Source organism: Shewanella sp. 0m-6 (genome assembly GCF_052977325.1).
The window spans coordinates 1-115343 of the sequence record NZ_JBRIMD010000006.1 but is presented as its reverse complement, the minus strand read 5'-3'; the positions used below and the strand labels follow the sequence as shown (position 1 = coordinate 115343).

Below are 115343 nucleotides of genomic sequence, written 5' to 3'. Positions count from 1 at the left end.
ATTTATTCGCTTATAAACGGTTACGGAATTTAAATTTGGCGGCTCAGATTGGGCCGCTAGTAAACAAGACTTAAGTTGATTACGACGGTCTAAAAATATAAATAGGGGTTATTCTGATGGCTACACCACACATTAATGCAGTAGACGGTGCATTTGGCGATACAGTGTTATTTCCAGGCGATCCATTACGCGCTAAGTACATTGCTGAAACGTTTCTAGAAAACGTTGAGCAAGTGACTGACGTACGTAACATGCTAGGCTTTACTGGTACTTACAAAGGCGTTCGTATTTCAGTTATGGGCTCAGGCATGGGTATTCCTTCTTGCTCAATCTACGCAACTGAATTGATTAAAGACTACGGCGTTAAGAACCTAATCCGCGTTGGCACTTGTGGCGCGATCAGCACTGACGTTAAAGTACGTGACGTGATTATCGGTATGGGTGCTTGTACTGACTCACAAGTTAACCGTTTACGTTTCAAAGGCCAAGATTTCGCAGCTATTTGTGATTACAGCCTACTAGCTGCTGTTGTTAAAGCTGCTGATGCAAAAGGTACTAAGTACCGCGTTGGTAACGTTTTCTCAGCAGACCTATTCTACACGCCAGATCCAGAAATGTTTGACGTGATGGAAAAGATGGACGTTCTTGGTGTCGAAATGGAAGCTGCTGGTCTATACGGCGTAGCGAAAGAGTTCGGTGCTAAAGCCTTGTGTGTTGTTACTGTATCTGATCATATCCGTACAGGTGAAAAGACCTCTTCTGATGAGCGTCAATCAACCTTCAACGAAATGATCGAAATGACACTAGAAGCTGCTATTACTCTGTAATCGCTAAACTTCGCAGTCGTTGACTGTAGTGTGAAAAACGGACGCTTATGCGTCCGTTTTTGTTTTCAGTCTACAGGCAAGTACCGGTGCTTTTAAAAAGCGCTAGAGTTATTGTTACTCACTCTTCGGCTTTGGTTTTGGCTTAGCTTCGGCCTCTGTTACTGGCTCAGCTTTAGTCTTTGGTTTTGCAGGCGCTTTAGGCTTTTCTGCAGTCTTAGATTCTGCCTTAGCCTTAGGTTTTACCTTCGTCTTTGGCTTGGATCTAGGTTTCACCGCAGGGGTTTCCTCTGCAGCACTTTGCTTTTTTAACTGGCTGGTATTAGTCGCAGCTGCCTTTTTTGGGACTGGTGTCGAGACTGGCTTTAGCATTGTTGCTGACGTTGCTGACGTTGCTGACGTTGCTGACGTTGCTGACGTTGCTGAAGGCTCAGGCTCTAACGTTAGCTTTGGCGCTAATTGTGACTTTGAGCTTGATTCTGACTCAAATTCCGACTCAAATCCAGGGCGCCGCTTTGGCTCAGATTCGATTTGAGCATTAGCATTGCTTGGTTTTACTGTTTCTGTTTTAGGCGTGTGTTTTACGACTTCGGTTTCATTGCCATTTCCACTCCCTACTTGCTCAGATGTAGATGAACTGATTTCTATTAAGTTAGCTTCACTGGTCTTAGGCTCGATACTGGAAGTGACTTCAGTTGTCTCAGTGCTTTTTGCGCGCTTTTTATCTTCCGCAGCTTGTTTCTTGGCAGCCTTCGCGGCGGCTTTTTCATTTTTCTTTGTGAGTATTTGCCTGAGTTTGACTCTGGCTTTACGTCTATCAAAATCGGCACGTTTAAACGACAGGGCACGAGATAGCAACATACCAATCAAACCAGCAATAAGCAGCATCATCTGTTGCTGCTCCATGTTGATTTGGTGAGCCTCTTTTATTTCATTGAAGAAATACCTAGGTTCTAGGCGCACCTCAACATAACCCAAGTTTTTACCATCTTGAGAGACAGCCTCAACATAAGGCGGGTATTGTGCTAATGCATTGGTTAGCTCTGTTGATTCTGGCTCTAAGTCCTCATCGATAACGCTTTGGGCAAAGGAGAGTCTCACTCCATCTTCACTAAAGATGCTGGCAGACATGACTTTAGGATCTAAAACAAGCGCTTGAGCAAGCCATTGCAGCTGCTCGTCATTTTCTAACTGTAATGCCGGTGCAGCGCCATAAGCGGTTTGCTGCACCAGTAATCTTGCCATCTTTTCTGTTTGGGACTTTAGAAGCTGCTGCCCTTGTAGTAGGCTAGTTTCCCACAACTGATCGAGACCGATGAATAATGCGATAGCAACCATGATCTGCAATAATCGACTTATTCGATGGCTCTTTTTTAGGCCTTTTAAATAGAACACTGAAACCCTTAATTTGTTGTGTACTCACTTAATCATAATTGATTATGTCTGTACTCGATAGTTGGAGAGTCATAACTAATGAAAAATGCGAGTCAATCTACTGTTTTTGCTTGGTTAAACACCGAAAGTAGCACGTCTTTAATTGCTGGGAAACAAAGATTTTCTCGCCATAATGAAGCTGAGTACCCGTTAAGCTTTTCACGCTATCGAGTGGTATTTTTTTCAGCGCAAAAAGCGGTAGATAAAGCATGGCAAGCGCAGTTGATTGCTGTTGAGAACTGGCTGACTTCATTAAGTGTTGATTTAAGCCTTGCAATAATCAAGAGAGACTGCGACTTGACCTGTATTGAGGTTTGTCTTGAACCTTCACTCACTGTAGCGCAACAGGCTGCTTGCAATGCGCTATCTGGTGTTGAGTTATTCGAGTTATTTGCCAATGCTCCTGTTATTAATCAACCAGGCTTGCTGGTGATGGATATGGACTCCACAGCGATAGAGATTGAGTGCATCGATGAACTGGCTGTTATGGCTGGAGTGGGCGCCGAAGTTGCAGAAGTGACAGAGCTTGCTATGCAAGGCGAGCTTGATTTTGAGCAAAGCCTCAGGGCGCGAGTGGCGAAACTTAACGATGCCGATGCGCAAATTATCGAAGCCTTGTGTGACCGGTTACCACTCATGCCTGGACTTAAAGAGATGATTGCTGAGCTGAAAAGTCATGGTTGGCGTACGGTGGTCGCATCTGGAGGCTTTACTCCATTTGTTAACCACCTTAAGCAGCTGTTGGCACTCGATGCCGCTTTTGCCAATGAGCTAGATATTGCTAAGGGGAGGTTGCTTGGTAGTGTATCGGGTCAAGTTGTCGATGCGCAGTTTAAGGCCGATACCGTGCTTAACTGTGCACAGCAATGGCAAATAGAGGCTGGGCAAAAAGTCGCTATTGGTGATGGTGCCAATGATATTCCGATGATCCATGCTGCAGACTTTGGTATCGCCTATCATGCTAAGCCTAAGCTAGCTCAGGTGGCAGATGCAAAGATTAATAAGTTAGATTTAAAGACGCTGCCTTATCTGTTTCAGCTTAAGTGATCTCTTCGGTGTTGTTGCGACTCTTGCCTGAACACGCATGTTGTACTCTCTTGCTGCAACCTTTTGCTGTTACATAGGCCGGTTTAACTAAAAAGCTCATGACTATTCCGTTATGAGCTTTTGTTTTAAAACACAGCTATCATCTTGATTCATTTAGTTGATACATCTTCAAAGCTGTTTTAATGACGAATTAAACCTGTTTACGACCATTTAATTAGAGTGTTTACTCTTGTCTTTGTGTTATGACTTCAGTAGCTTATCTAAAAAAAGATGAGTACTTGCCGTTGAATATCCAACAAAAATCCTTTTATGTACCCTATAAGCATGGTCACCTTCATCTTAGGCAGATAGTGCCAGTTCAAGCTGATATGAATAAGCCGCCAGTGTTAATGTTACATGGCGCAATGTCTAATGGCCGAGTGTTTTATAGCGATTCAGGTAAGGGGCTTGGTTGCTACTTAGCAGATTCTGGCGTGGTGGTTTATGTACTCGACACACAAGGTCGGGGGCTCAGTGAGCCTAAACTGGCTCGTGGTTTTACTGGGGGGCAGGGGGAGGTCATTAGAGAGCAGTTACCTCTTATTCAGCAATATATTTTATCACTTCACCCAAATGTTAAAACCGTACATTGGTGCGCCCATTCATGGGGGGGAGTATTGATGGCGAGTGCTATCGCTCGCTATGATCATTTACAGCAATCTGTAGCGTCACTGGTGACCTTTGGCAGTAAGCGCCGCATACAAGTTAAGTCATTACAGAAATGGCTTACGGTTAATCTGGTGTGGAATAAACTTGCGCCCTTGATTGCTTGGCGCAGTGGTTACCTCCCAGCTGACAAACTTAAGATAGGGATGGACAATGAGTCTCGAGCATCATTAAGGCAAACTATCGAGTGGGTTGGCGGGCATTGGATAGATAATGATGATGGTTTTGATTACGCCAGTGCTGCCAAGCAGGCCAACTGGCCTAAGTCTTGGTTTATCGCTGGTAAGGGCGATAAGGTATTAGGTAACCCAAGTGATGTGCAGCGAATGATAAAAGAATGTCATATCAAGCAGGTCGACTACACCTTGTTATCGAAGAAGCAGGGGTTTAAACATGATTATGACCACGGCGGCATGTTAACTCACAAAGATGCTGTCGCAGATCACTTTCCTCGGATCAAAGACTGGTACCACAGCTTTAACGGCTAACGATTTTGCTGTTTGCTGTTTGCTGTTTGCTGTTTGCTGTTTGCTGTTTGCTGTTTGCTGTTAGCTAGCGGTTAGTTTGAGCTGTGATATGGCCGCAACGTCAACGGCTCTAGTCACTTTGTGAGGAGAGTAGTGGCGCGAGTTTGACTAACTCGGCTAGATTACTGACCCCGAGTTTACTCATCAGTTTTGAGCGGTGCACCTCAATCGTTCTTAGCGCCACACAGAGTTCATTTGCCATCTGCTTATTGGTATTACCGGCAATGACTAAATCAAAAATTTGCGCCTCTCGTTCAGTTAATGTGTCAATCAAGGCTTGATGGGTTAACTTCCAATGTTGGCGGACGCTGTACGCTAAGCCTTTAGCGATAGATTGTGACAATAAATGACCTTGAACCGGTTTTTGGAAAAAGTCGAAAGCCCCATTTTTAAAGGCATCCACAGCCATAGGCACATCGCCGTGACCCGTTAAGAATATGACAGATAAAGGGCTTTTAGCTTGTGTGAGCAGTTGCTGCACTTGTGGGCCGGTAAGTCCTGGCATTCTGGCATCTAAGATCACGCAGCCAGCCTGGCTTAAATCAATCTCTGCAAGAAAGCGCACGCCACTACTAAAGCAGCTTAGCTTATAGCCGTAGCCATCCATTAAAAAGCTGATGGAATCAACAATTGCTTCGTCATCGTCAACTAAATAGACCGGGCCGTGGATTTGCTGTTGCACAGTGTCTTCTCATATTTATACGGGGATAAATGATAGATATCCCAGTTCCCAGTTTTTAGCGAACTATTTTTCATAAAGCATGAATTGCATCACGCAGCAAAAAAGTGGACCTAGCGTAAGCTATCGCTAATCAACACAATTCCTCTATTCGATTAACGTGCTTTTATTTTCCGCTAGATAACAATCTCTTTAACTAATGTCGGGAGATGTTCGGTAGGGGAATAAGTTTGTCAGTGGAGCCTAAGGAAATGAAATTGCCTAAGATTTTGTTCTGTCTATTTGTACTGCTTTTCTCATCTGCCACTTGGTCTAAGCCTCAGCAGCTTTATGTTGGCGTGCTTTCAAATTGGGGGCACCAGCAAGCAATTGAGCGCTGGAAACCTATGATGGAGTACCTCAATGAACAGGTGCCTCAGGCTGAGTTTCATGTATACCCAGGTAACTTTGAAGCACTCAATTTAGCGATGGAACTGGGGCAAATCCAGTTTATTATTACCAACCCTGGCCAATACCTGTATCTCTCTAATCAATACCCTTTGTCATGGCTAGCAACGATGCGCTCAAAGCGACATAACGGCAGCACCTCGGCGATTGGCTCGGCAATTATCGTCAAGGCAGACAGCGACTATCGCACTTTATATGACTTAAAGGGCAAGATTGTCGCCGCTAGCGACCCCCACGCACTGGGCGGCTATCAAGCCACTGTCGGTTTAATGCATCAGTTGGGGATGAACCCAGACACTTATTTTGGTCAAACCAAGTTTTTAGGCTTTCCTCTTGATCCGCTGTTATATCAAGTTCGAGACGGCAATGTCGATGCGGCGATTACGCCTTTATGTACCTTAGAGGATATGGTTGAACGTGGCTTGATTAACCGGGCTAGCTTTCGAGTGTTGAACCCTAGCCGCCCAGAGGGGATCGAGTGTCAATGCAGCACTAACCTTTATCCCAATTGGTCGTTTGCAGCGACAGAAGGTGTCAGCACTGAACTCAGTAAGGAGATCACGCAAGCGTTACTGGATTTAAGTGCCAATGACCCCGCGGCAATTCAGGCGAACCTAAAGGGGTGGACCTCGCCGATTAGCCAGTTAGCGGTGATTAAATTATTTAAAGAGTTGCACGTAAAATCACCGGATAGCAGCCGCTGGGATGCCGTTAAAAAGTGGTTAGAAGAAAACCGTCATTGGGGCATTTTATCTGTTTTAATTTTTATTATCGCAACCCTATATCATCTGTGGATTGAATATCGTTTCCATCAAAAAAGTAGCTCATTGATAGAATCTGAGCGCCAGTTAAAGCAGCAAGCTATTGCCCTCGAAAGACTGCAAAGTGCATCGATTATTGGTGAGATTGGTGCAGGGCTTGCCCATGAGATTAATCAGCCTATTGCAGCCATTACCAGTTATAGCGAAGGCGGTATTATGCGGTTGCAGGGACGGCAGCAAGCAGATGTCGATGCTTGTATTGAACTGTTAGAGAAAATCCATAAGCAATCGACTCGCGCGGGGGAAGTAGTACATCGTATACGTGGGTTACTTAAGCGCCGCGAGGCGGTGATGGAGGATGTTAATATTCTCACCTTAGTGGAGGAGAGCGCCTCACTATTGAGACTTGAGCTTGCAAGGCGAGAGATCCAGGTTGCTACCCAAATTAAAGGCGAACCCTTTTTTATTACCGCTGACCGAGTTGGGCTTTTACAAGTGTTGATTAACTTAATAAAAAACAGCTTAGACGCGATAGCCGATTCTGATAATGCCCGCACAGGACAAATTAGCATAGAACTCGACTTTAAAGAGTCTCAAGTCAATATCTCCATCCTTGATAATGGTCCTGGCTTAGCATTAGAAGCCGATACCTTAATGGCAACCTTCTACACCACCAAAGTGGATGGATTAGGGCTTGGTTTAGCCATTTGCAGAGAGGTGATTAAGGAGCATGACGGGCATTTTGTGTTGGCTAATCGCTGTGATGAACAATCTGGCTGCGTAGCAAGAGTGCACCTGAAAAAGCGTGGCAGTGAACAGGCAGTTACTATTTAAACGTTAAATAAGCAGTTAATCCTATCTAATAGTAGCAATGTGCGGTCTTTGGCTTTATATAAGCGAGCCGCACATTTTGTATCAAAAACACGTTGTAACCAGCAAAAAGGTAAACTTTTTTACGGTATGTGGTTTACCACAATTTACAGTTTTTAGTCGCTGTGTTGGCGTAAAATTGAACTGTGAATTGCCTCACAAACACCAGCACCACATAGTCGGTATGTGGTTTACCACAATATTCAATCTCTGCAGGCTCAATAACAATGAGGAAAACCTTAGGAATGAGTTGATTGCAAATAGCGATTAACACAGGGCTTAATTCATCGCTCTCCTAAGGATCATTGTCATTGGGAGATTTAACATGAAACTAGATCGGCGAACCTTCATTAAAGGGGCCGGAGCCGGCACAGCGACTTGCGCATTAGCATCGCTTCCAGGCTCTTTGGCTGCCCTTGGACATTCTGAGCTGCAAGGTAGTGCAGAGTCTATCGCAAGTATTTGTGAAATGTGCTCAACCCGCTGTCCAATCTCTGCCCGAGTCGTAAATGGCAAGAACGTATCAATTCTTGGTAATAAGAACGCTAAATCATTTGGCGGAGCTGTGTGCGCCCGTGGTGGTGCAGGTCACAGCCAACTTTATGATAAGCAACGTATTGTTAAGCCGCTTAAGCGTGTTGGTGAGCGCGGAGAAGGTAATTGGCAAGAGATTGAGTGGGATGAAGCCTACAGTATCATTGCAAAAAACCTCAATAAGATTAAAACTGAGCACGGCGCTGAAACCGTAGCCTTCTCATCAAAATCAGGCTCTCTATCAGGCCATCTGTTTCACCTAGCCAAAGCCTTTGGCAGCCCAAATACCTTTACTCACGCGTCTACCTGTCCGGGCAGTTATGTGATTGCGGCTAAAGCGATGTTTGGCGGCAAAATCAAGCGCGATTTAAGCAACTCTAAGTACATCATCAACTTTGGTCATAACCTTTACGAAGGCATTAACATGTCTGAGACCAGAGGCATGATGAATGCACAAATGGAAAAGGGCGCTAAGCTGGTGGTATTTGAACCGCGCTTCTCGATTGTGGCTGATAAAGCCGATGAGTGGTATGCGATTAAGCCGGGCACTGACGTTGCGGTTGCACTGGCAATTTGTCATACCCTAATCGCAGATGACTTATACGACAAAGCCTTCGTGGCGCAATATGTGTCAGGTTTTGACGAGTTTGCCAAAGAAGTTAAGGCTTATACACCTGAGTGGGCAGAATCTGTTAGTGATGTGCCAGCTGAAGATATTCGCCGCATTACTCACGAATACGCAGCCGCTGCGCCACATGCGTTAGTCGATTTTGGTCACCGTTCATCGTTTACAACAGAAGAGTTTGAGATGCGCCGGGCACTTTATGCCGCTAACGTATTAGTGGGTAATATCGAGCGTAAAGGCGGTCTTTACTTTGGTAAGAAAGCATCTAGTTATAACAAGTTTGCTGGTGATAAAGTCGCACCGACGTTAGCGAAACCAGGTGTTGATGGTATGCCAAAAATTGATGCTAAGCGCATTGATATGGTCGATGAACAGTATGCATTAACCTGGTCATCGGGTGGTATTTACCAGACGATTCTCGATTCTACTCTAGATGCGGTTCCATACCAGTTACGTGCGTGGGTAATGAGCCGTACTAACCCAATGCAAACCATGACAGACAGAGCCCGTATTGTTGAAACAATGCAAAAGCTCGACTTTATCGTGGCCTGCGATATCTATATCAGCGAGTCTGCCGCTTACGCCGACATTTTCTTACCCGAATCAACCTACCTTGAGCGTGACGAAGAGATCGCCGATAAGTCGAGTAAGAACCCTGCTTACTACGTGCGTCAGCGTGTGGTTGAAACCATTGGTGACACTAAACCTAGCTGGCTTATCTGGAAAGAGCTTGCGACAGCGTTAGGTCAAGGTCAGTTCTTCCCATGGGAAAATATGGAAACATTGCAGCTGTTCCAAGTACAGCGTGATGTGAATTTACTCAGAAAAATTAAAGATGAAGGTTTTGTTAGCTTCGGTAAGCCACTAATGCTGCGTGAGCGTGGCATGGTCAGAGACTTTGTTGCTGCGTACCCCAATGCAAAAGCCGTTGATGCTGATGGCACATATGCCAGCCAGTTAAGCTTTAAAACGCCGTCGGGCAAGATTGAGCTTAGCTCAGATAAAGTGGAGAAGATGGCGCCGGGCCGCGGAGTTATTCGCTACCGCGAAGTGACCATGAAAAAAGCCGACGAGTTGTTCTTTATTCAAGGCAAAGTGGCTGTACATACCAATGCGGGTACGCAAAACGTACCCATGCTGGCAAATTTAATGTCTGACAATGCGGTGTGGATCCATCCGATCACAGCGGGTCTGTTGAATATTTCAAGTGGCGACAAGATTCGGATCTATAACGATACAGGTAGCGAAGAAGGTCATGCCCTCGTGACACCAGGTATTCGCCCAGACACCGTATTTGCTTATATGGGCTGCGGCTCAAAGAATAAAGAGCTTGCCCGTGCAACCGGTAAAGGTGTGCATTGCGGTAACTTACTTCCTCATGTGACGTCTCCGGTAACAGGTATGAATCTGCATACTACCGGTGTCAAGATTGCCAAGATTTAATCGGAGTTAATTATGACTAAGCGTTATGTTCTCGTGCACGATGAAAACAAGTGCATTGGCTGCCAAGCATGCAACGTGGCTTGCCGCAGTGAAAACAATGTGCCTGAGTCGGTGACTCGAATTCAGGTCAGAATCGAGGGGCCGTACGGTAACTTCCCACACTTACATTTTAAATATAATCGTGTGTCTTGCGAGCAGTGTGAAAATGCACCTTGCGTTAAAGTTTGCCCAACGGGCGCGGCCTATGTGAATGATGATGGCATTGTTTCCATCAATGAAGGCAAGTGTGTTGGTTGTCTATATTGTGTTGCGGCTTGCCCTTATAAGGTTCGCTTTATTAACCCAGAAACTCGGGTGCCAGATAAGTGTGATTTCTGTAAAGAGACACGTTTAGCCCGCGGTGAAGAGCCTGCATGTGTCACCGTTTGTCCAACTCAAGCATTAACCTTTGGTGATGCCAATGACATGAACTCTGAAGTGCGTAAAGTGTTAGACACCAAACCGCACTACCAACAAAAGGTAAACCTAGGCACTGAACCGCGGGTCTACCGCATTCCTAGCCGTAAAGGAGGGATCAAAGCATGAACAATATCTGGGGTTCGATGGAACAATACGATCCGGTAGTGTGGAACTGGATTATCGCGGTGTACTTATTCATGGCGGGTTTGTCAGCTGGCTCTATGCTGGTAGCCATTGGACTTAAATGGTACAAGCAAAGTCGTGGTCAACCAACCGAAGGTTTACCTGTGATTAAGGCGGCAGCGGTCATTGGCCCAGTGGCGATCAGTTTAGGTATGGCGCTGCTGGTACTGGATCTGACTAAACCGTTTGAGTTTTATCACATCCTGCTTAACTACAACCTGACGTCAGTGATGGCATGGGGGGTGATAGCACTGCTGGTTTATATTCCGTTAGTGTTTGTTTTTGCAGCAATAGTGTTTGAAAAACAAGTGCTGCATTACGCACCTTGGCTTGCAGGAACATTAAAAGTTTGTCGCCAGTTGGAAAATAGCATTAATAAGCTGATTTTCGCCCTAGGTCTAGGTGTTGGGGTTTATACCGGTTTCTTACTTTCAGCCTTGATTAGCTACCCTATTTTAAACACGGCGGTATTGCCTGCGCTGTTTTTAGCATCCGCCTTATCAGTGGGCTCTGCGGGTAACATTTTGGTGGCGACCTTGTTCTTTAGTAAGAAAGAATCAGATTGTATCGAGCAGGTGCACCGTATCGAGTACCCAGTGGCCTTTAACGAAGCACTTTGTTTGGTACTGCTGTTTGTCGGGCTTAACTTTTCAGGCCCAGCGGCGCAAGCGGCAACAGCAGCAATTACAACAGGTACTTGGGCGAGTGTGTTCTGGCTTGGCGTAGTGGGCTTAGGTCTTGTGGTCCCCGTTCTTGCGAGTACATTAGCACCTAAGGCTTGGCGACATACTAAAGGCTTCTTGATCACGGTATCGTGCAGCACCATTCTAGGCGTATTAGCACTGAGACACTTTGTGGTTTACGCTGGCCAGAGTTATATCAGCTAACTCAAAGTCGTTAATTGTCCTTCAATTTGCTTAGGCCAATTGAATCGCACAAGCCCAAACATTCGTTTGGGCTTTTTAATTTAGCCCCTGTCATCGATAACCAAAAAACAACAGCCAAAACCTAACACCTGAAGGCTAGCTTTTATCTTCTAGCTTGGCTCTGACAAAACGGATAGCTGATCTTAAATAAGAATGGCTGGCCTCACTGAAAGTGGACTTTAACAAGGACGATTGAACAAGAAGCTTTGAATAAGGAAGGGTGCATAAGAAAAGATGAATAATAAAAGTTGAAAGAGTACTTTTAAAGGCGGTTGAAGGAGTATTTGGAGCCATCGCGGGGCATAGGGGGTGGAGCATTGGGGTTAGAAGAGTGAGTTTGGATTATTACGCTTCATGTCACACATTTGACCATTACAACAACACTTAGATTGGTAATTAGGTCAATACTTAGATTGCTACTTAGATTGCTACTTAGATTGCTACTTAGATTGCTACTTAGATTGCTACTTAGATTGCTACTTAGATTAGTACTTAGGATTAGTACTTAGATTGCTACTTAGATTGCTACTTAGATTAGTACTTAGATTAGTACTTAGATTAGTACTTAGATTAGTACTTAGATTAGCACTTAGGATTAGTACTTAGATTAGTACTTAGATTAGTACTTAGATTGGTATTTAAATATCAAGCAGCTCCCTTTTGGGAGCTGTTTACATCAGTGCGCTTTGGCTGCTTATAAGGCAAATAATAACAATCTGCCTCCTGCGAAGGCGGACTCTGTCACACCTATGTTAAAGTTTATCGGGCAACGGGGTTATTCGACCGGGTTTTTCAACAAAGATGATTTTTTTGCCATTACCGTTTCTTGGATCTTTTCGTGGATTTTTTCTTGAAGCACGTCTGTCACTACTGACTTTTTAGCGCGTCTTTTCTTAATTAAAAAGCTGCTTAATAGACTGATGATTGCAACGCCTAAGGTAATCATAGGGGCGATAATGAGCGCCATAGTTACAAATCTCGCTATATTCTCAGGTAGATAAGATAGTGAGTAGCCAAAGCCCAATAATAGTGCACTCCAAATTGCAGCGCTTAGCCATGCAAAGTAATGAAAGTGAGACACCTTTTTAATGTGCAGCCCCATCATTAACGGCAGTAAAGGGCGAACGACAGGAATAAAGCGCGCGGTAAATAGGGCTAATAAACCATGCTTATTAAGCAAGTTATCTACCGTTTTCATGCGCTTTTCTGGGACGGCATCTATCCAGCGTTGAATTTTTGGTAGTTTATGTAGCCATCGACCTTGAATGAAGGCGACCCAGCTTCCCGTTGCGCCAGCGACAACTAATGCGGCAAACGCCATTGGCAGGCTAATAATGCCAGCAGCAGCCAAGCTGCCTGACAGGATCACTACGCTGTCACAGGGCATAGGCGCTGCAGGAAGCAATGCGCTTTCTAGCCAAATTAAGGTGAATATACAGAGGTATATCATGGCAGCACTGCCAGGGCTTTGCAGTAAAGCGAAGTCTTGCTGCCAAAGGGCAGTGATGACTGAGACAAATGAATCTAGCATTGTCGGTGTTCCTAAATGGGCCAAGTACTCAAGGCGGCAGCCAATTATTGCAATCGTTAGAGTAGGTTACTTAGAGTGGTTCATTAAGATTACTCTGTAAAGTGACTGACGAAAATGATTTTCAAAAGTGACTTAAGTGTATTACTAGTGTGGCGTTTTAGCGGACGATAAGGGTGGAGTTTTCTCCAGTCTTTATGCGCAACTCGCCTGAGTTAGCACTATACATCAGGATGTAATGGCGCAAATTAACTATTCAGCTTCATTAATAAAAATACATCTTCAGTTCATCATTAATTAATCATTAGTGATTAATTGTTCTATTTTTATAAGAATAGAGTGATAAAAGGTTGGTTTTAACCTGCACTGGCGAGGTGTGAGTGAATTATCATTCATCCGCCACAAAAGGCACTAAAATGGCGTAAGATTACAGTCTAATTTTCTATTATCCATGACCGCTAGTCCTTAATAACTGGCATTTATTCATCATCAGTACTTAGGGTCATTAGGTCACCAAGAAAGGTTACTATGTCATCAAGAGCAGTCACTATGTCGTCAAAAAAGAAGGGGCTAAAAGCTGTCGCGCTACTTGAAGCCTCAAAAGGCCTGTTATCGGTACTGGTTGTATTTGGGCTGCATACATTAGCCGGGGACAATATTCAGCATTTTGTTGAGGCGCTGCTCAGCCACTCTCACTTAAATCCTGCCAATCATTTAGTACAAGAGGCCATTAGCGAGGCGGGCAAGGTGACTGCAAGTAATATTAGTTTGGTTATGGCCGGCGCTTTATTGTATGGGGCTGTGCGATTTATTGAAGCCTATGGCTTGTGGCACAGTTTAGTGTGGACAGAGTGGTTTGCCTTGCTTAGCGGCGGGATCTATCTACCATTTGAGGCCTACGAGATGTTCACTAAACCCAGTTTATTAACCGCTGCAGTTTTAGTCATTAATCTTGTGGTTGTGGGTTACATGTACCGAGTGATTAAGCCTAAAAGCTTGATATCGTAAGGTTAGAATTGGGTGCACTTAAACAAATGCACCTGAAATAAGATGCACTTGGAATAAGGTGCACCTGAAATAAGATACATTTGGATTGAGATGAAACTGGAGGTTAACTTTCAGCGCTCAGCTCTGGGAACCGCAGTAACACTTCTTGAGTGATATCTAAAAGCTCGCCTACGCCTATGATGTTCCATAGTTGTTGTTCGAGTTTCTTGCCCTTGTGAGGGGCGTGAATCGCAATATATTCCAGTTCGCGACGTATGTAGTTTAAGTCGGGTTTCCCCGTGGCTCCGCGGTAAACTCGCAGTGCTAAAAACTCGCCTAGATGTTGGCTGCGCTGAATAAAGCTAAGCTGCTGCGCGTATTGAGGCATATCACTATCGCTAATGCAGCGGACTTTAATCTGTCCTTGAGACATACGTGAGATCTGCACCAGGACTTCAAAATGAGATAAACCATGCTGAGGCTTCATCGTGCGAATAGGCGTAATAAAGTCACGTCTTAATTTACCGTCATTTAGCAGCGGCGCTAAATCATAGGCGAGTGTATTGTAGCTTTGAGAGGCAAACAGGTTAGCAATATGGTTTTGCTGTTTACCTATCCCTAATGTCGAGATATAAGCCGACTTCACCGTGCGCTCAAGATAAAAGGGGACAGAGACCAGATTGCGCATGATGATATTTTTCATCCCATCGGCCAGCTCTTTCACATTTTGGTTATTTTCGGTGATTTTTTGCAGTTTGTCCCGATTGTGCTCAATCAAGCGGTTTAAAAACTCCACGCCGACATGAGGTGTATGGCCAACTTGCGCTGCTAGGTGCAAGGTGATGCCGTTTTTACGAGTACGGATCAGTCGATAAGGAAGTGATGCTAAAGATATCTTGCCGGCCAGAGGTTGTAGCTTAGGAAAGCTGATTAAAATAGGCTCATCCAGATTGAAGTTTACAGGCTTTATGATGCTAAGTTTCATACCCCGGCTTGAAATGTCATCGGTACTTGCCACCACATTCAGCTTGCCTTGGCTAAGCAGTGCAGCGGTTTTAAAGGCAAAGCGTGACTCATTACGTCGTTCGCTAAATTGCAGTGAGATAAGTTTAATGGTGTGCGCAGATATTTTCTTTTGCCCAAAGATTTTTAACTCATTAACATTAGCTTGGTTATCTGTGTCTTGGTTGATTTTTGCCCAGCTCTGATATAATTCACTCGCCTTACTGGGCGTCATATCAATGATCTGTAATACATGGCTAAAAGCACTCAGTTGCGTTTCTGTTAGCGCTGAGTAGCGCCCTTCATCGCCGGGTAAAATACTGGCTTTATAAGATTGTTGATGATCGATAGTTTGTTTGCTGACTTTAAATATTTTAAAGCTAGGCTTAGTCGCCGCAAAACTTAAAAATAGCGCTAACAGACCACGAGAATTAAGCTCTGCCAAGCTCGCTGAATAAAAGAATTTTGCGCCTTGTACAGTGAAGGTGAAGCAGAAGAACTGGCTATGCTGGTTATCATCAGCCGAATCTATAATGCGCTTTAGTCTATCTGGCGTGAGAAAGCTGCTTAGTTGGCTAATGTCCTCTTCATCTTTGAAATATTCGCTAATGGCCTGGTTATCACGGCTCAATAGTTTATGGCTGAGTACCAATTGCGAGTCGAGATTAGCCTCTGGGTTTGCCTTCGTTGCAACAAATAACGGCAGATGGGGTAGGTGCGGTAGATAATGACGCTCAAAGCCAAGCCCTTTAGTGGTCGTTAATACGTCATTAACATCGACTTTGTAACGGAACTTATAGCCTCGGATCAGCTTTTCTAGCATATCGGCTAAGGCATCTGTGCCTGATAGCCGTTTCAGTCTAAGCCAGCTGTACTCTTGATTGTGCTCTACGTCGACAATTTGATAGTCCACGCCTTGTTGCAGATCTTGATGATAGTACTCGTCGCTTAGCTCAAGCAGCTTAACCCGAATAGGCATATTGGTTTGTAGGCTATGTTTTGCCTTCAGGCGGATGCGTGCGCCGCCCACAGAGAGATCGACAGTAATACCATCAAGATTGAGGTGGCCTTGAGTCACATTGATGCGCATGCTGTAGTTCATCCGCTCTTCACTGCGGGCAAAGTAGCTGCCTAATACCACACCATCGGCGACAAACGGCGATGAATTTACAACGGGCTCATTTTGACCCGATCGTCGCTGTTTAGTAATTCGTTGTTTATGGCTATCAATGACTTGCTCATACACTCCTAAGGTGTACTGTTCGCGATAAAGGGCGAGGGCTTCTAAAAAGCTTTCTTTCGCTGGCGCATCGAGGTAGTGCTGCTGCTGTGCAAAACTAAATATTTCACATTCGAGTTCAGTTTTATTGCGTAAGTCGATTTTTCGAGTACAACTGGAGGCGAGTCTATTGAGCTCCATTTTGAGCAAAAAGCGTGTTGAATTGGTTTCATCAACAGTAAGCTGTTCGAACAGTTCTGAGAATTCCGGTTCCATTAATAGGGGTTTTAACTGCTCAACAAGTGCTTTGTGCAAATCTAAAGTCATTAATCACTTCTTTTGGGATGCTAAAAAGACCAATGGCTGGTAGGCTCATGGACCAATATTTGAGGGGAATATTCTCTATTCCCGCTATCTTAAATAAGTATCGGCCAATATTGGCGTTACTTTACTGATTTTATACGATCTAAAAATGCGATCTAAAAAGAGTTATGGCAAAGAATAAAACAGCTTACGTATGTAATGAGTGCGGTCAAGATTTCCCTCGTTGGCAAGGACAGTGTAGCGCTTGTCAGGAGTGGAATACCATTAGTGAACTTAAAATTTCTGCATCTAAGCCTGCGCGTAGCAGCGTCTCTGGTTATGCGGGCTCTGTTGGCGGTGGTTCAAAGAAGCTAAAAGAGATTGAAGAGTTTGAAGCGCAGAAGATGCTGACCGGTATTGGTGAGCTCGATCGTGTGTTATGCGGCGGTTTAACCACAGGCTCAGTTAATATTATTTCTGGCGATCCGGGAGCCGGTAAAACCACGATTTTGTCGGATTTAGTCTCGCGTATGTCGCAGTTAATGCCGTCACTTTACTGCACTGCCGAAGAGTCATTATCTCAGTTTAAAAACCGTGTTAATCGTCTTAAGTTAGATTGCAATGAAGACAATTTATATTTAATGGCTGAAACCAGCGTTGAAGCCATTATTGCAGAGCTTGAAGAGAAAAAAATTAAGTTTGCGGTTATCGATTCAATTCAAGCAGTGGTTACCGATTTAGCCAACGGGAGTCCAGGCTCACCGTCACAGGTTAAAAGTAGCGCTCAAGCGCTAACTCAGTATTGTAAGCAAAATAACGTGACCATGTTTTTAGTCGCGCACGTCAATAAGAATAATGAAACCGCCGGCCCACAGACACTGATCCATATCGTCGATTGTTTAACGCATATCGAGTGTAACGACGGACAGATCCGCACACTGAGAGCGAATAAAAACCGTTTTGGTGATGTGGATACCGTCGGTATTTTTAAAATGACCGAGCGCGGTATGATAAGTGTTGATAATCCAAGTGAGATTTTTCTTTCAGGCTCAACTACCGAGTCGCCAGGGGCTGCTATCACCTGCATCCGTAAAGGCAATCGAAATCTGTTACTTGAAATCCAGTGCTTAACGACAGAAACTGAAGCTGAGTTTCCACAGCGAGTTTGTGTCGGTTTGAATATGAACCGCATTAAGATGCTGACAGGGATCTTGCGTAAACATACTAAGACTAAAATTTTCCACGATACCTATTTTAACTTGGTAGGTGGCCTTAAAATTGATGAGTCAGAAACCTGTATTGATCTGGCTTTGGTGACGGCTTTACTCAGTAGTTTGAATGACTTTGTTGTCCCGCGAACGACCTGCATTATGGGGGAGCTCAGTTTAAACGGCGACGTTCGCCCCATTGATAGCGGTGTACCAAGGGTTAAAGAGGCGGTTCAACATGGCTTTACAGAAATCTATATTCCATTTCGTAATTACCATAAATCAATGGAAGGTTCTGGCGCTAAGATTATTCCGGTGAAGACTATCCATGAACTGCTTGAGCTGATTAATTAGCGGGGCTGATTTTTTGAGTAGCGGATTTTGATTAGCGTATTTGAGTAGAGTATTTTGGCTGAGTCTTTGCCCCAGTACTAAAACATTAAAGTACTAGTACGTTAAACTACTAAAATAAAAAACAGCAAAAAAACGCCGCATGATTTGCGGTGTTTTAGGTATGAAAGTCAGTATCTTGCCTTGTCGTGGCTGGAGTGTAGAGTCGCTGGATTACGGATTACGGATTACGGATTACGGATTACGGATTACGGATTACGGATTACGGATTACGGGTTATTTGGCACGAATAATCGTTCTAATTCTCTATCTAGTAATGCGGCATCACCAAGGTTGAGCTCAAGCAACCGTCGTAGATGGCTAATGCTCTCAACATCAATGTGCTTGCAAGCTAGCCCAAGCTGTTGGTTTTCTTGGTGCACTATCTGCACTTGCATCTGCAATGTGATTTCAGAGTCAGGAATTAAAATCTCGAGTTTCGCGCACTTTATATTCGGCTCCCACTGGGTTGGCTGCTCGATGAGGGCGCCATTAAGGCTAATATCTAATAGCTTGGTTCCCCAGCTGCAATCATGGCTAATGAGCTTAACATCTGTGGTAAATAGTAACCGCGAAAATAACCGTCTTTCATCCATATCGATCCTTGATCCTTTAGCATATTGAGTTGCTGCGACGCGAATATTGCTATGTTTGTATTCATGATCTATGGGCGTAATCATAAGCTACAAGATTATTCTTGTACAAATTTGTCGCCAACAAACTTGCGGACACTAAGCGTTAGCGGTTTTAAATACTCGTGAGTTAACGTATTTAAGCCGTTTGCTCACTGCGATATTGAGGTTGTCTATGGGGTAATAAGCCGTGTGTTAAAATCGCTACGGTCACTAGCTGGTATAACATTCCAGACCAAGACAAAAGGTACACAGAAAGCGTTAAGTTAAGCAGGTTGCTAAGTAAAATAGCACAGCGTAATTTTGTACCGCTTGAATAAAATAGCGCAAAACTCATCATTACAGCGCTGGCAACAGTGCACCATTCGCTCCAGTGTTCGGCCCATATAACGCCTTGTAGAATCGCAATGCTTGAAAACAGCACAGGCAGAATCATCTTAAAGTAACTATCCCGGCTTGAGCTATGTCGACACGTCGCAAAGCGCACAGCATTAACAAGTTGATTGAGCATGCCCAATGTGCTGCCAAGTAACCCTAAGTGGATTGCTGTGAGACCAGATGCGATGAGGCTGCCTGATAGCAATTGTTGATCATTTTTTTGAGAGTTGGCCCACCAACCAATGGCCATTGAAATAAAACCTAAAGCTTGGACCCAAAGTAACCCTTGATGTGATAATTCGAACACGAAACTGCAAAACCTAAAAGACATTAAAAAACGGATTGCTATTGTCGTTTTTTTGCGCAGGGAAACTGTGATCTCAAGTGGCTTACTCGGATTTATCGGTGCAGTTTTATAGCGACTTGTGAGCCAGATCGCTTAAAATCTGTTCAGGCTAAACCTGTCATATTCAAATAGGACGTTAATTGATAGCTTATCAATAAGCGGCAAAGGTAAAATAGCGGACTCACTTTTGCTCGATAGCTAATATGGGCTTTCGGTGTAACGGCTTGAAGTCGCAATTTGAGGCTAGCTTTTCGGTCTTAGGCCGATGGCGTTCATTGAGCACAATTGTTTTAGAATGCAATAGCACTTGTAAGTGCAAGTCGCCACCTACGAGAAATTGTTTGCTATGTTTAATGCTTTGGCTTGTTTCAACACTGAGAAGCCTGCAGCACTGTAATATTTATGTTTTAAATCAAGGAATACCGACGTGTCATTTTCATCTCTGCCTTTAAGTGAAAAACTGCTTAGTGTGATAGCACAAAAAGGTTACCTGCAGCCAACAGCCATCCAGGCTGAGGCTATTCCTGCTATTTTGGCTGGCCATGACATAATGGCAAGTGCCCAGACTGGGACCGGAAAAACCGCGGCGTTTACCTTGCCTTTACTGCAGCGCTTAATCGATAAAGCCTCCAGCGAGGAACAGAGTATAGTCAAACAGGCCTCGGTGCTGGTATTGGCGCCAACTCGTGAACTTGCGGTGCAGGTTAATACCAACGTTAGTCAGTATGCGGTTAATACCGATATTACTAGCATGGTGATATATGGCGGTGTGAGTATTGATGCCCAGGCGACAAAACTTGCAGCAGGTGTAGATGTTATTGTCGCGACTCCCGGGCGATTACTGGATCATGTGCGCCGTGGGACACTCAATTTATCCTGTATCGAATACTTGGTATTTGATGAAGCTGATCGCATGTTAGACATGGGATTTATGGATGAAATTAATGCGATTTTAAAGCAACTGCCAGCCAAGCGTCAGACTCTATTATTTTCAGCCACTTTTAGCTCGGCCATTTTTGACTTGAGTAAAAAGTTACTCCAAAAGCCGATTAGAATAGAGGTCGATAAAGCCAATAGTGCCGCAAGTAGTATCGAGCAAGTGGTTTTCGCTGTTGATAGTGAACGTAAAACAGAGCTTTTGTGCCATCTGATTAATAAGAACGCGTGGCAACAGGTGCTGATCTTTAGCCGTAAAAAGCAAACGGCTGACCTTATCGCGCAAAAAATGATAGCGGCAGGGATTGAGGCTAAGGCGTTTCATGGTGACTTAGGCCAAGGCGCCCGCGAGCAAGTACTTAATGACTTTAAACAAGGTAAGGTTAAAGCGCTGGTGGCAACCGATGTGGCAGCCCGTGGCTTGGATATTGTTGAGTTAAAGGTCGTTGTTAATTATGAAATTCCATTTGTGGCAGAAGACTATGTCCACCGTATTGGCCGTACCGGCCGTGCGGGAAACACCGGTAAAGCGATAACCCTCTACAGTGAAGATGATGCCTTACTGCTTGAAGAGGTGGAGTCTGTATTAGATAAACGCTTGCCGCAGCAATGGTTAGAAGGGTTTGAGCCCGACTTAACTAAGCTTGAGCCTATTACGCGCAAGAACAGTAAAGCCGCTCAGCGCCAAAGAGCAAAGAAGCGTGCGTTAGGCGCTAATAAACGTCGCCGATAAGCAGTCGTGCTATTTGGCATGAATGAGTAACACTAACAATTAAGTCTTTAGTGTTACTTTTTACCTTTTAGCGCCCTCGACCTGAAAAGCCTTCATATGAATCGCGATTGGCATATTTTTTGTTGATACGAATCAAAAATCTTCTTTGTGAACTATTTCCCCGTTGTTGATTGCTGTAAACTCCGCGCCAACAACGGCTGTGTTGGTAAAAGTAAATTTTACCAGGCATATTGCTCGCAGGTCACTTTGTGTAAATATTCGTTTTAATATACATAAGGTGGATCTCTCACCCGACATTTTTAGTCGGGGCTCTTCCTGCCATAGCCAAGTGGCCAATTGAACTCAATTGGTTAACCCTATTTAAGAGATCAAAAGGTATCACTACTATGAAGTCTGAACAGACTCTTGCAAGCTCTGCTACTCCTACCGATTCTGTCTTGGATCGCTATTTCAAAATATCAGCCCGTGGAAGCACATTAAGACGTGAAGTGATCGCGGGCTTAACGACGTTTCTTGCTATGGTGTATTCGGTGATTGTCGTACCGAATATGTTAGGTGCTGCGGGATTCGACACTGGTGCAGTATTTATCGCCACCTGTTTAATTGCGGCATTTGGTTCCTTGCTAATGGGCTTGTGGGCAAACCTGCCAATGGCTATCGGCTGCGCAATTTCACTGACGGCATTTACCGCCTTTAGCATGGTGCTTGGCCAGGGGATCTCAATCCCAGTCACGTTGGGCGCTATCTTCTTGATGGGTATAGTGTTCACTCTTGTGAGTGTCACAGGTGTTCGTCAGTGGGTACTGACTAATCTGCCTAAGGGCATTGCTCACGGTACAGGCATTGGTATCGGCTTATTCTTATTGCTGATTGCCACCAACAGCGTGCAATTGATTGTTGCCAACGATACAGGTTTACCTGTTGCGCTAGGTGATATCCATAGTCTCCCCGTTATCGCGACCATTATCGGTCTGGCAGCAACCATAGGCCTTGAGCGCCGCGGCATGCCGGGCGGTATTTTGTTGGTGATTATTGCACTGTCGGTATTTGGATTAGTATTCGACCCAAGTGTTAAGTATCAAGGGCTTTTTGCTTTTCCTGATCTGATGTCTGATGAGTCGCTTATAGGCCAGCTTGATATCATGGGCGCGTTAAATCCAGTCGTGTTACCGATTGTTCTGGCATTGGTGATGACCGCTATTTTTGATGCAACAGGTACCATTCGCGCCGTAGCTGGTCAAGCAGAGCTGCTGGATGACAAAGACAATATTATTGGTGGCGGTAAGGCGTTAACCTCTGATTCTGTAAGCAGTATCTTTGCAGGTGCCGTTGGCGGCGCTCCAGCTGCTGTTTATATCGAGTCTGCTGCGGGTACCGCAGCTGGCGGCAAGACGGGGTTAACGGCCACGATTGTAGGTGTGTTATTTCTGCTGATGATGTTTCTTGCACCATTAAGCTACTTAGTACCGGCATACGCCACAGCGCCAGCGCTAATGTATGTGGGACTATTGATGTTAAGTAACGTGACTAAGCTTGATTTTAACGACAAAGTCGATGCTATGGCCGGATTAACCTGTGCGGTATTTATCATTCTTAGTTGTAACATTGTGACAGGTATTATGCTGGGTTTTGTGACCTTAGTTATTGGCCGACTATGTAGTGGTGAATGGCGTCAAATAAAGCCGGGTGTACTGGCTATTACCGTTGGTTTAGTGGCATTTTATATGGGCGGCTGGGCTATCTAGCTTAAACGAAATAGAGTTAACCTCCATATTAACAGACGTCAAAAAGCCAGTCCTTGTTGACTGGCTTTTTTGTCTCTTGTTAGCCCCACAGAGTTAAATTAGTGGGTTAAGTTCACAGGTTAAATTGGCTGCTAAGTTAATCGCTAAGTTAAGACTCATTTTATCTCATCGCCAAGTTGTAACTCTGGTCGGTGGCAATCCAAGTAGCGACTACGTTTCTTAGCGGTAAGTTTGTGAGTGTCAACTAACACTAAACCATCGATACAATCACCAAATTCGACATCAATGCCAAAATCGAGAAACGTTACCCCACCTTGAGTGCACAGCTCACCATATTGTTTAAAAAGTGTTGGAATGGCGCTGTCCATGCTTGCCATTGTTAGCTTTAGTTGTTTAAAGCCTTCTGTGTAGTCTAAATGAGAGTAGCCTTGTTCAAGCTCTATTTCGCGGTTTACACCAAAAGTAAATGGGCTGTAGGAGTGAGCGAGTGCTTGCTCGCAGGCAAACTGGGTTTTATAAAAATGGATCAGACGCTCTTTGGCGCGCTCCGGAATTTGATCGCTCAAGGAGACCGGTCCAAATAGATAGCGGTATTGTGGATTACGAACTAAAAATGCGCCAATGCCAAACCATAGGTAATCTAAGCTACGCTTACCCCAATATTTAGGCTGCACAAAACTGCGACCAAGCTCTAATCCTTGCTCAAAGTAGGGCGCGAAATTATCGTGATAATTAAATAGAGACTGACTGTATAGGGCATCTTCCCCTTGCAGTTGATGCACCTCTTTAGCGCCGGCAAAACGATAGGAACCTACGATTTCGAGTACACTCGGATCCCACAAGACTAAGTGCTGATAATAGGCATCGTACTTGTCGGTATCACGGCGCTTACCACTGCCTTCGCCAACGGCACGAAAGGCGATTTCTCTAAGGCGGCCAATTTCACGCATAATTGGACTGCTTTGTTTATGTTGATACAGATAGATTTTTTTATTGTCTTGAGTTTCACCGAGCAGCTCACATTGATGTAATGCCGCCACCAGTTCTGCACGTGGTTCAGGATGGGCGATGGCATTTTGAGTGCTAAACAAAGGGCTACGGTTTTTGCCTATGCGATAGAGGTGGTTTTTCAGCAGTTTCACTTTGGTTTTTAACGGAAAGTCGGTGCTGTTTACGACTTCTTTGGGGATTAGCTCGCCGATACGAATGGGCATGGTTTTCTTAGCTTGCTTAAACATCTCTTTGATCAAGAGTAAGCTTGCTAACGGTTTGTAGATCATTGATGCACCGTAAAAAACAGCCGAATTTTTAGCGTCAGCATACATGGGCAATAATGGCGCTTGGCAAGCTTTGGCTATTTTAACAAAGCCAGAATGCCAGTGAAGATCCACTACACCACGGGGGCGTAAGCGTGACACTTCACCTGAGGGGAAAATTAATACCGCTCCCTCATTTTTAAGGTGTTGATGGATATTATCTAGATGTAGCTTTGGGGTTCCGCCCGACATATTGCGTACTGGAAGCAGTATCGAATGCATGGGTTCGAGTGCCATTAATAACTCGTTGGCAACCACTTTAATATCGGGTCTGACCTTGCTGATGAGCTTTATCATGGCAAGGGCATCGAGGGATCCAATAGGGTGGTTGGCATAAATCACTACGCGACCTTCATGGGGGATATTTTCAATCTCGCTGTTTGGTACAGAGTAATTAAAGTTAAAGCTGGCAAGTACTTGCTCAACAAAGTCCACCCCTGTTAAATAAGAAAACTGTGTAGCGATAGCGTTACACTCTTTTTCGTTTAATAGGTAGCGCAGCATGGCTTTAGTCGGTGTTGATAACCAGGGGGTTTTATTAATTTTTGGCAGCTTTTGTTCTACTACATTGTCGACGGTAAATATCATGAGTTCACCTAAATTGAGTTCACTTGATTAACTTCGCTTAACTGGCTTAAGCAACACGCTGCTGGGTAGCGGCTTTCTGGTTATCGTCAAAAGAGTAAGACTGGATCAGTTCAGCCTCTGCAGTGGTTTCATTCCATTTCAGTAGTTGAATGTCGCCTTGTAGGGATTCAGCTATTAAGGTGCAGTTCTCCACCCAATCACCATCATTGGCGTAAAGGAGCTGCTGGTTGATGCACAGGGCAGGTTGGTGAATATGACCACAAATAACACCATCGACACGCTTGCGTTTAGCGTAGCGCACAACTGCAGCCTGATAGTCGTTAATGGCTTGCTGGGCTTTATTGATACGTAGCTTGACGTAACTGGCTAAGGACCAGTATGGGTAGCCAAACCACGTGCGGAGCTTGTGTAGCCCACGGTTTAGAAGCAGTAAGAGGTCATATAGGTGATCGCCCAGCTTTGCGTAAGCGCGGCCTATGCAAACTTCTGAGTCAAACTGATCGCCGTGCAGCATAAGCAACTTTCGGCCAGTAACTCCGGTGTGGATATATTCGGCCGCAATGGATAAATCCCAAAGGTGAAAACCATTATATGGCTTTAATACTTCATCGTGGTTACCTGGAATATAAACAATGTTGACCCCATCTCTAGCCATTTTAAGCAGTTGTTGCAGCACGAGATTATGGGATTCAGGCCAATAAACCCGTCGCTTCAATGCCCAAATATCAAAGATATCGCCAACAAGGTATAAAGACTCAGTCTGCATGTGTTTAAGTAACTGTAAAAGGTACTCAGCTTTACAGTCTTTGCTGCCTAAGTGCACATCAGATAACCATACGGCATTGAAACTCGGCTGAGTCGTTACGGGGGGGATCGGGCTGATTGATGAGGTGGAGGTTAAGCGTGTTTTTTCTCTGGGCTTATTGCTCATTGGCTTGCCATGTAAACGATGACTTGCAGTTAGACTAGAACGGCTTATTGACTGGTTGATGAACGATTTGTGGCGAATTTATGACAAGAATTGGCTACGGTGTGAAGCACAAAAAAAGGAGCGATAATTCGCTCCTTTTTTACTTAATGTCGTGAGAGTTAGAAAATAAGGTGAGCCACACCTGCAATAACAGGTAGCGTCACTAATGTTCTAAGAATGAACACGACAAACAACTCAAGGAAGTTGACCGGAATTTTACTACCAATCAATAATGCACCCACTTCACTCATGTAGATAAGCTGAGTCACAGACAAGGTTGCGATAATAAAGCGCGTCATATCTGATTCAATAGAACTGGCTAAAATTGCAGGGATAAACATATCTGCAAAGCCAACCATAATCGTCTTTGACGCGGCTGTTGCTTCAGGAACTTGTAATAGCTCAAGCAGTGGAATGAAAGGCATTCCTAAGTATTCAAAAATTGGGGTGAATTCGGCAATCATTAAGGCGATAGTACCAATGCCCATTACCACAGGGATCACGCCAAAAATCATATCAACGACGTTCTTCACGCCATCAATCAAAGTGTGCTTAACACCGCCAGCTTGAGACGCTTTATTAAGTGCCTGATGCAAACCCCAAGTAAATACGTTATAGCCTTCAGGGATCATTTCATCATCAGAGTGACGAGGCGTCTCATCAATATAGATGTCTTTCTTCCAAGAAAGTGGTGGCAGTTTAGGTACCACTATCGCGGCAACAAAACCGGCAAGACACACCGTGAGGTAGAAAGGGACGAACAAATGCTCCAATTGAACCTGAGAGATCACAACGAGAGAGAAGGTGATTGAAACCGCTGAGAAAGTGGTACCAATCACAGCCGCTTCTCTTTGGGTATAGAAGCGAGCCTCATATTGCTTGGTGGTCATCAAGATCCCGACGCTACCGTCGCCTAACCATGACGCCAGACAGTCGATAGCACTACGACCTGGTAGGTTAAAGATAGGGCGCATAACCTTGGTTAACATGGTGCCCAATAACTCAAGAAGACCAAAGTTCAGAAGTAGTGGCAGCAACATACCTGCAAATAAGAATACTGAAAACAGCACAGGTAATAGGTCATTTAGAACCAGCGCCCCGGTTCCGCCTGAGCGTATGGCCTCAGGGCCAACACCAAAGAAGGTTAGCGTGATAAAGATTGCGCCAAGTAAACGCACCACTAACCAGATAGGGCTGACGTTAAATAACGAGTTAAGAAAACGATGTTTAACAATAAATTGTGGCTGAAACACTTTGGTCAGAAGCGAAGCAATTGCTGTGAAGATAACCACAAATGTCACCATTGCGACGATTACACCGCTCAATAGATTCTGTAATCCTTTCGAGATGATCGCGATAGGGATCGTGAGGGCATCTTGATAACTGATTGGCATCATAAACAGCAATAGACCAATCAAAGATGGCACGATAAATGTGAGTATTGTTTTAATATTGTGGGTTTGTTTTTCTGACACTTTAATTAACACCCTAAATAACGAGATTTTGCTTAATGACAATAAACAGACGTCTATGCATAAACAGATAAGTTATTGAATATCCATTCAACTGTTAGTTGGCGAGCGAACCGCCATAAAATATCTTAATAACACCATTCTATTATTATGTAGTGTAATTCACTACGGGCGAATAGTTATTAGCTCAATATGATTATTTATATTGTATCGGAAGTTTGCAAAAAAGCACAAAACTTTTTTGCGGTTAACTCTTTTTAAAACAAATGTTTGCAAATGATGCGCAGATGTTGATTTGTCGTGTGCTGTTTTCGCCGTCACGTTTATTTTGTGACGGCAAAATGGGCTTTTGCAGAAGGTTTAACTAAATGTTTTTCTCAAAGATTTTGCTTTTTCTGCATTGAACTTTAACTCTTTAACAGAGGCCTCAACTAGATTAACCGCGCATAGGTTTTCACTAGATGCCTGGCTAATTTGAGTGATATTTTGGTTAATCTCACCAACAACTAAGGTTTGTTGCTCGGCCGCAACCGCATTTTGTACCGCTAAAGCTTGAATTTCTTTCATTGATTGATAGATGGTATCGATTTTATTAGCAGATTTTTCGGCATCTTCGCTGCATAATAATGCTTTAGATTTACTGTTATCCATCTGCTTTGACCATTCGGTTAGCATGGAAAACATTTTATCGACGCTTTTCGATATGCTGGTCGTTGATTGCTGAGTGCGACTCGATAGCGCTCTGACTTCATCGGCAACCACTGCAAACCCTCGACCTTGATCTCCGGCGCGGGCGGCTTCGATTGCCGCATTAAGTGCGAGCAAGTTAGTTTGTTCTGCAATGGAGTCAATTTCAGACATCGCACTGGCAACGCGTTCAGCTTCTTTATTTAATAGGTGGGCATTTTCTGCTGCTTGAGTAACAGAGTTTGAAAGGTGATTAATGCTGACGGCATTTTGCTGCATCATTTCGCGGCTATCGTGACAGACTTGATAGGTTTGCTGAATGCTTTCAGAAGTTGATTGGGTATTTTTAGCGACTTCGCTAATTGTCGATCCCATCTCTTCGGTGGCACTGGCAATAAGTTCTATCTGCTGGTTCTCAAGATTAAGACCTACATGGGTTTGCTGTGCCGCAGCTATTAGCTGGCTCGCAATATCTTCAATATGCTCGGCATTGTCTTGTGAACGACCAAGCACGCCTTGTAGCTTGGCATCTTTCATCATAAGTTGAAAATCGAGTAAAGATGAAGTGTCACGGCCACAATAGATAAAGCGGCTGATAGAGTCGTACTCTTGTTTCATCTTCATTAATCTTGCAGGTACTTTAAACGCCTCGTCATAAAAAATGGCCAGGTTGACGGCCATTAAGATGATGCCTGCAATGATGACCGCCCAGCCCCATATTGCACCGGCAATCAATAGCCCTGTACTTGCACAGATTGCTGAGAGCAATCTCTTATTGGCTAAGCTGATGGGGTCATCGACACGTTTACCTTGATTGAGACGCTGGTAGATTTCTGTGGCTTTATTGGTGAGTTGGGGGCTTGCCGCCATGCGAACCGATTGATAGCCGATGAGCTGACCTTTTTCAAATAAGGGCGAAACAAATGCATCGACCCAATAGTATCGACCATCTTTACAGCGGTTTTTAACCACGCCGCGCCAGGATATACCCGCTTCTAATTTCCCCCACATCTCTTTAAATGCTGCTTTGGGCATGTCTGGATGACGAACCATATTATGATTGTTGCCGATAAGCTCTGTTTCACTAAAGCCTGACACTTCAATAAACCTTTGGTTTACGTAGGTGATAACACCGCGTCTATCAGTGGTCGATATGAGTTGATCTGTCGGGGTTAACTTAACTTCCTGATTGATAAGGCTTACCTGTTTTCTTGTCATTATTATTCCGAGTGACAGCAAAAAGCATCGCAATTCCACAGCAATGCATTAACACAATATTGTAGGGTATCTCATTAATACACTTGTTTAAATTGTCGGATGTAATTTTTTGTATATCTTTTTGAATAACAAGTTTGTTGACTGATTTAAGCTAACTTTTTGGGTTTAAAATCTTTTTATCCTATGATTTTTGGATTGTTTTTAGCAAAGAGCTTGATATTCTGTTTCACAGGCTATAAAAATAACAAATGCGTTACATTCCTGTGTCGTAAATGTTTATTAAAACTCTGAGCTAGACCTCGTTACAGTAAGCCAATTCGATATACATTAATAAACGTTAATAAAGAGGTTAATTAGGTAACTATGCTCGTTAATAAATACAATAAAGTGTCAAGGTTAGCGTTTAGGTTTGGCATGCTGGGTATTTTTGGCCAAGTACTAGGCCTAGTGCTATCTATTGTGATGTTCGAGCACTTTGACGGTCAGGGATATAGCTTTTTAAACCACACATTGAGTGAGCTAGGCAGTTATGGACACTCTCGTTATGCCGTTATCGTCAATGGTGGGCTGTTTTTTGGTGGCCTGTGTGTAGTGCTATTTTGCTTACTGAGCCTGCAACTTGGCGACTCAGTTTGGCGTTACCCTTTTTTCATTAGTCTTGGGCTGACCTATTTAGCCTTTGCTGCGACAGGTCTTTTTCCGATTAATGTCTACCACCTACATATTATCGCGATCAAATACTTCTTTATTTTTGGCTGCTGTAGTCTGGTGTCTTACATCGGTTTTCAATTGATGGCGAAAGAGGCTAGATTCTCTATTTTGACCCAGATAAGTGCATTGGTTGCATTTGTGTCTATGAGTGCATTTCTGTTACTGCCTCTACTTAGCTTGGATTTAACAGAAGGTGATGGCGCATTTTATAATGAGATGCTACTCGCTCCCTTTCGCCCTGAAATGTGGTGGCCCGCCGTCGTGCAATGGATTGGCGTAGCCACCTTCTTAACCTGGAGTGCCTTGGTGATTAAGGATCTGAAAAAAACCTTTCATTAGCACTATGGGGTTAACTCATTTTCAAATTGTTGCTTATAGCGCTGGAACTTGGCTAAATCCGGCTGATTGATGCCAATAGCCGTTACAAGATGAGTCCTTATCCGCTATTGGTTGCAGCAAGATATTTTCTGCGATTTCTATGCTCTTTAGACTATGTGGCGATACTCTAAAATAGTCGACTCCCATCTGTTTCATCTGCTCAACTTCATTGGATAGATCAATTAAGCTTGCTGATTGGGTTTGAATACCGTTAAGCCGAAGCAGAGGTTGATCATCCATGGTTTGTGCGAGTAACCCTTTAGAGTGGGACAAACACACGATTTGGCAATCATCTTTTTGCAGTCCCAACTGGCGAGCGGTAAAGCATCGTGCAGAGTGAGCCAGTGGCAAATAGCCATGACCAAAGACTTCCACTTCAAAAGGGATAGGCTTTTCCGTTTCGATAACGTTGGTTAACCACTCTTTAGACAGTTCAATCGGCATCACAAAACGTTGCATGCCCCATTGATGCAGTTTCTTTAGCGTTGCAAAGTTATAGTTGTTGACGGTTGGACCACAAACAAAGGGTAAGTTACGCTCTTTGGCTGCTTGCACCGCTCCCATGTCATTGGCTTCGATAATAAACTCACCATTATCGACATGTTTTTGTAGCTCGGTATATTCAGATGGCGCCTCGAGCAGCGCAAGCGTTGAAAGTACCACTTGTTTGCCAGACTCTCTGAGCATTTGAGCTAATGCTAAATAATCTGCAAACTTAAGCTGTCGACGGCGACTACATACGGTTTCGCCTAAATAAATTAAAGGGATATTACTTTGTGCAACCTGCTGATAAAAAGCATTAACTTTTTCTTTTTCCCAGCAATATTGCAGTGGTCCGAGTGACGTTTTCATCATTAATCCTTATTGCCAGTTACGCTCATAAGCGCCAAGAGTAGTGGTTTGTCCCTCAGATACTTTTGCTAGCGCCTGATCCCAAGACTGCTGCGTTTGGTACTTTTCAGGTGCAGACATATAGCTGTCGATAGCTGCACGCCACACCTTAGTGACTTGCTCAACATAAGCTGGGCTACGCTGGCGTCCCTCAATTTTAAGCGATACCACATTGGCTTTAGCCAGCTCTGGCAGCAAGCTTAAAGTGTTAAGGCTGGTGGGCGATTCAAGAATATGACTTGGCTTACTGTTTTCAGCTGTGGTGTAACGGCCCTTACAAACAACCGGGTAGCCCATCTGCTCATCTAAACCTGATTTATCGATTAATACATCGTTTAGCAATGTCAGCCGATCACTGCCAGACTCCTGCCAACGTACGTGCTTAGCGGGTGAACATGAGCCGCCTGTGTTGGGCGATTGTCCCGTGACGTAAGAAGATAGGTGGCAACGGCCTTCGGCCATAATGCACAGGCTGCCAAAGGCGAACACTTCTAAATCGACGGGTGTCACTTTGGCAAGATCGCGTACTTGCTTCATTGAAAGCACTCGCGGCAATACCGCACGTTCAATATTAAACTCTTCTTTATACAGCTTCAGTGCACCTAAATTAGTTGCACTAGCTTGTACCGATAGATGCAAAGGAAGGTGAGGGTAGCGACTGTGTGCATAATCGAGTAACGATAAATCAGCCATGATTAACGCATCGACACCGGTGTCAGCAGCAAGATCAATCGCTTGATACCAGCGACTTTCTTCACCAGGCTTGGGAAAGGTATTGATGGTTAAAAATATCTTTTTGCCACATTTCTTAGTGTATTCGGCGGCTTGCTGTAACTTCTTAGGTGTAAAGTTCAATCCGGCAAACGAGCGCGCATTGGTGTCGTCTTTCAGGCCCAGGTAGACCGCATCTGCACCTGAGTTTAGGGCGGTTTTCAGTGAAGCGAGATTTCCCGCGGGGCACAGCAGTTCCATGTAGTTGCTCCAAAAATAATGAAACAGGAGTTTAAAAGGGAATGAAGATCAAATTTTTGATGTAAAACAGGTTTGTGATCATAAAATCTAGGTAATATTCCTTTCTTTGCCACATTTTGGATACATTTTTACATGCAAGGTTTTCTTCCTCATAAGTTAGCGCAACAAATACTCGAAATTGGGCCTAAAGTTATTGCTCGCCCATTAGCCATTGTGCCGTTTGCGATGAAGGCTGAGCTACTAAAACGCATCTTAGGTTTATTACTTTCAGAGCAAGCTGAAGACGATGAATTGAGCTTTTTAGCGGGCCGTTGGGTTGCGATTAATATTGAAGATTTAGGGTTAACTTTCGAAGTGACGTTTGATGAATGTTGGCATGTACGACCGCAACAAGATGCTGAAGTGACGTTTACTGGTCAATCTAAAGAGCTGTTATTAATCGCGGCGGCTAAGGAAGATCCAGATACACTGTTTTTCCAACGTAAGCTTTGCATTGAAGGCGATACCGAGCTTGGGCTCGAGGTGAAAAACTTACTGTTAAGTGTTGAGTTTGATGCTATGCCTGCTGCCATTAGAGTGACAATTGAAAAGTTGGCGCAGGCGCTACAAACTTTACAGGCCAAAGCACAGCCGAGCTTTGCATAAATGGCTCACTTTTTAGCGCTCATTCGTTAGCGCTATTTGTTAGGGCTCTTTGTTTGAACTTATTCATTTAAAACTGTTTAAGTTTATTTGTTTGAGGCGATTTATTAGAGCCGATAAACCAAGCTCTGGGTTAGATGTGAGTTAAGCGTTCGAGTTTTGGTTTAAGGATTTAGAAACTATTTCGTCCAGCAGATTAGAGAGCGGCATAGATAACGTCATAGATAAGCATGTGGGTTAAACATTTAGATTAACCCACATCATCTCAAGCAAAAGATTAAGCTTCTAAGCTAAAGTCGGCGTCGACCTCAAAGGTTAAGCGCTCCTTAGTCACAGGATGATTAAGTACCAACCTTTGGGCATGGAGGTGTAATCGATTCGCTTTGCAGCCATAAAGGTCATCGCCAATGATGGGCAGATGTAAGCCATCATGGTGGGCACAATGCACCCGCAGCTGGTGTGTCCGTCCCGTGTGAGGGTACAGATATAGCATGGTGTGTTTCGCGCTGCGAGATTTTACCTGCCATAGGGTGTGGGCATGCTTACCATGCTCATAGCACACCAATTGGCGCGGTCTGTCATCGAGATCTACCCTAAGAGGCAGGCTAATCTCCCCTTGATCACCTTGTACTTGGCCTGCTACCTGTGCCACGTAACGTTTCTCAACTGTTCGTGCAATAAACTGCTGCGCCAGAGACTTATTGGCGTCACGGGTTAGCGCGATGACCATAAGGCCCGAAGTGGACATATCTAAGCGGTGCACAATCAGCGGACCTGTCGCCTGAGGAAACATCGATTTCATGCGAGCATAAACAGAGTCAGTCACATTCTTACCCGGTACTGATAGAAACTCGGCAGGTTTATTAACCACTGCCATCGCTTCATCTTGGTATAAAATCTCGATAGATTTGCCTTCGGCAGGATTGGTGAGTAAAGGATTGGCATCCATCTCAATGCCTGCAAGCATGTGGCTTAAAATGGGTTGGCACTTTCCCTGACAAGAACCATAAAAGTTTTTATGCTGCTTGATCTCAGACTTTGGTGATGCTCCCCACCAAAATTCCGCCATTGCCAATGGTGTATAGCCTTGACTAAAGGCAAATTGCAGCAGTTTAGGCGCAGCGCACTCACCAGCACCCGCTGGCGGTTGCTGCGTAGGGCTATCTTTAAAGATCTGGTTGAGATCTTTAAGCTCGCCAGCTTGATTTAAAAATTGATACTGGGCAAAGATCTGTTGTTGTAAACGGTTAGACTGCTGGGCGCGCGTCGCTTTTATTTGAGTTATTTCATCAAGCAGACTATTGAGTTGGCTTGAAACTTCATGGCATCGACTATCCCAGTCCTGTTTTACCGCTTTAAGCTTAAATTTCTCGGCGACACTCTCTTTACCTAACTCAATATTAAGCTCGTTAAGTACAGCTTGATTCTGCTCTTTTTCAGCGCAAGTACGGCGTAATTTGCGCACTTTGCGATTTTCAATAATTTGCGCTCGTATAGCCTCTAACTCGCCCTCAGCCTGAAGGCGTAATGTGGCTAATTCAGTGGTTAATATTGAAATATTAGGGTTACTTTCAGCGACTTTGAGCTGCTCAGTTAACAGGTTAAGTGCTTGCATCCCGGCATGAAAAAAGCTTTCTTCGGCCAACATATCAAAAACCGGTGGTACAAAGCCATTGAGTAAGTTTTGCTCGGCTAATTTTCCAGAAAACGCGGCTAAATAACCAAGCTCCCCGCTTTTATTACGAACGAGTAATACTCCAAACATCTTGCCAATAACTTCGGTTTTATCATCGCCTAAACCATTATTTGAATGATTGTCTAAACTATTGTCTGAGCCATTCTCAAAACTATTATCTAAACCAAAGTTATGCTGCCAGTCTGTTTGCGAACTTAAATAGGTTTGCAACTCTTTCGCGGCCAACAAACACAGTGGGTGTGGCTGGTAGTAAAAGGGAAAGGTAAAACGTTTTGGCAGCTCATAGCTATCGATAGGTGATTTGAAAGCGGTAAAGCATTGCTGAGCTGAGTACATGGGCATTTAACAACTTTTGGCAAGGATAAACGAGCGCTAAACTCAATTAGGTTAACTTGAATCAACCTAATTTAACTTAAGTTAAATTGAGCTAGCACGGTAATGAGTGAGGCGAGATTTTACGCTGTCATCTCAATGAAGTCATTAGTCGGCGGACGTTTTTACGTGATACTTAATTGACTCGCCCAAAAACAAAAATGGAGCCATTAGGCTCCATTGTTAATCAGTAACACTAGGCTTATTCGACAGGCTTACCTGTGATGATGTGGTATTTAATTAATAGCTCATCATCTGATTCTTTGTGGTCTGGGTCAACAGCAATACAGTCGATAGGGCAAACCGAGATACAGGTTGGCTTGTCATAATGACCGACGCATTCGGTGCAAAGTACAGGGTCAATCTCATAGATCTCTTCACCCATAGTAATCGCCTGATTCGGACATTCTGGCTCACACATGTCACAGTTGATACAGCTGTCGTCGATTAATAATGCCATCTAATTAATATACCTTATAAAAATCATTCATAATAAGCGCTTACGTACATTCCTTATGAGGGTAATTGCTTTTCTTTTTCCCGGTTAACAGCGGATTATTTACGTTGATTTCACTATGTAAGTGACACAAATAGCAACACAAACTTAAGCCTAGTTTGGGTGATATCTAGTGTGTCATTAGTGAAATTTTTTACCGAATATTACCGAAAAAAGAATGGAAAAAGTCTCTTGAGGTCAAGTATATCACAGGGTGTGGACAAACCTAGCTTATCTGATTACAAGATGGCACTCGTGAAGTGGGCAAGCTAAATGGAAAGCTAAATTAAACAGCTAGATTAAACAGCTAGATTAAATAGCCAAATGAAAAAGCCATCAGCCCAGATATGCTGGTTCACACATCTAACGCATACATATCGCTTTTTCATTTAGGTTACACTCATAAAGCGTGTGTTACGGCAAAAAGCACTGCTAGATCCAATAACAAGATAGCAGTGCTCATAGAAGCGCTAAGGACGAAATACCTTCATCCTTAGCTGTTCAACTAAGGTGCCTAAGATGCCCTAGCACCTTATGGCGTAACCACGTTAAACCAGAAATTGAAATCATCTAGCATAGCGAGAAACGCTTTAAACTGCTGTTTGTCCCCAGTGATCTTCACATCGCCGTTTTTAATCGCCTCATCAAAGCTGAGTTCTTTCAGTTGAATACTGTTCATCGTTTTCATTGACATCTCTAGAGCCACATCGGGGTTATCGACTTGATTTTTACTATGATGCAGCACTGCATTTTCTAATGTCAGCGTGTACTTGCTGTTAAGGTCGGTAAAATCAATATTGATATTGAGTAACTTACCTTCAGCTTTGCTTGAATCAAGCCTTATCGCTAAGAAGTCAAACAGCATTTCTGGTGTCATCGCTCTAATGGTATCAGGCGTTGCAGTTTGCGTACCTCCAGCTGATGGTACGCCGTTTCTCAGCTCATAAGCACCTTGTAAATACACTGAGCGCCAAGGGCCTGATTCAGCTTGGTAGCCAAGCTGCTCAAAAGCATCGGCTAACAGCTCTTTAGCTGCTTGATTGTCAGGATTAGCAAATACTGCATGCTTCATCACTTCTGCGACCCAGCGATACTCTCCTTGATCAAATGAAACCTGTGCTTTCTTGAGCACCGCGGCCTCACCACCCATAAACTCCATATACTTTTTTGCAACCATTTCTGGCGGTAGGTTATTGAGGTTCGAAGGGTTACCGTTATACCAGCCCATATACCTTTGATATACCGCGCGACTGTTATGGCGTAAGGTGCCGTAATATCCGCGCGTTGGCCAATTTTGCTCAAGCTCCGCAGGGAGCGTTATCATTTCGGAGATCTCTTCACCTGTATAGCCTTGGTTCATTAGGCGAACAGATTGGTCATGGGTAAATTTGTAGATATCACGCTGCTTTTTAAAGTATGGAATGATATTTTCACTATCCCATACTGGCCAGTGGTGACTTTGAAACTTCACTTTAGCCTGGTTCCCCCAAGTATCAATGGTTTCGTCCAGAAAGCTTGACCAGATCAATGCATCTCGCACCTGAGCGCCACGTAGGGTTAGGATATTGTGCATGGTGTTAGTGGAATTCTCAGCCATCCATAGTGCTTTCATGTCTGGGAACCAGGTATTCATCTCGGCTGGTGCTTCACTACCTGGAGTGAGCTGAAACTCCATGTTAACGCCATCAATGTTGAGCTTTTCACCGGTTTTTGTGATCTCATGACTTGGCAGTAATAGGCCCGCAAGCCCTGTTGACACCGTCATTCCTAGGCCACCATTGACACCTCCTTTAGCATTACGAGGCAGTAAGGCACCGTACATATATACTGCGCGCCGCCCCATAGCGTTACCTGCAATCACATTCTCTGAAACTGCATGTTCGGTAAAGTGTTCCGGCGCAATAATTTGTACCTTGCCTGAGGCAACATCTTCTGCCGTTGCAATCCCGGTTGCGCCGCCATAGTGATCGATATGACTATGGCTATAGACGATAGCAACAACGGGGCGCTCACCTAGTTGTTCATTGATAAAATCAAGCGCGGCTTTGGCTGTCTCGGGTGAGATGAGAGGGTCGAAGACTATCCAACCTGTTTTGCCTTTAATAAAAGTGATATTGGTTAGATCGAACCCGCGAATTTGATAAATATTGTCAGTGACTTCAAATAAACCATGTTGCATTACAAGTTGAGAATTACGCCATAAACTAGGGTTCACAGTATCAGGGGATTCTTTATCGATACTGATATAGTTTTTATATTGTTCTAGATCCCAGACGATGTTGCCCTGTGCATCTTTAATGGTGACCGTGTCGGGTTTGGCGATAAACCCACGCTGCGCATTGATAAAATCTTGTTTGTCACTGAAGGGCAGTGCCTTAAGGACGGCAGCATTTTCTGTTTTGGTAAATTCGGTTGCGGGTTTTGATTGTGTCGCTGCGATACTCGAGTTAGATAGCACCAGAGAAAATGCGACCAGTAGGGGAAGCTTGGATCTATTCATTACAAATTCCTTTTATAACGGATAATGGAAAGCTATTTAAAAATGTGCACAAAGTATAATCAACTTAGCCGGAAGTGATTGAATTATCAATGGCTAATGTAGTTTAGTCTTCTCTATCGTGACTTTTTGGGAAAGGGATACATATTTGCAGTTTAATGGGGGCGGTCTTTTTTATTCAGAAGTAAGCCAGAGCATTAATCTAAAGCATTAATAAAAATAGGATATTAATTTAGAGCATTAATCTAGGGTGTTACTCGCATGATGTGGACTCGGGGTGCTTGGCCTTGTGGCAATCTCCCTTGTAACACGCTTAAGCCCGCTCACCATCTATCTGTGAACGGTGGCTGCCCCGATTAATGGCTGAACATACAATTGTCTTGTTCAACATTGGGGGCAATTTCGGGCAGTAAACAACAAGCCCAAGACTTGCTTTATTTGGGTTACTCTCCCATCCTCAGCTATAAGTGATAAGTGATAAGTGATAAGTGATAAGTGATAAGTGATAAGTGCAAGATGAGACTCTATCGACTGTACCTGTAAGTGATTAGTCGTTACTAGGTGCTCACAGTGAGTCGTGTTAGGTGAAGTACAGGTAAACATAGGCCTTTATAGCGCTTAATGAGTTTCCGTTAAGAGGTTCATCATCATGAACTCCGCGCTACCAACACGTAACGGCGACAATGCGACCTCATACAAACAGATGGACATAATTTAGTTAAGTCGTTTTGGTCATAATCCAAATTAGTGTTAGAGGTTGGCTGCAATATTGCTGAGTACTTTTTGATGCATCAAAACGAGAGTGGTTAAGTATGAGGAAAACATCGAAAAGAAACACGTCAGAGCAGGTTGGCTTTGCAAAAATTAACGTCCAAAAAGGTGCTTTGTGGGGCGAGCAAACACAGCGCTCGCTAGCATTTTTTAACATTGGAAGTCAGCATTTTGATCTAGGCTTCATTAAAGTGCTTGTTAACATTAAGCGTGCTTGCGCTGAAATAAATTACAGTCACTCCTTACTCTCGGCTAGCCAACACAGTGCAATCTTATTTGCTTGCGATGAAATTATACAGGGTGACTATGGCGCTCAGTTTCCACTTTCTATTTGGCAGACAGGTTCTGGTACCCAGACCAATATGAATGTCAATGAAGTGATAAGTCGCCTGGCTAGTGACCATTTAGTTGCTGCAGAGCTTAATGGTCAAGCTATAGGGCAGCCAAGCAACAGTATTCACCCTAATGATCACGTCAATTTATCTCAATCTTCTAATGATGTGTTTCCCACTGCTATGCATATTATCGTGGCGCAGCAAACTCAAGATGTTCTTTTACCTGCCATAGACTTACTTGAGTGCGAGTTCTCCTCAAAGCAAAATGAATTCAAGGGGGAGTATACAGTTGGACGAACACACTTAATGGATGCGCTACCTATCAATGCCAGCTCCTGTCTATCGGCATATGGGAGTCAACTTACTTTTGCAAAGCAAGCGATACAAGAGAGCCTGAAGGGTTTATATCAATTGGCGCTAGGGGGGACGGCGATAGGTTCTGGATCGAATGCTCCGCCATTATTTGGCCAACAGGTCATCAGTTTACTGGCTAAACATTATCGTCAGCCATTCATGCAATCAGCTAATTTGTATGCTGCAGTATCGGGTGAGGATGCGTTATTGCGCTACAGCAGCGCCCTTAAGCAATTAGCTGCAGTATTACAGAAAGTCGCAAATGATTTCCGCTTACTCGGCAGTGGGCCACGTTGTGGTTTAAACGAATGGCTATTGCCCGCAAATGAGCCAGGGAGCTCAATCATGCCTGGTAAGGTTAATCCCACTCAATGTGAGGCATTAAGCATGGTGTGTTTGCAAGTATTTGGCAACGACCTTACGGTATCGCTAGCGAGTTCCAATGGACAATTACAACTGAATACTTACCGCCCGGTAATTATCCATAATGTATTGCAAAGTATAGAGCTGTTATCTGACGCTATGGTGTCTTTTGCTAAAAATTGCGTGCGAGGGCTACGGCAGAATCTGGTTCAAATTGACAAGAATATGTCGAACAATTTATCTGTCATAACATTGCTAATGCCCATATTGGGATATGATAAAGCGACGCAAATTGTTCAGACTGCAGCACATAGGAATATCACTCTCGCTCAAGCGGCTGAATATCTAAATTTGATGGACCAGAAACAATTCCAATTGTTATTACAAAAACAACTAGATGAAATGTTGCCTAAGTAGTGACAAGTTTACAAGTCAGCCGGCTAGCTTGATAAATCACCTAAAGTGAACCTGACTTTACTATGACAAGATTTTCTTGCCATAGCCTCAAGGTCACAATCATGTCGTCACCTAATGACCCTCTCCCACCTGAAGACAGTTCAGACAATGCCGCTCCCTATAGCAGCTTTGTAAAAAGCGTAAAAAACCATGCGATAGAGACTCAACAGTTTTTCACCCGCAGCGGTATGAAAAATGTGCTCTTAATCGCATTACTTTTGATTATCGTTACGCTCTTTTGGCAGGCTGTTTATACCGTCCCTAGTGACTCTGTCGCAGTTGTGCAGCGTTTTGGTAAGTTCCATTTAGAAATACAACCGGGTCTACACTTCAAATTTCCTTTAGGTATTGATAAAGCGACGATTGTTCCGGTCAAGCGACAGTTAAAGCAAGAGTTTGGTTTTACTACCCCTGGAGCCAGAGATCCCTTTCAAGGCTCCATGGAAGCCGACGGTGAGCTAGAAACGCAGATGGTTACCGGTGACTTAAATGCGGCATTGGTTGAATGGGTCGTTCAGTATCGTATAGCCGAACCTATCAAGTTTTTATTCGAAGTACGCTCCCCTAGCGCCACGCTACGTGATGTCTCTGAGTCCGTTATGAGAGAAGTTGTCGGTGATCGTACTGTGGATGAGGTAATTACTATTGGCCGACAAGAAATTGAATCTGAAGCGCTCGATAAAATGCAGGCGCTGACGACCAAATATGCCATGGGGATCAATATTGATCAGGTGCAGCTTAAAAATATTAATCCTCCTAAACCGGTACAGGAATCGTTTAATGAGGTAAACCAAGCCCAGCAAGAAAAAGAAAAGCTGATTAATGAGGCTCGTCGAGATTACAACAAAGTCATTCCTTTAGCTGAAGGTGAAAAGGATCAGCGGATCCGTGAGGCTGACGGCTACCGCCTGAAAAGAATTAATGAAGCACAAGGTGATGTTGCTCGATTTAATGCGTTATTGGGACAGTACAGTAAAGCCCCTGAAGTGACACGTCAGCGGATTTACATCGAGACCATGCAGACGGTGTTGCCCGCAATTGAGTCAAAAATCATCATTGATGAACAAACTCGCAATGTTTTGCCTTTTTTAGATCTTAAACCTAAGCAAGACAAACAGGGGTTGGCTCATGAAAAAGATTAGTTCAGCGGTTGCCTTTATTGTCATCGTTTTTAGCTTGCTTGCTTGCTTTGGTTGGGTCGCTTTATACGGTAAGTGAAGTAGAGCAGGTGATTATTACCCAATTTGGAAAACCGGTAGGAGAACCGATAACTGACGCGGGGCTCAATATAAAAATCCCCTTCATACAGGAGGTTAACGCTATCGATAAACGCGTACTAGAGTGGGATGGTGATCCGTCCGATATGCCAACTAAAGATAAACTTTATATCTCAGTCGATTTATTTGCGCGCTGGCGAATAACCGATCCATTACAGTATTTTTTGCGTTTACGTGATGAGCGCAGTGCTCAGTCGCGACTTGATGACATTTTGGGGAGTGAAACACGCAATGCGGTAGCGAAGCATGAATTGATTGAAATTATTCGTACCACAAAAAATAGGCAGCCTTTAAGGGATGGTCAAACGATAGAGGCTGTGAGCGACTTAACACTAGGGAATTTAGTGCCGATCACCAAAGGACGTCAGGTGATTGAAGAGGAAATATTTTCCGCTGCGACAGATAAAGTCCGAGTGTTTGGTATTGAGCTATTGGATATTCGCTTTAAGCGTATTAACTATAACGCCAGCGTAAGACCTAAAATTTATGATCGTATGATCAGTGAAAGACGTCAAATTGCAGAGCGCTTTCTTTCTGAAGGATATGGAGAAGCGGCGAGGATTAGAGGTAATCGTGTCCGTGACCTAAATAAGATCCAATCTGAAGCTTATCGTGATGTGGAGGAAATTCGAGGCTCTGCTGATGCCAAAGCGGCAGAGATATATGCGCTGGCGTATAACCAAAGTCCTCAAGCGGTGGGTTTATATGAGTTTACGCGCACAATGCAGTCTTATCAGTCAATCATGGCTGAAAATACGACTTTAGTCATATCCACCGAGAGCGATTTATTCAAGTATCTAAAGGGAGTATATCCACCAGAGGCGATAACATCCGCACCTAAGCAACAATGAACAAAAAGCTGTTCCAACCCGATGAGCGCGGTCACCCCACCCAACTTCCTAAAGAGTATGTTGACTGGATAACCCAGCCGATAACCCGATTTTTGCATATTGAAGCCGCTGCTGGCACGGTGTTGTTGTTTTTTACCCTAGCGGCTTTAGTGCTGTCTAATTCTATATGGGCTGAAACTTTTCTGTCATTGTGGGACGTTCCTGTTGGTATCACTGTGGGAACAATCGAATTTACACGTTCGCTGCGCGAGTGGATCAATGATGCATTGATGACCTTGTTCTTTTTCTTAATTGCACTGGAGCTGAAGCGAGAAATCATATTAGGGGAGCTAAAAACACCGCGTTTAGCGATGCTATCTATCAGCGGAGCTGTTGGTGGTATGTTGGTTCCAGCCTTGCTCTATTTAAGTCTTCAATTAGATCAGCCTGGCCAGTATGGCTGGGGGACTGTGATGGCAACCGATACCGCATTTGTTATTGCTTGTCTCACGTTACTTGGCCCTCGTATTCCGAAAAGTTTACGGGTCTTTATGCTCTCACTGGCAATCATTGACGATATTGGCGCCATCATTGTGGTGGCCGTAGGTTACGGTGAAGACATTCAGTTGCATTATATTGGGCTTGCCGTGATTGGATTCGTGCTGGTTAAAATTATGGCAGTGCTCGGGGTCCGCAATATCATGTTGTATTTTCTTGTCGGCGGGGCTATCTGGCTTGTAGTCGATGCTTCAGGAATGCACCCTACTGTGACTGGAGTGATATTGGGGTTGATGACTCCGACTAACCGTTGGGTAAGCGAAGCACGTTTATTGACGATAATAGAATGTGTTGTGCCATCTCACTCGATAGGAAAACAGGGGGTTTTTAGTGTAAAACGTAAAGTGCTCAAAACGGCTGAAGCGGCGACCAGAGAAGTACTTTCTCCCGTTGAACGTTTAGAGATGTTACTTCACCCCTGGATTGGTTTTGTCGTTATGCCTTTGTTTGCATTCGCTAATGCAGGTATCCCAATTTCTCTTTCAGAAATATCAGCTTCGTTGTTTACTGCTGTTTTTGTTGGTCTCGCAGTGGGTAAACCTATCGGCATTATCTTATTCTGCGGCTTAACAGTATGCACTGGTCTAGCGATAAAGCCGCCGGAACTTCATTGGTCATATCTTTTTGCTGGTGGCATATTGGCCGGAATTGGTTTTACCATGTCGCTATTTATTGCAAACCTAGCGTTTAATCCAGTTCTCATCAATGATGCAAAGCTTGGGATCTTGTCTGCCTCGTTATTCTCGGCATTAATGGGAATGGCATTATTAAGCTGGCTATTAAAGCGCGATACTAAGAACAAGCAGCAGGGGAAGTAGGGCACTAGGAAAGGAGTCGAGGGTTAAAGAGAAATGTAGATTGGCCCTATTTAGCAGCTCAATAAAAGTATTTAGCTGTTAAGCGAAAGCATTTAACAGCTAATTAAAAGACAGGCCCTAAACAGGGCCTGAAACACCCGATATTAAGCTGGAGTGTCGCTCGGTTGATGTGGGTTACGAGTATCTTGACCTTGTGGCAAGTTACGCAGTAACACGGCTTTTTCAAGCTCAACACCAGCTGGTACGTCTAGGAATACAAAGTGACCTGAACCTAGACCGGCCTCAACACTTTCACCTTTACGGTTAATTAGGCTATCAACTTTGATGGTTAAGTTACCCTGTGGCGTCATCACTTCAACGCTGTCGCCCACTAGGAACTTGTTCTTTACATCCACTTCAGCAAGGCCCGCTTCATTACGAACGCCGGTAAACTCACCAACAAACTGCTGAGTATCACTGATTGAATAGCCATAATCGTAGTTTTGATATTCATCATGTACGTGACGACGTAAGAAACCTTCGGTATAACCTCTGTGCGCTAGACCTTCTAGGTTGTGCATCAAAGTACGGTCAAAATCTTTACCTGCCGCAGCATCTTCAATCGCTTGACGATAAAGCTGCGCGGTACGTGCAACATAGTAGAAAGATTTAGTACGGCCTTCGATTTTCAGTGAATCTACGCCCATTTTTGTTAGACGATCAACATGCTGAATCGCGCGTAAGTCTTTAGAGTTCATGATGTAGGTACCATGCTCATCTTCAAACGCTGGCATGTATTCACCAGGGCGACCTGCTTCTTGTAGCAAGACGATTTGGTCAGATGGCTGACCTGCGCCTAATGTTGGCGTTTCAATCTGTACGTCTGGGTTAACGGCAATAATGTCACCGCTTTCATTTTGCTTAGCCTCATGAACATCGTACTTCCAGCGACAAGCATTGGTGCATGTACCTTGGTTAGGATCACGCTTGTTGATGTAACCAGAAAGCAGGCAACGGCCAGAATAGGCCATGCATAATGCGCCGTGAACGAACACTTCTAGTTCGATATCAGGGCAACGTTGACGAATCTCTTCGATTTCATCAAGTGATAGCTCACGCGAAAGGATCACACGCTTAATGCCTTGTGATTCCCAAAACTTAACCGATGCCCAGTTAATGGCATTAGCTTGCACTGATAAATGCACCACTTGATCAGGAAACGCTTCGCGTACCATCATGATAAGACCAGGATCTGACATGATTAACGCATCAGGCTGCATCGCAACCACAGGCTCCATATCTTTGATATACGTCTTAAGCTTGGCGTTATGCGGCGCGATGTTGCTCACCACATATAGCTTCTTGTTTAAGCTATGGGCTTCTTTAATACCCGCAGCTAAGTTTTCCATCTTAAAGTCGTTATTACGCACGCGAAGACTATATCTTGGCTGGCCGGCATAAACAGCATCGGCGCCATAGGCAAAGGCGTAACGCATATTTTTTAATGTACCAGCAGGGGACAATAGCTCAGGTTTAAACATAATAGCTTCTCTGTTAACGGATAAGGGTTCGACAATCGGCCGCGCATTTTACTTAATGCAGCAGGGCTAATGCAAGAAAGTCAGCCGCACATAATAATTGGATTTGAGTGGATCTGAGTCATTTATTATAAAACCTTGTGATCTATGCGACATTTTTCGAGCGGTTTTACTGAAAATGTACCATCTGATTAAGTATTGACCCATTAAAGTGATTTTGCACGTAACTAAAAGCGTTCTACTGATATACTCGAACCGCTGCAAATTAATACGGTTTATAAGGGAGTTGAGATGTCTACAGAACATCAAGTATTAGTTGGTTTATTAAAAAAATTAAAGTCAGACTCTTTGGTGTTACCGACCTTGCCTGAAGTGGCGATGCGAGTACAAGAAGTGGTGGGCCAAGAAGACGTTAGTCTAAAAGATGTCGCGAGTATTATCGGTCAAGATGCGGCAATTTCTGCCAGAGTTATTCGCATCGCAAATAGTGCTATGTATAGCCGTGGGGTTCCTGCTGATAACGTCAATGCAGCAATCAATCGTATTGGGTTGATGCAAATTAAATCCATCGTGACATCGGTCGCGATGGAGCAACTTTTTATTTCAACCAACCAAATGGTTTGGGAAGTGATGGATGAGGTATGGAGTTCATCCATTGATGTGACTGCCGCAGCATGCGCGATGTTGCAGAGCTACAATGCTAATCATCCGGGTAGCAAGTTAAACATCGACACGATGACGTTAGCAGGCCTAGTGCATAATATCGGCGCGTTACCGGTACTAACTGAAGCTGAAGCACAACCTGAGCTATTTAATAGCATAGAAATGTTACGAGCATTAGTGAAAAAGCTGCAAGGCCCACTTGGGCGCGCGGTACTAAAAAGTTGGGAGTTCTCACCCGATGTAATGCAAGTGGTCGAGCGCTGGGCAGATTTGACCTATAACTCAGAAAAGCTGAGTTACTTAGACTTTATTCGCGCGGCGGCCTTCTATACAGGAGAGCTTAAGGCTGGCGTGGACTTAGAACAAAGAATGGGATTTTTTATCGAGCGTGGTTTACCTGTGTCGACTGAAGAGTTAACTGGTGAACAATTTATTGAAGCATACCAATCAATTAAAGCAAGTTACGAATAATACCTCTGTTTAAACCAAAATTGATATTGCAAGTTAAACTATAGTGGTGGCTGGCGCTGGAGTTACGGGTCACTATAGTTTATAACTTAATAACTCAAACTCAATTAACGGTTAAAGTACTCATTGATGGACAGTTTTTGGATGATCTCCATTGTGTGTTTGTTGCTACTCATTTTATTAGTATGCGCACTTTGGCGGCAGCAAAAACTTCGTCATTTTGTTAATCAGCTGCGTAAATCTTTTGAGCTACACGGCTTTACTTTTCCCGCTAACAACTCTTTATCGGCGCAGCTGAGTGGGCTATCTGACTCTGTGGGAAAGTTACATATTCAGAGTCTGCAAGCCGTGCGGGATAAATTGACAGACCTTGATAACCGTTTAAGCATGAAGCGTAAAATGGCTGAGTTAATGCCATTAGATAAAGGCAGCCTGGTTCTTTTGGATATCTATCGCTTTCGTTACGTTAATGATCTGTTTGGCTTTAATTTTGGCGATGAGCTACTAAAGCAGATAGCGGCAAGAGTAAAAGATTTATCTCCCGATGGGTCTTTGATAGCAAGAATGAATGAAGATGAATTCCTCATTTACTTCACCAGCGCAATGTCGCCACTACAGCTACAGCAACTGATTGATAAGTTACAGCTCCCTTACGATATTTTTGGCAGTATCATTACCACTAGAGTACAAGTGGGCCATTTAGCTTTGGAACCCTTTCATAGTGATATCAGTACTATGCTGCGACGGTTAGATTTAGCGCTTAAAAAAGCTAAGACTCATGATGTTGCCTTATCTGAATATCTATTGGGTGATGATGCGGTGCAGCTTAGAGAAGTCTCCATTATTAATAGTTTGGCAAAGGCGTTGCGTGATGGCGAGCTTTATATGGTTTATCAGCCAAAGCAGAGTTTTCCTAAAGGAGACTGCCAGCAAGTTGAAGCATTAATGCGTTGGCAGCATCCACAACTAGGTAGCATTTCACCGGCCGAGTTTATTCCACTTGCAGAGTATTCCGGTATGATCGATATCGTCAGCCAATGGGTACTCGATGAGGTGTTTGCCCAGCAGGCATTATGGCACCAAAATGACATTAAACTTCAGGTGGCGGTCAACCTGTCGACGCAAGACTTACGTAGCGCATCTTTGATAACAGGTATAGAAGCGAGGCTAAAGCAGCATCAACTCGAGGCGAGCGCCATCTCGATTGAAATCACTGAAAGTAAATTGATGCAAGATCTCGATGGTGCAGTCGCAACGATTAACCATCTGCGTCAGCTTGGCGTCGATGTTGCGATTGATGACTTTGGGACTGGTCATTCTTCTTTAGCTTACCTTAAGTACTTACCAGTCGATGAAGTGAAGATTGATAAAGCCTTTTTGGATGATTTAGAAATTGATGCAAGAGCCCGGCATATTATGGATACCAGCATCCGTTTGGCCAAAGGGTTAGGCTTTAAGGTCACTGTAGAAGGGGTCGAAACCGAAGATATTTTACAGTTATTACTGGGTATGGGAGTGGATAAAATCCAAGGAGATATTTTTTCTCAACCGTTAAAGCCAAAAGAGCTAGAGTCACGTTGGCCTAAATTAAGTGGTATAGGCTAGTCATACCAAGCTCAACAAGTTGTCGATAAAGGTGAGTTTGTGGAACATTACCCCACCTTTATATCCTACAAGTTAGCCATCCTCTACAAGATAACAGCTTCAGCAAAGGCCTCACTCAGGCGTTCAATGAGTAATAGTGGCATGGGGCTGAGTTGACGTTTCTTGTTCATGCACACCATCTCAATTTGCGCGGTTACCGCAGGTTTCTTACCGTTTGGACGCCAGATCTCTTGTAACCATACGGTGCGATATTTACTCTCGAAGTAGAACTTGGTTCGAATATCAATAATATCAGCAAACTCAACACCATCATGGCAGAGCATATCGCTGCGATAGACTGCAAAACCTAAGTCATGTTCATCCCATAAGCTGGCCAAGCTATTTGCTCCAATAACGTGTTCTCGGGCGCGTTCGAAGTACTTTAAAAAATTAGGGTGGTAGACCACGCCTGAAAAATCGGTATCTTCATAATAGATTTGTACAGGAAAGTGATAAGTTTTACTTTGCTGAATAGGCTTAGCGTCATTGGCTTTAGGGGGGATAGCGTTAGGGTGCGACATAGTTATTTAGTGGAGTCTTTGATGCTGTAGGGTATTGGTAGACAAGCTTAACATAGTCTTTGGTTTGGCCAAGGAGTATTGGTAAACAAGCTTAACATAGTCTTTGGTTTGGCCAAGGAGTATGGGTAGGCAAGCATGACATAGTCTTTGGTTTGGCCAAGGAGTATTGGTAAACAAGCTTAACATAGCCTTTGGTCTGGCCAAGGAGTATGGGTAGACAAGCATGACATAGTTTTTGGTTTGCCAAGGAGTATGGGTAGGCAAGCATGAAATAGTCTTTGGTTTGGCCAAGAAGTATGGGTAGACAAGCATGACATAGTCTTTGGTTTGGCCAAGGAGTATGGGTAGACAAGCATGACATAGTCTTTAGTTTGCCAAGGAGTAAATTCACTAAATGTACAAATTGTGAGTTTAATTTGAGTTTTCAGCAAAACATCCATTAGAATAATCTTATTGAGTTGCTTATTGAAAAGAGCTTTTTTGAAAGCCTTATCACTGAAAATAGTCTCATCAAGAGACATCTAATGGAGTTATATTAAGATGGCAGAGAAGATCATTGAACTAAAAACACATATGGGTGAAGGCTGGAAGATCACTAGTCAAGTAAGAGAACACCTACTGGTAATCGATCAGCCGACAGCGGGTAACGAAGGGGCAAACCCTTTGGAGACGTTTATATTTTCATTGGCAGGTTGCATCTCTACCATAGCTAAAATGGTCGCTAGAGAGCAAAAAATCAAGCTTAATCAATTTGATGTGTCGATTCAAGCTCTGCTAAATACAGCGGCGTTACTGGGGCAGGATTCACCGGATCCGGTAGGCTTTAAGCATATTGATATTAATGTTGAAGTCGATGCTATGCTCAATGGTGAGCAGCTCACAAATGAACAAAAAACTCAATTTCTTGATGCCGTTTGTCATCGCTGTCCGGTGCATGACAATCTGTTAAATCCAACACTGGTAACCCATCAAGCAAGCTAATGAGCTGCTGACTCGTTAATCACCTAACGAGTCAGCATATATTCCTACCTATCTATTTATCTATGTCATTAAACCTGCTAATACCCATGAAGCATTAAATTCAACTCAAATCAAAATAAGTAAAGGGTTAACTAGACTTTAAATTTGGGGTGTTTTTGTCTATCTTTATAAAATAACAGATAAAAATATTCGTATTTAACGCTTTTACTTAAGTCTCATATTCAGTTTGATTCAATCTTGCAGCTTAGGTTAAGGTGGTATGGAGATACTCGATAGTTATTCGGGTTAGCCCCTATGTTTTTGTTAGACTTTTATATAAAAGTCGTTATTCCAGTGGGACTCATTTTCAAGGATGAATAGCTTCTTATGGATCAAAATTTAACACTTTCTCTTATTCAAAACGCCGCATTGCTATTGGCTATAGTGCTTGTGTATGACGCCTTTCCGCGAAGCAATAAGCGTGAGCTAGACTTGATGTGGCGAGTGGGTATTGGCCTGCTGGTTTCAGTTATTACTATCTCGGTTATGCTAATGCCTTGGCAATACAGTGAGGGCGTTTTCTTTGATTCAAGAAGCGTCATTTTAAGTCTTTGTGGCTTATTCTTTGGTGGTATTCCCACTTTAGTCGCAGTCACTATTAGCAGCTTATATCGATTTAGCGAAGGCGGTATTGCACTATGGTCTGGTATTGGCACCATAGTGACATCGGGTCTGATGGGCTATTTGTGGCGTAAGTACCGTAATGGGCCGATAAGTGATATCCACTTTATTGAGTTATTTGCCTTCGGTCTTATCACAAGCAGTATAATTTTACTTTGGGGGCTGACCATGCCCACAGAGATAGCTGTTAGCTTATTAAAGCAGATCACACTTCCGTTCTTGATTATTTTCCCGCTGACGACCGCAGTACTTGGCATGCTCCTGTCACGCCGTATAGAAATAGATCGCGATCAAAAAATTAAGTTACAAGATCATCTGTTATTTAAGTCGCACTTTCAGACCGGCAATATGGGGATTGCCATAACTAGCCAAGAGCATCAATGGATTAAGGTTAATCCTAATCTGTGTGAAATGCTTAAATATACTGAGCAGGAGTTGTTAGGTTTATCTTGGCCAGAGTTAATGCTTAAGCAAGATTTCCACCTCTATAAACACCACTTTAATCAGATGTTGGAAGGTGAGATTAACGAGTTTGAACTCGATATTCGCCTTATTTCAAAAGATGAAGCTCTGGTTTACACCCATATGACGGTAGCCTGTCAAAGATCACAATCTAAAGTTGAATTAGTCATTACAGGCTTGCTGAACCGAACATTACAAAAAGAAGCCGAGATGGAAAAGCTCGCGAGTCAGGAGCAGCTAGGCTTAGTTCTCGCCAGTAGTGAGTTAGGTTTTTGGGATTGGGATATTCGTCGTGACGTAATCGAACGAAATGAGCACTGCGCTGAGCTGCTAGGTTGTGATGTCGATGCCTTAAATAAAGATCCGAAACGGTGGTTGAATGCTATTTATCCTGAAGACCGAGTGGCGGTATTAAAGTCGATTGATGCGCACTTAAGTGGTGAAACTGAGCAATATAAAATGGAATACCGCATCCATAGTCAAAATAATCAGACTTTGTGGATCTTAGATACCGGTAAGGTAATGAGCCGTGATGAAAACGGTAACCCGATAAGAATGTGCGGTATTCATACCGATATCACCGACAGGAAACAAGTTGAAGAGTCATTAAAGCTAGCCGCGTCAGTGTACAACAACAGCAGCGAAGCGATGAGTGTACAAGATGAGCAAGGTGTGATTCTCAATATCAATGCCGCATTTACCGATATTACTGGCTACAGTGAAGCAGAAATTAAACAGCAGAATATTAAGATCCTCCAATGTAATCGTAATAATCGTAGTGCCTACGAGCAGATGAACCTAGCCATAGAGGAGCTCGGTCGCTGGCAGGGGGAGGTGTGGCTGAGGCGCAAAAATGGTGAAGAGTTTGTGGTTTGGTTAACGCTTAATGTCTTATTTGATACTAAGGCACAGACTCAACGCAGAGTCGCGCTGTTTTCTGATATCACAGAAAAAAAGCAAGCGGAGCAAATTATCTGGAAACAGGCCAATTACGATCCGTTAACAGGTCTGCCGAACAGGCGTATGTTGCTAGATTATCTGAGTGCAGAAATCCTAAAGTCAGACAGCCGTGAGCAACATTTTGCGCTAATGTTCATCGATTTAGATTACTTTAAAGAAGTAAACGATACCTTAGGGCATGACATGGGGGACACCTTACTCGCTGAAGCGGCAAAGCGTCTTAAAGCCTGTATAAGAGAAACTGATGTGGTGGCTAGATTAGGTGGTGATGAGTTTACTGTGGTGCTGTCGGGGATCTCCGATATTAAAGGGGTCGATAAAGTCGCGAAACAGATATTAGCGCGCATCGCAGAGCCTTATTGTTTAGGTGAAGAGACTGCATATATTAGCGCCAGCATTGGTATTACACTTTATCCCGATGATGCTGAAACCATTGAAGGCTTACTCAAGCATGCCGATCAAGCTATGTATGCCGCAAAGGATGAAGGCAGAAACCGCTTTCATTACTTCACACCGTCTATGCAGCGGTACGCTAAACATAGAATGCGTTTAATTCAAGATTTACGTCATGCCATTGCCAATCATGAGTTTGAGCTTTTTTACCAGCCGATTGTTAGTTTGCAGCAAGACGATAAATTAAAGGCTGAAGCCCTCATTCGCTGGCGTCACCCTAAACGCGGCTTAGTTTCTCCCATCGAGTTTATTGCGGTAGCAGAGGAAACAGGGCTTATTATTGAGATTGGTAACTGGGTTTTTCAGCAAGCCGCTAGGCAGAGTGCACGATGGCGGGACAGGTTTGGTGTCGAGGTGCAGATTAGTATTAATAAATCTCCGGTTCAATTTAGAGATGAGGGAGAAAGCTTTGAGTCCTGGGCTGCTCTGCTAAAGACATTGAAGTTAACTAATAATAACATCTGTATTGAGATCACTGAGGGCTTATTGCTTGATGGCAACAGTGCTATTTCCGCTAAGCTTGCACAATATCGTGAGTCAGGTATACAAGTGTCGTTGGATGATTTTGGAACGGGCTACTCTTCACTGGCATACCTTAAGAAATTTGAGATAGATTACTTGAAGATTGACCAATCTTTTACCCGGAATCTTGACAGCAATAGTGACGACTTTACATTATGCGAAGCGATTATTGTGATGGCGCATAAATTGGGTATGAAAGTGATTGCCGAAGGCGTCGAGACTGACTACCAACGTAAGGTGTTAACCGATGCTGGCTGTGATTATGGCCAGGGCTACCTATTTTCAAGACCCGTCCCGGTTGAAGAGTTTGAACAAAGCTTTATTGAGGCGGCATATAAAGTAACAGAAAAAAGTACGGCCTGATTTCGGCTATTTACTTTGATTGCTATAATCTCACGCAGTATTTTGCTAGACTCCGCGCTCACTTTTATTCCCTGTACTCTTACAGTATTGAGCCTACCATGAACTTTGATGCATTCGATTTACATTCCAAAATATTAGATGCAGTTTCTGCGCGCGGTTACCAGCAATTGACTCAAGTTCAATCGCAGGTATTACCTGTAGCGATGGAAGGCAAAGACATTATGGCCTGCGCGCAAACCGGAACCGGTAAAACCGCTGCGTTCGCCTTGCCGTTACTTAATACGTTAATCAAGGAATATAACCTCTTTACTGAAGAGAGTGCAGGAGCTGCACATCAGTCGAAGGTTAAGGTGTTAGTGCTTACCCCAACCCGTGAACTTGCGATCCAGGTTGCCGACAATATCACGGCTTACGCTCAGTTTTTGCCATTCAAAACAACCGCTGTTTATGGTGGTTCAAATATGAACCCACAGCGCAAAGCGCTGCAAGCGGGTGTCGATATTTTAGTGGCGACGCCAGGGCGCTTGTTTGATCATATTGGTCAGTTTGGTTTAGATCTGTCGAACGTCACTCATCTGGTTGTTGATGAAGCTGACCGCATGTTGGATTTAGGCTTTGTTCGTGATATCGAAAAAGTTAAAAAGCTGGTGGCGGCAAGGCACCAAACGCTATTTTTCTCTGCCACTTATAGTGAAGCGGTTAAAACGCTAGCCGAGAAAATGTTGTTAGCACCTGAGTGGATTAATGTGGCGACGTCGGCCACGGCAAGTCTGATCACTCAAGAAGTTTATTTGGTTGATAAACGCCGTAAAGCCGAGTTACTTTCAGAGCTTATTGGTCGCAATAACTGGCAACAAGTATTAGTGTTTGTCAGCACTAGAGAAAGTGCTGAGCATTTGCACGCTGAATTAAAGCTTGATGGCGTGAAAAATGCGGTTTTCCACGGCGAAAAAACGCAAGGTGCGCGCAACCGTGCATTAGAAGAGTTTAAAACTGGTAAATTACGTGTCATGGTGGCAACCGATGTTGCTGCTCGTGGTCTAGATATTGAAGCACTGCCTTTAGTGATTAACCTAGAGTTGCCTTTTGCCGCTGAAGATTATGTGCATCGCGTTGGTCGTACTGGCCGCGCAGGTTTAGCTGGACGCGCGATTTCATTTGTATCGCCGCAAGACAGAGAAATGCAGCAAGAAATCGAACTGTTAATTGAGCAGACTTTACCTTGTATTACTTTACCGGGCTACGAAGAGGGGGCCGCTTTGCCTGCTCGTTATCGCGATGTCGTGGTTAAGCCTGTTAAAGAGAAAGGTCATAACAAACGTAAATATGAAGATAAAAACCGTACTGCAAAAAATACGATTGGGAAAAGCAATATTCGCGGCGCAACCTCAGGAAAAAGTAGTTACGGTCGCTCGAAGGATAAAGCTAAGAAATAGTGCACATATCGCATAATTTACTCTAATTTAAAGTGAACATATCTAGCGCTAGAATGTTCACTTTTTTATGGGCTAAAGTTTGTCTTTGCAACAGGATGTGAAAATATAAAGAAAGTCTCAGCGCTTTTGATGAGGTAAGAATGGAATCTAAATTATTGAAGATAAAACTTAAGCTTGGCTCTAGAGAAAAGCTAGACAATTTGATCTGTTATATGCGTGAAAATATTGAATTCCCTAAGAGTGAGATGGTTCAAAAAGGCTATTATTGGGACAGTGTTTTCTATGAATCAACTCGAGATCATGAGCATATTTACATCGTGATAAAGTCGGTAGACTTTTCTAAGATAATGCTGGACGAATCGGCGCTACTCCATACACCATTTAGAGAGGTTTATGAGAAGTTTAGGCAAGAGTGCTGGGTGAATGAACCTTATTCTGACATTGATGCAACCGCTTGTTTTAACTCGTCGATGCAATTTTCTATTTAGTTGTAATTTCAATTAATCGGTGAAGAAGCATAAAAAACGTGCAGTAGATAAACTCGACTGCACGTTTTATATTTAACGTGAGTTAAGGTTTATTGCAGATGAGTCTGCAATAAATGGCTTAATTATAACTCCACGTCGATCCAGACTAGACGGTGATCTGATGAGATACTTTTACCGTCACCCCAGGCAACGCGAGAGTCATTCATCAGCATGTAGCCATCTTCAAAGCTTGCAGGCCAGAATACACCTGAGTCAGTGATGTTGAGATCGTTAGATGGGATCGCATGGTCAACGCGTAGGCCAAATGTGCTGGTGATACGATCAGGATAAGTGCTATCACCACAATCACCCAATGCTACACACTCAGTTGAACCTAGGCTGTTTGGCGCGTAAACACCATCAGTTGCGAGTACGTTAACGCGATCGTGGTTCATCAGCTGCTGAATTGATTCTAGGAAGCCATCACCATTTTCTGGGTCGGCATTAAGATCGCCCATGACCACAAAAGATGCATCTAAACCTAAACCACCTTTAACACCCGCATCATCGTAAATGTAGTCAGCATCTGATACATAGTCACTCCAGAACTTGATCTCAGCACTATTTAACAACTTGTTGTTTTCAGTGACGGTATCGAATACTGGTGGGGTTGGATGAGATAGCAGTAGGTGAACCACTTTCTCGCCGTCTGCTGTAGGGATAAGGATTGGTGCATCAACGTGGTTTTTAGAAGATAGTGGTTTTTCTGCCCACGCTTCAGCTGTGTACCATTCATCACCACACTTCATGCCTGCTGGGATAGGGTTCTTATCATCGTCGCAATTAACGATAGTAGGATTTGTTTCACCCGGCATATCTTTCCATTTAAAGTCTTGGAAAGTACGGATGTTAGCTGTGTCGATTGGGTACTGTGATAGTAGGCCAAACGCATATTGACCGTGGTAGAAACCAAAACCCCAAGCGTCACCAGGTAGTGCTACCTTGCCATTACGGTCTAAATCAAACTCACTTAACAGACCTGTATTGGTTGAGAAGTTTTCAGCATAAGCGAATTGGATCGGCTCAAGCATCTTCTGTTCGTCAGATGTAGTACCTAGCGCATTTTGTGGCACAGCTAAATAATTAAGGCGGAAACCTTTAATCGCATCTTGGTTTTCACCAAGGCCGTCGTTGTTAAACTCACCCATCATGATAACGGCTGGACGCTCAGTTTGGATAATAGCGGCAACGTTACGGATTTGAATAATTTTTTCGACAACTTTTAGCTCATCAGCAGATAATTCATCGTCAAACCATTTCTGCATTAACGCTTCTTGCTCAAGTGCAGGGATCTGCATCTCAGTGACTAGCTGTTCGAAAGTACTACGATCAAAAGAAAGATTATAAGTAGCGAACTTAACCGTTGTTGGCTCTGTTGGCTCTGGTGGATAAATATTAGTTGTTTCGTCATTACATCCTGCTAATAACGCAACAGAGATCGCAGCAGCAGCTGCAGTTTTAAGTAATTTCATGTTTTTGACCCATCAATTGTAATTATAATAACGAGCTCATTTAGTTGAGCTTCGCTGATATTCTATACAGCTGTACATTGCATGAAAATGAATCTCGGCAAAAGTAACGTCTGAGTGATGGTTTTATCGGCTTAAGTTGCCGGCGTGGTTGCTTTTTGTTGGGCCTGTGTGTTTGTCGTGTAAATGCCGTGTATCTCGCTAGGTTGGTGTTAGCTATTGGTTGTTTAGTTGTTGCTTATCTAATTGCATCTTAATTTGTTTTTAAGATGAATATGATCTGATAGTGTAATGCCATTGATAAAATAGGAGTGTGTAAGTGAGCAGAACCCTTAGGATTAATATAATTGTTGCTGCCATTTTTCTATGTGGTTGCTCTCAATTAGATCACAGGCCACAAGGCGATAAAATAGCTGTAAGCCCTCATAACGCCGATAGTTTTTATGTTAGAACTCAGGTTCAACCATGTGATTATGCATGGTTTAAAAAAGTAGAACAACAGCTACAAACTGGCGATGGTCAAGGACATGGCCCAGATCTCGGCTCCATGGAATGGCGCTCGGTGATAGAATTTAAATTGGGTATTGGCGGTGATGATTCTATTGTTAGTGTCGATTCTGATTTGTGGTGTGACTATATCGATAAGCAGTATATCGACTAATACTATTTTAATGATCACTGCTTTAACGAGCAATAGCTTTGATTAGTAGCGCTTGAGGAACACTTCCTAGACAAGTATTGGCTCTGTGAATCTTGATTAGCTAAATAGCACCCGACCTGTTTCCATTAAATATCAGCCATCTTTATCTCAACATAATATGATGCCAATATACGGGTATGCGTGACATTCACGCGCATTAACGATTAGAATCTTTGGCTATTCGATAGATAGAGTTCATGTCATGATCCAGAAAATTATTCCTACTAATGTCATCACCGGTTTTTTAGGTGTCGGTAAGACTTCCTTTATCAAAAACTTGTTACAGCATAAACCTAAAGGAGAAGTGTGGGCGGTTCTGGTGAATGAGTTTGGTGAAATAGGTATTGATGCAGGCTTACTCGATAACGGCAACGAACAGGTGCAGATTAAAGAGGTGGCAGGAGGGTGTATGTGCTGCGCTGCGGGCTTGCCTATGCAGGTGGCAATAAACCAGTTAATTGCAAAAGCCAAACCCGATAGGTTACTGATTGAACCTACAGGCTTAGGTCATCCTAAAGAGGTGCTTAAGGTATTAACTCAGCCACATTATCAACACGTTTTGGCGATGAAGGCGTGTGTGACCTTAGTCGATGCGAGAAAACTCAATGATAGCCGTTATACCGAACATGAGATCTTTAATCAGCAGCTGCAAGTTGCGGATGTTGTCATAGCCAGCAAGACCGACTGTTATCCAGTCACTTTGATTGACTCCTTGATTGACTATTTAGCTGTCATTAACGGCTCTCTTATTAATAGCCCCGTTATTAGGGGCTCGAACGAAGAAGGTCAAACGACCTCAAGCTTGCCCGTTATTCCTTGGAGCTTAAAGCAAGCTGATGAGAGTCATGCATCGATAATGTCTTTGCTTGAAGGGGCTCACCAAAACAAGAGTGCGGCTACGGAGCAGGCACTAAAATCGCAAGAAGCATTACAAGCACTATCACCAGAAGTATCGGCCACTCAGGCGCCGCGCCTGATGGATATCCACTATAGTCCGCTATTTTCAGAGGCTGCAACTAAACAGCGTGTTGAATTTAATGATCGTGGCCTCCTTTGCATGAGCAATCAAGGGGAGGGTTTTTATAGTTGCGGTTGGGTGTTTGACCCAAGTTATGAGTTCGACTTTGATCGGTTGCTGGCATTAATAAGCAACTTACAGGTCGCGCGCATTAAAGCTGTGATGATCACCGAAGAGGGGATTGCGGGTTTTAATGGTGTCGATGGTGAGTTATCAATCGTTGAGCTTGATGATGCAATGGACTCTCGAATTGAGCTATTGTCGATGTCAGCCATTGGCGCAGCCGATTTAGAAAAGGCGTTATTAGGCGCTGCGACTCGACTGAACGGCTAAATCCATTGGCGGCTTAAGGCTCAGTATTAGGTAGCAGTACTACATGTTTAGTGCTTAGTACGAATATAAATACCCATCAAGAATAATAATTAGAGAATATCATGACTCAACCGACACTCACTGCGGCAGAGCCAGGACGAAATAATCTGGACTCACCTATGGTGACAGAGCCTATCGCTAAGCTATTTTGGCGCTATAGTATTCCGACAATTCTATCCATGCTAGTGACAGGTATTTACGTCACCATTGACGGCATGTTTATTGGCCACTACTTGGGTGAGGTTGGTCTAGCGGGCATGATCTTAGCCTACCCGATAGCGGCAGTGCTTTATGCGATAGGGGCGACACTGGGCATGGGCGGCGCAGCGTTAGTATCAATCCATCAGGGGCAAGGTGAGCCCCATATTGCACGGAAAATATTGGGAAATACGTTCAGTTTGTGTTTGATATCGGGACTGATTACTACAGTATTAGGCTGTTACTTCTCTAAAGATATCCTCGTGATGCTAGGCGCAGAGGGAGAGATTCTGCGCAGTGCCGATGATTATCTGTTTTGGTATTTTGCCTTAGGCACATTCCCCATCGTGTCGATGGCGTTCACTACATTACTGCGAAATGATGGTCGTCCCGGATTTGTAACCTTAGTTTTAATCTTAGGTGGTGTGCTCAATACGGTACTCGACTGGTTGTTAATCGTAGTGTTCCCCTATGGGTTAATGGGCGCGGCGATAGCGACCATGATCTCCCAAGCCGTGACTGGTGCACTGTGTTTGCAGCACTTTTTTTCGAGTCGAACCGAAATTGGCATTAACCTTGAACAGATGAAGCTGAAGTGGGATCACTGCGTTAATATCATTCGTGTCGGCACGCCAAGCTTTTTAATGAATATGTACCTGACCGTGGTGTTGACCCTACACAATGTGGCATTTCTGGCAGTGGGCACGCCGCTGCACGTGGCGGCATTTGGTGTGGTGAGCTATACCGAAGCGTTTTTTTACCTATTATTTGAGGGCATCGCTTTTGGCGTGCAGCCTATTCTCAGCTTTAACGCGGGCGCAAAGCGCTTTGATAGGGTGAAACAAGCACTGAAGATGGCCTTTTCAGTGACCTTAGTTTGTGCAGCGTTAGGGCTTATCTTTATCTATTCGGTACCGCAATTGTTTGTGTATATTTTTGCTGGTGATAATGTCTTGCTCACGCCGATAGCAACCGAAGGAATGCGTTGGTACTTCTGGGGCTTACCGATGGAAGGCTTATTGCTTGTTGGCGCATCTTTCTTCCAAGCGATTAACTACTCCAAAGAAGCATCTATTTTAACGGGGGCAAAACTGATCCTATTCGCTGCCATTTTATATCTATTTGCTTGGGCTTTTGGCGTCACAGGTGTGTGGATTTCATTGGCGACTTGCAGCACGATGTTAGTCATTTGGATGGCATGGATTATGAGGCGAACCCACAATAAGCTATTGGCCTAAATCTTTATATATTTAAATATGATGTTTTATGCCGAGGGTTGGGACTAAGTTACTCGTGTTATAAAGGGGGCTCGCTCAATCATTGAGCTCGTGTTGCTAGTATGTTAGTTTTACTGCAAATGTGATGCTAGTGGCGTGGCTTGTTCAGCACTTAAAATGGTATGGATAAAGCTGTACCATTTGTAGAACGCATATCTCAACATATTAATGAAACAAGGATTTTTCATGTTTACAAAGCCGAGTGCGAATAAGCGTAATATTATTTTTGCGGCTGTTTTTACAACCGCAGTCAGCTTTTGCTCACCTGTTTTCGCTTCAGAATTTAGTGATGCTTATTCAGCTTATAAAGTTGCAGTCACCGCTGAGAATCAATCTGAAATAGAGCTTTATGCATTACAGTCTTATGAGCTAGGCAAGGCTAAATTTGGTGCTGATAGTATTAATAGCGCCACACTAGCATTAAATGCAGGTAACGCATTAATCGCAAATATGCCTAAACAAACCTTTGAGGAGCAGGTCAAAGCTCAACCGAAAAAGCGTCAGCCTCAAGCATATGGCTTGTTTGAAGAGACATTAAAGATCTACAGTAAGCATTATGGTGAAGAGGCTATAGAGCTTATTGATCCACTTTTGGGTCTAAGTGACGCCAGCAGTCAAAAATATGCTCGTGAGTTTTTGGATGATGCCTTAGATATTGCCGAGGACTCTGATGATGCAATGTTAATCGCCGATACCAAAATGGCCTATTTTGAACGTTTGGTTAACTCTGGTTATTACACCCGCAAAGTGCGTAATTACGCTTTTGATGCACAAGAAGCTTACAGTGAACTATTGCCTGAAAATGCAATGAAGCGCGTACTCACTAGCTTTAGGGTTGGTAACGTACGCTTTGCAGAGAAAGATTATGATGAAGCTGAAGCGCTATTTTTAGGCGTTATCACGCAATTTCAAAAGCTTGATTATAATCATCCATACGAGTTGGCAGCTCATGCCAAATTAGTACAGATTTATGAGCTTGATGGCGAAAGTGAAAAATCAACTCAACACTGTATCGCGATTGGTAATATGAAGCCGTGGAAAGAGGATATTGAGCCGACGCCACTGTTTAGGAAGCACCCTGATTATCCGCTTTCTTACTTGAAAGCAGGAAAAAGCGGTAACACGAATATGAGCTTTACCATAGATAAAATGGGCTTTGTTAAGGATGTTGTAGTGATAGAGTCTAACGGTGGTAGCAAGTTTGAAACAGAATCACTGATAGCGTTAAAGCAATGGCGCTATGCCCCCAAATTTATTGAAGGTGAAGCGGTTGAGGCAAAAGGGGTTAAGGTTAAATTGGAATACTATGTTGAGAAATAGCCTTACCTCGTAAAGCAAAGCCCTAATATCAATTAGGGCTTTTTTGAATCTGCATAATGCTGGTTAGGCTAAACCAAATATACGTTAAGGCTACACGCACCATGAGCACCTACAACCAATGCTTGCTCAATATCCGCAGTCTTAGAAGGCCCAGCGATAAAAGTACCAAACTCTCCAGAATCTAACGTAATACGGCTAGCCGCTTGATGCATATTAGCCACAATGGTTTTTTCATCTAGTACGAGAAACAGATTCTCACAGATAAAGGGCGTGACGCGGTGGCCAAGGTTTTTGTTATTAACCCAAATAGCCCCGTTTTCGGCCACGCCTAAATCTCCCGGGATCACCGCATAATCGATATCTCTTAGCTGGTGGGCAGTATCGGTCACCTCGCGGTTGCCTTTAATACCATCAAGCATAGAGATGATCTGCAGTCCTTCTGCAATATGTGCATCCACCTGCGTCTGCAACTTAGCTAAACCGCCTTCGCGGTGCAAGGTGCCGGCAACCGTATTGAGGCTAGTCTCAAATTGACCCACTAAATCATCGATGCGCGGCGCGATATTGATAATCGGCATGGCTTGAGGTGCCATAGCTGCGCTCTTTAGCGCGTTAAGGATGTCGAGTTTACTAGACATTTTATTATCCTCTGTTCTTCTTAAACCAAGCTTCGAAGCTGGAGTCTGGTGCCACTGGTAACTCGCGGTATTTGCCCCAAGCGCCAGAGAACGGCTTTAATAAACTTCCCGGTAGAATGTTGAGCGCAGTGCGCGCGATACTCATCGAGCAGTTGAGTGCGGTTTCACTGGCCATAAATTTGCCCACGAGTGGCATATAACTGGCTTTACCATAAGGCAGTTTTCCGGCTTCAGCTTTAAGGCGGCGATGATGGTGAATGATTTTATCTAGTGGCACCTTAGTTGGGCATACATAAGAGCAGCTGCCACACAAGGTACAAGCCCAAGGCATGGAGTTGGTATCATCACACTGTGATCCGACGGCGATACCGATTGGCCCAGGAATGGTGTAGTTATAGCTGTAACCACCACTGCGGCGATAAACAGGACACGTATTAAGGCAGCCACCACAGCGAATACATTTAAGTGATTCAGCTAAAATTTTGTCTTTGAGCATATCAGTACGGCCGTTATCGACAATAATCACGTGCATCTCGCCGCCATCTTGTGGGCCGCGATAAAAAGAGCTGTAAGTGGTGATCGGCTGACCCGTGGCATTTCTTGCCAAGGTGCGTAGCAAGACTGCGGCGCTATCGATATTGGGCACGATTTTGTCTATGCCCATAGAGTGCAGTTGCAGCTTAGGTAAGTTAGCGCCCATATCGGCATTACCTTCGTTAGTACACACAACGACCGCACCTTTATCGGCAATGGCCATATTAACGCCAGTCATTGCCGCATCGGCTGACAGAAACTGCTCACGCAGGTGTGCACGGGCTGCGCGGGTTAGGTAAAGCGGATCTGAAGCGCCGGCATCAGTGCCAAGTTTGTCGTGGAATAGATCGCCCACTTCCTCTTTTTTCAGATGGATAGCCGGTACCACAATGTGTGATGGTGGTTGGCCTGCAAGCTGGATAATACGCTCACCCAAATCGGTATCAATCACTTCAATGCCATGCTGCTCCAAATATGGATTCATGTGGCACTCTTCGGTGAGCATTGATTTAGACTTTACTAACTTTTTAACCTCATGCTCAGCTAAAATCCCATGCACGATACGGTTGTGCTCAGCGCCATCTTTGGCCCAGTGCACCTTAATATTATTCTTTAGACAGTTCTGCTCAAACTCTTCTAAATACTGCGCTAAATGCGTCAGCGTGTGCAGTTTCATGTCTGAACCGATTTGGCGCAGTTGTTCCCACTCCGGTAGGCTGCCTGCAGCGCAGTCACGCTTTTCTCGTAGCATCCAAAGCGCTTTTGAGTGCCAATCAACCCGTGATTCGTCTTTACAGAATATCTCGGCTTTATGGGCATGAGTTGCTGATGTTGAAATCGACATATCTTCTCCTAAAGCGCTGCGTTGATGACTTGAGCGATATGGCGAGTCTCAATCGGCAGTTTCTGCCGTCTGACCATGCCATCGATGTGGAGTAAGCAAGATGGATCGAATCCAACGGCATACTTAGCGCCTGTTGCTGCATGAGCCTGCGCTTTATCTTTGCCCATTTTGGCCGATACAGCACCTTCATCTAGGGCAAAAGTACCACCAAAGCCACAGCATTCATCGCGGCGATCTGGATAGACAATCTCTATTTCTGGAATGGCGGCGAGTACCGCTTCGAACTTGTTCATACGTGGGCCCATCTGCTCGCTGGGGGTGGCCAAGTCAAGCATGCGAATACCGTGACAACTCATCTGTAGGCTAATTTTATGTGGAAACGGTTTAGTAAAGGCTGGAATAGGGGAGACGTCGTGAAGAAACTCAGTTAGCTCATACAGTTTGTCAATGACAGCCTGCGCTTCAGGGCTTGAATCAAACTCATGAAAGTTTTCTTTAGCCGCTACAAGGCAAGAAGCTGCAGGGCACACGATGGCATCACACTCAACACCTTTGAAGGCATTGAGTAGTTTCATGGTGGTTTTCTTGGCTTCGTTATAACAGCCTGAATTTGTCATTGGCTGACCGCAGCAAGTCTGACCTTTTGGCAGTATGACTTGGTGGCCGAGTTTTTCTAATAATTCTAAAGTGGCGATCCCCACTTCAGGAACCATTTGATTCACTAGACACGGTATGAAAAGAGCTATCTTCATTGTGTTTTCTCTTCTATTTTGCAGACATAGTTAGCGACTTTTAACTGTAGGAAGTAACCGTAAAAAGTAACCGCAAAAAAGTCGGCTTAAAAAGCAGACTTTATTTTAAATGGGCACACGCCTATATTTATTCACACATTAAATATAGGCCGATAACCTTGTAAAAAGTAGTGCTAATTTAGCAAATAAACTTAGGCATTTTTGCAAAAATGAAAATAAGCTATCTATTTGTATAGTAAGGGTAATAGTGGGTTTTGCTGCTGAGTTTGCAATATAGAAAGCTAAAAGTGGTTAGGCAGTTAAGTAGTTAAGTGGAGTGGATTGAGTTTGATTAAAAAGTGAGGGGCAAGCTGCCCCTCACTTTTTACTAAAGAGTCGCGCTATTTAGCGGGTACACTCTTCTAACAGATAGGCAAGGTGGCGGTAAGAGATACCGCTATGTTGAGTTAAACCGACTTCACACATACGGTTAGCGTAATATCCTTCGTTAACATCAACAGGGATCAGCTTTTTGATATTGCGCAGCGCGCTAGCGTTGATTTCAGGCTTATACAAGCCTTTTTCACCGGCATAACCACAGCAATCTATGCCTGCCGGGCGGATCATTTGTTGGCTACAGGCATCGATAATCGCTTCCATCTTTGGCTCAAGTTTCATCTTACGTGCACTACAACCTAAGTGCAGAGCGACAGCAGGCTTTTTGCGGTTGATGGTGAGCTTATCGAGTAGCTTGTCATGGATGAAATCAACCATATCGACAATTTCAATCTTATCTGTCAGTGACTTATCACCAGAAAGTGTACGATAAGTACAAGAAAGCGCATCAATAATCACCGGCAGCTTACCGCCCTGAGTCATAGCTGCAACCGCTTCAATTAACTCTTTACGCTTAGCGTCAGCGTTTTTAAAGTCACCTTTTGACTCCCACATTTGGCCGCAACACAGATCACGAGTTTTCTCAGGAGTGATTACGTTGTAACCAGAACGCTCAAGTAGCGTGACGATGACTTCAGGTAAGGTGCGGTTATCGGGATCTTTTGGGGTTGGACCAAAGGTGCGTCCACCGCAAGCTGGGAAGTAAACTACGGTTTCTTGACCCGGGATCGGCGCGGCAAGTTTGGGCAATTTGCCACCTTTTGGAAAATCAGGATTCCAATAAGGCACTTCTTTAGAAACGACACGGCCAGCTTTCATGATTGCGCCAGTTATCGCACTACCGGTGATCTTGTGAACGGTACCTAGCACATTAAAACCTGTGCTGATCACCTGGTTAACTGCGCCAAAGTGCTTGGCTTGAAAATCGAGTACCTTTTGTTCAGTACTGGTGATATAGGGCGTTCTGAGTTTACGCACTAACTCGCCCATACTGTTTTCGACTGGGCAGGCGATGGTACAAAGCTGACAGGCGGCGCAAGTATCAACTACATCGTACTTGGCTGCGGCGCGCATCTCACTGGCCGCTTGTTTGTCACCTGATTGCTCAAGACGCTCAATTTCACGTAATGTGGCAATACGTTGACGTGGCGACATATTTAGCGCTGATGTCGGGCAGGTTTTTTCGCAGAAACCACATTCGATGCATTTGTCGACTAAGTCATCGACTACAGGGCAGGGTTTAATGTTTTTAACGTGAATTTGATTATCATCGTTAAGAATAACCCCGGGGTTTAATAAGCCTTCAGGGTCAAAAATCTGCTTAATACGCTTCATCAAGGTGTAAGCGTCACTGCCCCATTCCATCTCAACAAAGGGCGCTACTGCGCGGCCGGTGCCGTGCTCGGCTTTCATTGAACCGTCGTATTTATTGATCACCATTTCGGCGACATCTTGCATAAAGGCGTGGAAGCGTTCAATGTCAGCTTGTGAGTTAAATGTGGGTGTTATGATGAAGTGGAAGTTACCCGCAAGTGCATGACCATAAATAACCCCCTCAGGATAGTTATGCTTATGGAAAAGCTCGGTTAAATCGTTAGCCGCAGCCGCTAGATGCTCAAGTTCAAAGGCCACATCTTCGATGATAACGGAGGTGCCTTTAGGGCGCTCGCCACCAATAATTGGGAACAGTGCTGAGCGCATTGCCCAGTACTGACCAAAAACGGTAGGGTCGTCACTGAAGCTAATAGGGCGCTCAGTCTCGATATGCGCAAGCTTAGCGATAACGTCTTGGGTATAGGTTCCAAGGGTTGCTTTGTCATTGGCGCGAGATTCAATCAGTAGGATACAAGCGCCTTCAGGTAAGTCTGTTAACCATAGCGGCATGCCCGCTTTGCCTGTTATCGCTCTAATTGAGGCCCAGTCGAGCAACTCTGCGGCGGCAACGCTGTCGCCCACAATTGGCGGAACAGCGCGAGCGGCATCTTCCATATTGAAAAACACAGCCATGGCTGAGGCTTTAAAGCGTGCTTCATCAACCGTGTGGTAAGTCACCTCTTCAACAAAGGCTAGCGTCCCTTCGGCGCCCACAATCAGATGGTTAATTAGCTCAAAAGGATCGGCAAAATCAACCAGGGCATTCAGGCTATAACCTGTGGTGTTTTTAATCGAGAATTTTTTACGAATTCTAGCGGCAAGCACGGTGTTGTTAACGGTTAGCGCAGCGAGCTCAGTAAGCTGTTGCAAAAGTTGTGGATGAGACTGAGTAAAGGCAGCTTTTGAGTCGTCACAACCTGTATCTAGCTCTGTGCCGTCTGCAAATAATAATTTGGCAGAAGCGATAGTTTGGTAACTGTTTTGCGCCGTACCACAACACATGCCAGAGGCGTTGTTAGACACGATGCCACCAATTTTAGCTGATGCAAGCGTTGCCGGATCGGGGCCTATTTTCTTGTTTAAAGGCTTTAAAACTGCGTTGGCATCGGCGCCAATCACCGCGGTACCTAGGCTAATTGTTGAGGCATCGTCACTTACGGTTAATGTTCTAAAACCATCATGACCTAAGATCAGCAAAATACCTTCACCAATGGCTTGGCCTGAAAGACTCGTTCCTGCAGCTCTAAAGGTTACTGGAGCGCCGTAGGTGCGGGCAATGGCTAGGGTGCGTTTAGCTTGCTCTAGGGTATCGGCATGCACCACAATTTCAGGCACGATACGAAAGTAGCTGGCATCAGTTGACCAGGCAAAACGGCGAACTGGATCATTAGTGGCGGCGTGCTCGCCAACTTGTCTACGTAAATCTCTTAATACTGCTTCATAATTAATCGACATTAACTTTATCTCATACACTTACTTTAAGTGGATAAAGCCGCTGCTTGAGCGGCTTTCTCGATATTATTATTTTTATAAAATTTGCTATATACGTTGCTTTAAAAAAGGAGGCAAGAGCTTAAAAGCCACCCCAAACTGCAGCGATAGTACCCGCGACTAAAGCATAGCCTAGTGCCACAGGCATGGTTTTACGGATAATTTCAGATTCACGCCCAGCCATACCAACAACCGTTGCAGCGGCAACAACGTTCATTACACACATCATGTTACCGGCGTTAGCACCAATGCCCTGCATTGCGAGAATAAGTGCATGGTTAGCTCCAATATTATCGGCAACACTGTACTGTAGGCCTGAAAACATCATGTTTGAGAAGGTAGCCGATCCTGATAAGAAGGCGCCGAAAATCCCCACAATTGGCGATACCCAAGCCCACACCGCGCCCATGCTGTTAGCGAGCGTATCGGCGAGTGCGACAGGCATAGAGGCAAGCCCTGAGGCATTTTCGCCAGAGTTTAAGAAAATTTTAACCATAGGGACCGAGGCCCCAAGCGAAATAATCGTCGGCACCATAGACTTACAAGAGACTGAGATAGACTCTTTAATGGCAGGCGACTTCATTCTAAATAGGAAGAAACCTAGGATGCAGACTAAAACAAAGAAAGCGCCAGGTGCGTAAAGTGTGGCAAAGCCCGCTTTTAACTCTGTACCGAGTAAACCTGTCCAGCTGATGTTAAAGCTAGATAACCAGGCTTTAAGTGGTGCAACGGTACGTGACAGCACCAGTAATGCCGCCATAATTAAATAAGGAGACCAAGCGGCAAGTTGCGAGAACTTAACGTCAGTCTCTAATGCTTGACTGGTTTTACCATCGTTCTCAGCAAAGTCATTCCACTGCTCTTTAGGCAATAGGTAGCCTTTTTTAGCAACAGGGATAACCAGTGCCATACCCACAAGCGCACCAATAACTGACGGGAACTCCGGGCCTGCAAAGTAGTTAATTAACCAAGCTGGAACGGTGAACGCAAGACCTGCAAATAGCGCGAACTTCCATATGGCTAAGCCTTCTTTAAATGACTTATTACGACCAAAGAAGCCTGTGAGAATTGCTACCATTGTCAGTGGAATAAGGGTACCAGTGATTAAGTCTATGGTGATCATGTGCATGGCGATAAACTGCGCATAATCTGCAAAACTGCCACCGTGCTGAGCAATTTGCTGTGCGGCCATATTTGCGCCGCCCTGAGTTAGGCCTTGCTCCATACCGAACAGAACGGGAAGACCAATGGCGCCGAACGAGACTGATGTTGAGTCAGCAATCAAGGCGACAACGGCTGCTGCAATAGGAGGAATGCCAAGTAACACAAGTAGTGGTGCACCAATTGCCGCAGGGGTACCAAAGCCTGCTGAACCCTCAATAAACGAGCCGAACAACCAGCAGATGATGATCACCTGCACCCTCGCATCACCACTAATATTGGTGAAACCAGCGCGGATAGTATCCATCGCGCCAGAATACTTAAGGGTGTTAAGTAGGAACACAGCACCAAAGATGATCGTTAGTGGCGTTAATGCTGACAGCAAGCCTTCAACCACTGAAGCGGCCAGGAAGGTTGTGTCCATCTGCCAAACGAATACTGCTGCAAGTCCTGTAAATACCATAGAAATAGGCATCGCTCTAGATGCTGGCATCCGTAGTAGGACCAGGAACAGCATTACGCTGATAATCGGCGTTAAGCTTGCGAGTAGTTGAATAAAGGTCATGCTTGCCTCGATGTGTTTGAGTATCTAACTTCAATTGTTGCTTTCAAATTTTTTAGTTATTACGAAAAGCGGTGTGTACTAAACGTGATTTAGAAAAATGTAAACATGATCTAGATCATGCTGCTTATCAATTGTGCTTGATAATGCCATTAGTGAGACGGGTCATGGTTTTGCGTTTTGCGACTATGTGATGCGTGTCACGTATAATTGTTGGTTGAATGCTAGGTAGGCATAAGAAAAGTATAAAGGGCGTCATTCTTAGTACTAAAAGTGCTGGAACCTACCATCTTGAGCGTCATTCACCTTAGATTTGATCGGTAAATTTCTTATGTGGCAGCGAATAAGGTAAGCGAGATTTAACGCTTGTGTGATCTGCATCTAGTTTTTGTTTTTTGTCTGCCCGTCATATTTATCATTATTAATCTAAGTTAATGTTTTTAATAGAGATGAACTTTTGAGGCATCACATTATGTTTTGATGTGTTTGAATCAAGCAGGGATGAGAACTGTAGCTAATTAACACCAATGTAGTGAAAGTTACATCAAAAGTTGGCGGGGAAGCTAATTATTGAGGCGGCAGATGCCGATAACTGATGCCTGTAAATAAGGCTTAAAAAGTATCGACATCTAGCTGAGTAGAAGATCCTAGATAGAAGGGATTAGAAAAGTTTGCTTCCCCAACCTAGCTTGGTACGAAGAACGTGGAAATAGTTATGCCCTTTAGGATGCACAAGCCTTAAGGTTTCTTGGCTGCGTTTTATGATAATTTCATCACCAGGCAGAACCGGCAGGTGTACATGACCATCACAACTGACTTCTAAGTTATCACCGTTATGGGGCGATACGACCAGCTTAATGATGCTAGCCGCATCAACAACAATTGGTCTACACGAAAGTGTGTGAGGAAACATCGGCACTAAAATCATCGCGGCGAGGTTTGGCGTTAATATCGCACCACCTGCAGACAAAGAGTAAGCGGTCGATCCGGTCGGAGTGGAAATAATCATACCGTCGGCGCGCTGGCTATACATGAATTTGTCATCTATGTAGACTTCAAACTCAATCATATGTGCAACTTTACCTGGATGAAGTACCGCTTCGTTGACTGCGGTATTACTTGATTTAAGCTCATTGTGGCGATGCACTTCGGCTTCGAGTAAAAAGCGTTGCTCAATTTCAAATTCGCCTTCAAGTACCTTAGATAATGCTTCTTCAAATGAGTCTGGTGGTAAGTCGGTCAAAAAGCCCAAGTTCCCTCGGTTAACCCCGATAACACCGATATTAAAGCGTGCCAGCACCCGAGCAGCGCCGAGCATGTTACCGTCACCGCCAACAACAATCGCTAAATCGCATTGCGCACCGATCTCTAATAGATCGACAGATTGCACCTGAGGACCCAGTTCTCCGGCGACTCGTTCTTCGACTAACACTTTATAGCCTTGCATGCTAAGCCAATGATGCAACCTTTTTAAGGTCTGTGTGGTTCCCTTGTGATTCGGTTTACCAATTAGACCAATTGTGTGAAACGTATTGCTCATATTTATGTTAGATCCAGCTTTAGGCCTTGAAACCTTAAAATTGATCCCCATAATATGCTCAGAGCATGCAGAAACAAAGCATTTTTAGCTGGAGCAAAAATGAGCAACGAAACAAATAAAGCACAAGATAACCAAGTTGAAGAGATCGTCGAAGGCGAATTGCTTAACGAAAATGGCACTGAAGCAACAGATGAAGGCGCTTTGATGGATGAGTTAACTCAAGCAAATTTCCGTGTTGAAGAGTTAGAAAAGGCTTTGCAAGAAGCTGAAGCTAAAGTTGAATCTCAGAAAGACTCAGTGATCCGTGCTGCAGCTGAAGTCGACAATATACGTCGTCGTTCAGCTATGGATGTTGAGAAGGCGCACAAGTTTGCCTTAGAGAAATTCATCAACGAATTGCTACCTGTTTTAGATAACATGGAGCGTGCGTTGCAAGGTACTGACGCAGAAGCTGAAGCAACAAAGGCGATTTACGAAGGCGTTGAGCTGACGGCAAAGAGCTTTGTGAGCACAGTAGAGAAGTTTGGCTTAGTCCAAGTTGATCCACAGGGCGATACATTTAACCCAGAGCTACACCAAGCGATTGGCATGCAGCCAAGTGCAGATTTCCCTGCCAATACTGTGATGATGGTGATGCAAAAAGGTTATACCTTGAACGAGCGCTTACTTCGCCCTGCGATGGTAATGGTTTCTCAAGGTTAATCATGGTCGCTTGGCGCTTATGAGTGCTAAGTAAGATCCTTGCAATAGCGGCAATAAATACGGCCACAAAAAAGGACTGCTTAGGCAGTCCTTTTTATTACGCAATGCTTGCTAGAAACTATATTGATTACTATTAAGCAATAAAGTCTTCAATCTGCTTTTGAATACCCGCCGCATCTAAGCCAAGCTCACTGATGATCTCTTCTGGCGCGCCGTGCTTAATGAACTCATCAGGCAAACCAATAAGCAATACCTGTTTTGGCATCTTAAGCGTCTGCAATAGCTCTAGTACGCCAGAACCTGCACCGCCCATAATCGCGTTCTCTTCAACTGTGACGAGCACATCGTGATTTGCAGCAAGCTCTTTAATCAGCTCAGCATCAAGTGGCTTCACAAAGCGCATATCGGCAACGGTGGCATCGAGTGCTTCGGCTGCAGTTAAGCTGCTTGCCAGCAAGGTACCAAAGTTAAGGATGGCAATCTTCTTGCCTTCACGCTTAATTAAGCCTTTACCGATTGGCATTGCTGTCATGGTTTCGACTTGCTTAGCGCCAGTGGCGCTACCACGAGGGTAACGTACAGCGGTAGGGCCATCGTTATAGCAATAGCCGGTATAGAGCATCTGGCGGCATTCATTTTCATCAGACGGCGCCATGATCACCATATTTGGCACTGTGCGCATAAAGCTTAAATCGAATGCGCCTTGATGAGTTGGGCCATCGGCGCCAACAATACCACCGCGGTCAATGGCAAAGAGTACCGGTAGCTTTTGCAGCGCGACGTCATGGATAAGCTGATCATAACCACGCTGTAAGAAGGTAGAGTAGATAGCGACAACAGGCTTGTATCCTTCACAGGCAAAACCCGCTCCAAAGGTTACCGCATGTTGCTCGGCAATCGCTGCATCGAAATACTGCTTAGGGAAGCGCTGAGAAAACTCAACCATACCTGAACCTTCGCGCATCGCTGGTGTAATACCCAGTACCTTTTCATCTTTTTCAGCAATATCACAAAGCCACTTACCAAACACTTCTGAGAAGGTTGGGTCGCATGGTTTAGCTGCTGGTTTTTCGAAGGTTGAAGGATCAAACTTAGGCACTGCATGCCAACCAATAGGATCTTTTTCTGCTGGCTCATAACCACGACCTTTCTTAGTCATGATATGCAAAATCTGTGGACCTTTTAGGTTGCGCATATTGCGCATCGTCTCAACCAGCGCATCAACATCATGGCCATCAATTGGGCCAATATAGTTAAACCCTAGCTCTTCAAATAACGTACCAGGAACCACCATGCCTTTAAGGTGCTCTTCGGTGCGCTTAGCCATCTCTTTGATAACCGGCATACCCTTAAGCACTTTCTTGCTGCTTTCTCGTATGGTGGTATAGAAACGACCTGACATCAGCTGAGCTAAGTGGTTATTGAGTGCGCCAACGTTTTCTGAGATAGACATCTCGTTGTCGTTGAGCACGACCAGCATGTCGTTATGTAAGTCGCCCGCGTGGTTCATGGCTTCAAATACCATGCCGCCGGTCATTGCGCCGTCACCGATAACGGCAACCACTTTACGACCAGCTTGCTCTTTTTCCGCAGCGACGGCCATAGCAAGAGCGGCACTGATAGAAGTGCCTGAGTGACCCACACTAAAGGTGTCGTATTCACTTTCTTCGCGCCATGGGAATGGGTGCACACCGCCTTTTTGGCGTATGGTATGCATCTTTTCACGTCGTCCAGTTAAGATCTTGTGTGGATAGGCTTGGTGGCCTACATCCCAAACTAGTCTGTCAAATGGGGTGTTGTACACATAGTGAAGTGCCACGGTAAGTTCCACCGTGCCGAGACCCGATGCGAAGTGACCGCTTGATTTACCCACAGACTTCAGTAAGAAACCTCTAAGTTCGTCTGCCAATTGTGGCAACACTGCTTGAGGGAGCTGTCTTAGCTCATCTGGGGTATTAGCCTGTGCAAGCACAGGGAATTGAGAAATATCAAAACTCATATCGAGATTCTTTGTCTCTTTATTAAACTCTTCGCTCAATGATATAACGGGCGAATTCTGCAATTAGCTGGCTATTGTATGGTAATTTGGCCAGCGCTGATAGTGCGTCCTCAATCAAACTTGAAGCAGTTTTTTGGGCGCCCTCTAATCCAAGTAACTTAGGATAGGTACTTTTGTTTGAATCTGTATCGGAACCTTGCGGCTTTCCAAGCTCTTCGGTGCTAGCGATAATATCGAGCACGTCATCTTGTACTTGAAAAGCTAGGCCTATAGCATCAGCAAAATCGAGTAATGCTTGACGTTCTTGCTCATCGACTTTTGCGGCGATAATGGCAAACTCAACTGCACAGCGAATAAGGGCACCGGTTTTTAGTTTGTGAAGCTTTATTAAGGTGGCTAATTCAATCTGCTTGTTTGTGGCGCTTAAGTCCATCGCTTGACCACCACACATACCACTATACCCAGAGGCGTTAGCTAAGGCTTTAACCATGGCTAAATTCTGTGATGGAGTAATGTTTTCAATGGGGTCGCTGATGATTTCAAAAGCAAGAGCTTGTAGTGCATCGCCTGCTAATATGGCAGTGGCTTCATCAAAAGCAATGTGTACAGTGGGTTGACCACGTCGCAATGCATCGTTATCCATTGCAGGTAGATCGTCATGGATCAGTGAGTAAGCGTGAATACATTCGACTGCCGCAGCACAAGAGTCCAGTGTTGTCAGTTTAACACCTAACATGTCGCCGACAGCATAAACCAAAAACGGTCTAATACGCTTGCCACCAATCAACGCTCCATGCTTCATTGCTGCTTTAAGCTGCAGATCAATATTGTCGAGTGAATCGATACGTAATTCAAGCTGTTGGTTGCTGCGCTGCTGGTATCGCTTAAGTGACTCTACTAACAATTACTCACCCTCGATATCATAAGGTTTGAGAGTGTCTACACCCTCTTCTTGCATTAACACTGCGACCTTTTGCTGAGCATTTTCTAATTTGCTTTGGCTATTTCGCACAAGCTTTATCCCGCGTTCGAATTGCTTTAAGGCATCATCGAGATCGATATCGCCGTGCTCTAAGTCGGTGACGATTTTTTCTAGCTCGGAAAGTGAATCTTCAAATGAGAGATTTTCTGGTTTTTTTGCCACGATGATCATTCCTAGAAAATAAGCGGTACACAAAGTATATCAGCAGGGCACATGGGTCAAATTAAGCTGTTGACAATTTGCGCAAAAGCACGCTTTCAACAACAAACATGCTTTCATAGTGAGTAAAACATACGTGAGCCAACAGATAATAGATCAAGAGACATATCGGGAGGCTTTGGCACTATCCTGCGAGTGAAAGGGTATTTTAACGGAAACCGCGCCACATTTGCTGGAAATATCGCTCAAGAGATCCATTTTTTGGTCGTTATATATGTTGAAATGCTGAAAATATGACGCTTATTGAATTGTTTGGTGACTTGTCGCTTGCCGTGACAGCAAAGGCGTAATATTTTAGCGACTTAATTTATTCTTGGCACCCTATGTAGCCATTTGCATTTGAGACTGCAGACAAGCAGTATTTTGTTCGGTATTTGAGGAGCGGTTTTGGATTTAGCAACCCTAATTGGACTTATTGGCGCATTTGCCTTCGTTATTATGGCGATGGTCAGTGGTGGCGGCATAGGTATTTTTATCAACGTGCCCTCGATTCTTATTGTGATGATAGGCTCATTGTTCGTCGTGATGATGAAATACAATCTTAAGCAATTCTTAGGTTCAGCAAAAATTGCCGGTAAAGCGTTTATCTTCAAACTAGATAAGCCAGAAGATCTGATTGAGCAATCAATCTCCATGGCAGACGCTGCACGTAAGGGCGGATTTTTGGCATTGGAAGAAGCCGAGATCAGTAATAGTTTTATGCAAAAAGCGATCGACATGTTGGTCGATGGCCATGATGGCGATGTGGTGCGAGATGCGTTAGAAAAAGATATCGCGTTGACTGAAGAGCGCCATAGAACAGGCATTGGTATTTTTAAGTCTATCGGCGATGTCGCTCCAGCCATGGGCATGATCGGTACCCTTATCGGTCTAGTGGGCATGTTATCTAATATGGATGACCCAAAATCTATTGGCCCTGCGATGGCGGTCGCACTACTGACCACCTTGTACGGTGCGGTTGTGGCTAACATGATTGCTATCCCTATTGCTGATAAGTTATCACTACGGATGAATGAAGAGATGCTAAACCGTAACTTGATTATGGATGCGGTATTGGCTATTCAAGATGGACAAAATCCACGGGTGATTGAAGGGTTTTTAAAGAATTACCTTACTGAAAAGTCGAGAAAAATAGACACCTTGGACGGAGCGTAAGCAGATGGCTAAAAAAGCCAAATGTGATTGCCCGCCACCAGGAGCCCCCCTTTGGTTGGCAACCTTTGCCGACTTAATGTCATTACTGATGTGTTTTTTCGTATTACTGCTGGCATTTTCTGAAATGGATGTCATGAAGTTCAAGCAGATTGCCGGCTCGATGAAATACGCCTTTGGTGTACAAAATAAAGTCGAAGTGAAAGATATTCCAAAGGGCACTTCGGTTATTGCATTAGAGTTTCGCCCAGGCAAGCCAGAACCGACCCCCATTGAGATTATTAATCAGCAAACCAATGAAATGACTGAACCTATGCTTGAATTTCAAGAGGGGGAAGACTCAAGTGCTGGTGGTATTCAGCAGCAACGCGGAGAGCAGCGTGGTGGTCAAGCATCGGCTACGGCTGTCGAGCAAAGTGAGGCAGAAGCTAAGGCTGAATCTGCAGCGAAATCAGAAACTGAGTCCACTAAGACTCAAGCATCTGCTCAAGATAAGATCAATGAGCAAGTCAAGAAGATGGCACAGGAGCTCAATAAAGAGATTGTTGACGGGGCGATAGAAATTGAATCCCTAGGCCAACAAATCATTATCCGTATTCGTGAAAAGGGATCGTTTGCTTCAGGTTCGGGTTTCTTACAACCTAGATTTAAACCGGTGGTGCGTCGTGTTGGTGAATTACTAAAGGATGTGCCAGGGATTGTTACTGTGTCGGGGCATACCGATAACTGGAATATCTCCAATGAACTTTATAGCTCTAACTGGGATCTTTCGAGCAAACGTGCAGTCGCGGTTGCCCATGAACTTATTCGAGTAAAGGGTTTTGACCAGCAGCGTATGAAAGTGGTTGGTATGGCCTCATCAGATCCATTAGTTGAAAACAACTCAAATGCGAATCGAGCCCGAAATAGACGTGTCGAGATCGCGATAGAGCAGGGTAAAGCTAAGGAGTCGGCAGAGATTCAAGTGGGTAAATAATCTAGGTTCTCGCTATGACAAAACAGGTAATCGAGGTGACTCGCTTACCTGTTTTTGTTTGGCAATGTTTGCGCTGGATCACTTCACAAGAGAACAACCACTCAATCATCATCACCCTTGTGTGGGTTTGCCAAAAAACACCCAGAATCGATATATAACGCGAAAATTTACGGTTTTGTTGAGACAAACTGAGATTGGATATACGCAATTGCCATGTGATCTTGTTATAATCGGTAAATTGCTGTTTAAATACCACCTCGCGGAAGACCAATGAAATTTATCGTAAAACTGTTTCCTGAAATCATGATGAAAAGCAAGCCGGTAAGAATGCGCTTTACCAAAATGCTTGAGACCAACATTCGTAACGTACTTAAAAAAGTAGATGAGTCTGCCAAAGTACAACGCCAGTGGGATAAAATCATGGTGATGGTACCAGATGATAGGCCTGATCTGGTTGAAGCATTTGGCGAACGTTTAGCCTGTATTCCAGGTATTGCACATGTATTGCAAGTGAATGTGAGTACCTTTACTTCTGTTGATGACATCTACCAACAAACTTTAGTTGCTTATAAAGAGCAACTAGCAGGTAAGACGTTTTGTGTACGTGTAAAACGTGCGGGTAAGCATGAGTTTAATTCGATTGAAGTTGAACGCTATGTGGGTGGTGGACTCAATCAGTTTACTGAGGCGGCAGGCGTTCGTTTAAAAAATCCTGATATGACAGTGCATCTAGAGATTGATAATGACAATCTCTACATTATTGATAAGCGTATTGAAGGTCTTGGCGGTTTCCCTATGGCGACGCAAGAGGACGTGTTATCACTTATTTCAGGTGGTTTCGATTCAGGTGTGTCGAGCTACATGTTCATTAAGCGTGGCTCACGTACTCATTACTGTTTCTTCAACTTAGGTGGCGACCAACACGAAATTGGTGTTAAACAGGTGGCTTATCACTTATGGCAGAAATACGGCGAGTCGCATAAAGTTAAATTTATCTCTGTACCGTTTGACCCAGTAGTTCAAGAAATTCTTGAGCGTATAGACAACGGTCAAATGGGCGTTATCTTAAAGCGTATGATGATGCGTGCAGCAACACGTGTAGCACAAAAGATGGGTATTCAAGCATTGGTGACGGGTGAAGCAATGGGCCAGGTATCTAGCCAAACATTGACTAACTTGAACGTGATTGACCGCTGTACTGAGCAGTTAATCTTACGTCCACTTATCGCCATGGATAAGCAAGATATCATCAACATTAGCCGTCAGATCGGAACCGAAGATTTTGCTAAGTCGATCCCTGAATATTGTGGCGTAATTTCGCAAAAGCCAACGGTAAAAGCTGTTTTATCTAAAGTTGAAGCAGAAGAGGCTAAATTCTCTGAAGACCTACTTGATCGCGTGATTGCCGATGCTGAAATTATCGATATTAGGGAGATTGCTGCACAGATGGATACTAAGATCACTGAAACAGAAACCGTTGATGCGATTAACGCGAATGAAATTATTATCGACGTCCGTGCTCCTGAAGAGGAAGAGAAAGCTCCGCTGGACATTGAGGGTGTAGAAGTTAAGCCGATTCCTTTTTATAAGTTAGCAACTCAGTTTGCTGACTTAGATAAAGAGAAGAGCTACCTGCTTTATTGTGACCGTGGGGTCATGAGTAAGCTACAGGCCCTTTATCTGCAAGAACAAGGTTACACCAATGTTAAGGTTTACCGTCCTTAAGCTGGGCGCTATGAGCGCCTATTAGCGTAGGTATTGCAAAGGCGACTTAAGTAAGTCGCCTTTTTTGTGCTCAATGTTCACTAAATCACAATTTACGGACACAAAAAAACCACCGAATAGGTGGTTTTTAACATTGAAGTCGTTACAGCAAAACTAATCAGCTAATATTAGCTGCGCAGTGGCTTCTTCGTTCTTCTTCTGTTCATCAGTAACTAGCATTGTATCAAGCTCAGAGGTTAGCTGCGCCTGCATTAATTCCATGCTTTCTGCTAAGTTAGCTGTTAATGTCGCTTCAATATCTTTGGTATCGATGCTGATTTCATCAGCGCTTACAGATGCCGACACGCTGAGAATGGCAAGAACAAATACTGATTTAAGGTTTAACATACGCGGTAGCCTCCAGGCTAAAATTTGGGTTGTTAGACACGCCCCATTACGTCGTAGAGGTTGTCCAACTAGTATCATTTCGTTGGGGCAGATTTTGAACAAAAAGACTGGCCTTTACAAACGATAAAATGTAACAATGCGCATTAGAAAAACTAATTAAAAATCGGGATCCAGATCACTATGGCAAGACGATTACCTCCCCTAAATGCTGTAAAGGCATTTGAGGCTGCAGCTAGGCATTTAAGCTTTACTCGAGCAGCTGAAGAATTGTTTGTTACTCAGGCAGCAGTGAGTCATCAAATTAAAGCATTAGAAGAGTATCTTGGATTAAAACTGTTCCGTCGTAAGAACCGTTCATTGCTGTTAACCGAGGAGGGACAAAGCTACTTTCTCGACATTAAAGATATCTTTACTCAGCTTGCCGATGCGACTGACAGATTGTTAGCCCGAAGCGCCATCGGTTCGCTTACAGTAGCCACCTCGCCTAGCTTTGCTATTCAATGGTTAGTGCCTCGGCTGGCTAAATTTAGCGAGAAAAATCCTGAAATTGACGTAAGGATTAAAGCGGTTGATGATGAGGATGGTTCACTCACCGATGATGTTGATGTGGCCATTTATTACGGCATGGGCAACTGGCCTGGTATGCGTGCCGATAAGCTTCGAAACGAAGTGCTAATTCCGGTTTGTTCCCCCTTATTATTGAATGGTCCTAAGCCGCTAGAGAAGCCGAGTGATCTTAAAAACCATACCTTATTGCATGACTCTAGCCGCCAAGATTGGCTGGCTTGGTTTAGGCAATGTGGAATTACTGATATTAATGTGAACCAGGGACCGATATTTAGTCACTCTTCACTAGTGTTACAGGCGGCTGCTCACGGGCAAGGCGTGGCGCTAGGCTACAGTGTGCTGGCAAGGCCAGATATCAAAGCGGGTCGTTTGGTCTGTCCATTCCCTGAAGTTTTAGTCAGTAAGAATGCATATTATCTAGTGTGCCAGCAAAACCATGCCGAGATAGGTAAGGTTGCGGCCTTTAGAGAGTGGATGCTTGATATGTTCGAAGAGGAGACTCGTAGTGAGCTGCTTACAGGATAAGTTAAAGCAAGCGTATTTAGAGGGTGTGCTAGCAGAGGCTGTTGCGAGCTTAATTCACGAGAAACACGAGGAGTTCGTTTTTGATGCCAGTCAGTATCTGGTTGAGGAGCCCAGTAGCAATAGTGCAAACAGTGACACGCTGATCGTATTGGCTCATGGTGCAGGGGCAAACATGCGCCATGAGTTTATGACGGCCATGGCCAAAGGTTTAGCCGAGAGTGGCGCGCGTATCGTGCGATTTAACTTTCCTTACATGCGCGCCAATGCCATTGACGGTAAACGTCGTCCGCCCGATAGAGCACCAAAGCTTATCGCCGATTATGCACAGCAGCTTAGTATTCTAAAACAGCAATTTAAGCCTAATAAAGTCTACTTAGTGGGTAAATCCATGGGTGGGCGCATGTCGACAATCTTGGCCGAGAGCCTAGAGGTTGATGGTGTGGTGTGTTTAGGTTACCCCTTTATTCCACTCAGTGGCGGTGAACCGCGTTTAGCGCCTATAGAGAATTGTTCGGCCCCTATTATGGTGATCCAGGGCGAGCGTGATAAATTTGGGCACAAAGGCTTGGTTGAAACTTGGCCGATAATGAATAAGGTTCAATTGCATTGGTTAATTGATGGCGATCATGGTTTTAAACCGCGCAAGTCGTCAGGGACTACCTTAGCAGCTAATCTGGAACAAGCTATCTCGCTTATCAATAGGTTTATTGCAAAATAATAATGGGCAATGCACGACTTGAATATGGCACTCAAAGTGGCATTGATGAAAGTTGACTGTAATCGTTTGGGAGGTTAAATGCGTAATGGATTTTTGCTGCTTGCAGCATTAAGTGGTTTCATCGCTGTGGCATTAGGTGCTTTTGGTGCACACGGACTGAAAAATGTGGCGCCAGCAGACTTAATTGCCATCTTTAATTTAGGTGTCGAATATCAGTTTTATCATACCTTCGCACTTATCGTGGTGGCTTTTTCGGGACACTGGATTAAGTCTCGTTTGCTGGATTGGGCGGGTTATCTGTTTATCGCCGGTATGGTGTTGTTTTCGGGGTCGCTATATTTATACGCATTAATCGGTGCAAAATGGACTGGGCCTGTCACGCCAATAGGGGGTGTTTGTTTCCTACTTGGTTGGTTGTTTATTGCGCTGGCTGTTTGGCGTAATCGAGTCAAAGAGCTGGATTAACTGCGGCGTTTTTAACTGGGGTGTTTGCAAGAAAATAGAGCGTACTCAAGTCATGTAGTCAACCCGAGTAGCGATATTAAATTTTAGACAGTACACAGCTAAGCTTGAACAGTGTAAAATAGCGGGCAACAACTTTGTTGGCCGCTTTTTTGTATCAATTATTCAAATACGTTGGCTGTTTTAAGCGCTATGCTTTGAAGCCAAGTGTCGTTTTTATAATGAGACTTTGATTGATATTATTTTTATCTTCAGGAAATTCAATGATAAACCTATTTTTATTTTGCCGTGCTGGTTATGAAAAAGATTGCGCAGCTGAGATCCAAGTGCGTGCGGCTGAGCTTGATATTGGTGGATTTGTAAAAACCAACACCAATGATGCTTATGTCATTTTTCAGTGCTTCCAAGCCGGCGATGCTGAAGTTTTAGCTAAAAACATCAGTCTGGACTCACTTATTTTTGCTCGGCAGATGTTTGCTGCAAAAGAGTTACTAAAAGGCTTACCTGAACAAGATAGAATCAGTCCGATTGTTGAAGCGTTAACACAGGTCAATAAAGCGGGTGAATTGCGCGTTGAAACGCCTGATACGAACGAAGCTAAAGAGCTATCTAACTTCTGCCGTAAGTTTACCGTACCGCTTAGACAGGCATTGAAAAAGTCGGGCACACTGCTTGAAAAAGAAAACCCAAAGCGTCCTATTATTCATGTGTGTTTTGTCGCATCAGGCCAGGCTTATGTGGGTTATTCACTGAGTAATAACAGCTCGCCTTATTTCATGGGGATCCCAAGACTTAAGATTGCATCCGACGCGCCGAGTCGTTCGACCCTAAAGCTTGATGAAGCATTTATTCACTTCATCCCTAAAGAAGAGCAAGAAACTCGCTTAAGCAGTGGTATGAAAGCGGTGGATCTTGGTGCTTGCCCTGGTGGTTGGACATATCAGCTTGTGAGACGCGGTATGTTTGTTGCGGCTGTCGATAACGGCCCAATGGATGAAGGTTTGATGAATACTGGACAGGTAAAACATTACCAAGCTGATGGATTCAGATTCGAGCCCCCAAGAAAGAACATCACTTGGCTTGTGTGTGACATGATTGAAAAGCCATCTCGCGTAGCTGAGCTTATCGAAGCATGGGCGATTAACGGTTGGTTTAAAGAATCTATCTTCAACTTAAAATTGCCTATGAAAGCACGTTATAAAGAAGTGTCGACGATTTTGGCGACGATGGATGAGATCTTAAAAGAAAACGGTGTTGATGATTTCTCTATTGCTGCTAAGCATTTATACCACGACCGTGATGAAGTGACGGTTCACCTTTGCTTGCGACCAAATCAACCTTGGTAACCAGTTAACTGTTAGTCTAGCTCCAGGCTAGGCTGATGCAGAAAGCATAAAAAAAGGCCCCATGTGCAAACATGGGGCCTTTTTAATACTGCAGGTTAAAGCAGATTAAGATAGACGTTCAATCACAGCCTGAGTGAAGTCAGTCGTGCCGTGAGTACCACCAAGATCGCGAGTGGTACGATCGCCTTCTTCGATGACTGCAGTGATTGCTGCGCGAATTAGCTCAGCTTTATCAGACATGCCCAAGTACTCAAGCATCTGAATTGACGCTAGGACGACAGAAGTCGGGTTGGCTAGGTTCTTACCTGCGATATCAGGTGCACTGCCGTGTACAGCTTCAAAAATAGCGGCGTCGCTACCTATGTTTGCACCAGGTGCCATACCTAGACCACCAACAAGACCTGCACAAAGATCCGATAAAATGTCACCAAATAGGTTAGTAGTAACAATGACATCGAAGTTTTCTGGGTTCATGACCAGCTTCATGCAGGTTGCATCAACAATCATCTCTTCAGTCGTGATGTCAGGGTAGCGCAAGCTAACTTCACGGGCGACTTTCAAGAATAAACCTGACGTTGACTTCATGATGTTCGCTTTATGAACGATAGTCACCTTTTTACGGCCTTCTTTACGTGCAAGCTCATAAGCAAATGTGGTGATCTGCTCTGCGCCTTGACGAGTAATAATACTGGTCGCTTCGGCAGTGGCGCCGTCCTCAGATACGGTTTGACCTAATCCTGAGTACATACCTTCAGTATTTTCACGAACAGTAATGATATCGATATTGTCATAACGAGCCTGAGTCCCCTTGAAAGATAGAACAGGGCGTACGTTTGCATAAAGGCTAAATTGCTTACGCAGGCTAACGTTAATAGAGGTAAAGCCTTCTCCAACCGGTGTAGTTAGCGGGCCTTTGAGAGTAATGCGGTTCTTTTCGATAAGTTCTAAGGTACGCTGAGGTAATAATTCACCGTGCTTTTCTAATGCAACCAAACCCGCATCTGCAAACTCATACTCAAAATCACAACCTGCTTTATCAAGGATTTTTAGTGCTGAATCGATAATGCTTGGGCCAATCCCATCACCAGGGATTACGGTTATAGTTCTTTTTGTCATGGATAGTCCTACCAAGGTTAGGCGTTACTGCAATTGTGTAACCATGTCTTAGGACACGGAAAGTAACTTTAATTTATTTTCTTTTTATTCGACGTATTTTAAACACTTTTAAACAACTTTCACAGTAAATAGTGAGCAATCTCACGTTTTTTTCTGTAGGGTAACTTGCATAAATAACTGCTTATGACGATGATTGTTCGTTAGAAGGTTAAAAAGTCTACTTTAGTCTAATAAAATAATAATGAGGAAGACCTTGAAGTCACTACCTATAAAGTCATTATTGCTATTATCGACAAGCTTGCTGTCTGCAAACTTGATGGCGGCCACAAATAGCATCACCCCCGACGATATCATGCGATTCGAATCGCTTAAAAAGCCTATTCTTTCAGATGTGGGCAATATACTTGCGGTTGAAGTCGCACCGGATCGTGGCGATAGCTACGGTTTAGTTAACAGCTTAATTGCAAATAAACAGTTTAGTGTACAAGGTGGCAGCAAGCCAAAAATTAGTCATGACGGCCGATTTGTAGCATTTGTTGATGCGGTGCCTTTACTTGATTCAGAACAAGCGACCAAGAAAGCTAAAAAGAAACTTAAGCCTGGATTAGTTTTGTTAGATACCACAACGGGCAAAGAGATACGTTACAAAGGTGTTAAATCCTTTGAATTCAACGAGACGGGTAGCCATTTAGCGATTTGGTTTGAAGCTGATGAAAGCAAAAAAGATGACAAATCAGCTGATAAACCTGAAAACGGTCACAAAGAGCTAAAAGTTGATGATTATGATAAAGGCTCACTTGTTGAGTTGGTATCACTTAACAATATGAAATCAATAAGTTTTAAAGATGTTACCGCACTTAATTTTGATAAGTCAGGTATGCATTTCGCTTTAGCGATAAATAATATTGAAACGAATAAGCATGAACTAAGACTGGTTAAACTTGCTGACAATACCGCATCGATTGTACAGAGTTTAAAACAGCAACAACTTGGTTCAATTGCATTAAGTAACGACGGTAAGTATTTAGGCTATACCTATGGCGACGTTAATGCAGCCCCTTATGGTCGAGAATATCAACTCTCATTGTTAAACCTTGAAAATAACAAGGTGACTTTGGCGCCTCAAGCTGTCGAATGGACCTTGAATCGTTACGCGGATTTGCGATTCTCTGATGATAGCCAACGTTTGTTTTTCGGTCGTGTACCACAGGTGAGTCAGCAGTTAGACATTGCTAAAGTTGAAAGCCAGGCGGATCTATTTGATAAAGATGTGATTACCGCTAACCGCGAATTAAGGGTCTGGCATGGCGACGACCCTCGCATTAAACCCCATGAAGTGAAGCAGTATAAAAAAGAGTTGAAGCGCACTTATTTAGCGGTATTACATGTTAATGGTAACTACCTTGTGCAGCTTGGCGACCTGAGCGTTCCCGATGTTGAGGTGCAGCAACAACAACGCTTTGCGCTCGCAAGTTCAGATCTGCCGTATCGCAAGATGATTACCTGGGCAGGTTTCTATCGTGACTTTTACTTGGTCGATCTCAATACTGGCCGCAAGATCCCGCTATTAACTCAGCAAAGTAGCTCTGATGAACCTGAATTGTCACCGGGTGAGAAGTTTGTCTCATATTACTTACACGGCAACGTCTTTTTATATGAAATAGCGCAGGATAGACGTACGAATATCACTAAAAGCTTGGGGGTTTCGTTTGCGAATGAAGATCATGACTACCCATCAAACGCTCCAAGTTATGGCTTAGGACCATGGATTAGCGGCGACAGTGGATTATTGCTCTATGACAAATTTGATATTTGGCAGGTTAATACGGCCTCCCATGAGGCATTTACGTTAACCGCTGGTGAAGGCCGTAAGCAAGGTGTTCAATATCGAATCACTGGACTGGTGAAAGATAAAGACTATCCAAGTGTGCTAAATAGTGATGAAAAAGTGCTGCTGCAGGGTTACAGTGATATCACTAAAGGCGATGGCTTTTATCAAGCTCAAGTTGGTGTGGCGGGAGTTTCGCCATTAATGAAGGGGGATTATAAGCTAAAGCTACTCGCACGCAGTAAAGATGCTAAGACGATTGTGTATTCAAAGGAGCAGTATGATCTGTTCCCCGATCTTTATAGTGCCAGTTATGACTCCGTGCAAGATGCGACTCGTCAAACAAACTTCGATAAGCAGCGTGAAGCTTTTAATTGGAGTCAATCAGAACTCGTACAGTGGACTAATGGTGACGGTAAACCACTTGATGGTGTATTGATTAAGCCGACAAATTACGTTGAAGGAAAACGTTATCCGGTGTTGGTTTATTTTTATCGCTTTATGAGTGATAGATTACACGCTTTCCCGCAGATGAAGATTAATCATCGTCCCAATTTTGCTTGGTTTGCTGATAATGGCTACGCAGTATTCTTACCGGATATTCGCTTCGAAGTGGGTTACCCTGGTGACTCATCAGTACAAGCATTGACCTCAGGTGTGCAGCACTTGATTGATATCGGAATTGCCGATCCAAAGGCTGTCGGTATTCAAGGTCACTCTTGGGGGGGGTATCAAACAGCATTTGCGGTGACAAAAACGAATATCTTTAAGGCTGCAGTTACAGGTGCGCCAGTGTCGAATATGACGAGTGCTTATAGCGGTATTCGCCACGGTAGTGGCTTAGCAAGACAGTTTCAGTATGAAACAGGCCAAAGTCGTATTGGAGAAAGTTTATTTAAGTTACCACAAAAGTATATAGAGAACTCTCCGGTATTTTATGTTGAACGCATTAAAACACCGATGATGATTATGTTTGGTGATAAAGATGATGCGGTGCCCTGGGAGCAGGGGGTTGAGCTGTATTTAGCGATGCGCCGAGCGGGTAAAGATGTGGTGTTCTTGCAGTATGAAGATGAGCCTCATCACCTGAAAAAATACCCCAATAAACTCGACTACAGTATTCGCATGATGGAATATTTCGACCATTACTTAAAAGGGGCTCCAGCACCTAAATGGTTGAGTGAAGGTGAGGCTTATACTGAGTATAAAAAGGCAGATTGACCCAATGGGTTGTAGCTTGTCTGGCGAGTTATTGCCTGTGTGATTAATCGCTAGCTTATGGCTCTCTAGCTTACAGAGCTCTAGCCGATAGCTATCTGCTGATAAAGTATGAATTGATAGCGTGTTAAATGCCGAGGTGTAGACCTCGGCATTTTTGTTTCAATAAAACCTGTTTCGCTTGGGCTATCTTTTTAGCATATTTATAGCCTATAAAAAGTAACGGTTTCATATGCAAATAGCCGAGCAATAGCTCCTGCGCTATTAGCTGTTTTCATGACTAACATTAGCTGGTGACAGATTAGCTTTGCGTTAAGTGTCTATACTTTTAAAGTTTTAATATGCTAATGGCTGGTTAACTTCTGACTTAGTTTTGGGATTAGTTCAGGCTTAGTTTTGGTAATAGTTTTGGAAATAGTTTTGGTAATAGTTTGGTAATTAGCTCTGAGTTAGCAGCTGGGCAATGAATGTCAGACTGTATTTGGCTATTGGCTATTTGTCATCAGATTGTCATGGTTACCTCATTATTGAGGTAATCATCATCTGGTAATAATCTAGTGGCAACCTAAGCAAAACTCATCAACAAGGATCGTAAATGAACAAGCTACAAAGTATGTGCTTAATGAGTGTATTGGTATTGGCTTTACCGTTATCGGTGAGTGCCAAAGCACCATTAGAAGGCGAGCCGGAATGGGAAGCTAAAAAGCAATCAAGCAAGATTAAGCAATCAGAACAACAACGATTATTGCAACAGCTTAAGCAACGAGAGGAAGCGGAAAAAAAGGCGAATCAACAGCTGGAGAAAGAGAGCCAGTAATTATCAGCTTTTATTATTGTATAAGTTGAGCACTAAAAAGCAGCGATAACTTTCGCTGCTTTTTAGTTTTGTAGCGCTTAACTGTCTATCGAGCTTGCCAAATACTGATTATAGGTATCTTCTCCCCAGGCTATAAGCTTACCCTGTTTGAAGAGTAAAGGAGTGCACTCCTCTTTGGATGTTTCACCATCTGAGGTCTTATGATGAGTACGGTAAAAGAGTACTTGTAAGCTCTGCTCGTCAGATATTTTGGCTTCAGTAAAATCAGCTTTTCCGAACAAGGTTTTAATTTCTTCGATAGTTTGGCCAATAATCACTTCATTCATCAGCGCTTTATTGTAGGCTTGCCTATCTTCCCAATCCATTTCATCTGGACTGGGATCATACGAGACCATAATCACGGCGACAAAGGCGACATAAGCCACAAAGATACTGATGACAATGACTGGGAGTTTAGATTTCATCCTAGTAGTGCTTCCTTCACATAATTCTTTCTGTAGCGTTAAGGTACTACTTGAATGCCGCTAGGTAAATGCTGTGTGAGCAACTTTGTGTTAACAATTGTAAGTGTGGGCTACTGTTTATACTGATTGGTTTTATGGTTCAATTCTAAACTGCTTTAAATTGACATTCAAAGGTAGTTCAGTTTGCAGTTGAACCAATTTATAGCTTAGGCGCGCCATCTGTTTGCCTTGTTCAAGTTTTTTGGCTTGTTTAGACCCCACTTTATCGATGGAGCTGTAAATATTAGCTAAGGATCTAAAAATTTTGAGTAACTCAACGGCTGACTTAGGGCCAATGCCCGGAACGCCAGGAATTTTATTGCCGCTATCACCCGCAAGCGCTAAATAATCGATAAACTGAGCACGTTCAACCCCCAACTTTTTCTCCATCTCTTCGATAGTTAAATAGTCTTGATTAAAATGATCCCAGCGCTTGATACTAGGGTGGCTTAACTGACTAAAACCTTTGTCGGTCGAGACGATAATTGCTTCGCCATTCATGCTACTCAGTTTAGTCGCCAAGGTTGCGATGACATCATCAGCTTCAGAGTCTGCATTGATAGAGTTAAGTTGATGCTCTGCAAGATAGGCTTTGAGATCGTTAAGACCATTAGCCAGCGCTTCTGGCATAGGTTTACGGCCTTTCTTATAGTCTTCATATAGGGCTTTACGCCATGAAATGGCATCACCATCCCAAACGATAGCGGCATGACTGGGCTGATGGAACTTAAGTAGTTTACGACATGCACCATTGACTCGTTCTTTAAGCCCTGTGATATCGGATTCATTTGGCTGTGCGGCGTGAATGCGCCGCACTAAGTTCATGCCATCTATAATAAGAAATTTATTCATCTATTCGCTTTATTTCTAATTTTCTTAGTTAAGTGGTTATTTAATGACTTTGTAGCAGGGAACGTAAGCGCTTCCTGGTAGTTTCATACGCTGCTGTGATACAAAAGCGCTCAATAGGTCATCCATTAGTGCCATAAGCTTGGGATCTCCTTTAAGCTCAAAGGGCCCATTGGCTTCGATAGCTTTAATGGTGTCCATTTTAACATTACCAGCTACGATACCTGAGAATGCTTTTCTAAGGTTTGCAGCGAGCTCGGCTTTATTGGCTTGAAAGTGTAGATCTAGGTTACTCATTACCTCATGAGTCGGCTCAAATGGTAGCTGGAATTCAGGTTCTATTTTTAACGACCACTGATATTGATATGAGTCACCATTTTCTCTGCGGAAGGTTTTAATCTCTTCCATTGCCTGTTTTTGAATGCGAGCCACTTTTACTGGATCATCAATCACAATCTGGTACTTACTTTGAGCTTCTGCACCTAAGGTCGCGCCAATAAACTCATCGATACGTAGAAAATACTCTTCACTTTCTTTAGGCCCTGTGAGGACTAATGGAAAGGGAATATCTTGATTATCTTTATTAAGCAAAATACCTAACAGGTAGAGTAACTCTTCGGCTGTACCGGCACCGCCTGGGAAAATAATAATTCCGTGACCTAAGCGAACAAACGCCTCTAGACGCTTTTCAATATCGGGCAAGATCACCAACTCATTTACAATCTGATTCGGTGGCTCTGCAGCAATAATACTCGGCTCTGTTAGACCAATATAGCGGGCGTGATTAATTCGTTGCTTAGCGTGGCCAATCGCCGCACCTTTCATAGGTCCTTCCATTGCGCCAGGACCACAACCGGTACAAATATCGAGTTTACGTAGACCTAATTCATAACCCACTTCACGAGTATATTGGAATTCAATAGGGTTGATACTGTGACCACCCCAACAGACAACGACATTGGGATCCAACATCGGCATTGAGCGGGCATTACGTAGGATATCAAAGACCACGTTAGTGATGTGATTAGCATTGGTGAGATTGATGTGCTTGAGGTTCTCGTATTTGTCATTGATATACACGATATCTCTGAGTACCGAAAACAGGTGTTCTTGGATCCCCGCAATAATTTCACCGTCAACAAAGGCTTCTTCTGGCGGATTGATCAGTTCAATCTTAATGCCGCGCTCACGGCGCAGGACACTGATATTAAAATCACTAAATTGGGTGAAGAGGCCTTCGGCATTATCACTTTGTAGGCCTGATGCGAGAACGGCGAGTGAACAGCTACGGTAAAGCTGATAAAGTTCACTCTTTGCGTTTTGTTTTAATCGATCAACTTCCAGTTGTGACAGTTGATCTAGGCTTCCACGAGGACTAATTTTTACAATCATAGCAACTCCTTGAGCAGTGATAGGCAAGCTGTCCCACCAAGGCAAATGTGATAACGGGCGTTATCACAAGGGGATGTGCTTAGAAGTCGATAATGACTCTATCTCTGCTTTCGTTTTTGGCTTTATATAGCGCTGCGTCAGCTCGATCGAATGTTTCTGTTATGAGCTCATTTTCAATAATTTGTGCAGCGCCTATAGATACTGTAACCGTAATTCTCTGATTTTTAAACTTAAATGGAATACTTTTTACTTTTTCTCTCACTCGATTAAGTAAAGGTTGAATATCACTTTCGGCAATGTCGGGCAGTAAAAGCACAAACTCTTCGCCACCATATCGAGCGACAAATTCAGATTCTCTTAGAGCATTTTTTAGTGCCATAGCAATAACTTGCAATGTTTTATCACCAGTGCTGTGACCAAAGCTATCGTTGATGGTTTTGAAATGATCAATATCGGCAACAGCAACCCATAATGGCTGTTTAGTGCGCTTATAGTTGCGATACTCAATATCCATACGTTCTTCTAACGCACTGCGATTCGGCAGTTGGGTTAATGAGTCTAACAGGTTTAGTTTTTGCTGCTCGAATAAGCGCTCTTTATATGATTCAGTTTCTTTCCCAAGCAGTTTGAGCTCTTGACGCAATGCTTCAACTGACTGCTTTAGCTGGGCTTGTTCTCTATTTTCAAGCTGTTCTTTACGAGACAGAGACTTGCGTAAAGAAGACAGGTGAAGGGTTACCTGATTTTTCAGTTCATCAATATTATCAACTTCAATTACCGCCTCTCCCACATTATCGACTTGAAAGTTGATATCGCGATTAAGCTGCTTTGTGACTTGAAAACTCTTTACCGAGTGACTATATGAATCAGTGACCACCTCTTGAACATTGCTCAGTGCATTATTGAGTATGTATAGAAACTCTTGCGAGGCGGTTTTTTCTCTCGCAATATTATCGAGTAGAAGACCAAGTACAACTTGGTAAGCATCAAGTAAGGTATCGAGTTCAAACTCTTCAGTTAATGAGCGCTTAATTTGAGAGACTTGCTCTCGCTGCTCTTTTCTAAATTCAATTTCTGACAGCAGTTGTGCAAGCTCATGAGCTGCTTGCCTATGACGAGGCAAAATTTCAAACTGATCCCCAAAACTTAGTTTTTCTTTTAAGATTTCATCATAAAAGTTAACCACTTTTTCTACTTTTGGAATGTAATCCCAATAGGTATGGAATGGCTTAAGCAGATCTTTTTTGAAGTAAGAAATCTCTAGCTTTAATTTACTCGGTAGAGATTCAACTCGCTGAATTTGGCTCACCATAGTGGCTAATGATTGGCGACTGTCTTCGAGCTGCAGCATCACTCGGGCATATTGCTGTTTAAGGATGGAGTCTGCTTCATTGAGATCTGAAATTGAGTCTTCGAATTGACTAAATTTGGTTAACTTGTGGCGCAACTTGGCAAGTTTGTTATCAAGCTCTAAATTTTGACCTTTACAGGCAAGGCTTAATTGAACAATAAATTGTATGAGGATGTTCAGCTTTTCATTTTGCTCTTCGCTCATCTCATCTAACGCCTGTCTAGCAGCAAAGAGCTTCTGCTGTAACAGACTTAATTGAGACGTACTTATGGCGGCATCCTTCATGCTTATTTTGGTTCCTATAAATTACGCAAGCTAAAAATGAATCTTAAATTTAAGCACTTATCTTACCAGTAGTCTTTAAAAAGAGAAATTAACATCGGCCAATGCCGAACTTTAAATGCTTATATGGCTACTTTGTCATCATTGATATCGATATTTTGATGACTCTTCCATCTTGGCCAAATGATCTCTTCTTTATTACCATTGGTTTCAACTTTAATTATGCCACGAACAATGCTTTTTTCGATATTAAGGTAAAGTGGCTTGTTAAATATTCCAGCTGAAGCAAAATTGAGTGCTTTCATTGTGACAAAATAGTCTTTCTCACTGCCTAATGTTTTGGCGGCAGATAACATCATCTGTAGGCTGCCAAAGTGTTGTCCAGCGGTCAGTTTGATAGCTAAATCACCTAGAAGCGGTAGGTGCAATATCCCCATATGAAGACTGGTCTCACCAAAATTGTCATTAATAACGCTTCTAAGTGTTGTCAGTAGGCTATTGGGTTCTATGGTTGAATCAAAACTGATTAAAAATAATCCTGGCCGGATAATGTAAGACTGGCACTTTAGGCTAGTTGTAATAGCGAGTAACTGCTGTTTATTCATATCAGTATTACACTGATAACCTTGAATCAAATCAGAGTTTAGTTGATCAGAAAGTGAAATCAGAGCCAGTGTTTTTATGGGCTTATTGTGCTGCGCGGCATAATCTAGCTTAAAAGCTAAATAGCCTGGAAGCTTTGTAAATGGTTCGAGTCGCTGAGCTTGAGCCAGGTTAGCGTTGACCACACTGAACTTGCTTTTAAGTCGCCATTGCTTGATTAATAACAACAGCATTAGGCAAAGGGCAAAGATGCAGAATAGGCTAACTAAGCGAGCGGCATAGAGCTGATCACTTTTTGACTGTAACGCATTTTGGCTCTGACTTAAATTGAGCTTAAGTTTTTGCTCAATGATTTGCGACTGTTGCAGATCAAATTCACTCGATTGCAGCTCAGATTTGCTATCGAGTTGGTTAAGTATTAAAACGTTGTTATAGGCATCTTCATAGTGGCCAAGCTTTTCTAGTGCATCAATTTGTCTGGTTAATGCTTGCTTTAACTCGTTATTAAGCTGTTTCGCCTTGGCGATTTGAGCCGCTTTTTTTGCGTAATTAAGAGACTTTTGCCACTCGCCAGTGCTTGCTGTCACTTCTGCAATCAAGAGGTTGTTATAAACTAAATAGTGATCACTCTTTTTGGAAGTGAAAATCTTATTGGCTCGCTCAAGGTTAGTCAGTGAGCTTTTTAAGTCGCCTATCTTAAAGTAGGCCTCACCTAGGTTATGTAAGTTGAGGCCTAGACCAATATAATTGCCGAGTTTAGATTCAATCTGTTGTGCATTTAAGTGGTAATCAATCGCTTTGTACCACTGCCCTTGGCGGGCATAAATCATCGCGATGACCGTCATTGATGATGAAACATAGTTTTCGTTACCTAGCTTGCTAAAAGATTCGGCGGCGTTGTGGGCCGATGTGAGTGCCTCATCCCAAGATTCTAGATCGCGATAAACCCTCGCAAGTTGAAGTTCAATATGGGCGTTAAGAGAAGAGTGCTCTCCGCCACGGGTATACTTTACCGCTTCAGTGTAATGAGAAAGCGACTTGCCTAATTGATTTTGTTTATAAAAATACTTACCTAATATCGATTCAGTTTGGGCGATGAGGTAATTATTATTGAGCAGCTTTGCAGTAGCTGAGAGCTTTCTTAAGTGCTGCAGTGCAATCGCCTCTTTACGCAATATCATGTGCATAACACTGAGATCTTCTTGCAAGGTATATAGCAGTACTTGCTCGGCCAGGTTGTTTGAATGCTCTATCAAGGGCACCGCTTGTTGATAATGCTCGATAGCGCTGGCGTAGTCTTGTTGGCTTCTTCCAGCATAACGCCCTTTGAGCATGAGCAAGTAGCTTTTATCAAATGGGCTGTCGCTGATATGTTTAAGTTGCTCTATGAGCCGTTTCGCTGCGATATAACGGTTTTTATCTTTGTTATAAAGCGCCATCTTTAAGCGAGCCGATAGCTGAATGTCGCGCTTTAATTCTTCGCTTGAGAGGCGCATCTGTTGACTAAATAGGCTAAACGCTTGTGCAGAAGTGAAATTGGGTAATGCCGGTAGCGTTTTTGCTAAGGATTGCTCAAGTACTTTAGGTGCTTCCCTTAACTGCACTTCCGTTAAAAGCTCATCTCTTGGCGCAGCATAAACATGGCTGGCACAAAATGATGAAAGTGTGAACGATAATAGGGTGATGAAAATACGCATTAACATGCCAGTCCTTGTACTTAATCGTTAAATTAAGCGCCTGATTTTTGTTATTCTTTGGCCTAATTAAGTCTTATGTTATATTTTGCCGACTCAATGAAAACAATAATAACAGAAGGACGCGAGAGTGAAACCTGTAGTTCCCTTAATCTTAACTTTTGGTGCTTTAGCCTGTACTCATGCCATTGCCGACGTAAACTACCAGATCGACTTAACGAGCCCCGAACATCACTTAGCAAAAGTAACCGTCGTCTTTCCTGAAACTCAGTCAAAGGCTTTAGTGGTTAACCTGCCTGTATGGCGCACGGGTAAATATCAAGTATTGCCATTGGCCGATGCAGTGAGAACTTTTACTGCAACCGATGATACGGGCTCAGTGCTACCTTGGACGAGAACCGCAAGCGGTGAGTGGACAATAGCCTTAAGTGAACCCACGAGTGTAACGGTCAATTATCAGCTTTATGCCAACAAATTGGGGCAACGAGTCAACCATATCGATGCAAGCCATGCTTTTTTAGATGCCAGCGGTACCTTTGTTTATAGCCCTGAATTTAAGCATGAGCCTCTAACGGTCTCGCTTAATGTACCTAGTGATTGGAATAGTTACTCGGGGATGGATAGCGGCAATAACGCGCATACCTTCACTGCTAATAATTACGATATCTTAGTTGATTCGCCAATAGAGACGGGGATCAGTGAGCATCGAGAGTTTAGTGCAGATGGTCGGGATTATGAATTAGTGGTTTGGGGAGAGGGCAATTATAACATTGACCAAATGGTCACAGACTTGAGCAAGCTTAGCGGTCAGGCAGAGGTCATTTGGGATGATTATCCGTTTGAACGCTATGTCTATATGGTACACGCTACCAGTGGCGCTCGCGGGGCAACAGAGCATTTAAATTCGACCATTATTCAGCGTCCACGTTTTAGCTATCGAGAGCGTAAAGACTACTTAGGCTTTATCAAAACGGCCTCACATGAGTTTATTCATACCTGGAACGTCAAAGCGTATCGTCCTGATGGATTGGTGCCATACAACTATCAAGATGAAGGGATCACTGAACTATTGTGGATTGCAGAAGGCTCTACGAGTTACTTCCAAAGTCAATTATTACTGCGCGCAGGGGTGATGACGCCAAAAGAGTTTCTCGAAGACTTAGCAAAGCGAGTGGCACAAAGTGAGCAGACTCCGGGCAGAGAAGTGCAATCAATTGCCGAAGCGAGTGCTAATCAGTGGGCAAGTAGTGGTGGAGATTACGCGGTTAATCACAGCACGAACATCTACTCAGAAGGCTACTTAACGTCATTAGCGTTAGATTTTTCTTTACTTGAAGAAACCAAACTTAAACGTTCATATCGCGATGTGCACCGTAAACTCTACAATGAGTATCGTCTTCCTGTGGGTTACACCATTAGTGATGTGAAACAGATTTTAAATAGCGTTGCAGGAACCAGTTATGAAAGCTGGTGGCAGGAGTATGTTAACTCGCCAGTAAGCTTAGACTTTGATCGCTTACTGGGTCTAGCGGGATTGAAAACTAGCTATGGTAAAGATGCCAAAGTAGAGCCTTTTACTGGCGTTACGTTAGCGTCAAATTCCTTGGTGTTATCACAAGTGCTCCGCAATGGCCCAGCATGGAATGCCGGCATCGTGCTTGGCGACGAGGTCGTTGCGGTTAACGGCCTTAAGGTTACCGCGGCGGGTTTTGAGTCGCGCATTAAAGACTTCAGTGCGGGTGACACGATAAAAGTGACGCTATTTAGTAATGACAGACTAAAAGATGTCGAGCTTAAACTGGGTGACAAGCAAAGTGGCAAGCTGGTCATTACCAGTGTTGATAAGCCAAGCCGCTCACAAAAAGCCTTCTTTAAGGCGTGGTTAGGTGTTGATTGGCCCTTCGATGCAGATGGCCAGCTAAAAGCGACTAAATCGGACTAAAACTGACCGAGTCTGACCGAGTCGTCATAAAACAGATTAAATAGTCTTAACGAAAAAGGCGCCATTTGGCGCCTTTTTATTGGGTAATAGCAAGCGTTATTAGATACTGTCTTCTAGGCCACCAAGCGCCTCAACAACCGCATTGATAAGCGCGATAAGCTCGCTGCTCATTAATGCAAAGTCAGCATCAAGTCTTGCCATCGGGTCGTCGTTGCCTAGGTCGTCGTTATCAGCTCTAAACTCTTCAGAGAACTTAAGGCGCTTAATCGCGGCATCGGACTGCAATACAAACGCAATTGATTGACCAAAATGCAGTGCTAACTTATGCACTTGCTTACCGACTTCAATATGTGCCAGTACTTCGTTTTCGCTTAAGTCTTGCTGCTTAAAGCGAACGATACCGCCTTCGTCAGAATCGCTCTTAAGCTCAGCTTCATCTTGCATTTCAAAGGCGGGTGGTGTTTTGCCTTCTTTTAGCCATTCAGTTAGCTGAGTTTCAATTGGCGTCTTAAAGCTGATTGGAATAATAGGTAGCGTGCCAATTGCTTTACGCAATAAAGCCATTAGTTCTTCAGACTTAGCTGCACTAGAGCTGTCAACGAGCACCATTTGAATTTCAGGTAAAATCAATGCACGAATTTGGCTACGACGAGAAAAAGCACGTGGTAATAAGGTCGTGGTGATCTCATCTTTAAGTGCGTCTTTTTCTTTCTTAGCGAGTTTACGGTTTTCTTCAGCCTCAATTTGACTGACTTTTTCTTCAAGTGCTTCTTTGATTACTTGAGACGGTAAAATCTTTTCTTCTTTAGTCGCGCAGATTAGGTGTCTGTCGCCAGCGGTGTGGATCAAAGTTTCGCCATGCTTGCCCATGGCCTTAGAGAATCCAAATTTACTGATGTCTTGGCTTGAGCAAGGAGAGAAAGTGAAGTCTTCCAGTGATTTTTCTAGTGAATCAGGGTCAACAGAGAAAGGCTTGTTAAAGCGGTATACAGTTAGATTTTTAAACCACATAGATAAGTGCTCAATCAAAATTAAAGCCGCAGTGTAAGGCATTGTCCGGTTCGGGTAAACCGCCTCATTGCCATCTTGGATCCTCATTATGCGACATTTCATTAAAGTGTCACATTTCTTACACTTTGGCTAAAAGGCACGCTAGCTCTGGGTTAGCGGATCTCAGTCGCTCAAGATTTAATAAATATGTCTTTATTCACTCTTTGCTGAAATAAAAATGCAACAAATCATCTTCATTATGGCGCTCGTCCGAACCAATAACTAAGACGAATAACGTCAAAAGGATTAAATGATGAACGTTTTCTGTAAAACTCTACTGGCTTCAGCTCTTGCTACTGCAACACTTTCTTCTGCTTATGCTGCGGACCCTCTTACGGTTTACGGCAAGCTAAATGTGACTGCACAGTCAAACGATGTAAATGATGAATCAACAACGACGATTCAATCTAATGCTTCTCGTTTTGGTGTTAAAGGTGCTTTTGAACTAAGCAACTCTCTTGAAGCGTTTTACACGATTGAATATGAAGTTGATACGGGTGACTCAAGTAAAAATAACTTTGAAGCGCGTAACCAGTTTGTTGGTCTTAAAGGTAATTTCGGTGCATTCTCTGTAGGTCGTAACGATACCATGCTTAAGATTTCACAAGGTAAAGTTGACCAGTTCAATGACCTATCTGGTGACTTGAAAAACTTGTTTAAAGGTGAAAACCGTATTGAACAAACAGCAACTTATGTAACGCCTTCATTTAGTGGTTTCAAAGTCGGTGTGACATATGCTGCTGACGGTGCAGGCTCGCAATACGGACAAGATGGATACAGTGTTGCGGCTATGTACGGTGATGCCAAGCTGAAGAACTCACCAATCTTTGCTTCTGTTGCCTATGATGCAGACGTAAAAGGTTATGAAGTTGTACGTGCAACGGTTCAAGGTAAAATTGCTGGGCTTAAGCTAGGTGGTATGTACCAGCAGCAAGAAGAGACGTATGAAATTGACGGCACGGCAACCGTTGGTGCAAAAAGCAAATCAGGTTACCTGTTAAGTGCAGCTTACCAAATTGAAGCGATTGTATTAAAAGCGCAGTATCAAGACATGGAAGATAAGGGGGATTCTTGGTCAGTTGGTGGCGATTATAAGTTAGGTAAGCCAACTAAGTTATTCGCGTTCTACACCAGTCGCTCATATGAGAAGGTTTCAAACGACGACAACTACGTAGGTATTGGTCTAGAACACAAGTTCTAAGCTGAAACTTTATTAAAAGGGGCTTAGGCCCCTTTTTTGATCTGGGCTTAAGTATGCTGTTTAATGGCATATTTTATGTTTGCTTTCGGCTATAGACTAGCGGCATCTGTACATAAATAAATACACTGCTAGCTAATGGAAACTTGGTATAAGCGGAAAGTAATATTTATGACAAAAATATCGTTTAATATGGCAAAATATCTCGGTGTTTAATATTAATGTCACAAAAGTGACCAATAATAGCATCGTAGAAATTCACTGATAGAAGATCGATTATGACTGCAAGGATTTTGATAGTTGAAGATGAGTTAGCCATCCGTGAGATGTTAACTTTTGTTTTGGAACAGCATGGTTATACCACTGTCGCTGCTGAGGATTATGACTCTGCACTCGATATGTTAACTGAGCCTTACCCGGATCTCGTATTGCTCGATTGGATGTTCCCTGGTGGTAGCGGTATTCAGTTAGCGAAGCGCTTACGCCAAGACGAATTCACTCGTCATATTCCTATTATCATGTTGACTGCGCGTGGCGAAGAGGAAGATAAGGTACGTGGCCTGGAAGTCGGCGCCGACGACTTTATTACTAAACCTTTTTCACCTAAAGAGCTAGTGGCACGGATTAAAGCTGTAATGCGCCGTAGTGCGCCTACTTGCCTAGAAGATCCTATCGATGTTCAAGGCCTGCAATTGGATCCTGTTAGTCACCGCGTCACTGTCGGTGAAGACGTGCTTGATATGGGACCCACAGAATTTAGATTATTGCATTTCTTTATGACCCACCAAGAACGCGTGTATAGCCGTGAGCAACTACTCGATAATGTTTGGGGGACTAACGTGTATGTTGAAGATAGAACTGTTGACGTACATATTAGACGCTTAAGAAAAGCGGTAACTCAATCAGGTCACGATCGCCTTATTCAGACCGTTCGCGGTGCTGGTTATCGTTTCTCTACCAGACTTTAGTTTTATATCAATCGTACTAAATATGTGATTGGTATTATACCCCATAGGCACAAGGTTGATTTTACGCTATCTTGTGCCGAGTCCTCCCATATGGTCGTTATATTGGTAACACATGTTTGATTCATATTCTGGGTACCGTTTAGTTTCCCGATTGGTGATTTATCTGGCTTTGTGTTTGTTGGTCGGTTTGCTTGTCGGTGAAGTGATTTGGATTTTGTTATTCGGATCGATTTCTCTGTTAATTTGGCATTATCGCCAATTATCTCGTTTAAATTTTTGGCTATGGCATGATCGCCGTCTTACCCCCCCAAATGGCAGTGGCAGTTGGGAAGGGGTATTTAATGGTATCTATCGCTTACAAGGAAAAAATCGTAAACGAGTGTCACAGCTTGCGTTTTTACTTGGACGTTTCAGGCAAGGTGCCGAAGCACTACCTGACGCAGCAGTTGTATTAGACTCTGAACATAATATTTTGTGGTGTAATAAACTGGCGCAATTGCTGTTAGGTTTTGTATGGCCACAAGATAATGGGCAGCGGATCGATAATCTTATTCGTCATCCGGATTTTTCCGCTTATCTTAAAAATAATGAATACCAAGAGCCGTTAGAGTTAGCGTCGCCTCAGTCTGAAGGGCATATTCTTGAAATCCGGATTATGGGCTATGGTGCAGGTCAACTGTTATTGATTGCCCGTGACATTTCCCGAGTTCGTCAGCTCGAGGGGATGCGTAAAGAGTTTGTCGCCAATGTATCTCATGAGCTAAAAACGCCATTAACAGTGCTGCAAGGTTACTTGGAAATGATGCAGTCTATGGCAGAACCAGATTCGCCGAATGTCAGGGCGATGGAGCTGATGCAGCAGCAAACAACGCGAATGCGCTCTATGGTTGAGCAGCTGCTGGCATTATCAAGAATTGAAGATGCCAGCGATGTGAATTTAGAGGTTAAGGTTAGTATGTCGCAGATGATAGATATCTTGCGTGATGAAGCCTTAGCCTTGGCGCAAGAGCAGTATGACGTTAGTTTTTATTGTGAGCCTGGGCTTGATGTATATGGCAATGAATTACAGCTCAGGAGTGTGTGCTCGAATCTGATTTCTAATGCGATTCGCTATACTGAACCTGGTGGTAAAATTGAGATAAGCTGGCGCAAGATTGCCATTGGTGGTTTGTTTAGTGTTAAAGATAATGGCGAGGGGATTGCACCGCAGCATATTGGTCGGTTAACCGAGCGTTTTTATCGAGTCGATAGTGCGCGCTCAAGCCAGTGCGGTGGTACAGGTCTGGGGCTGGCGATCACCAAGCATGCGCTGCATCATCACCAAAGTGAACTCAATATTGCCAGTCAGTTGGGTAAGGGCAGTACCTTTAGTTTTGTGATCCCGCAAAACTTAATTGAGTATACGGTGCCAGATCACGAATAATGCGGCTGCTTTTAAAATAAGTGTCATATAAAAACAGGCTTATGCCTGTTTTTTTTATCAATAGGTCTAAATTTGTTTAGCTTGTCATCGAAGTGTCACTTAGTAGTAATAGACTTGTCATCAATGGAGTCAATACTGACAGCGTTTTAAAATACTAAGATATCAACACTGGAGCAAAGAATGAAACTGAAACAACTTGTTGGCGCGGTAAGTTTTACTGCAGCGACTGTATTTTCTGCAGCATCAATGGCTGAAATCGACCAGTCTTTACCAACTTACGAAAAGACGAGCGGCGTGTCAGGTAATTTATCTTCTGTTGGCTCAGATACATTAGCGAACATGATGACGCTTTGGGCTGAAGACTTTAAGCAGCTTTATCCAAACGTTAATATTCAAATTCAAGCTGCAGGTTCTTCTACTGCGCCACCAGCATTAACGGAAGGTACTTCTCAGTTCGGCCCAATGAGCCGTAAGATGAAGCCAAACGAGGTTGAAGCATTTGAAAAGCATTATGGCTACCAGCCAACGGCTATTCGTGTAGCAATTGATGCCTTAGCGGTATTTGTGCATAAAGATAACCCAATCGAAGGCCTGAGCATTGAGCAGATCGATGGTATTTTCTCTTCTACTGATAAATGTGGCGGCGGTGATATTACTCGTTGGGGTGAAGTGGGTCTTGATGGCGGCTGGACGGCGAGAGATATACAGCTTTACGGTCGTAACTCAGTATCTGGTACCTACGGTTACTTCAAAAAGAAAGCGCTATGTAAAGGTGACTTTAAAGCGAACGTAAACGAGCAGCCAGGTTCAGCTTCAGTCGTGCAGTCTGTCTCTCAATCACTTAATGCGATTGGTTACTCGGGTATTGGGTATAAGACTGCTGGCGTTAAAGCGGTTGCGATTTCTAAAAAAGGCACAAACTATATCCCAGCTACTGCAGACAATGCGGCAACGGGCAAGTATCCACTGTCTCGCTACCTATACGTATATGTGAACAAGCATCCAAACAAAGATCTATCGCCAATGGATCGCGAATTCATCCGCTACGTACTATCGATGCAAGGTCAACAAATTGTTGAAAAAGACGGTTATGTTGCACTACCACGCAGCGTTATCGCAAAAGATTTAGCTAAAGCTGGCATTCGTCTTTAATGATGAGTTAGCACTCATCTTAAACGATGAATAGTGAACAAAGAAAAGGCCTCTAAATAGAGGCCTTTTTTAATGATTTCTTTAGCCTGCGCTATCATTGCTAATAGAGGTAACTACTTTTGCGCAGCTTTAAGCTGTTTAAGCCACACATCAAATTCAGCATCCATATCTGTTCCCCAACCCGCCAGCAATGCCTGGTAACGTGGGTAGTCACCTTTTCGAGTAAAGCCAAGCATGGTATCAACCTTATCTTTATGGTTCTCAATCATAAAGCGCACAGCTAAGTAACCCCAGCGATAAACTCTATCGGTGCCGCCATTTTGCTCGTAGCTTGTATTGAAGATCTCACTCAGGGTGTAGCTTTGTTCACTGCCAATTAAAGCCAGGGCTTTAGGGTTGTTATCACCAAGGGATATATACTCAGCGACACCTTCGCTCCACCAAACCGTGTGTGGGTAAAGCGGCGCAGGCTTAGGGCAATACTCTGGGCCACTGTGGGAGTCATGTAGTGAGAGGCAAAAATCGCCGTAGAGATTAAAACGACCATCGAGGTAATGCACATATTCATGTGCTAGATTCCAGACTTGGCCTTTTTTCTCATAGGCAACAAATTCAGCTTGGTTATCGCTCTTCCAAGGCAAGCCTTCTAAGTACATGCCACCGTTGTCGCTAGGCACGTCGAAGTGGTTAGTGACATGATCAACATAATCTTCCCTTGAGTGATAGACATTGGCACGCATGCTGTGATTGTTGTCATCGGCAACAGGTTTGTTTTGTGTGCCAAATAGTTTATGGAAGTTAGTTTCCTGTCTTACTAACAATTCGCACGCAGAGCTGATCTGATCTTTTGTTAAGGCTTGCGAGCGAATAACGATAGTATCACTACAGGCATGGTTTTGGTTTAACACGCTCTCTAGGCTAGCGTTTTCATCAGCTTGAACGACTGTAGGAAGTAGTGACATAAAAGCAAGGACGGGTAAGGCATGTTTATTTTTCATTGAGGCTTTCTCTGATTTATAGTTTTGCATACAATATTCACAAGTGTTTCATTTAGCTCTATTGATGTCAAACTGGGCTTTAATTCACATCAAATAGCGTTAAAATGCAATCAAATAATCAGTTACTTAAAAAGGATATGCCGTGTTAAAGCAATGGGATAATAATCATGATTACCACTCGTTTGCGAATACCGAACAGGTCAGAGTTAAGCATTTGTCGCTCTTACTCGATGTGGATTTTGATACTAAGCAATTAGCAGGGCAGGTCGAATTACAGCTAGATTACATTGACAAACAGACAAGCGAGCTATGGTTAGATACCCGTGATCTAACCATCGAAGGGATTTACTCTGACTCTCAACAAGCATTAGCATTTACCCTGGATAAGCAAGATGAGATCTTAGGGCAACGACTTAATATTCAACTTTCAGAAAGTGTAGCGAGTGTGGTTATCCATTACCGTACATCGCCGGGGGCGCAAGGCCTACAATGGTTAACGCCGCAACAAACCAGTGGCAAGACCTTACCGTTTTTATTTAGTCAGTCGCAACCCATTAACGCCCGTAGTTGGATCCCTTTGCAAGATACACCTAAAGCGAGAATCACCTTTGATGCGGTAATTAATGCGCCAAAAGGCATGCGAGCGGTGATGAGTGCAATGAATGATGCTAATGCGCCATTAACGGGGCAATTTAGTTTTACCATGGAAAAAGCGATGCCTACCCACCTGCTCGCTATTGCAGTTGGTGACTTAGCGTTTGGTGAATTAGGCCCTAGAACAGGTGTGTATGCTGAGCCTGAAGTGGTTGGCGCTGCGGTAGCAGAGTTTGAAGACACGGAAAGTATGGTAGAGGTTGCAGAGTCGCTGCTCGGGCCGTATCCGTGGGGTCGCTATGACATGATAGTGTTGCCGCCTAGCTTTCCATTTGGTGGCATGGAGAACCCTAGGCTGGCCTTTATGACCCCGACCTTGATTGCGGGTGATAAGAGTCTAGTCTCGACAGTTGCTCATGAGCTGGCGCATTCTTGGACCGGAAACCTTGTGAGTAATGCGACGTGGCGTGATCTTTGGTTAAATGAAGGCTTTACCACTTATTTTACTAATCGTATTGTTGAAGAGGTTTATGGTAAAGAGCTCGCTGAGCTTGAAGTGGTACTCGAAAATGGTCGTCTGCAAGAGGCGATTTCTACGACAGCAATAAAAGCGCAGACACTACCTGCAAATATGCAGCAGCAAAATCCTAATGAAGCTTTTAATCGATTTACCTACGATAAAGCCTCAATGTTTGTTCATGATCTTGAAAAGCGTCTTGGGCGAACAGCGTTTGATGCATTTTTATATGATTACGTGCAAGCCTTTGCATTTGAAGCGATCACTACCGAAACCTTTGTTGAGTATGCTAAGCAAACGTTGTTAAAAACTCACGCCGATAAGATCAGTGAAGCTGAGATGATGGAGTGGATTTATGGTGAAGGCATGCCAAGCTGGTTTGTTGAGCCAAAATCAACCAGCTTAGATAAGGTGACCATGGCGCTACGTGCCTTTGATGATGGCGCTAGTGCCTCTAGCCTGATGACTGAGGGCTGGCGCGTGCATCATTGGCAGTACTTCTTAACCAACTTACCGCAGCAATTGTCCCATGACGCCTTGGCCGATTTAGATAATACCTTTGGTCTAACACAGACAACCAATGCAGAGATCGCCTGTGATTGGTTTAGAGTCGCTATTCGTAACCGCTATGAGCAGGTGCTCGATGCGGTGAGCGCATACCTTATCAAAATTGGTCGAGGCAAGTTTGTGAAACCACTTTACGCAGAGCTCATTAAGGCTGGGTTTGAGAGTCAAGTACAGCAAATATATGCTAAAGCACGAGATGGCTATCACCCTTCGATTGCGGTGATGTTAGATCAACTACTGAAACGTAAGTAAAAAAGCAAAAAAAATGGCAACCTAATCAGGTTGCCATAACAATATCTAAGTAGAAATAAACAGCTCTTGCGCTAGCTAACCGTTTATTTCCGAGGGCAAACCTAATTGGAATGCCAAGGGAATGATGATGAACAATGAAACTAAGGTTAAACCAATATCTAAAGTCTTAAAGACTTAAATATTCACTTAACGAGAATCGGTTCATATAGTCAGAGTCGATAAATCTGAGTTAGTTCCCCATAAGTTGCAATTTATCTGCATTTATTTTCCACCATCGAAATATTATTCACATAAGCTACTAATTTAAAAGGATAATTAACACTCCGGTTTCAAGCGCTAATTTAAAATTAAAAGCTAGATAGTGATTGACGTGATTGAAGCTAATAGTTTGGTGTTAATTCTACTCAATCGTTTCAGCGGCTAGTGTTAAAGGCGAAGACTAATCAGGTTTTTCTGTGACTGTTTTCAATGACGGTATTGCGAGGATTAACTTGCAGTGTTAGGCCATGACCGGAATATTACTCTGCGAACCTATTGAACAAATATATCCCCAAAAGGCATTAAGAAAAGGCGTTAAGAAAAAAGTATTTTGAAAAAGGGATTAAAACAGAGTGACTATAAAGAGATGCATTATTAGAAAAGAGATTCACTTTTAGAGGCTAGAGGCACTTTATGGCGTTGAGTACTCGGGTTTCACCCAAGTTGCAGGCAAAAAAAATGGCAACCTAAACAGGTTGCCATAACAATATCTAAGTAGAAATAAACAGCTTATGCGCTAGCTAACCGTTTATCTCCGAGGGCAAACCTAATCGGAATGCCAAGGGAATGATGATGAACAATGAAACTAAGGTTAAACCAACATCTAAATCCTTGAAGACTTAAATATTCACTTAACGAGAATCGGTTCATATAGTCAGAGTCGATAAATCTGAGTTAGTTCCTCATAAGTTGCAATTTGTCTGAATTTATTTTCCCGCGCGCGCATCATTTTTAATTAAATCGCTGATTTTATGATGTTAATTAAAGATAAGGATTAGGTGCCGATTGAGCTTACTCAATCGTTTTAGCGGCTATTGTCAAAGACTTTTTAAAGGCAAATGTTAAAGACTAAGACTCATCAGGTTTTCTTTGTGACGGTTTTCAATGACGGTGTTGTGGGGAATAACTAGCAGTGCTAAGCCATGAGATAGATTATTCTTAAGAGAAGGATTATGCACTGAGGCGCTGATAAGCGGCTAGAGTAGTCGATCGCTTTCCTATACTGATTGGTATGATTGCGGGGGCGATTTCTTCAAGTTGCAGATAAAAAAATGGCAACCTAAGCAGGTTGCCATAACAATATCTAAGTAGAAATAAACAGCTTATGCGCTAGCTAACCGTTTATCTCCAAGGGCAAACCTAATGGGAATGCCAAGGGAATGATGATGAACAATGAAACTAAGGTTAAGCCAACATCTAAAGCCTCAAGACTTAAATATTCACTTAACGAGAATCGGTTCATATAGTCAGAGTGTGAAATTTCAGATTAGTTCAGTTGGGTTTCAAATATTTTCAAAAATATTTTCAAAACAGCCAATGACGAGCAAAAAAAAGGGCAACCCAAGGGGTTGCCTGATTGATCTACATTGAGATCAAGGGGGCTGCGCTAGAAGCCCCAGGGAGAATGATGAACATGAAAAACTCAATGCTCAAAAAGTTAGAGGCGAGTATTTCGCTAAAGTTCAAAAAATAACGTGTAATATTTAATCTTTTTTTAAGATTATTCTAAGCTGCTAATTTTAAGAGCTAATTTTAAGAGCTACAGTAGTTTTAAAATATCAGCTTCAATCGCCATCGGTTTAGTGGTTGGTGCGAAGCGTTGGGTTACTTTGCCCTGTTTATCGACTAGAAATTTAGTGAAGTTCCATTTTACTCTTTCAGAGCCGAGTAAGCCTTTAGCGGAATGCTTTAAATACGCATAGAGAGGTGACGTGTTAGTGCCATTGACTTCAATTTTTTCAAATAGTGGAAACGTCACGCCAAAATTTAATTCACAAAATGAGCTAATGGTTTGGCTATCCCCTTTCTCTTGCTCACCAAACTGGTTGCAGGGAAACCCGAGTATGACAAGCCCCTGCGATTGAAGTTTCTGGTACAAAGCCTCAAGCTCTCTATATTGAGGGGTAAAACCGCACTCGCTGGCAGTATTGACGATCAAGACGACTTTGTCTTTAAAGTCCGCCAGTGAAACCGTTTTCCCCTGAATATCCTTAACTGCAAAATCATAAATTGAACTTGTCATCATTTTCTCCTTGTGTCGTTAGTCATACTCTATCGACATTTTTTACTTTTGTGCAATGAGTTTGATGGAAGATGAACAACTCGCTGCTGATTGTTACCCTTGAAGTAAGCAATAAAATGAGAGTGAAAGGGCGCTATGAGCGCCCTTTATCGTGGTTATTTAATCGCTGTAATAAAGTGGGACTTAAGGTGTTACAGGGGCAAATGACTCGGGAAAGTTGCGTTCCGTCGTTTCGCCAGCGGTCACAGTGACAGCTTGCTCTGCTGAGTCAATAAAGAATGGCAGGCTACCATCATCAGGTTCATGCAGATTAGACTCTTCTGGATCATCGTTTTGTGCTAGGCAGGTGTACCCAAGACTATAGGTATCGGCGACCACAAAGCCAAATTCGTATTCATAACCAGTGACATTATCGCTGCCATCTAGGATAGGGTTAACTCTCGCTGATGTGATGGGGGCGACCTGAGTTAAAATATTTGGACCGGTTCTAAAATCTGCCATCTGATCCAGCTCTGTTTCACTTGGGTACAGGTATACCGCAGGGCTAAACACTGAGCCTCCAGCGCTAGTTTCACAGTTGGTCATGGTTTGTTGGCTGATCTGACCTTGAATAGCACCAACCTCAGATGCATTAACGAGCTGCACTGAAGTGGGTTTTAGTGTCCAATATTCTTTATTGCCATGTGGCGCTTGAAGGCCTTTAGCGAGGTTGAACTCAGCCACAAAGTTATTGTTACCCGCTGCGATAGTAAATGATTTATTGAAGAAGAGGCGACCCGTGTTGTCTTCCTCGGCGCCAATACCGCCACAAGAACCATTACTGTTGGTGACTAAGCCTTCAATGTCACCACCAACAAACTCACCATTTTCATTTTCAGTTGCGCCACTAAGTACGTAGGAACTGTCATCGCTAGAGATGGTGTTATTCTCCATGTAAATACACATCTGGTATTCACCCACAGGAACGGACTGGCCACTGACTAGAGTTTCAACGGCTTGCCCCTGAAAACTTAACAGATCGACGTGCTGTAGCCCGTCATCATCCGTGGAAACATCGAATGAGATCGCACCGTCACTGTTTTTTAACACAACTTGCTTAAAAGCCACGTTAACAATGTTTGCGTCTGCTGGATTGTCTGACACCCCAAGGCTAAATATGCCTTGATCTGACACTGGGTTGCTAGCGTCACCGTCGGAGCCACAAGCTGATAATATCAAGCCCATGGTGATAGCCATTGCGAGAGGGGATAATGTTAACTGTTTTATCTGTACTCCAAAGCATTTCTTTCTAATAACTTAGTATAGTTGTTGCCTACTATTATCGCGTTTTTTAAATTCAACTAGACTTGTTTCAATCCTAAGCTGGTAAAGGCTTTGAGGATGAATAATCGATAAAGCGGGGCTTAAATTATCACATTAAGAAAACGAGATTAGCCTTTTTTCAGTAAAAGATTTCTGTAGTGCTAGCGCTTTCGCTAACATAAAGAATTAACAGGCAAAATTAACATTTCTTGATTTGTTACATCTGGATGCGGATGTGTTGCTTAAGTTTTGCTTGTTGCCTATTGGTTTGATTTGTGTTGACGCTCATTTAAAAGCAAGGTTTCAGACAAGGTTTATATAAAAAAGCGCTAATCCTTTGTGTATGCTTGCCGAAAGTTTACAAGTTTCGGGATCATAAATGACAGCTAAAACCTTAATGGCAACACTTTTACTGAGTGCTTTGTCTATCAATGCCTATGCGACAGACTTTACCTTTGGGCTTAATGACGACATGTTGTCGACCGAACTGAAGTTTAATGTCAATAAAGATGTTAATGCATCTGTTGAATATATCTATGCTGATACGGGCGGGCAAATGTTGTCTGGTGCGATGCATATTGAACATGACGCTGGGATCCACCAATTTGAGTTAGGCGCCAAGTTTTCTCAAGTGTGGTCGAAGCGCAGCAGTAATGGCAATTTTGTCGGGATAGGCGGGCGTTATGCCATGCACCTAGGCTCAAATGTGTCTCTTCATGGTTCGGGCTACTATTCTCCTTCGGTATTATCATTTGGCGATATCGATGGATCCTGGCAGTTAGATGGTAAGGTGCAATATGCACTTAACCCTGCGTTAGCCCTATTTGCGGGTTATAGAAATATTCGTCTGCAGTATGATAATGCATCAAATTCGACGCTAGATTCGGGCTTCTATATTGGAGCCAAAGCATCGTTCTAAAGAACGGCTTACTCTCGATTTTATGAGATGTTAACCCTGCTTAGGCTGGCCATGAGCGAGCCTAAGCGATTCTAATATAAATCAATACCATATCAATACCATATCAATACCATATCAATACCATATCAATACCATATCAAGACTGCCTCAAGACCAGAGCAGATAAACTTCTTACTTTCCTATTGCGCATCGGGCCAATTTCATTTGTATCAATCAGTTATGCTTTTTTGGAGCTAGAGTTTTCCTCGTTATAACTTACTCCATTCTTGGCTGCACAAAGCTGTGCATTCAAACCGCGAATGCCTCTTTGTGAGCAGCGCTCAAAACTTCAACCTTAAGTGAAATAGGCGAGCGTGAGCCAGTTAATTGAATTGCTGCTTATTTGTTGTTTATGTAAACTGTTGTCACACTTTGTTGCTTAAGTGCGAGTTAACGCATCCTTCGACCGATATAAAACTGATAGGTTACTTGGTTAATGCCAATAAAAATATTAATGCGACTTCTGCTGTTACTGTCAGTATTTGGATTGAGTGATGTGAGTTATGCTCAGCAAGAAGCCATGCTCGAACAGACCATAATTTTTAGTGCCGAAGCAGAAGATGAAGCGCCACAAGATTTTGAGCAGACTATCTCTTGGTTGGAAACAAAAAAACCACTCGGTAGCGTATCTCTTAATGGTGGTGACTACTGGATGGTGGCAGGTGTTATGGTTAACAGCTATGACACGCACTGGGTGGTTAATGTCAAAAATTCTATTATTGAGTCCGTCGATTATTGGTTAATCGGCGAGGACGGCTCAACTCAATATTTCAGCAGTGGTTATTATGCCCCTTACGAGTTCTTGTTTGATTACGCAAGAAGCGTAGAGATGAACATAGGTGTTAATTACTGGTTGGTTGCTCGAGTCAATAGTCGTTACTTCTCATCTCAGCCGAAACTGCAAGTTCAACAATACCAAGAACATAAGCACCAGTCAGATCTCTATGCCTTGTTTATTATTCTTTGTTTAGGTGGATTACTGTTTATTGCGCTATATAACGGGATCATTTTTGTGTCTATTCGTGATAAAGCATTTCTTTATTATGCTTGTTACGTTTTATGTTATTTGGTTGGCTGGGCGCTCACTTTTCATCTACCTGCACACCTGTTTGATTTTCATGGCTTGGAGTTACACCACCTGTTTTTTATTAGCTTACCAATATTTAATATATTATTTTACATACACTTTTTGCAGCTTGCTGAGTTGTCACCGAAACTATGGCGTCTAAGCTTAGGGCTAATGTGGTTATGTATTATAGCCCTGCCAACGAGTATATACCTGGTCTCTTATACGGCGATAATCGCTTCAGTATTGATCATGTTATGGATAGGGTTGGCGATGGTTTGTGGTAATGTCTGTCTATTAAAAGGGTTTCCCCCAGCGCGATATTTCTTGTTAGCCTTTACTTGTTTGCTGTTACCGGCAGTACTTATCTTGCCGGGAAATATGGGGCTGACACCTGATTTTTTTGATAACGCAGAACTGGCTACTTTAGTGGGAGGTACTGCCGATGCGTTGTTATTATCATTTGCGTTAGCCTATAAAATTCGTCTGCTGTCCGAAGAGAAAGAGCGCCACATCGAAACATTAGAAGTCGCTAGGAAAAATGCCCGCACCGATAAGCTCACAGGATTACCGAATCGTTTTGCATTTGATGAAGGTATGCAGAAGGGGATCCCTTTTGGTGCTCAAGCATCGAATCAATTATGTTTGGTTTTAGTGTCGTTAGAGGGGGTGACGCTACTCACTCGAAAGCTGGGTCATAATGAGGTCGATAAGGTTATTTGTGGTGTGGCTGATTATCTCCGCCAGGCTTATGACGACACCGACAGTAAGTTAATCGATACCTATCGCATAGCAGACAATAGTTTCGTTATTGTGTGTGAGGCTGAGTTGTTGCAAAAGATACAGCAGCGAGTTTCACGGATCCAATCTGGTTATTTAATCGAACATTATAGTGATATGAGTATCCATCTTGGTGTTAGCTTAAATACGGATGTGAATGATAGCAGTCAATGGCTAAGGCAAGCTGAGCAGCGTTTATACAAAGATCAAAGTGTTAAGCGCCGAGAACGTTATGCACAAAGCTTAAGTCAAATATAGGCTGAGTGTTACGCCTTACAATTAGACGTTTACAGCTCTTAATCAATCGTTAGAGAGAAAGAGCCTGTAAACTTAGTTTTAGTTGGCTTCTTTAAACTAATTCATTGCCGTTATAAGGTGAAAACTCAGTATCATTATCAACGCGTTTAGAGTTTTTTCTCTGTTCTCGTCGACGCTGCTTTTTACGCTTACTCTTGCTGATTTCATCTAAATCTGGACCAAAATCATCATCCCAGTCATTGTCTTGAACAAAATCGTATGTATTTCTCATGCTCTACATTCCAGTTAAATAGAACCTTATTTTAAGCGGGCTGTAACGGTTTGAAGCCAGCCTAGTTTCGGTTTGAGTTTAGCAAAATAAAGTGACAAGTAAATGATGAAATACAGGTGAGAATATTGCTCGAAAAAAAACGCCATACAAGAGATGGCGTTTTTATTGAAACATCTGGATTGAAAATGTCTTTGAAGGCAAAGAGCCCCGCTAACGACGGTTATCGTTTGGACATTTTTGCAACGAACATGCCGTCAGTGTCGGCCTCTTGAGGCCAGATAGTCAGCATGTTGACTTGCTCACCGGTGAATGGGTGAGTCAATGTTTGTAATTCAAACTCAGGGTTAGATTGCAAAAAGGCATTGACCACTTGCTCGTTTTCAATCGGCGAGAGCGAGCAGGTTGCATACACGAGTTGTCCTTGCAGCTTAACGGCCTTAGCACTGCGACTTAATATATCTAACTGCAGGGTGTGCTTATCTGTCACCACGCTTGCATCATCGAGCCAACGCATATCTGGGTTACGTCGCCATGTGCCTGTGCAGCTGCAAGGCGCGTCGACTAAGACACCATCGAAAGACTCGGCTTGTACTGGCAGTGCTTCACTCTTCCACGGAGCAATACTTATAGCGTTAAAACCTGCACGTTTAGCACGTTTGGTTAATTCCTCTAACGGCTTTCGACGAATATCTGATGAGACGATGTTACCGCGAGCCTCATGGTCCTGCTTAAGCATTAATGAGCGTAGTTGTAGTGACTTGCCACCGGCACCGCTACAGGTATCCCACCACTTTTCATCAGCTTTAGGGTTACAAATTCGGCCAATGACTTGTGAACCTAGATCTTGGATCTCTAGTTCACCGCGTTGATAGGCGCCAATAGCATTGAGGTTAATGCTCTTATGTCCAAGGCTTACTGCATCATCAAAGTATTCACTGGCGATAGCGGTAACGTCATCGGTAGCAAGTGACTCGATAAGTTGCTGTTGGGTTAGTGTTTGCGCGCGAGCCCAAATTGGCGGGCGAGTGCACATAGCCTCAACAATTGCGAGTTGTTTTGTGGGATCAGTTTGAGCGACTTGCCAAAACCATTGAGGTAATAGTTGTTGCTCATTAATGCTGTCATCATTGAGCTGCTGTCTTACTCGTTGGCACTTTTCACCGATACTTGGGAACAATTGCTCTGTGGCACTTAAGTTAAATTGCTCTGACTGATTGGCAAATTCACGCCAGGCATCGCTAAACTGAGTCCATTTATGAGCCTCTAACTCCGCCACTATTGCTAAGCAGGCAAACCAGCTAGGATCTTGTTGCTCGCTAGTGTGGATCTGCTTGAGCCAACCCCACCATCGAAACAGTGCGAATAGGCTTTCTCGAATGACACGTCTATCTTTAGAACCGTGTTTCTTGTTGGTTCTGAAGTACTCTCCAACAATGCGGTCGGCGGGCAGTTTTTCATGCATCACACTTAAAAAGAGCTGATGTATGGTATTGCTATAGCTTAACGCTCGTTTTTGCGCCGGAGATTGTGCTTGGAAAGCATCTTGAGGAGATGATGACGGTTCTATCATTAGAGTGTGCCTGAAGTAGCCTGTATTGGGCTGGAAATAAAAACTGGCGCAATTGTAGCAGAGATTGTTGCTGAGTGTAGAGGCGCTTAATAGAAACGCCTCATGGTATTTGCTAATGAACTGAGAAAGTAGCTAATAGTAACAGACTCAACCCGGTGCGACTTGAATGTGTGACGAGCCACCGCTATCGATACTGAGGTTATTGACTCTAATGATTCGCTTATTCGTTTAGTAATCTAAATCTAATGCGAAGCACAAATAGCGCATCAATTGCTGACAAGAGACAAACTCACTCGCACATTGTTCAACAAAGTCAGGCGCGCACACTTGCTCGATAGTTAGCGGCTTTATTGCGATAAAATCTTTTCGCTTTAGCTCATCAAGCAAAGGATGATTTTTATCATAACCTTTCGGTGGTCGAATAAGTTGGCTGCCTTGCATTTCAAAGTCATAGTGAGTGAGTTCCCGCAGTGCTTTTTTGTAGCCGTTGGGGTTTTCATCAATGCAACTGCGAATAGCGTTTAGGGCTGGTGATTGTGGCTGCCAAATTCCAGCCCCGATAAAACAGCTATCGTTGGCTAGATGAAGGTATAAACCGGGGGCATGCACATCTTTGGCTTGAAAATGCCTAAACTGGATGCCGACATTGGTTTTGTAGGGGGTTTTATCTTTACTAAAACGACTGTCTCGTTGCGGTCGCATCATGCTGCCACCCACCTTTTTCGGGACTGCGGTTAATCTGGGTGAAAGTGCGAGTATATGTGGCTGCATCATTTCGATAAATGTTAGCGCAGGTGTACGTACATTATCCTCATAGCGAGCTTGATTAGCCTTAAACCATTCTCGATCGTTATTGACTGAAAGCTCGTTTAAAAAATCAAAACACTCAGGAGTAAATACGCTCATTCGAAAACACAACCTTGGTTGATGGGGGGAAAGATGAAGCTGTTAAATAATACCAGTCGGAATAAATACTAACTTAGTCAATGTACTTGTTGCTACTCATTCAAGGGCGATAGCTGTTAAAATGTGGCTGATTAAATCTGGCCTGTACTTGATCTCAAGCCTTGGGCCTAGCGACATGGCATATTGCCTGTCATAGCTCAATCATTAAATCGGTCATCTATAAAGAACAAATTAGGAGCAGTAATGAAAGTTTGGGTCGATGCAGACGCGTGTCCGGGTGTAATTAAAGAGATGTTATTTAGAGTGGCAGACAGAGCCAAAGTAGAAGTAACGCTGGTGGCTAACCATTGGATGCGTATACCGCCATCTCCCTATATCAACCTTGTTACTGTTTCTTCAGGCTTTGATGTGGCCGATGATGAAATCGTCAAACTGTTAACCGCAGGTGATTTAGTGATCACAGCAGATATTCCACTGGCGTCAGAAGTTATCGACAAAGGCGGTGTGGCACTCAACCCTCGCGGCGAGCTCTATACCGAGCAAAACATCAAATCAATTTTAAATATGCGTGATTTTATGGACACTATGCGTGCCAGTGGCGTTCAAACGGGTGGGCCAGCTGCGATAGGTGCGAGTGATAAGCAAGCATTCGGTAATCAGTTAGATCGGTTTATTACCAAACATCATAAGCCCTAACGTCTAAATGACATAAGTGACTAAGTGACTAAGTGATAGTAGCGGCAAACGAATGCTAGAGATGTTTAATAATATTTGAAAGTGTGAAAGGAGAGCAAATAGCTCTCCTTTTTTAGTTTTTAGCCCTAATGCTTTTTTAGGAGATGATTTTTTGTACAGGCAGCGAATCACTTTTTATCAGTCGTATTTTGTCGATTTTATGTTAGATAAGAAAACTGTCCAGGCGAGCTGATTAGCTTTTACTATAATGTCAGTAATCGAAGTTGATAATAGTACGTGGATAGTTGTTCTGTGAATGGCTTGAGGTACTTTTCATAGAGTAGGTAGCAAAATGACCGAAATTAAAATCCGCCAAATAGGTACCGATCTAGGCTTAATATTACCGGCTGAAGTCGTGGAGCAATTGAACATCGGAGCTGGTGATAGCATTAGGCTCGAAACATTACCACATGGTTGCTATAGATTAGTCAAGATTGAGGAGCAACTCGCTGAGCAAATTACCTTAATTGAAAGCTATATGCATGAAGAAGATGCTTAATGGCGATTCATCAATGCTTAGAGGCTTAATAAGTACGTCATCTAATGGGGAAGCCCTGAAGCCCATTAATCATTGAGATAATTCCAATGATTAATTGAAAACGGCTTTCTTGAATGATACCAATCAGTATAAAGGTGTGATCGCTTTGCGAGAGTGTAACGTTTCTGGGCAAGAATATTAATTACTCCTCGGTAACGGCTCCTGCATTACTCTGCCTCACATAACCATAACCATAACCATAACCATAACCATAACCATAACCATAACCATAACCATAACCATAACCATAACCATAACCATAA

Annotated in this window: 90 protein-coding genes (1 of these 90 running past the window's edge); 49 read left to right on the top strand and 41 right to left on the bottom strand. The window is 43.5% G+C overall.

The window, feature by feature from the left end; all coding sequences use genetic code 11:
- Together ACVBJC_RS06705 and deoD are read left to right on the top strand one after the other, a co-directional pair.
- Positions 1 to 16 carry the end of a phosphopentomutase gene (locus ACVBJC_RS06705; protein ID WP_447160104.1) on the top strand. It extends 1205 nt beyond the left edge of the window, so 16 of the gene's 1221 nt are visible here — the last part of the coding sequence; its start codon lies beyond the left edge, outside the window; its stop codon occupies positions 14 to 16.
- A gap of 100 nt (positions 17 to 116) precedes the next feature.
- The gene (deoD, locus tag ACVBJC_RS06700; protein WP_447160103.1) at positions 117 to 827 is read left to right on the top strand and encodes a purine-nucleoside phosphorylase; all 711 of its coding nucleotides are present in this window, start codon (positions 117 to 119) and stop codon (positions 825 to 827) included.
- A gap of 114 nt (positions 828 to 941) precedes the next feature.
- On the opposite strand, the gene ACVBJC_RS06695 is transcribed toward deoD, so the two are convergent.
- Entirely contained in the window at positions 942 to 2219 is a 1278-nt protein-coding gene (locus ACVBJC_RS06695) for an AhpA/YtjB family protein (RefSeq protein ID WP_447160102.1), read from the bottom strand.
- A gap of 78 nt (positions 2220 to 2297) precedes the next feature.
- Here ACVBJC_RS06695 and serB point away from each other — a divergent pair, with 78 nt between their 5' ends.
- Together serB and ACVBJC_RS06685 are read left to right on the top strand one after the other, a co-directional pair.
- The gene (gene serB, locus ACVBJC_RS06690; protein WP_447160101.1) at positions 2298 to 3305 is read left to right on the top strand and encodes a phosphoserine phosphatase SerB; all 1008 of its coding nucleotides are present in this window, start codon (positions 2298 to 2300) and stop codon (positions 3303 to 3305) included.
- A 284-nt stretch (positions 3306 to 3589) separates the two neighbouring features.
- Positions 3590 to 4498: an alpha/beta fold hydrolase gene (locus ACVBJC_RS06685; RefSeq protein WP_447160195.1), complete on the top strand. Its 909-nt coding sequence runs from the start codon at positions 3590 to 3592 to the stop codon at positions 4496 to 4498.
- A gap of 109 nt (positions 4499 to 4607) precedes the next feature.
- Here ACVBJC_RS06685 and ACVBJC_RS06680 read toward each other — a convergent pair whose 3' ends face one another.
- A complete protein-coding gene (locus tag ACVBJC_RS06680; RefSeq protein WP_447160100.1) occupies positions 4608 to 5219 on the bottom strand; it encodes a response regulator transcription factor in 612 nt (203 codons plus the stop codon).
- A 248-nt stretch (positions 5220 to 5467) separates the two neighbouring features.
- Between ACVBJC_RS06680 and ACVBJC_RS06675 the strand changes: the two genes are divergently transcribed.
- The 4 genes from ACVBJC_RS06675 (at position 5468) to nrfD (ending at position 11425) form a co-directional block, all read left to right on the top strand.
- Entirely contained in the window at positions 5468 to 7258 is a 1791-nt protein-coding gene (locus ACVBJC_RS06675) for a sensor histidine kinase (protein WP_447160099.1), read from the top strand.
- Between the two features lie 361 nt (positions 7259 to 7619).
- Positions 7620 to 9896 (top strand): thiosulfate reductase PhsA, encoded by a 2277-nt coding sequence (gene phsA, locus ACVBJC_RS06670; RefSeq protein WP_447160098.1) that lies wholly within the window; start codon positions 7620 to 7622, stop codon positions 9894 to 9896.
- Positions 9897 to 9908: 12 nt separating this feature from the next.
- A complete protein-coding gene (locus ACVBJC_RS06665; protein WP_447160097.1) occupies positions 9909 to 10481 on the top strand; it encodes a 4Fe-4S dicluster domain-containing protein in 573 nt (190 codons plus the stop codon).
- Positions 10478 to 11425, top strand: a complete 948-nt coding sequence (gene nrfD, locus ACVBJC_RS06660) for an NrfD/PsrC family molybdoenzyme membrane anchor subunit (protein ID WP_447160096.1) — start codon at positions 10478 to 10480, stop codon at positions 11423 to 11425. The genes ACVBJC_RS06665 and nrfD overlap by 4 nt, the downstream gene beginning before the upstream one ends.
- 814 nt (positions 11426 to 12239) lie before the next feature.
- On the opposite strand, the gene ACVBJC_RS06655 is transcribed toward nrfD, so the two are convergent.
- The gene (locus tag ACVBJC_RS06655) at positions 12240 to 12995 is read right to left on the bottom strand and encodes a DedA family protein (RefSeq protein ID WP_447160095.1); all 756 of its coding nucleotides are present in this window, start codon (positions 12993 to 12995) and stop codon (positions 12240 to 12242) included.
- Between the two features lie 546 nt (positions 12996 to 13541).
- On the opposite strand from ACVBJC_RS06655, the gene ACVBJC_RS06650 reads away from it, so the two are divergent.
- Complete coding sequence (locus ACVBJC_RS06650) at positions 13542 to 14000, top strand: DUF2127 domain-containing protein (RefSeq protein ID WP_447160094.1); 459 nt, start codon at positions 13542 to 13544, stop codon at positions 13998 to 14000.
- Between the two features lie 103 nt (positions 14001 to 14103).
- Here the strand turns inward: ACVBJC_RS06650 and ACVBJC_RS06645 are convergent, their stop codons facing one another.
- A complete protein-coding gene (locus ACVBJC_RS06645) occupies positions 14104 to 16527 on the bottom strand; it encodes a PilZ domain-containing protein (protein WP_447160093.1) in 2424 nt (807 codons plus the stop codon).
- A 164-nt stretch (positions 16528 to 16691) separates the two neighbouring features.
- Between ACVBJC_RS06645 and radA the strand changes: the two genes are divergently transcribed.
- Complete coding sequence (gene radA, locus ACVBJC_RS06640; RefSeq protein WP_447160092.1) at positions 16692 to 18065, top strand: DNA repair protein RadA; 1374 nt, start codon at positions 16692 to 16694, stop codon at positions 18063 to 18065.
- Between the two features lie 266 nt (positions 18066 to 18331).
- Here the strand turns inward: radA and ACVBJC_RS06635 are convergent, their stop codons facing one another.
- Positions 18332 to 18697 (bottom strand): PilZ domain-containing protein, encoded by a 366-nt coding sequence (locus ACVBJC_RS06635; RefSeq protein ID WP_447160091.1) that lies wholly within the window; start codon positions 18695 to 18697, stop codon positions 18332 to 18334.
- Between the two features lie 175 nt (positions 18698 to 18872).
- Positions 18873 to 19418, bottom strand: coding sequence for a YgjV family protein (locus ACVBJC_RS06630; protein ID WP_447160090.1), 546 nt, complete (start codon positions 19416 to 19418; stop codon positions 18873 to 18875).
- A 466-nt stretch (positions 19419 to 19884) separates the two neighbouring features.
- On the opposite strand from ACVBJC_RS06630, the gene ACVBJC_RS06625 reads away from it, so the two are divergent.
- Positions 19885 to 21126: a DEAD/DEAH box helicase gene (locus tag ACVBJC_RS06625; RefSeq protein ID WP_447160089.1), complete on the top strand. Its 1242-nt coding sequence runs from the start codon at positions 19885 to 19887 to the stop codon at positions 21124 to 21126.
- Between the two features lie 386 nt (positions 21127 to 21512).
- Entirely contained in the window at positions 21513 to 22871 is a 1359-nt protein-coding gene (locus tag ACVBJC_RS06620; protein WP_447160088.1) for an NCS2 family permease, read from the top strand.
- A gap of 155 nt (positions 22872 to 23026) precedes the next feature.
- Here ACVBJC_RS06620 and ACVBJC_RS06615 read toward each other — a convergent pair whose 3' ends face one another.
- The 4 genes from ACVBJC_RS06615 to ACVBJC_RS06600 all read right to left on the bottom strand — a co-directional run bounded on the left by ACVBJC_RS06615 (position 23027) and on the right by ACVBJC_RS06600 (position 29122).
- Positions 23027 to 24775, bottom strand: coding sequence for a GNAT family N-acyltransferase (locus ACVBJC_RS06615; protein WP_447160087.1), 1749 nt, complete (start codon positions 24773 to 24775; stop codon positions 23027 to 23029).
- 46 nt (positions 24776 to 24821) lie between these two features.
- Entirely contained in the window at positions 24822 to 25706 is an 885-nt protein-coding gene (locus ACVBJC_RS06610) for a UDP-2,3-diacylglucosamine diphosphatase (protein ID WP_447160086.1), read from the bottom strand.
- A gap of 158 nt (positions 25707 to 25864) precedes the next feature.
- The gene (locus ACVBJC_RS06605) at positions 25865 to 27220 is read right to left on the bottom strand and encodes a YjiH family protein (RefSeq protein ID WP_447160085.1); all 1356 of its coding nucleotides are present in this window, start codon (positions 27218 to 27220) and stop codon (positions 25865 to 25867) included.
- 357 nt (positions 27221 to 27577) lie between these two features.
- Positions 27578 to 29122: a methyl-accepting chemotaxis protein gene (locus ACVBJC_RS06600; protein WP_447160084.1), complete on the bottom strand. Its 1545-nt coding sequence runs from the start codon at positions 29120 to 29122 to the stop codon at positions 27578 to 27580.
- Between the two features lie 414 nt (positions 29123 to 29536).
- On the opposite strand from ACVBJC_RS06600, the gene ACVBJC_RS06595 reads away from it, so the two are divergent.
- A complete protein-coding gene (locus ACVBJC_RS06595; RefSeq protein WP_447160083.1) occupies positions 29537 to 30172 on the top strand; it encodes a DUF998 domain-containing protein in 636 nt (211 codons plus the stop codon).
- 33 nt (positions 30173 to 30205) lie between these two features.
- Here the strand turns inward: ACVBJC_RS06595 and ACVBJC_RS06590 are convergent, their stop codons facing one another.
- A complete protein-coding gene (locus ACVBJC_RS06590; protein ID WP_447160082.1) occupies positions 30206 to 31063 on the bottom strand; it encodes a U32 family peptidase in 858 nt (285 codons plus the stop codon).
- A gap of 9 nt (positions 31064 to 31072) precedes the next feature.
- The gene (gene ubiU, locus ACVBJC_RS06585) at positions 31073 to 32074 is read right to left on the bottom strand and encodes a ubiquinone anaerobic biosynthesis protein UbiU (RefSeq protein WP_447160081.1); all 1002 of its coding nucleotides are present in this window, start codon (positions 32072 to 32074) and stop codon (positions 31073 to 31075) included.
- Between the two features lie 132 nt (positions 32075 to 32206).
- Between ubiU and ubiT the strand changes: the two genes are divergently transcribed.
- Complete coding sequence (gene ubiT, locus ACVBJC_RS06580; protein WP_447160080.1) at positions 32207 to 32719, top strand: ubiquinone anaerobic biosynthesis accessory factor UbiT; 513 nt, start codon at positions 32207 to 32209, stop codon at positions 32717 to 32719.
- A gap of 274 nt (positions 32720 to 32993) precedes the next feature.
- On the opposite strand, the gene ACVBJC_RS06575 is transcribed toward ubiT, so the two are convergent.
- The 3 genes from ACVBJC_RS06575 to ACVBJC_RS06565 form a co-directional block, all read right to left on the bottom strand.
- Complete coding sequence (locus ACVBJC_RS06575; protein ID WP_447160194.1) at positions 32994 to 34748, bottom strand: pseudouridine synthase; 1755 nt, start codon at positions 34746 to 34748, stop codon at positions 32994 to 32996.
- Between the two features lie 238 nt (positions 34749 to 34986).
- Complete coding sequence (locus tag ACVBJC_RS06570; protein ID WP_012156237.1) at positions 34987 to 35244, bottom strand: YfhL family 4Fe-4S dicluster ferredoxin; 258 nt, start codon at positions 35242 to 35244, stop codon at positions 34987 to 34989.
- Positions 35245 to 35812: 568 nt separating this feature from the next.
- The gene (locus ACVBJC_RS06565; protein WP_447160079.1) at positions 35813 to 37780 is read right to left on the bottom strand and encodes an alkyl/aryl-sulfatase; all 1968 of its coding nucleotides are present in this window, start codon (positions 37778 to 37780) and stop codon (positions 35813 to 35815) included.
- Positions 37781 to 38589: 809 nt separating this feature from the next.
- Between ACVBJC_RS06565 and ACVBJC_RS06560 the strand changes: the two genes are divergently transcribed.
- From ACVBJC_RS06560 to nhaA, 4 genes are all read left to right on the top strand, one after another.
- Positions 38590 to 40017: a class II fumarate hydratase gene (locus tag ACVBJC_RS06560; RefSeq protein ID WP_447160078.1), complete on the top strand. Its 1428-nt coding sequence runs from the start codon at positions 38590 to 38592 to the stop codon at positions 40015 to 40017.
- Between the two features lie 227 nt (positions 40018 to 40244).
- Positions 40245 to 41198 (top strand): FtsH protease activity modulator HflK, encoded by a 954-nt coding sequence (gene hflK, locus ACVBJC_RS06555; protein ID WP_447160193.1) that lies wholly within the window; start codon positions 40245 to 40247, stop codon positions 41196 to 41198.
- A 17-nt stretch (positions 41199 to 41215) separates the two neighbouring features.
- On the top strand, positions 41216 to 42184 hold the full coding sequence (gene hflC, locus ACVBJC_RS06550; RefSeq protein ID WP_447160077.1) for a protease modulator HflC: 969 nt from the start codon (positions 41216 to 41218) through the stop codon (positions 42182 to 42184).
- Positions 42181 to 43539 carry a Na+/H+ antiporter NhaA gene (gene nhaA / locus ACVBJC_RS06545; RefSeq protein ID WP_447160076.1) on the top strand — a complete coding sequence of 453 codons (1359 nt, stop codon included), beginning with the start codon at positions 42181 to 42183 and terminating at the stop codon, positions 43537 to 43539. The genes hflC and nhaA overlap by 4 nt, the downstream gene beginning before the upstream one ends.
- A gap of 143 nt (positions 43540 to 43682) precedes the next feature.
- Here nhaA and trhP read toward each other — a convergent pair whose 3' ends face one another.
- Entirely contained in the window at positions 43683 to 45059 is a 1377-nt protein-coding gene (gene trhP, locus ACVBJC_RS06540; protein WP_447160075.1) for a prephenate-dependent tRNA uridine(34) hydroxylase TrhP, read from the bottom strand.
- Positions 45060 to 45347: 288 nt separating this feature from the next.
- Between trhP and ACVBJC_RS06535 the strand changes: the two genes are divergently transcribed.
- Entirely contained in the window at positions 45348 to 46190 is an 843-nt protein-coding gene (locus ACVBJC_RS06535) for an HDOD domain-containing protein (RefSeq protein WP_447160074.1), read from the top strand.
- Positions 46191 to 46316: 126 nt separating this feature from the next.
- The gene (locus tag ACVBJC_RS06530) at positions 46317 to 47792 is read left to right on the top strand and encodes a putative bifunctional diguanylate cyclase/phosphodiesterase (RefSeq protein ID WP_447160073.1); all 1476 of its coding nucleotides are present in this window, start codon (positions 46317 to 46319) and stop codon (positions 47790 to 47792) included.
- 83 nt (positions 47793 to 47875) lie between these two features.
- Here ACVBJC_RS06530 and ACVBJC_RS06525 read toward each other — a convergent pair whose 3' ends face one another.
- The gene (locus tag ACVBJC_RS06525; protein ID WP_447160072.1) at positions 47876 to 48352 is read right to left on the bottom strand and encodes a thioesterase family protein; all 477 of its coding nucleotides are present in this window, start codon (positions 48350 to 48352) and stop codon (positions 47876 to 47878) included.
- A gap of 540 nt (positions 48353 to 48892) precedes the next feature.
- Between ACVBJC_RS06525 and ACVBJC_RS06520 the strand changes: the two genes are divergently transcribed.
- The 4 genes from ACVBJC_RS06520 to ACVBJC_RS06505 all read left to right on the top strand — a co-directional run bounded on the left by ACVBJC_RS06520 (position 48893) and on the right by ACVBJC_RS06505 (position 54677).
- The gene (locus ACVBJC_RS06520; RefSeq protein ID WP_447160071.1) at positions 48893 to 49333 is read left to right on the top strand and encodes an OsmC family protein; all 441 of its coding nucleotides are present in this window, start codon (positions 48893 to 48895) and stop codon (positions 49331 to 49333) included.
- A 366-nt stretch (positions 49334 to 49699) separates the two neighbouring features.
- Positions 49700 to 52753 carry an EAL domain-containing protein gene (locus ACVBJC_RS06515; RefSeq protein WP_447160070.1) on the top strand — a complete coding sequence of 1018 codons (3054 nt, stop codon included), beginning with the start codon at positions 49700 to 49702 and terminating at the stop codon, positions 52751 to 52753.
- A 98-nt stretch (positions 52754 to 52851) separates the two neighbouring features.
- Complete coding sequence (locus ACVBJC_RS06510; protein ID WP_447160069.1) at positions 52852 to 54189, top strand: DEAD/DEAH box helicase; 1338 nt, start codon at positions 52852 to 52854, stop codon at positions 54187 to 54189.
- A 140-nt stretch (positions 54190 to 54329) separates the two neighbouring features.
- A complete protein-coding gene (locus tag ACVBJC_RS06505) occupies positions 54330 to 54677 on the top strand; it encodes a DUF6176 family protein (RefSeq protein WP_447160068.1) in 348 nt (115 codons plus the stop codon).
- 122 nt (positions 54678 to 54799) lie between these two features.
- Here the strand turns inward: ACVBJC_RS06505 and ACVBJC_RS06500 are convergent, their stop codons facing one another.
- Positions 54800 to 56188, bottom strand: a complete 1389-nt coding sequence (locus ACVBJC_RS06500; RefSeq protein ID WP_447160067.1) for an endonuclease/exonuclease/phosphatase family protein — start codon at positions 56186 to 56188, stop codon at positions 54800 to 54802.
- Positions 56189 to 56504: 316 nt separating this feature from the next.
- Between ACVBJC_RS06500 and ACVBJC_RS06495 the strand changes: the two genes are divergently transcribed.
- From ACVBJC_RS06495 to ACVBJC_RS06480, 4 genes are all read left to right on the top strand, one after another.
- A complete protein-coding gene (locus tag ACVBJC_RS06495; RefSeq protein WP_447160066.1) occupies positions 56505 to 56846 on the top strand; it encodes a hypothetical protein in 342 nt (113 codons plus the stop codon).
- Positions 56847 to 57087: 241 nt separating this feature from the next.
- Positions 57088 to 58236 (top strand): CobW family GTP-binding protein, encoded by a 1149-nt coding sequence (locus tag ACVBJC_RS06490; protein WP_447160065.1) that lies wholly within the window; start codon positions 57088 to 57090, stop codon positions 58234 to 58236.
- Positions 58237 to 58394: 158 nt separating this feature from the next.
- Entirely contained in the window at positions 58395 to 59711 is a 1317-nt protein-coding gene (locus ACVBJC_RS06485) for an MATE family efflux transporter (RefSeq protein WP_447160192.1), read from the top strand.
- Between the two features lie 225 nt (positions 59712 to 59936).
- Complete coding sequence (locus ACVBJC_RS06480) at positions 59937 to 61070, top strand: energy transducer TonB (protein ID WP_447160064.1); 1134 nt, start codon at positions 59937 to 59939, stop codon at positions 61068 to 61070.
- 68 nt (positions 61071 to 61138) lie between these two features.
- On the opposite strand, the gene ACVBJC_RS06475 is transcribed toward ACVBJC_RS06480, so the two are convergent.
- The 6 genes from ACVBJC_RS06475 to nadK all read right to left on the bottom strand — a co-directional run bounded on the left by ACVBJC_RS06475 (position 61139) and on the right by nadK (position 70341).
- Positions 61139 to 61708 (bottom strand): LutC/YkgG family protein, encoded by a 570-nt coding sequence (locus ACVBJC_RS06475; RefSeq protein ID WP_447160063.1) that lies wholly within the window; start codon positions 61706 to 61708, stop codon positions 61139 to 61141.
- 4 nt (positions 61709 to 61712) lie between these two features.
- On the bottom strand, positions 61713 to 63086 hold the full coding sequence (locus ACVBJC_RS06470) for a lactate utilization protein B (RefSeq protein WP_447160062.1): 1374 nt from the start codon (positions 63084 to 63086) through the stop codon (positions 61713 to 61715).
- Positions 63087 to 63094: 8 nt separating this feature from the next.
- Entirely contained in the window at positions 63095 to 63838 is a 744-nt protein-coding gene (locus ACVBJC_RS06465; RefSeq protein ID WP_447160061.1) for a (Fe-S)-binding protein, read from the bottom strand.
- A 384-nt stretch (positions 63839 to 64222) separates the two neighbouring features.
- On the bottom strand, positions 64223 to 67042 hold the full coding sequence (locus ACVBJC_RS06460; RefSeq protein ID WP_447160060.1) for an FAD-binding and (Fe-S)-binding domain-containing protein: 2820 nt from the start codon (positions 67040 to 67042) through the stop codon (positions 64223 to 64225).
- A gap of 118 nt (positions 67043 to 67160) precedes the next feature.
- Positions 67161 to 68804, bottom strand: a complete 1644-nt coding sequence (locus ACVBJC_RS06455; protein ID WP_447160059.1) for an L-lactate permease — start codon at positions 68802 to 68804, stop codon at positions 67161 to 67163.
- Between the two features lie 658 nt (positions 68805 to 69462).
- Positions 69463 to 70341: an NAD(+) kinase gene (gene nadK / locus ACVBJC_RS06450; RefSeq protein WP_447160058.1), complete on the bottom strand. Its 879-nt coding sequence runs from the start codon at positions 70339 to 70341 to the stop codon at positions 69463 to 69465.
- 99 nt (positions 70342 to 70440) lie between these two features.
- Here nadK and grpE point away from each other — a divergent pair, with 99 nt between their 5' ends.
- A complete protein-coding gene (gene grpE / locus ACVBJC_RS06445; RefSeq protein ID WP_447160057.1) occupies positions 70441 to 71043 on the top strand; it encodes a nucleotide exchange factor GrpE in 603 nt (200 codons plus the stop codon).
- 133 nt (positions 71044 to 71176) lie between these two features.
- On the opposite strand, the gene dxs is transcribed toward grpE, so the two are convergent.
- The 3 genes from dxs to xseB are packed head-to-tail and all read right to left on the bottom strand — an operon-like array spanning position 71177 to position 74186.
- Positions 71177 to 73042 carry a 1-deoxy-D-xylulose-5-phosphate synthase gene (dxs, locus tag ACVBJC_RS06440; protein ID WP_447160056.1) on the bottom strand — a complete coding sequence of 622 codons (1866 nt, stop codon included), beginning with the start codon at positions 73040 to 73042 and terminating at the stop codon, positions 71177 to 71179.
- A gap of 22 nt (positions 73043 to 73064) precedes the next feature.
- Positions 73065 to 73946: a (2E,6E)-farnesyl diphosphate synthase gene (ispA, locus tag ACVBJC_RS06435; protein ID WP_447160055.1), complete on the bottom strand. Its 882-nt coding sequence runs from the start codon at positions 73944 to 73946 to the stop codon at positions 73065 to 73067.
- A complete protein-coding gene (xseB, locus tag ACVBJC_RS06430; RefSeq protein ID WP_447160054.1) occupies positions 73947 to 74186 on the bottom strand; it encodes an exodeoxyribonuclease VII small subunit in 240 nt (79 codons plus the stop codon).
- Positions 74187 to 74630: 444 nt separating this feature from the next.
- Between xseB and pomA the strand changes: the two genes are divergently transcribed.
- The 4 genes from pomA (at position 74631) to thiI (ending at position 78096) form a co-directional block, all read left to right on the top strand.
- Positions 74631 to 75398, top strand: coding sequence for a flagellar motor protein PomA (gene pomA / locus ACVBJC_RS06425; RefSeq protein WP_447160053.1), 768 nt, complete (start codon positions 74631 to 74633; stop codon positions 75396 to 75398).
- Between the two features lie 4 nt (positions 75399 to 75402).
- A complete protein-coding gene (locus ACVBJC_RS06420) occupies positions 75403 to 76371 on the top strand; it encodes a flagellar motor protein MotB (RefSeq protein ID WP_447160052.1) in 969 nt (322 codons plus the stop codon).
- 14 nt (positions 76372 to 76385) lie between these two features.
- Complete coding sequence (locus ACVBJC_RS06415; protein ID WP_447160051.1) at positions 76386 to 76529, top strand: hypothetical protein; 144 nt, start codon at positions 76386 to 76388, stop codon at positions 76527 to 76529.
- A 112-nt stretch (positions 76530 to 76641) separates the two neighbouring features.
- Complete coding sequence (thiI, locus tag ACVBJC_RS06410; protein WP_447160050.1) at positions 76642 to 78096, top strand: tRNA uracil 4-sulfurtransferase ThiI; 1455 nt, start codon at positions 76642 to 76644, stop codon at positions 78094 to 78096.
- Positions 78097 to 78249: 153 nt separating this feature from the next.
- Here the strand turns inward: thiI and ACVBJC_RS06405 are convergent, their stop codons facing one another.
- Positions 78250 to 78483, bottom strand: coding sequence for a hypothetical protein (locus tag ACVBJC_RS06405; protein WP_447160049.1), 234 nt, complete (start codon positions 78481 to 78483; stop codon positions 78250 to 78252).
- A gap of 180 nt (positions 78484 to 78663) precedes the next feature.
- On the opposite strand from ACVBJC_RS06405, the gene ACVBJC_RS06400 reads away from it, so the two are divergent.
- The 4 genes from ACVBJC_RS06400 to rlmM all read left to right on the top strand — a co-directional run bounded on the left by ACVBJC_RS06400 (position 78664) and on the right by rlmM (position 82101).
- On the top strand, positions 78664 to 79575 hold the full coding sequence (locus tag ACVBJC_RS06400) for a transcriptional regulator GcvA (protein WP_447160048.1): 912 nt from the start codon (positions 78664 to 78666) through the stop codon (positions 79573 to 79575).
- The gene (locus tag ACVBJC_RS06395) at positions 79556 to 80293 is read left to right on the top strand and encodes an alpha/beta fold hydrolase (RefSeq protein WP_447160047.1); all 738 of its coding nucleotides are present in this window, start codon (positions 79556 to 79558) and stop codon (positions 80291 to 80293) included. Before ACVBJC_RS06400 ends, ACVBJC_RS06395 begins: the two co-directional genes overlap by 20 nt.
- Before the next feature lie 78 nt (positions 80294 to 80371).
- Positions 80372 to 80758, top strand: coding sequence for a DUF423 domain-containing protein (locus ACVBJC_RS06390; protein ID WP_447160046.1), 387 nt, complete (start codon positions 80372 to 80374; stop codon positions 80756 to 80758).
- 260 nt (positions 80759 to 81018) lie between these two features.
- A complete protein-coding gene (gene rlmM / locus ACVBJC_RS06385) occupies positions 81019 to 82101 on the top strand; it encodes a 23S rRNA (cytidine(2498)-2'-O)-methyltransferase RlmM (protein ID WP_447160045.1) in 1083 nt (360 codons plus the stop codon).
- Between the two features lie 105 nt (positions 82102 to 82206).
- On the opposite strand, the gene ACVBJC_RS06380 is transcribed toward rlmM, so the two are convergent.
- The gene (locus ACVBJC_RS06380; RefSeq protein WP_447160044.1) at positions 82207 to 83217 is read right to left on the bottom strand and encodes an isocitrate dehydrogenase; all 1011 of its coding nucleotides are present in this window, start codon (positions 83215 to 83217) and stop codon (positions 82207 to 82209) included.
- A gap of 253 nt (positions 83218 to 83470) precedes the next feature.
- On the opposite strand from ACVBJC_RS06380, the gene ACVBJC_RS06375 reads away from it, so the two are divergent.
- Positions 83471 to 86266, top strand: a complete 2796-nt coding sequence (locus ACVBJC_RS06375; RefSeq protein ID WP_447160043.1) for a prolyl oligopeptidase family serine peptidase — start codon at positions 83471 to 83473, stop codon at positions 86264 to 86266.
- Between the two features lie 592 nt (positions 86267 to 86858).
- Positions 86859 to 87080, top strand: a complete 222-nt coding sequence (locus ACVBJC_RS06370) for a hypothetical protein (protein WP_447160042.1) — start codon at positions 86859 to 86861, stop codon at positions 87078 to 87080.
- A 77-nt stretch (positions 87081 to 87157) separates the two neighbouring features.
- Here the strand turns inward: ACVBJC_RS06370 and ACVBJC_RS06365 are convergent, their stop codons facing one another.
- The 5 genes from ACVBJC_RS06365 to ACVBJC_RS06345 all read right to left on the bottom strand — a co-directional run bounded on the left by ACVBJC_RS06365 (position 87158) and on the right by ACVBJC_RS06345 (position 93757).
- Complete coding sequence (locus ACVBJC_RS06365; RefSeq protein ID WP_447160041.1) at positions 87158 to 87544, bottom strand: DUF3192 domain-containing protein; 387 nt, start codon at positions 87542 to 87544, stop codon at positions 87158 to 87160.
- A 132-nt stretch (positions 87545 to 87676) separates the two neighbouring features.
- The gene (gene xni, locus ACVBJC_RS06360) at positions 87677 to 88435 is read right to left on the bottom strand and encodes a flap endonuclease Xni (protein WP_447160040.1); all 759 of its coding nucleotides are present in this window, start codon (positions 88433 to 88435) and stop codon (positions 87677 to 87679) included.
- 36 nt (positions 88436 to 88471) lie between these two features.
- A complete protein-coding gene (ppnN, locus tag ACVBJC_RS06355; RefSeq protein WP_447160039.1) occupies positions 88472 to 89824 on the bottom strand; it encodes a nucleotide 5'-monophosphate nucleosidase PpnN in 1353 nt (450 codons plus the stop codon).
- A 79-nt stretch (positions 89825 to 89903) separates the two neighbouring features.
- A complete protein-coding gene (locus ACVBJC_RS06350) occupies positions 89904 to 91460 on the bottom strand; it encodes a diguanylate cyclase domain-containing protein (protein ID WP_447160038.1) in 1557 nt (518 codons plus the stop codon).
- Positions 91461 to 91579: 119 nt separating this feature from the next.
- A complete protein-coding gene (locus ACVBJC_RS06345) occupies positions 91580 to 93757 on the bottom strand; it encodes a tetratricopeptide repeat protein (RefSeq protein WP_447160037.1) in 2178 nt (725 codons plus the stop codon).
- A 127-nt stretch (positions 93758 to 93884) separates the two neighbouring features.
- On the opposite strand from ACVBJC_RS06345, the gene ACVBJC_RS06340 reads away from it, so the two are divergent.
- Positions 93885 to 95696 carry a M61 family metallopeptidase gene (locus ACVBJC_RS06340; RefSeq protein WP_447160036.1) on the top strand — a complete coding sequence of 604 codons (1812 nt, stop codon included), beginning with the start codon at positions 93885 to 93887 and terminating at the stop codon, positions 95694 to 95696.
- Between the two features lie 99 nt (positions 95697 to 95795).
- Here the strand turns inward: ACVBJC_RS06340 and rdgC are convergent, their stop codons facing one another.
- A complete protein-coding gene (gene rdgC / locus ACVBJC_RS06335; protein ID WP_447160191.1) occupies positions 95796 to 96707 on the bottom strand; it encodes a recombination-associated protein RdgC in 912 nt (303 codons plus the stop codon).
- 289 nt (positions 96708 to 96996) lie between these two features.
- Here rdgC and ACVBJC_RS06330 point away from each other — a divergent pair, with 289 nt between their 5' ends.
- The 4 genes from ACVBJC_RS06330 to ACVBJC_RS06315 all read left to right on the top strand — a co-directional run bounded on the left by ACVBJC_RS06330 (position 96997) and on the right by ACVBJC_RS06315 (position 101487).
- Positions 96997 to 97947: a porin gene (locus ACVBJC_RS06330; protein WP_447160035.1), complete on the top strand. Its 951-nt coding sequence runs from the start codon at positions 96997 to 96999 to the stop codon at positions 97945 to 97947.
- Between the two features lie 275 nt (positions 97948 to 98222).
- Positions 98223 to 98912 carry a phosphate regulon transcriptional regulator PhoB gene (gene phoB / locus ACVBJC_RS06325; RefSeq protein ID WP_447160034.1) on the top strand — a complete coding sequence of 230 codons (690 nt, stop codon included), beginning with the start codon at positions 98223 to 98225 and terminating at the stop codon, positions 98910 to 98912.
- A 112-nt stretch (positions 98913 to 99024) separates the two neighbouring features.
- Positions 99025 to 100335 carry a phosphate regulon sensor histidine kinase PhoR gene (gene phoR / locus ACVBJC_RS06320; RefSeq protein ID WP_447160033.1) on the top strand — a complete coding sequence of 437 codons (1311 nt, stop codon included), beginning with the start codon at positions 99025 to 99027 and terminating at the stop codon, positions 100333 to 100335.
- A gap of 180 nt (positions 100336 to 100515) precedes the next feature.
- On the top strand, positions 100516 to 101487 hold the full coding sequence (locus ACVBJC_RS06315) for a PstS family phosphate ABC transporter substrate-binding protein (protein ID WP_447160032.1): 972 nt from the start codon (positions 100516 to 100518) through the stop codon (positions 101485 to 101487).
- Positions 101488 to 101600: 113 nt separating this feature from the next.
- Here ACVBJC_RS06315 and ACVBJC_RS06310 read toward each other — a convergent pair whose 3' ends face one another.
- On the bottom strand, positions 101601 to 102485 hold the full coding sequence (locus tag ACVBJC_RS06310; protein ID WP_447160031.1) for a collagenase: 885 nt from the start codon (positions 102483 to 102485) through the stop codon (positions 101601 to 101603).
- Between the two features lie 142 nt (positions 102486 to 102627).
- Here ACVBJC_RS06310 and ACVBJC_RS06305 point away from each other — a divergent pair, with 142 nt between their 5' ends.
- On the top strand, positions 102628 to 104415 hold the full coding sequence (locus tag ACVBJC_RS06305; RefSeq protein ID WP_447160030.1) for a M1 family metallopeptidase: 1788 nt from the start codon (positions 102628 to 102630) through the stop codon (positions 104413 to 104415).
- A 1798-nt stretch (positions 104416 to 106213) separates the two neighbouring features.
- Here ACVBJC_RS06305 and ACVBJC_RS06300 read toward each other — a convergent pair.
- A complete protein-coding gene (locus tag ACVBJC_RS06300) occupies positions 106214 to 106696 on the bottom strand; it encodes a glutathione peroxidase (protein WP_447160029.1) in 483 nt (160 codons plus the stop codon).
- Between the two features lie 183 nt (positions 106697 to 106879).
- A complete protein-coding gene (locus ACVBJC_RS06295; RefSeq protein ID WP_447160028.1) occupies positions 106880 to 107920 on the bottom strand; it encodes a DUF4382 domain-containing protein in 1041 nt (346 codons plus the stop codon).
- A 457-nt stretch (positions 107921 to 108377) separates the two neighbouring features.
- Between ACVBJC_RS06295 and ACVBJC_RS06290 the strand changes: the two genes are divergently transcribed.
- Complete coding sequence (locus tag ACVBJC_RS06290; RefSeq protein WP_447160027.1) at positions 108378 to 108917, top strand: YfaZ family outer membrane protein; 540 nt, start codon at positions 108378 to 108380, stop codon at positions 108915 to 108917.
- A gap of 475 nt (positions 108918 to 109392) precedes the next feature.
- Positions 109393 to 111060 carry a sensor domain-containing diguanylate cyclase gene (locus tag ACVBJC_RS06285; RefSeq protein WP_447160026.1) on the top strand — a complete coding sequence of 556 codons (1668 nt, stop codon included), beginning with the start codon at positions 109393 to 109395 and terminating at the stop codon, positions 111058 to 111060.
- Between the two features lie 91 nt (positions 111061 to 111151).
- Here ACVBJC_RS06285 and ACVBJC_RS06280 read toward each other — a convergent pair whose 3' ends face one another.
- The 3 genes from ACVBJC_RS06280 to ACVBJC_RS06270 all read right to left on the bottom strand — a co-directional run bounded on the left by ACVBJC_RS06280 (position 111152) and on the right by ACVBJC_RS06270 (position 113807).
- On the bottom strand, positions 111152 to 111331 hold the full coding sequence (locus ACVBJC_RS06280) for a hypothetical protein (RefSeq protein WP_447160025.1): 180 nt from the start codon (positions 111329 to 111331) through the stop codon (positions 111152 to 111154).
- A 220-nt stretch (positions 111332 to 111551) separates the two neighbouring features.
- Positions 111552 to 112901 (bottom strand): RsmB/NOP family class I SAM-dependent RNA methyltransferase, encoded by a 1350-nt coding sequence (locus ACVBJC_RS06275; RefSeq protein WP_447160024.1) that lies wholly within the window; start codon positions 112899 to 112901, stop codon positions 111552 to 111554.
- A 228-nt stretch (positions 112902 to 113129) separates the two neighbouring features.
- The gene (locus ACVBJC_RS06270) at positions 113130 to 113807 is read right to left on the bottom strand and encodes a DUF2461 domain-containing protein (RefSeq protein ID WP_447160023.1); all 678 of its coding nucleotides are present in this window, start codon (positions 113805 to 113807) and stop codon (positions 113130 to 113132) included.
- 243 nt (positions 113808 to 114050) lie between these two features.
- On the opposite strand from ACVBJC_RS06270, the gene ACVBJC_RS06265 reads away from it, so the two are divergent.
- Together ACVBJC_RS06265 and ACVBJC_RS06260 are read left to right on the top strand one after the other, a co-directional pair.
- Complete coding sequence (locus tag ACVBJC_RS06265; protein ID WP_447160022.1) at positions 114051 to 114503, top strand: YaiI/YqxD family protein; 453 nt, start codon at positions 114051 to 114053, stop codon at positions 114501 to 114503.
- A 331-nt stretch (positions 114504 to 114834) separates the two neighbouring features.
- A complete protein-coding gene (locus ACVBJC_RS06260) occupies positions 114835 to 115041 on the top strand; it encodes a hypothetical protein (protein WP_447160021.1) in 207 nt (68 codons plus the stop codon).
- The last annotated feature ends 302 nt before the right edge of the window (positions 115042 to 115343 follow it).

Bases quoted from the DNA above. Each gene is read 5' to 3' on its own strand.
- deoD (WP_447160103.1), top strand. From the start codon at position 117: ATGGCTACACCACACATTAATGCAGTAGACGGTGCATTTGGCGATACA.
- serB (WP_447160101.1), top strand. From the start codon at position 2,298: ATGAAAAATGCGAGTCAATCTACTGTTTTTGCTTGGTTAAACACCGAA.
- ACVBJC_RS06675 (WP_447160099.1), top strand. From the start codon at position 5,468: ATGAAATTGCCTAAGATTTTGTTCTGTCTATTTGTACTGCTTTTCTCA.
- phsA (WP_447160098.1), top strand. From the start codon at position 7,620: ATGAAACTAGATCGGCGAACCTTCATTAAAGGGGCCGGAGCCGGCACA.
- ACVBJC_RS06665 (WP_447160097.1), top strand. From the start codon at position 9,909: ATGACTAAGCGTTATGTTCTCGTGCACGATGAAAACAAGTGCATTGGC.
- nrfD (WP_447160096.1), top strand. From the start codon at position 10,478: ATGAACAATATCTGGGGTTCGATGGAACAATACGATCCGGTAGTGTGG.
- ACVBJC_RS06655 (WP_447160095.1), bottom strand. From the start codon at position 12,995: ATGCTAGATTCATTTGTCTCAGTCATCACTGCCCTTTGGCAGCAAGAC.
- ACVBJC_RS06650 (WP_447160094.1), top strand. From the start codon at position 13,542: ATGTCGTCAAAAAAGAAGGGGCTAAAAGCTGTCGCGCTACTTGAAGCC.
- ACVBJC_RS06645 (WP_447160093.1), bottom strand. From the start codon at position 16,527: ATGACTTTAGATTTGCACAAAGCACTTGTTGAGCAGTTAAAACCCCTA.
- radA (WP_447160092.1), top strand. From the start codon at position 16,692: ATGGCAAAGAATAAAACAGCTTACGTATGTAATGAGTGCGGTCAAGAT.
- ACVBJC_RS06635 (WP_447160091.1), bottom strand. From the start codon at position 18,697: ATGGATGAAAGACGGTTATTTTCGCGGTTACTATTTACCACAGATGTT.
- ACVBJC_RS06620 (WP_447160088.1), top strand. From the start codon at position 21,513: ATGAAGTCTGAACAGACTCTTGCAAGCTCTGCTACTCCTACCGATTCT.
- ACVBJC_RS06615 (WP_447160087.1), bottom strand. From the start codon at position 24,775: ATGATATTTACCGTCGACAATGTAGTAGAACAAAAGCTGCCAAAAATT.
- ACVBJC_RS06610 (WP_447160086.1), bottom strand. From the start codon at position 25,706: ATGAGCAATAAGCCCAGAGAAAAAACACGCTTAACCTCCACCTCATCA.
- ACVBJC_RS06600 (WP_447160084.1), bottom strand. From the start codon at position 29,122: ATGACAAGAAAACAGGTAAGCCTTATCAATCAGGAAGTTAAGTTAACC.
- ACVBJC_RS06595 (WP_447160083.1), top strand. From the start codon at position 29,537: ATGCTGGGTATTTTTGGCCAAGTACTAGGCCTAGTGCTATCTATTGTG.
- ACVBJC_RS06590 (WP_447160082.1), bottom strand. From the start codon at position 31,063: ATGAAAACGTCACTCGGACCACTGCAATATTGCTGGGAAAAAGAAAAA.
- ubiU (WP_447160081.1), bottom strand. From the start codon at position 32,074: ATGGAACTGCTGTGCCCCGCGGGAAATCTCGCTTCACTGAAAACCGCC.
- ubiT (WP_447160080.1), top strand. From the start codon at position 32,207: ATGCAAGGTTTTCTTCCTCATAAGTTAGCGCAACAAATACTCGAAATT.
- ACVBJC_RS06575 (WP_447160194.1), bottom strand. From the start codon at position 34,748: ATGTACTCAGCTCAGCAATGCTTTACCGCTTTCAAATCACCTATCGAT.
- ACVBJC_RS06570 (WP_012156237.1), bottom strand. From the start codon at position 35,244: ATGGCATTATTAATCGACGACAGCTGTATCAACTGTGACATGTGTGAG.
- ACVBJC_RS06565 (WP_447160079.1), bottom strand. From the start codon at position 37,780: ATGAATAGATCCAAGCTTCCCCTACTGGTCGCATTTTCTCTGGTGCTA.
- ACVBJC_RS06560 (WP_447160078.1), top strand. From the start codon at position 38,590: ATGAGGAAAACATCGAAAAGAAACACGTCAGAGCAGGTTGGCTTTGCA.
- hflK (WP_447160193.1), top strand. From the start codon at position 40,245: ATGAAAAATGTGCTCTTAATCGCATTACTTTTGATTATCGTTACGCTC.
- nhaA (WP_447160076.1), top strand. From the start codon at position 42,181: ATGAACAAAAAGCTGTTCCAACCCGATGAGCGCGGTCACCCCACCCAA.
- trhP (WP_447160075.1), bottom strand. From the start codon at position 45,059: ATGTTTAAACCTGAGCTATTGTCCCCTGCTGGTACATTAAAAAATATG.
- ACVBJC_RS06535 (WP_447160074.1), top strand. From the start codon at position 45,348: ATGTCTACAGAACATCAAGTATTAGTTGGTTTATTAAAAAAATTAAAG.
- ACVBJC_RS06530 (WP_447160073.1), top strand. From the start codon at position 46,317: ATGGACAGTTTTTGGATGATCTCCATTGTGTGTTTGTTGCTACTCATT.
- ACVBJC_RS06525 (WP_447160072.1), bottom strand. From the start codon at position 48,352: ATGTCGCACCCTAACGCTATCCCCCCTAAAGCCAATGACGCTAAGCCT.
- ACVBJC_RS06520 (WP_447160071.1), top strand. From the start codon at position 48,893: ATGGCAGAGAAGATCATTGAACTAAAAACACATATGGGTGAAGGCTGG.
- ACVBJC_RS06515 (WP_447160070.1), top strand. From the start codon at position 49,700: ATGGATCAAAATTTAACACTTTCTCTTATTCAAAACGCCGCATTGCTA.
- ACVBJC_RS06510 (WP_447160069.1), top strand. From the start codon at position 52,852: ATGAACTTTGATGCATTCGATTTACATTCCAAAATATTAGATGCAGTT.
- ACVBJC_RS06505 (WP_447160068.1), top strand. From the start codon at position 54,330: ATGGAATCTAAATTATTGAAGATAAAACTTAAGCTTGGCTCTAGAGAA.
- ACVBJC_RS06500 (WP_447160067.1), bottom strand. From the start codon at position 56,188: ATGAAATTACTTAAAACTGCAGCTGCTGCTGCGATCTCTGTTGCGTTA.
- ACVBJC_RS06490 (WP_447160065.1), top strand. From the start codon at position 57,088: ATGATCCAGAAAATTATTCCTACTAATGTCATCACCGGTTTTTTAGGT.
- ACVBJC_RS06485 (WP_447160192.1), top strand. From the start codon at position 58,395: ATGGTGACAGAGCCTATCGCTAAGCTATTTTGGCGCTATAGTATTCCG.
- ACVBJC_RS06480 (WP_447160064.1), top strand. From the start codon at position 59,937: ATGTTTACAAAGCCGAGTGCGAATAAGCGTAATATTATTTTTGCGGCT.
- ACVBJC_RS06475 (WP_447160063.1), bottom strand. From the start codon at position 61,708: ATGTCTAGTAAACTCGACATCCTTAACGCGCTAAAGAGCGCAGCTATG.
- ACVBJC_RS06470 (WP_447160062.1), bottom strand. From the start codon at position 63,086: ATGTCGATTTCAACATCAGCAACTCATGCCCATAAAGCCGAGATATTC.
- ACVBJC_RS06465 (WP_447160061.1), bottom strand. From the start codon at position 63,838: ATGAAGATAGCTCTTTTCATACCGTGTCTAGTGAATCAAATGGTTCCT.
- ACVBJC_RS06460 (WP_447160060.1), bottom strand. From the start codon at position 67,042: ATGTCGATTAATTATGAAGCAGTATTAAGAGATTTACGTAGACAAGTT.
- ACVBJC_RS06455 (WP_447160059.1), bottom strand. From the start codon at position 68,804: ATGACCTTTATTCAACTACTCGCAAGCTTAACGCCGATTATCAGCGTA.
- nadK (WP_447160058.1), bottom strand. From the start codon at position 70,341: ATGAGCAATACGTTTCACACAATTGGTCTAATTGGTAAACCGAATCAC.
- grpE (WP_447160057.1), top strand. From the start codon at position 70,441: ATGAGCAACGAAACAAATAAAGCACAAGATAACCAAGTTGAAGAGATC.
- dxs (WP_447160056.1), bottom strand. From the start codon at position 73,042: ATGAGTTTTGATATTTCTCAATTCCCTGTGCTTGCACAGGCTAATACC.
- ACVBJC_RS06420 (WP_447160052.1), top strand. From the start codon at position 75,403: ATGGCTAAAAAAGCCAAATGTGATTGCCCGCCACCAGGAGCCCCCCTT.
- ACVBJC_RS06415 (WP_447160051.1), top strand. From the start codon at position 76,386: ATGACAAAACAGGTAATCGAGGTGACTCGCTTACCTGTTTTTGTTTGG.
- thiI (WP_447160050.1), top strand. From the start codon at position 76,642: ATGAAATTTATCGTAAAACTGTTTCCTGAAATCATGATGAAAAGCAAG.
- ACVBJC_RS06405 (WP_447160049.1), bottom strand. From the start codon at position 78,483: ATGTTAAACCTTAAATCAGTATTTGTTCTTGCCATTCTCAGCGTGTCG.
- ACVBJC_RS06400 (WP_447160048.1), top strand. From the start codon at position 78,664: ATGGCAAGACGATTACCTCCCCTAAATGCTGTAAAGGCATTTGAGGCT.
- ACVBJC_RS06390 (WP_447160046.1), top strand. From the start codon at position 80,372: ATGCGTAATGGATTTTTGCTGCTTGCAGCATTAAGTGGTTTCATCGCT.
- rlmM (WP_447160045.1), top strand. From the start codon at position 81,019: ATGATAAACCTATTTTTATTTTGCCGTGCTGGTTATGAAAAAGATTGC.
- ACVBJC_RS06380 (WP_447160044.1), bottom strand. From the start codon at position 83,217: ATGACAAAAAGAACTATAACCGTAATCCCTGGTGATGGGATTGGCCCA.
- ACVBJC_RS06370 (WP_447160042.1), top strand. From the start codon at position 86,859: ATGAACAAGCTACAAAGTATGTGCTTAATGAGTGTATTGGTATTGGCT.
- ACVBJC_RS06365 (WP_447160041.1), bottom strand. From the start codon at position 87,544: ATGAAATCTAAACTCCCAGTCATTGTCATCAGTATCTTTGTGGCTTAT.
- xni (WP_447160040.1), bottom strand. From the start codon at position 88,435: ATGAATAAATTTCTTATTATAGATGGCATGAACTTAGTGCGGCGCATT.
- ppnN (WP_447160039.1), bottom strand. From the start codon at position 89,824: ATGATTGTAAAAATTAGTCCTCGTGGAAGCCTAGATCAACTGTCACAA.
- ACVBJC_RS06350 (WP_447160038.1), bottom strand. From the start codon at position 91,460: ATGAAGGATGCCGCCATAAGTACGTCTCAATTAAGTCTGTTACAGCAG.
- ACVBJC_RS06345 (WP_447160037.1), bottom strand. From the start codon at position 93,757: ATGCGTATTTTCATCACCCTATTATCGTTCACACTTTCATCATTTTGT.
- rdgC (WP_447160191.1), bottom strand. From the start codon at position 96,707: ATGTGGTTTAAAAATCTAACTGTATACCGCTTTAACAAGCCTTTCTCT.
- ACVBJC_RS06330 (WP_447160035.1), top strand. From the start codon at position 96,997: ATGATGAACGTTTTCTGTAAAACTCTACTGGCTTCAGCTCTTGCTACT.
- phoB (WP_447160034.1), top strand. From the start codon at position 98,223: ATGACTGCAAGGATTTTGATAGTTGAAGATGAGTTAGCCATCCGTGAG.
- phoR (WP_447160033.1), top strand. From the start codon at position 99,025: ATGTTTGATTCATATTCTGGGTACCGTTTAGTTTCCCGATTGGTGATT.
- ACVBJC_RS06315 (WP_447160032.1), top strand. From the start codon at position 100,516: ATGAAACTGAAACAACTTGTTGGCGCGGTAAGTTTTACTGCAGCGACT.
- ACVBJC_RS06310 (WP_447160031.1), bottom strand. From the start codon at position 102,485: ATGAAAAATAAACATGCCTTACCCGTCCTTGCTTTTATGTCACTACTT.
- ACVBJC_RS06300 (WP_447160029.1), bottom strand. From the start codon at position 106,696: ATGACAAGTTCAATTTATGATTTTGCAGTTAAGGATATTCAGGGGAAA.
- ACVBJC_RS06295 (WP_447160028.1), bottom strand. From the start codon at position 107,920: ATGGGCTTGATATTATCAGCTTGTGGCTCCGACGGTGACGCTAGCAAC.
- ACVBJC_RS06290 (WP_447160027.1), top strand. From the start codon at position 108,378: ATGACAGCTAAAACCTTAATGGCAACACTTTTACTGAGTGCTTTGTCT.
- ACVBJC_RS06285 (WP_447160026.1), top strand. From the start codon at position 109,393: ATGCCAATAAAAATATTAATGCGACTTCTGCTGTTACTGTCAGTATTT.
- ACVBJC_RS06280 (WP_447160025.1), bottom strand. From the start codon at position 111,331: ATGAGAAATACATACGATTTTGTTCAAGACAATGACTGGGATGATGAT.
- ACVBJC_RS06275 (WP_447160024.1), bottom strand. From the start codon at position 112,901: ATGATAGAACCGTCATCATCTCCTCAAGATGCTTTCCAAGCACAATCT.
- ACVBJC_RS06270 (WP_447160023.1), bottom strand. From the start codon at position 113,807: ATGAGCGTATTTACTCCTGAGTGTTTTGATTTTTTAAACGAGCTTTCA.
- ACVBJC_RS06265 (WP_447160022.1), top strand. From the start codon at position 114,051: ATGAAAGTTTGGGTCGATGCAGACGCGTGTCCGGGTGTAATTAAAGAG.
- ACVBJC_RS06260 (WP_447160021.1), top strand. From the start codon at position 114,835: ATGACCGAAATTAAAATCCGCCAAATAGGTACCGATCTAGGCTTAATA.